At 58.7% G+C, this 115,032-nt stretch carries 106 protein-coding genes and 1 riboswitch (2 of these 107 running past the window's edge); of the genes, 66 read left to right on the top strand and 40 right to left on the bottom strand.

Annotated elements, in window-relative coordinates:
• The 3 genes from ACR0K9_RS12080 to dctP all read right to left on the bottom strand — a co-directional run.
• Positions 1-1,036: the 5' portion of a TRAP transporter large permease gene (locus tag ACR0K9_RS12080; protein WP_480823503.1), read on the bottom strand. 281 nt of this gene lie to the left of the window's left edge; 1,036 of the gene's 1,317 nt are visible here — the first part of the coding sequence; it begins with the start codon at positions 1,034-1,036; its stop codon lies off the left edge, out of view.
• A 5-nt stretch (positions 1,037-1,041) separates the two neighbouring features.
• Entirely contained in the window at positions 1,042-1,584 is a 543-nt protein-coding gene (locus ACR0K9_RS12075; RefSeq protein ID WP_480823501.1) for a TRAP transporter small permease, read from the bottom strand.
• A gap of 102 nt (positions 1,585-1,686) precedes the next feature.
• Complete coding sequence (gene dctP, locus ACR0K9_RS12070) at positions 1,687-2,673, bottom strand: TRAP transporter substrate-binding protein DctP (protein ID WP_480823499.1); 987 nt, start codon at positions 2,671-2,673, stop codon at positions 1,687-1,689.
• Positions 2,674-2,810: 137 nt separating this feature from the next.
• On the opposite strand from dctP, the gene ACR0K9_RS12065 reads away from it, so the two are divergent.
• From ACR0K9_RS12065 to ACR0K9_RS12010, 12 genes are all read left to right on the top strand, one after another.
• Complete coding sequence (locus ACR0K9_RS12065) at positions 2,811-3,467, top strand: GntR family transcriptional regulator (protein ID WP_480823497.1); 657 nt, start codon at positions 2,811-2,813, stop codon at positions 3,465-3,467.
• A 210-nt stretch (positions 3,468-3,677) separates the two neighbouring features.
• On the top strand, positions 3,678-4,658 hold the full coding sequence (locus ACR0K9_RS12060; protein WP_480531022.1) for a LuxR C-terminal-related transcriptional regulator: 981 nt from the start codon (positions 3,678-3,680) through the stop codon (positions 4,656-4,658).
• A 114-nt stretch (positions 4,659-4,772) separates the two neighbouring features.
• Positions 4,773-5,768, top strand: a complete 996-nt coding sequence (locus tag ACR0K9_RS12055; protein WP_480823495.1) for an MBL fold metallo-hydrolase — start codon at positions 4,773-4,775, stop codon at positions 5,766-5,768.
• Positions 5,752-7,377, top strand: coding sequence for an aminotransferase-like domain-containing protein (locus tag ACR0K9_RS12050; protein WP_480823493.1), 1,626 nt, complete (start codon positions 5,752-5,754; stop codon positions 7,375-7,377). The genes ACR0K9_RS12055 and ACR0K9_RS12050 overlap by 17 nt, the downstream gene beginning before the upstream one ends.
• A 452-nt stretch (positions 7,378-7,829) precedes the next feature.
• Positions 7,830-8,336, top strand: a complete 507-nt coding sequence (locus tag ACR0K9_RS12045; protein WP_480531016.1) for a TRAP transporter small permease subunit — start codon at positions 7,830-7,832, stop codon at positions 8,334-8,336.
• Between the two features lie 74 nt (positions 8,337-8,410).
• Positions 8,411-9,457, top strand: coding sequence for a TRAP transporter substrate-binding protein (locus ACR0K9_RS12040; protein WP_480823491.1), 1,047 nt, complete (start codon positions 8,411-8,413; stop codon positions 9,455-9,457).
• 164 nt (positions 9,458-9,621) lie between these two features.
• Positions 9,622-10,929, top strand: a complete 1,308-nt coding sequence (locus ACR0K9_RS12035; protein WP_480531012.1) for a TRAP transporter large permease — start codon at positions 9,622-9,624, stop codon at positions 10,927-10,929.
• Positions 10,930-10,942: 13 nt separating this feature from the next.
• Positions 10,943-11,347: a universal stress protein gene (locus ACR0K9_RS12030; RefSeq protein WP_480823489.1), complete on the top strand. Its 405-nt coding sequence runs from the start codon at positions 10,943-10,945 to the stop codon at positions 11,345-11,347.
• 196 nt (positions 11,348-11,543) lie between these two features.
• Positions 11,544-11,767, top strand: a riboswitch (cobalamin riboswitch).
• A gap of 337 nt (positions 11,768-12,104) precedes the next feature.
• Complete coding sequence (locus ACR0K9_RS12025; RefSeq protein ID WP_480823487.1) at positions 12,105-12,857, top strand: metal ABC transporter ATP-binding protein; 753 nt, start codon at positions 12,105-12,107, stop codon at positions 12,855-12,857.
• Positions 12,850-13,752, top strand: coding sequence for a metal ABC transporter permease (locus tag ACR0K9_RS12020; protein ID WP_480823485.1), 903 nt, complete (start codon positions 12,850-12,852; stop codon positions 13,750-13,752). The genes ACR0K9_RS12025 and ACR0K9_RS12020 overlap by 8 nt, the downstream gene beginning before the upstream one ends.
• The gene (locus tag ACR0K9_RS12015) at positions 13,749-14,642 is read left to right on the top strand and encodes a metal ABC transporter substrate-binding protein (RefSeq protein ID WP_480823483.1); all 894 of its coding nucleotides are present in this window, start codon (positions 13,749-13,751) and stop codon (positions 14,640-14,642) included. The genes ACR0K9_RS12020 and ACR0K9_RS12015 overlap by 4 nt, the downstream gene beginning before the upstream one ends.
• A 148-nt stretch (positions 14,643-14,790) precedes the next feature.
• Complete coding sequence (locus ACR0K9_RS12010) at positions 14,791-15,765, top strand: LysR family transcriptional regulator (protein WP_480531002.1); 975 nt, start codon at positions 14,791-14,793, stop codon at positions 15,763-15,765.
• Positions 15,766-15,776: 11 nt separating this feature from the next.
• On the opposite strand, the gene ACR0K9_RS12005 is transcribed toward ACR0K9_RS12010, so the two are convergent.
• Positions 15,777-17,294 carry a trimethylamine methyltransferase family protein gene (locus ACR0K9_RS12005; RefSeq protein WP_480823481.1) on the bottom strand — a complete coding sequence of 506 codons (1,518 nt, stop codon included), beginning with the start codon at positions 17,292-17,294 and terminating at the stop codon, positions 15,777-15,779.
• A gap of 186 nt (positions 17,295-17,480) precedes the next feature.
• On the opposite strand from ACR0K9_RS12005, the gene ACR0K9_RS12000 reads away from it, so the two are divergent.
• Positions 17,481-19,916 (top strand): GcvT family protein, encoded by a 2,436-nt coding sequence (locus ACR0K9_RS12000; protein WP_480823479.1) that lies wholly within the window; start codon positions 17,481-17,483, stop codon positions 19,914-19,916.
• Here ACR0K9_RS12000 and ACR0K9_RS11995 read toward each other — a convergent pair.
• Positions 19,883-20,836 (bottom strand): GlxA family transcriptional regulator, encoded by a 954-nt coding sequence (locus ACR0K9_RS11995; protein ID WP_480823477.1) that lies wholly within the window; start codon positions 20,834-20,836, stop codon positions 19,883-19,885. The genes ACR0K9_RS12000 and ACR0K9_RS11995 overlap by 34 nt on opposite strands.
• Before the next feature lie 97 nt (positions 20,837-20,933).
• Here ACR0K9_RS11995 and ACR0K9_RS11990 point away from each other — a divergent pair, with 97 nt between their 5' ends.
• The 6 genes from ACR0K9_RS11990 to ACR0K9_RS11965 all read left to right on the top strand — a co-directional run bounded on the left by ACR0K9_RS11990 (position 20,934) and on the right by ACR0K9_RS11965 (position 29,310).
• On the top strand, positions 20,934-22,094 hold the full coding sequence (locus tag ACR0K9_RS11990) for an acyl-CoA dehydrogenase family protein (protein WP_480823475.1): 1,161 nt from the start codon (positions 20,934-20,936) through the stop codon (positions 22,092-22,094).
• 2 nt (positions 22,095-22,096) lie between these two features.
• Positions 22,097-24,112 (top strand): acetate--CoA ligase family protein, encoded by a 2,016-nt coding sequence (locus ACR0K9_RS11985; RefSeq protein ID WP_480823473.1) that lies wholly within the window; start codon positions 22,097-22,099, stop codon positions 24,110-24,112.
• Positions 24,113-24,115: 3 nt separating this feature from the next.
• Positions 24,116-24,895, top strand: coding sequence for a carnitinyl-CoA dehydratase (locus tag ACR0K9_RS11980; protein ID WP_480530990.1), 780 nt, complete (start codon positions 24,116-24,118; stop codon positions 24,893-24,895).
• Positions 24,896-25,076: 181 nt separating this feature from the next.
• Positions 25,077-26,654 (top strand): winged helix-turn-helix domain-containing tetratricopeptide repeat protein, encoded by a 1,578-nt coding sequence (locus ACR0K9_RS11975; RefSeq protein ID WP_480823471.1) that lies wholly within the window; start codon positions 25,077-25,079, stop codon positions 26,652-26,654.
• A 138-nt stretch (positions 26,655-26,792) separates the two neighbouring features.
• Complete coding sequence (cysK, locus tag ACR0K9_RS11970; RefSeq protein ID WP_480823469.1) at positions 26,793-27,872, top strand: cysteine synthase A; 1,080 nt, start codon at positions 26,793-26,795, stop codon at positions 27,870-27,872.
• 1 nt (position 27,873) lies between these two features.
• Entirely contained in the window at positions 27,874-29,310 is a 1,437-nt protein-coding gene (locus ACR0K9_RS11965; protein ID WP_480823467.1) for a pyridoxal phosphate-dependent decarboxylase family protein, read from the top strand.
• Between the two features lie 54 nt (positions 29,311-29,364).
• Here ACR0K9_RS11965 and ACR0K9_RS11960 read toward each other — a convergent pair whose 3' ends face one another.
• On the bottom strand, positions 29,365-29,787 hold the full coding sequence (locus ACR0K9_RS11960; protein WP_480530982.1) for a VOC family protein: 423 nt from the start codon (positions 29,785-29,787) through the stop codon (positions 29,365-29,367).
• Positions 29,788-30,123: 336 nt separating this feature from the next.
• On the opposite strand from ACR0K9_RS11960, the gene ACR0K9_RS11955 reads away from it, so the two are divergent.
• The 7 genes from ACR0K9_RS11955 to ACR0K9_RS11925 all read left to right on the top strand — a co-directional run bounded on the left by ACR0K9_RS11955 (position 30,124) and on the right by ACR0K9_RS11925 (position 36,789).
• A complete protein-coding gene (locus tag ACR0K9_RS11955; RefSeq protein ID WP_480823465.1) occupies positions 30,124-30,558 on the top strand; it encodes a hypothetical protein in 435 nt (144 codons plus the stop codon).
• Positions 30,555-31,211 (top strand): MotA/TolQ/ExbB proton channel family protein, encoded by a 657-nt coding sequence (locus tag ACR0K9_RS11950; protein WP_480823463.1) that lies wholly within the window; start codon positions 30,555-30,557, stop codon positions 31,209-31,211. The genes ACR0K9_RS11955 and ACR0K9_RS11950 overlap by 4 nt, the downstream gene beginning before the upstream one ends.
• Before the next feature lie 31 nt (positions 31,212-31,242).
• Entirely contained in the window at positions 31,243-31,569 is a 327-nt protein-coding gene (locus ACR0K9_RS11945) for a biopolymer transporter ExbD (protein ID WP_480823461.1), read from the top strand.
• Between the two features lie 4 nt (positions 31,570-31,573).
• Entirely contained in the window at positions 31,574-31,951 is a 378-nt protein-coding gene (locus ACR0K9_RS11940; RefSeq protein WP_480823459.1) for an ExbD/TolR family protein, read from the top strand.
• Positions 31,948-32,958: an energy transducer TonB family protein gene (locus ACR0K9_RS11935; RefSeq protein WP_480823457.1), complete on the top strand. Its 1,011-nt coding sequence runs from the start codon at positions 31,948-31,950 to the stop codon at positions 32,956-32,958. The genes ACR0K9_RS11940 and ACR0K9_RS11935 overlap by 4 nt, the downstream gene beginning before the upstream one ends.
• A 125-nt stretch (positions 32,959-33,083) precedes the next feature.
• Positions 33,084-33,548: a putative molybdenum carrier protein gene (locus tag ACR0K9_RS11930; RefSeq protein ID WP_480823455.1), complete on the top strand. Its 465-nt coding sequence runs from the start codon at positions 33,084-33,086 to the stop codon at positions 33,546-33,548.
• 238 nt (positions 33,549-33,786) lie between these two features.
• The gene (locus ACR0K9_RS11925; RefSeq protein WP_480823453.1) at positions 33,787-36,789 is read left to right on the top strand and encodes an ATP-binding protein; all 3,003 of its coding nucleotides are present in this window, start codon (positions 33,787-33,789) and stop codon (positions 36,787-36,789) included.
• Positions 36,790-36,797: 8 nt separating this feature from the next.
• On the opposite strand, the gene ACR0K9_RS11920 is transcribed toward ACR0K9_RS11925, so the two are convergent.
• The 3 genes from ACR0K9_RS11920 to ACR0K9_RS11910 form a co-directional block, all read right to left on the bottom strand.
• On the bottom strand, positions 36,798-38,444 hold the full coding sequence (locus tag ACR0K9_RS11920; protein ID WP_480823451.1) for a peroxidase family protein: 1,647 nt from the start codon (positions 38,442-38,444) through the stop codon (positions 36,798-36,800).
• An 18-nt stretch (positions 38,445-38,462) separates the two neighbouring features.
• Positions 38,463-39,521 carry a catalase family protein gene (locus ACR0K9_RS11915; RefSeq protein WP_480530964.1) on the bottom strand — a complete coding sequence of 353 codons (1,059 nt, stop codon included), beginning with the start codon at positions 39,519-39,521 and terminating at the stop codon, positions 38,463-38,465.
• Positions 39,522-39,675: 154 nt separating this feature from the next.
• Complete coding sequence (locus ACR0K9_RS11910; RefSeq protein WP_480823449.1) at positions 39,676-40,560, bottom strand: LysR family transcriptional regulator; 885 nt, start codon at positions 40,558-40,560, stop codon at positions 39,676-39,678.
• Between the two features lie 111 nt (positions 40,561-40,671).
• On the opposite strand from ACR0K9_RS11910, the gene ACR0K9_RS11905 reads away from it, so the two are divergent.
• The 3 genes from ACR0K9_RS11905 to ACR0K9_RS11895 are packed head-to-tail and all read left to right on the top strand — an operon-like array spanning position 40,672 to position 42,998.
• Positions 40,672-41,526 carry a phytanoyl-CoA dioxygenase family protein gene (locus ACR0K9_RS11905; protein ID WP_480823447.1) on the top strand — a complete coding sequence of 285 codons (855 nt, stop codon included), beginning with the start codon at positions 40,672-40,674 and terminating at the stop codon, positions 41,524-41,526.
• Complete coding sequence (locus ACR0K9_RS11900; RefSeq protein ID WP_480823445.1) at positions 41,523-42,137, top strand: HD domain-containing protein; 615 nt, start codon at positions 41,523-41,525, stop codon at positions 42,135-42,137. Before ACR0K9_RS11905 ends, ACR0K9_RS11900 begins: the two co-directional genes overlap by 4 nt.
• Before the next feature lie 12 nt (positions 42,138-42,149).
• Entirely contained in the window at positions 42,150-42,998 is an 849-nt protein-coding gene (locus ACR0K9_RS11895; RefSeq protein WP_480823443.1) for a 3-methyl-2-oxobutanoate hydroxymethyltransferase, read from the top strand.
• 194 nt (positions 42,999-43,192) lie between these two features.
• On the opposite strand, the gene ACR0K9_RS11890 is transcribed toward ACR0K9_RS11895, so the two are convergent.
• From ACR0K9_RS11890 to ACR0K9_RS11880, 3 genes are all read right to left on the bottom strand, one after another.
• Positions 43,193-44,200, bottom strand: a complete 1,008-nt coding sequence (locus ACR0K9_RS11890) for an Ldh family oxidoreductase (protein ID WP_480823441.1) — start codon at positions 44,198-44,200, stop codon at positions 43,193-43,195.
• A gap of 140 nt (positions 44,201-44,340) precedes the next feature.
• Positions 44,341-45,522, bottom strand: coding sequence for a UxaA family hydrolase (locus tag ACR0K9_RS11885; RefSeq protein ID WP_480823439.1), 1,182 nt, complete (start codon positions 45,520-45,522; stop codon positions 44,341-44,343).
• Between the two features lie 4 nt (positions 45,523-45,526).
• Complete coding sequence (locus ACR0K9_RS11880) at positions 45,527-45,814, bottom strand: UxaA family hydrolase (protein ID WP_480530950.1); 288 nt, start codon at positions 45,812-45,814, stop codon at positions 45,527-45,529.
• Between the two features lie 125 nt (positions 45,815-45,939).
• Between ACR0K9_RS11880 and ACR0K9_RS11875 the strand changes: the two genes are divergently transcribed.
• Entirely contained in the window at positions 45,940-46,647 is a 708-nt protein-coding gene (locus ACR0K9_RS11875; RefSeq protein WP_480823437.1) for a GntR family transcriptional regulator, read from the top strand.
• A gap of 24 nt (positions 46,648-46,671) precedes the next feature.
• Here ACR0K9_RS11875 and iolG read toward each other — a convergent pair whose 3' ends face one another.
• The 5 genes from iolG to iolD are packed head-to-tail and all read right to left on the bottom strand — an operon-like array spanning position 46,672 to position 52,203.
• On the bottom strand, positions 46,672-47,670 hold the full coding sequence (gene iolG / locus ACR0K9_RS11870; protein WP_480823435.1) for an inositol 2-dehydrogenase: 999 nt from the start codon (positions 47,668-47,670) through the stop codon (positions 46,672-46,674).
• 3 nt (positions 47,671-47,673) lie between these two features.
• A complete protein-coding gene (locus ACR0K9_RS11865; RefSeq protein ID WP_480823433.1) occupies positions 47,674-48,501 on the bottom strand; it encodes a class II fructose-bisphosphate aldolase in 828 nt (275 codons plus the stop codon).
• The gene (locus ACR0K9_RS11860; protein WP_480823431.1) at positions 48,498-49,340 is read right to left on the bottom strand and encodes a 5-deoxy-glucuronate isomerase; all 843 of its coding nucleotides are present in this window, start codon (positions 49,338-49,340) and stop codon (positions 48,498-48,500) included. The genes ACR0K9_RS11865 and ACR0K9_RS11860 overlap by 4 nt, the downstream gene beginning before the upstream one ends.
• Positions 49,341-49,351: 11 nt before the next feature.
• Positions 49,352-50,332: a 5-dehydro-2-deoxygluconokinase gene (gene iolC, locus ACR0K9_RS11855; RefSeq protein WP_480823429.1), complete on the bottom strand. Its 981-nt coding sequence runs from the start codon at positions 50,330-50,332 to the stop codon at positions 49,352-49,354.
• The gene (gene iolD / locus ACR0K9_RS11850; protein WP_480823427.1) at positions 50,332-52,203 is read right to left on the bottom strand and encodes a 3D-(3,5/4)-trihydroxycyclohexane-1,2-dione acylhydrolase (decyclizing); all 1,872 of its coding nucleotides are present in this window, start codon (positions 52,201-52,203) and stop codon (positions 50,332-50,334) included. Before iolD ends, iolC begins: the two co-directional genes overlap by 1 nt.
• 121 nt (positions 52,204-52,324) lie before the next feature.
• Here iolD and ACR0K9_RS11845 point away from each other — a divergent pair, with 121 nt between their 5' ends.
• From ACR0K9_RS11845 to ACR0K9_RS11835, 3 genes are all read left to right on the top strand, one after another.
• The gene (locus tag ACR0K9_RS11845) at positions 52,325-53,428 is read left to right on the top strand and encodes a Gfo/Idh/MocA family protein (RefSeq protein WP_480823425.1); all 1,104 of its coding nucleotides are present in this window, start codon (positions 52,325-52,327) and stop codon (positions 53,426-53,428) included.
• A gap of 12 nt (positions 53,429-53,440) precedes the next feature.
• Positions 53,441-54,328, top strand: coding sequence for a TIM barrel protein (locus ACR0K9_RS11840; protein WP_480823423.1), 888 nt, complete (start codon positions 53,441-53,443; stop codon positions 54,326-54,328).
• Between the two features lie 61 nt (positions 54,329-54,389).
• Complete coding sequence (locus ACR0K9_RS11835) at positions 54,390-55,523, top strand: Gfo/Idh/MocA family protein (RefSeq protein WP_480823421.1); 1,134 nt, start codon at positions 54,390-54,392, stop codon at positions 55,521-55,523.
• A 6-nt stretch (positions 55,524-55,529) separates the two neighbouring features.
• On the opposite strand, the gene ACR0K9_RS11830 is transcribed toward ACR0K9_RS11835, so the two are convergent.
• The 5 genes from ACR0K9_RS11830 to ACR0K9_RS11810 all read right to left on the bottom strand — a co-directional run bounded on the left by ACR0K9_RS11830 (position 55,530) and on the right by ACR0K9_RS11810 (position 60,848).
• Positions 55,530-56,528 (bottom strand): LacI family DNA-binding transcriptional regulator, encoded by a 999-nt coding sequence (locus tag ACR0K9_RS11830; RefSeq protein WP_480823419.1) that lies wholly within the window; start codon positions 56,526-56,528, stop codon positions 55,530-55,532.
• Positions 56,529-56,772: 244 nt separating this feature from the next.
• Positions 56,773-57,546: an ATP-binding cassette domain-containing protein gene (locus ACR0K9_RS11825; protein ID WP_480530928.1), complete on the bottom strand. Its 774-nt coding sequence runs from the start codon at positions 57,544-57,546 to the stop codon at positions 56,773-56,775.
• 10 nt (positions 57,547-57,556) lie between these two features.
• The gene (locus ACR0K9_RS11820) at positions 57,557-58,639 is read right to left on the bottom strand and encodes an ABC transporter permease (RefSeq protein ID WP_480823417.1); all 1,083 of its coding nucleotides are present in this window, start codon (positions 58,637-58,639) and stop codon (positions 57,557-57,559) included.
• Positions 58,640-58,732: 93 nt separating this feature from the next.
• The gene (locus ACR0K9_RS11815) at positions 58,733-59,671 is read right to left on the bottom strand and encodes a sugar ABC transporter substrate-binding protein (RefSeq protein WP_480823415.1); all 939 of its coding nucleotides are present in this window, start codon (positions 59,669-59,671) and stop codon (positions 58,733-58,735) included.
• Between the two features lie 259 nt (positions 59,672-59,930).
• Positions 59,931-60,848: a LysR family transcriptional regulator gene (locus tag ACR0K9_RS11810; protein WP_480823413.1), complete on the bottom strand. Its 918-nt coding sequence runs from the start codon at positions 60,846-60,848 to the stop codon at positions 59,931-59,933.
• Between the two features lie 139 nt (positions 60,849-60,987).
• Here ACR0K9_RS11810 and ugpB point away from each other — a divergent pair, with 139 nt between their 5' ends.
• The 6 genes from ugpB to ACR0K9_RS11780 all read left to right on the top strand — a co-directional run bounded on the left by ugpB (position 60,988) and on the right by ACR0K9_RS11780 (position 67,000).
• Positions 60,988-62,292, top strand: a complete 1,305-nt coding sequence (gene ugpB, locus ACR0K9_RS11805) for a sn-glycerol-3-phosphate ABC transporter substrate-binding protein UgpB (protein ID WP_480823411.1) — start codon at positions 60,988-60,990, stop codon at positions 62,290-62,292.
• Between the two features lie 72 nt (positions 62,293-62,364).
• Positions 62,365-63,246 (top strand): sn-glycerol-3-phosphate ABC transporter permease UgpA, encoded by an 882-nt coding sequence (gene ugpA, locus ACR0K9_RS11800; RefSeq protein ID WP_480823409.1) that lies wholly within the window; start codon positions 62,365-62,367, stop codon positions 63,244-63,246.
• Positions 63,246-64,097 carry a sn-glycerol-3-phosphate ABC transporter permease UgpE gene (ugpE, locus tag ACR0K9_RS11795; protein ID WP_480823407.1) on the top strand — a complete coding sequence of 284 codons (852 nt, stop codon included), beginning with the start codon at positions 63,246-63,248 and terminating at the stop codon, positions 64,095-64,097. Before ugpA ends, ugpE begins: the two co-directional genes overlap by 1 nt.
• Positions 64,098-64,108: 11 nt before the next feature.
• Positions 64,109-65,164: a sn-glycerol-3-phosphate import ATP-binding protein UgpC gene (locus tag ACR0K9_RS11790; RefSeq protein WP_480823405.1), complete on the top strand. Its 1,056-nt coding sequence runs from the start codon at positions 64,109-64,111 to the stop codon at positions 65,162-65,164.
• Complete coding sequence (locus tag ACR0K9_RS11785; protein ID WP_480823403.1) at positions 65,164-66,114, top strand: glycerophosphodiester phosphodiesterase family protein; 951 nt, start codon at positions 65,164-65,166, stop codon at positions 66,112-66,114. The genes ACR0K9_RS11790 and ACR0K9_RS11785 overlap by 1 nt, the downstream gene beginning before the upstream one ends.
• Before the next feature lies 1 nt (position 66,115).
• Complete coding sequence (locus ACR0K9_RS11780; protein WP_480823401.1) at positions 66,116-67,000, top strand: HAD-IIA family hydrolase; 885 nt, start codon at positions 66,116-66,118, stop codon at positions 66,998-67,000.
• A gap of 63 nt (positions 67,001-67,063) precedes the next feature.
• Here ACR0K9_RS11780 and ACR0K9_RS11775 read toward each other — a convergent pair whose 3' ends face one another.
• Complete coding sequence (locus ACR0K9_RS11775; RefSeq protein ID WP_480823399.1) at positions 67,064-69,508, bottom strand: GcvT family protein; 2,445 nt, start codon at positions 69,506-69,508, stop codon at positions 67,064-67,066.
• A 20-nt stretch (positions 69,509-69,528) separates the two neighbouring features.
• Positions 69,529-70,779 (bottom strand): aminotransferase class V-fold PLP-dependent enzyme, encoded by a 1,251-nt coding sequence (locus tag ACR0K9_RS11770; protein ID WP_480823397.1) that lies wholly within the window; start codon positions 70,777-70,779, stop codon positions 69,529-69,531.
• On the opposite strand from ACR0K9_RS11770, the gene ACR0K9_RS11765 reads away from it, so the two are divergent.
• Positions 70,778-70,987, top strand: coding sequence for a hypothetical protein (locus ACR0K9_RS11765; RefSeq protein ID WP_480823395.1), 210 nt, complete (start codon positions 70,778-70,780; stop codon positions 70,985-70,987). The genes ACR0K9_RS11770 and ACR0K9_RS11765 overlap by 2 nt on opposite strands.
• A 30-nt stretch (positions 70,988-71,017) precedes the next feature.
• On the opposite strand, the gene ACR0K9_RS11760 is transcribed toward ACR0K9_RS11765, so the two are convergent.
• Positions 71,018-71,914, bottom strand: a complete 897-nt coding sequence (locus ACR0K9_RS11760; protein ID WP_480823393.1) for a LysR substrate-binding domain-containing protein — start codon at positions 71,912-71,914, stop codon at positions 71,018-71,020.
• A 225-nt stretch (positions 71,915-72,139) separates the two neighbouring features.
• Between ACR0K9_RS11760 and ACR0K9_RS11755 the strand changes: the two genes are divergently transcribed.
• The 7 genes from ACR0K9_RS11755 to ACR0K9_RS11725 are packed head-to-tail and all read left to right on the top strand — an operon-like array spanning position 72,140 to position 80,903.
• On the top strand, positions 72,140-73,495 hold the full coding sequence (locus tag ACR0K9_RS11755) for an MmgE/PrpD family protein (RefSeq protein ID WP_480823391.1): 1,356 nt from the start codon (positions 72,140-72,142) through the stop codon (positions 73,493-73,495).
• 14 nt (positions 73,496-73,509) lie between these two features.
• Complete coding sequence (locus ACR0K9_RS11750) at positions 73,510-74,751, top strand: FAD-dependent oxidoreductase (RefSeq protein ID WP_480823389.1); 1,242 nt, start codon at positions 73,510-73,512, stop codon at positions 74,749-74,751.
• 1 nt (position 74,752) lies between these two features.
• Positions 74,753-75,013: a sarcosine oxidase subunit delta gene (locus tag ACR0K9_RS11745; RefSeq protein WP_480823387.1), complete on the top strand. Its 261-nt coding sequence runs from the start codon at positions 74,753-74,755 to the stop codon at positions 75,011-75,013.
• Positions 75,010-77,850 carry a 2Fe-2S iron-sulfur cluster-binding protein gene (locus ACR0K9_RS11740; RefSeq protein WP_480823385.1) on the top strand — a complete coding sequence of 947 codons (2,841 nt, stop codon included), beginning with the start codon at positions 75,010-75,012 and terminating at the stop codon, positions 77,848-77,850. The genes ACR0K9_RS11745 and ACR0K9_RS11740 overlap by 4 nt, the downstream gene beginning before the upstream one ends.
• Entirely contained in the window at positions 77,850-78,404 is a 555-nt protein-coding gene (locus ACR0K9_RS11735; protein WP_480823383.1) for a hypothetical protein, read from the top strand. The genes ACR0K9_RS11740 and ACR0K9_RS11735 overlap by 1 nt, the downstream gene beginning before the upstream one ends.
• Positions 78,401-79,366 (top strand): D-2-hydroxyacid dehydrogenase, encoded by a 966-nt coding sequence (locus tag ACR0K9_RS11730; RefSeq protein WP_480823381.1) that lies wholly within the window; start codon positions 78,401-78,403, stop codon positions 79,364-79,366. The genes ACR0K9_RS11735 and ACR0K9_RS11730 overlap by 4 nt, the downstream gene beginning before the upstream one ends.
• Position 79,367: 1 nt before the next feature.
• Positions 79,368-80,903: a trimethylamine methyltransferase family protein gene (locus ACR0K9_RS11725; protein ID WP_480823379.1), complete on the top strand. Its 1,536-nt coding sequence runs from the start codon at positions 79,368-79,370 to the stop codon at positions 80,901-80,903.
• Between the two features lie 39 nt (positions 80,904-80,942).
• Here the strand turns inward: ACR0K9_RS11725 and ACR0K9_RS11720 are convergent, their stop codons facing one another.
• The 6 genes from ACR0K9_RS11720 to ACR0K9_RS11695 all read right to left on the bottom strand — a co-directional run bounded on the left by ACR0K9_RS11720 (position 80,943) and on the right by ACR0K9_RS11695 (position 87,980).
• Positions 80,943-81,683, bottom strand: a complete 741-nt coding sequence (locus ACR0K9_RS11720) for a maleate cis-trans isomerase family protein (RefSeq protein WP_480823378.1) — start codon at positions 81,681-81,683, stop codon at positions 80,943-80,945.
• Positions 81,680-82,747, bottom strand: coding sequence for a pyridoxal phosphate-dependent aminotransferase (locus tag ACR0K9_RS11715; protein ID WP_480823376.1), 1,068 nt, complete (start codon positions 82,745-82,747; stop codon positions 81,680-81,682). Before ACR0K9_RS11715 ends, ACR0K9_RS11720 begins: the two co-directional genes overlap by 4 nt.
• The gene (locus ACR0K9_RS11710; protein ID WP_480823374.1) at positions 82,744-84,396 is read right to left on the bottom strand and encodes a hydantoinase B/oxoprolinase family protein; all 1,653 of its coding nucleotides are present in this window, start codon (positions 84,394-84,396) and stop codon (positions 82,744-82,746) included. Before ACR0K9_RS11710 ends, ACR0K9_RS11715 begins: the two co-directional genes overlap by 4 nt.
• Positions 84,396-86,489, bottom strand: coding sequence for a hydantoinase/oxoprolinase family protein (locus ACR0K9_RS11705; RefSeq protein WP_480823372.1), 2,094 nt, complete (start codon positions 86,487-86,489; stop codon positions 84,396-84,398). Before ACR0K9_RS11705 ends, ACR0K9_RS11710 begins: the two co-directional genes overlap by 1 nt.
• A 270-nt stretch (positions 86,490-86,759) precedes the next feature.
• Positions 86,760-87,404 (bottom strand): glutathione S-transferase family protein, encoded by a 645-nt coding sequence (locus tag ACR0K9_RS11700; protein WP_480823370.1) that lies wholly within the window; start codon positions 87,402-87,404, stop codon positions 86,760-86,762.
• Between the two features lie 24 nt (positions 87,405-87,428).
• The gene (locus tag ACR0K9_RS11695; RefSeq protein ID WP_480823368.1) at positions 87,429-87,980 is read right to left on the bottom strand and encodes a cysteine hydrolase family protein; all 552 of its coding nucleotides are present in this window, start codon (positions 87,978-87,980) and stop codon (positions 87,429-87,431) included.
• 100 nt (positions 87,981-88,080) lie between these two features.
• Here ACR0K9_RS11695 and ACR0K9_RS11690 point away from each other — a divergent pair, with 100 nt between their 5' ends.
• On the top strand, positions 88,081-89,016 hold the full coding sequence (locus tag ACR0K9_RS11690) for a GlxA family transcriptional regulator (protein ID WP_480823366.1): 936 nt from the start codon (positions 88,081-88,083) through the stop codon (positions 89,014-89,016).
• Between the two features lie 64 nt (positions 89,017-89,080).
• Here the strand turns inward: ACR0K9_RS11690 and ACR0K9_RS11685 are convergent, their stop codons facing one another.
• The 3 genes from ACR0K9_RS11685 to ACR0K9_RS11675 are packed head-to-tail and all read right to left on the bottom strand — an operon-like array spanning position 89,081 to position 90,335.
• A complete protein-coding gene (locus tag ACR0K9_RS11685; RefSeq protein ID WP_480823364.1) occupies positions 89,081-89,458 on the bottom strand; it encodes a VOC family protein in 378 nt (125 codons plus the stop codon).
• Positions 89,459-89,461: 3 nt separating this feature from the next.
• Entirely contained in the window at positions 89,462-90,010 is a 549-nt protein-coding gene (locus ACR0K9_RS11680; protein WP_480823362.1) for a thioredoxin family protein, read from the bottom strand.
• 34 nt (positions 90,011-90,044) lie between these two features.
• Positions 90,045-90,335 (bottom strand): putative quinol monooxygenase, encoded by a 291-nt coding sequence (locus ACR0K9_RS11675; RefSeq protein ID WP_480823360.1) that lies wholly within the window; start codon positions 90,333-90,335, stop codon positions 90,045-90,047.
• 98 nt (positions 90,336-90,433) lie between these two features.
• Here ACR0K9_RS11675 and ACR0K9_RS11670 point away from each other — a divergent pair, with 98 nt between their 5' ends.
• On the top strand, positions 90,434-91,339 hold the full coding sequence (locus ACR0K9_RS11670; RefSeq protein ID WP_480823358.1) for a LysR family transcriptional regulator: 906 nt from the start codon (positions 90,434-90,436) through the stop codon (positions 91,337-91,339).
• Positions 91,340-91,407: 68 nt separating this feature from the next.
• Here the strand turns inward: ACR0K9_RS11670 and ACR0K9_RS11665 are convergent, their stop codons facing one another.
• The 3 genes from ACR0K9_RS11665 to ACR0K9_RS11655 form a co-directional block, all read right to left on the bottom strand.
• Positions 91,408-91,950, bottom strand: coding sequence for a cytochrome b (locus ACR0K9_RS11665; RefSeq protein WP_480530866.1), 543 nt, complete (start codon positions 91,948-91,950; stop codon positions 91,408-91,410).
• Positions 91,951-92,123: 173 nt separating this feature from the next.
• Positions 92,124-93,182 (bottom strand): DUF3500 domain-containing protein, encoded by a 1,059-nt coding sequence (locus tag ACR0K9_RS11660; protein WP_480823356.1) that lies wholly within the window; start codon positions 93,180-93,182, stop codon positions 92,124-92,126.
• Positions 93,183-93,195: 13 nt separating this feature from the next.
• On the bottom strand, positions 93,196-93,495 hold the full coding sequence (locus tag ACR0K9_RS11655; protein WP_480823354.1) for a DUF2218 domain-containing protein: 300 nt from the start codon (positions 93,493-93,495) through the stop codon (positions 93,196-93,198).
• A gap of 96 nt (positions 93,496-93,591) precedes the next feature.
• Here ACR0K9_RS11655 and ACR0K9_RS11650 point away from each other — a divergent pair, with 96 nt between their 5' ends.
• Positions 93,592-94,464 carry a LysR family transcriptional regulator gene (locus ACR0K9_RS11650; RefSeq protein ID WP_480823352.1) on the top strand — a complete coding sequence of 291 codons (873 nt, stop codon included), beginning with the start codon at positions 93,592-93,594 and terminating at the stop codon, positions 94,462-94,464.
• Positions 94,465-94,496: 32 nt separating this feature from the next.
• Here the strand turns inward: ACR0K9_RS11650 and ACR0K9_RS11645 are convergent, their stop codons facing one another.
• A complete protein-coding gene (locus ACR0K9_RS11645) occupies positions 94,497-95,468 on the bottom strand; it encodes a LysR family transcriptional regulator (protein WP_480823350.1) in 972 nt (323 codons plus the stop codon).
• Between the two features lie 128 nt (positions 95,469-95,596).
• Here ACR0K9_RS11645 and ACR0K9_RS11640 point away from each other — a divergent pair, with 128 nt between their 5' ends.
• From ACR0K9_RS11640 to ACR0K9_RS11615, 6 genes are all read left to right on the top strand, one after another.
• Positions 95,597-96,604: a TAXI family TRAP transporter solute-binding subunit gene (locus ACR0K9_RS11640; RefSeq protein WP_480530856.1), complete on the top strand. Its 1,008-nt coding sequence runs from the start codon at positions 95,597-95,599 to the stop codon at positions 96,602-96,604.
• An 80-nt stretch (positions 96,605-96,684) separates the two neighbouring features.
• Positions 96,685-98,898 carry a TRAP transporter permease gene (locus ACR0K9_RS11635; protein WP_480530854.1) on the top strand — a complete coding sequence of 738 codons (2,214 nt, stop codon included), beginning with the start codon at positions 96,685-96,687 and terminating at the stop codon, positions 98,896-98,898.
• Positions 98,899-98,902: 4 nt separating this feature from the next.
• Positions 98,903-100,141 (top strand): NAD(P)/FAD-dependent oxidoreductase, encoded by a 1,239-nt coding sequence (locus ACR0K9_RS11630; RefSeq protein WP_480823348.1) that lies wholly within the window; start codon positions 98,903-98,905, stop codon positions 100,139-100,141.
• A gap of 44 nt (positions 100,142-100,185) precedes the next feature.
• A complete protein-coding gene (locus ACR0K9_RS11625) occupies positions 100,186-100,926 on the top strand; it encodes an aspartate/glutamate racemase family protein (RefSeq protein WP_480823346.1) in 741 nt (246 codons plus the stop codon).
• A 106-nt stretch (positions 100,927-101,032) separates the two neighbouring features.
• The gene (locus tag ACR0K9_RS11620; protein ID WP_480823344.1) at positions 101,033-101,755 is read left to right on the top strand and encodes a TSUP family transporter; all 723 of its coding nucleotides are present in this window, start codon (positions 101,033-101,035) and stop codon (positions 101,753-101,755) included.
• 61 nt (positions 101,756-101,816) lie between these two features.
• Complete coding sequence (locus tag ACR0K9_RS11615) at positions 101,817-102,782, top strand: D-cysteine desulfhydrase family protein (RefSeq protein ID WP_480823342.1); 966 nt, start codon at positions 101,817-101,819, stop codon at positions 102,780-102,782.
• 46 nt (positions 102,783-102,828) lie between these two features.
• Here the strand turns inward: ACR0K9_RS11615 and acdA are convergent, their stop codons facing one another.
• Positions 102,829-104,049 carry a 3-sulfinopropanoyl-CoA desulfinase gene (acdA, locus tag ACR0K9_RS11610; RefSeq protein ID WP_480823340.1) on the bottom strand — a complete coding sequence of 407 codons (1,221 nt, stop codon included), beginning with the start codon at positions 104,047-104,049 and terminating at the stop codon, positions 102,829-102,831.
• Positions 104,050-104,163: 114 nt separating this feature from the next.
• Between acdA and ACR0K9_RS11605 the strand changes: the two genes are divergently transcribed.
• Positions 104,164-105,045, top strand: coding sequence for a LysR family transcriptional regulator (locus tag ACR0K9_RS11605; protein ID WP_480823338.1), 882 nt, complete (start codon positions 104,164-104,166; stop codon positions 105,043-105,045).
• 48 nt (positions 105,046-105,093) lie between these two features.
• Here ACR0K9_RS11605 and ACR0K9_RS11600 read toward each other — a convergent pair whose 3' ends face one another.
• Positions 105,094-105,330, bottom strand: a complete 237-nt coding sequence (locus ACR0K9_RS11600) for an N-acetyltransferase (protein ID WP_480823336.1) — start codon at positions 105,328-105,330, stop codon at positions 105,094-105,096.
• Between the two features lie 102 nt (positions 105,331-105,432).
• Between ACR0K9_RS11600 and ACR0K9_RS11595 the strand changes: the two genes are divergently transcribed.
• From ACR0K9_RS11595 to ACR0K9_RS11555, 9 genes are all read left to right on the top strand, one after another.
• Positions 105,433-105,705: a Gfo/Idh/MocA family protein gene (locus ACR0K9_RS11595; RefSeq protein WP_480823537.1), complete on the top strand. Its 273-nt coding sequence runs from the start codon at positions 105,433-105,435 to the stop codon at positions 105,703-105,705.
• Positions 105,706-106,188: 483 nt separating this feature from the next.
• Positions 106,189-107,214 carry a trans-3-hydroxy-L-proline dehydratase gene (locus ACR0K9_RS11590; protein ID WP_480823334.1) on the top strand — a complete coding sequence of 342 codons (1,026 nt, stop codon included), beginning with the start codon at positions 106,189-106,191 and terminating at the stop codon, positions 107,212-107,214.
• A gap of 163 nt (positions 107,215-107,377) precedes the next feature.
• A complete protein-coding gene (locus ACR0K9_RS11585; protein WP_480823332.1) occupies positions 107,378-107,974 on the top strand; it encodes a helix-turn-helix domain-containing protein in 597 nt (198 codons plus the stop codon).
• Positions 107,975-108,083: 109 nt separating this feature from the next.
• Complete coding sequence (locus tag ACR0K9_RS11580) at positions 108,084-109,667, top strand: ABC transporter substrate-binding protein (RefSeq protein WP_480823330.1); 1,584 nt, start codon at positions 108,084-108,086, stop codon at positions 109,665-109,667.
• Positions 109,668-109,722: 55 nt separating this feature from the next.
• A complete protein-coding gene (locus tag ACR0K9_RS11575; RefSeq protein ID WP_480823328.1) occupies positions 109,723-110,664 on the top strand; it encodes an ABC transporter permease in 942 nt (313 codons plus the stop codon).
• Positions 110,661-111,512 (top strand): ABC transporter permease, encoded by an 852-nt coding sequence (locus tag ACR0K9_RS11570; RefSeq protein WP_480823326.1) that lies wholly within the window; start codon positions 110,661-110,663, stop codon positions 111,510-111,512. Before ACR0K9_RS11575 ends, ACR0K9_RS11570 begins: the two co-directional genes overlap by 4 nt.
• A gap of 3 nt (positions 111,513-111,515) precedes the next feature.
• Positions 111,516-112,508, top strand: coding sequence for an ABC transporter ATP-binding protein (locus ACR0K9_RS11565; protein ID WP_480823324.1), 993 nt, complete (start codon positions 111,516-111,518; stop codon positions 112,506-112,508).
• Complete coding sequence (locus ACR0K9_RS11560; protein ID WP_480823322.1) at positions 112,505-113,500, top strand: ABC transporter ATP-binding protein; 996 nt, start codon at positions 112,505-112,507, stop codon at positions 113,498-113,500. Before ACR0K9_RS11565 ends, ACR0K9_RS11560 begins: the two co-directional genes overlap by 4 nt.
• Positions 113,493-115,032, top strand: the 5' portion of a protein-coding gene (locus tag ACR0K9_RS11555; RefSeq protein WP_480823320.1) for an aminopeptidase P family protein. Its footprint extends 251 nt past the window's final position; 1,540 of the gene's 1,791 nt are visible here — the first part of the coding sequence; it begins with the start codon at positions 113,493-113,495; its stop codon lies beyond the right edge, outside the window. Before ACR0K9_RS11560 ends, ACR0K9_RS11555 begins: the two co-directional genes overlap by 8 nt.

Below are 115,032 nucleotides of genomic sequence, written 5' to 3'. Positions count from 1 at the left end.
TCAGGATCACCGCAACCGGCGGCAGGAAGAACCCGGCGATCAGCAGGAACACGTTGACCGCGCCCATCAGCACCCAGCGGTTCACGTCCAGCGTACCGATCCACTCGGCAATCGCCTGCGTGATGAACAGCGAGCTGAGCATGTACGAGAACACACCGGCGGCTGCGATGATGAACAGGATCATCACGCTTTCCTTGGTGCTGTCGCGCAGCACGACCCAGATGTCCTTGGGGTTCCACAGCTTGTAGATGATCATCGCGATCAGCAGACACAGCAGGGCACCAACAGCGGCAGTTTCCGACGGTGTGGCGATGCCGCCATACATGGCGTAAAGCACACCCAGAATGATGCCGAGGAAGGGCAGCACGCGCGGCAGGATCTCGAACCGTTCGGCCCAAGTGTAGCTGCCGGAACCCAGACGGGTCGCGTCACCGGATTTCCAGGTCGAATACAGCGACCAGGCCATGAACAGACCCACCAGCATCAGGCCCGGGATCACACCGGCCAGGAACAGACGGCCGATCGAGGTCTCGGTGGCGATGCCGTAGACGATCATGGTGACCGACGGCGGGATCAGGATGCCCAGCGTACCGCCCGCGGCGATCGAACCGGCAGCAACACCGTCGGGATAGCCGCGCTTGCGCATCTCGGGGATGCCCATCTTGCCGATGGCGGCACAGGTGGCGGGCGATGAGCCGGACATGGCGGCAAACAGCGCGCAGGCACCAAGGTTCGAGACAACCAGACCACCCGGAACGCGGGTCAGCCAGCGCTCAAGCGCTTCGTAGAGGTCGGCCCCGGCCCTCGTCGAGGCGATGGATGAGCCCATGATGATGAACATCGGGATCGATAGAAGGGCAAAGTTATCAAGCTTGCCGAACAGAATCTCCGGCATCAGTTCCAGTGAACGGGGGCCGTCGAAGATGATCAGGAACCCGGCCGAAACGATCAGCAGACCGATGGCGACCGATACACCCGAGAACAGAACAAGAATGGTGGCGATGGCGACGATAGCGCCGAGCAGAAGGGGATCCATCGGCTTTACTCCAGACCAAAGGGTTTATCGATGCCGAGCAGGACGGCGACGAGGTCGGCGATCAGCTGCAACAACAGCAGGCCAAAGCCAACCGGGATGGCAAGATAGGGAATCCACAGGCGCACTCCCCAAACGGTGTCGGATTTCCAGCCGCGCTCCCACGCGAAATGCCAGTATTCGTAACCGTAGAACAGCATGACCGAGACGATGATGATGGACAGAACCGAGGTCAGGATCGCCATGAAGAACCGGGCGCGCGGCGCCAGCGAGATCGGGATCAGGTCTACGTTTACGTGACCACGCAGGCGCTGCACGTAAGGCAGACCAACCAGGGTGGCGGCGATGACCAGATAGATGACCGCTTCGGTCTGCCAGATGGTCGATTGATTCAGCACAAAGCGCACGACGATCATCTGGCAGGTGATGGCGACAGCGGCGACGATCATGCCTGCGGAACACCAGCCCGCCAGAGTTGAAAGTGCGGCGACAAAGCGAAGAAAGGGATTGTTCCCGGTATGGGAAGCAACGGCAGAGCTATGACCAGCCATTTGCGCCTCCTGTGATTGAGATGCAATTAAGTCTGAAGATCAGAGAGTATCAGAACTGAAGATTGGTGCCGGGCGGCGGCTAGACCGCCCGGTAAGAGCGGGTCACTCGACCGCCAGAGCCTTGTCCAGCAGGTCTTGCCCGTCCGGAACCTCTTCCACGAAGGCTTTGTAGGAGGTTTCCATCGCCAGCGCGCGCCAGGCTTCGAAATCCTCTGGTGTCATTTCAGCGATTTCGACGCCAGCCTCTTCGAACACCTTGGCCGAGTTAGCGTCCTGTTTCTTGGCCTCTTCCAGATAGTAGGACTGTGCCTTTTCGGACGCGGCCAGCAGTGCGGCCTGCTGATCTTCGTTCAGCCCGTCGAAGGTGGATTTGTTCATCAGCAGAGGCTGATACATGAACCATAGCGCCACATCGCCAGCAGGGGTATAGCAGCTGACCTGTTCGTAGATACGATAGCTGACAAAGGACGACGACGAGGTGTTGGCCGCCTGCAAAACGCCGGTCTGCATGGCGTTGTAGATTTCCGAAGACGCCATCGACGCGATCGAGGCATCAGCACCGGCCAGCATCTGCTCGAACGATTTACCCGCCGCGCGGGTCTGCAGGCCTGCGACATCCTCGGGGTTGGTGATGCACTTATCCTTGCCCGCGAAGCCACCGGCCAGATAGCCATGAACCAGAACCATCACGTCATCTTCGGCCATCTTCTCTTCCAACGCTTCCATAAAGGGAGAATCGGCCAAACGCGCTGCGTGATCATGGTTTTTCACCAGACCAGGCATCAAAGTCAGGTTATAGGCCGGCTGTTGGCCTCCGGCATAGCTGAGCGGCAAAACGGTCATATCCAGTTGCCCTCGGCTAAGCGGCTTGTACTGCTCGCGCGGTTTGAACAACGATTTCGAGCCGAAAATCTTGATTTCCAGATCGACATCGGCCGCTGCGACCTCATCGGCCACGATCTGTGCGACCTGATGACGGATGTCTTTGTTCGACCACTGATGAGACAGGCGCAGTTCTTCTGCGGATGCCAGAGTACCTGCGGATGCAAGTGCAATGGCAGCTACGGCTGTCTTGAGAATGGCTTTCATAATTTCCTCCCTGTTTCGACCCGGGCTGACCGGGGATATTGAAAATCATAAGGGCGTAATGTTTTTTTAGTCAAGGTTTTTGTATACAAGATTAGATTTCTTGAACTCTGAGCAATTCGTGAGTAAAGCTAAATGTCATGGACCAACGCCTTGCTGATACCATCGCCCAGGACCTGGAAGAGCTGATCTTTGACGGCACTTTCCCGGATGGGGATCGTCTGGACGAAGTCAAATTAGCTGAACAGTTTGGCGTTTCCAGAACCCCACTTCGGGAAGCATTTCAGAGGCTTGCCTTATCGGGTCTGGTCGACCTCATCCCGCGTCGCGGCGCCTTTGTCCGGCAGCCCGGTCCGGTTGAGCTGATGGAGATGTTCGAGGTCATGGCCGAACTCGAAGCGGTTTGCGGCCGATTGGCGGCTTTGCGCATTTCCGATGACGCCTTGAACGACCTGACTGACGCCAACACCCGATGCCAGATGGCAGTCGATGCCGGCGACACGGATACATACTACGTCGAAAACGAGCGTTTTCACCGAATCATCTACAACCAGTCCGGTAATTCATTTCTGGAACAAGAAGCCTCCAAGCTGCACAGGCGGCTCAAACCTTTCCGACGGCAACAGCTTCGGTTTCGCGGTCGCATGGCCCAGTCAATGTCTGAGCATGAAAAAATCGTGCAGGCCCTTGAAAGTGGCGAACCCGAGGAAACGGCAAATGCTCTGCGCGCCCATGTCACCGTGCAGGGGGAGAAATTCCACAACCTGATGGCTTCTTTGAAACAGACGTCAGAGTAATACACACACCCCTACCCCACCCGTGGCGCAGTTGAAGTCAAAATCCGCTATAGCCCGACCTCGATTTACAACATCAGTTAAGGTGAGACTTCGCTACGCATCGGACGGTTGACCGAAATCCCGCGATGCCTGAAGCTTGCGATCAAACCGCCCCGGACCAATCCAGGCATTCAGGGGCGGAATCGTCAGCCGGGCTGAGCGGGAGGGGAAATGCAACTGTCTGACCAAGACACCAGCAACTTGAAGCCAGATATACCTATAGAGACGCGGCGGAACTGGCAGAGCATTGTCGACCTCATTGCAAATCTGGCTGATGTTCCCGCCAGCCTTGTAATGATAACCAACGCCCCAGAGCATTCCGTATATCTGCGCAACCCATCCGACACACACCCTTATAAAGAGGGCCTTACGTTTACACTCAACGAAAAGCTCTATTGCGATTCTGTCATCCGAAACGGAGAGCTTGTCGTCGAAGACGCCTGCGCTGACCCCCGATGGGCCGACAATGACGATCTGGAACACGGGATGAGTTTTTACATTGGGTATCCGTTGCGGTGGCCCGATCAATCGATTTTCGGAACGATCTGTGTGCTGGATCGTCGCAAGAACCCGCGTGCGCTGAAGTTTCGCCGGGGTCTGGAAGAATTCGCACGCGTTATCGAGGCGGACCTGTCTCTTCTGGTCGAGATCGAACGGCGCAAGCAACTTGAGAAGGCGCTGAAGGACACGCTCGAGAATACAGAGCGGCGCGTCTTGAACAGAACTCGGGACCTCGAGGAATCCAACGCTGCGTTGAAGGTCCTGTTGCGCCGGGTTGAACGATCGCGCGATGAATATGACGCGCATTTTGTGGCCCAGATCAAGGGTATGGTACTGCCTGCTTTGACGAAATTGCGTGCGAGGGTTGAAGATGACCCGACGGCCAAAAGCTATGTGCAAATGGTCGAAACCAATCTGGGCCAGATTACAGCAGACATGTCCGGACATTTGCTGACAGTGTTCGAGCAACTGACGCCTTCGGAGCAGGATGTTGCGCAGCTGATCATTCAAGGGCATTCAACTAAGGATATTGCGCGCGTGCTGTCGCGGGGGTACAGCACGATTGAATTTCATCGCAACAACATTCGGGACAAGTTGGGGTTGCGGAAATCGGGTAAAAACCTTCGAACCGAACTGATGGCGTTGCGCTAATTACCATGGGGGAATCCCCCATGTTTTACCCATGGTTTTCCAATGCTCGGGAATTCCGATCCAATGCTAGCCTTTTTGCGAACACCAAAAATGGTGTCGGCAAGGGAGGACTCCATGGACAAAAAAGAAGACCTGAACCTGCAACCTACGCTCAAGAACGGAAACACAGACGATCTGGCCCCCGGCCTGTCGCGTCGTTCGTTCTTTATGGCAGCTGGTGCAGCCGGTGTTGGCGGCGCGGCAAGCCTGCTCAGCACAACGTCAGCCAAGGCGCAGTCGACGGACTGGACGCAGCCGGGCAACAACAACCATGTCATTGACCTGCAATCGACCACCGGTCAGGCGGTGGACGGCGCCGTTGGCGTTGATTTCTACGGGCATTGCGCCATCAAGATCACCTCGCCCGGGGGCGCGACCGTGCTGTTCGATCCTTGGCGCGACGATCCGTCGGGAGCCTGGGGCCTGTGGTTCAAGAACGAGTTCCCGGAAACTCCGGTAGACATCTGCATGTCCACCCACACGCATTTTGATCACGACGCCATTCATCGGCCTGTCTCGACAATGGTCCTGGATCGCATGGTCGGCAATTTCGAGTTTGCGGACCTGAAGATCACGGGCTTTGCAGACAAGCATGTCTGCCGTGCCCCTGGTTGGTATGACTGGACCAACGCCTTGGGGGAATTCGGCGTAAATGCCTGCCCACCGGACAATGTCAGCCACATGGACATGGTTGTCTATCTTGTCGAGACCGGCGGAATTCGCACCTTGATCTGGGGCGACAACCGGCACAATCCTCCGCAGGAATTCTGGGACGCAATCGGGCGTGTAGATGTGTTGACTTTGCCTGTTGATGGGTCGCAACACATTCTCGACTACCAACAAGGCAATGACATCGTCGAGCGCCTCAATCCCAACATAGTCATCCCCACTCATTATCTGAGTGAGACCACGTCTTATACGTTGACGACGCTGCAAGACGCGGACGAATGGGTCAAAGCTCAGCAGAGTTACAAGATGCTTGACAGTGCATCGTTGCAACTCGAAGCTGGTGAGGTAAAGGGAATGTCCAAGGAGTTTCTCTACTTCGGAAACCATGCACAGACCACCTAAGCAAACAAACGGCCTGAACCGTGCCATCGCCGATGGAGGCTACGGTTCTGGCCAGAACGAGCCCGCCGTGACGGACCCGCGCGACGGGCTCGATCGGGCAGTCACGCAGCGCTCGACCGCGACGATCCTGAATACGATTACCGTAGATCGCCTAAAGCCACTTGGCGTTCGCGATCAGATTCACGCGGGCATCGCCGATCTGATCGCGAACGGCTATCTACGCAAGAACGTGAAACTGCCCTCTTGCCGGGCGCTGGCCCGTGACCTCAATGTATCCATCAATTCCGTGCTGGGCGCGTATTCCAAGCTCATGGATGACGGGGCGATCCTGTCCAAGCCGAAATCGGGTTATTTCGTCGCCCTTGAAGTCAACCGCATGGAGCCGCCGAGCTCGGCCAAGGACGATGTTAAATCGCCCAATATCGTAGAACGCATAACACGTCGCCGTCTGCCATCGACTGCGGGATGTATCTCGCGCCCCTCGGACTGGCCGAATTATACCTATCCCTTCGTCTGCAACCAAATCGCATCCAGCAAATTTCCCCTGTCGGAATGGCGAGAATGTACACGATTGGCGCTGAATTCCCGCGATCTGAGCCGTTGGACCAGCGACAACGAATATCTCGATTGCGAGACGTTTCTGGAACAGATCTGTTCCCGGCTGTTGCCCATGCGGGGCATCTCAGCCCAGCCTGAAAACGTTCTTGTCACAATGGGTGCGCAACAGGCCATCTTTGTCGTAGCCACGCTTTTGCGTGGTTTTGGCCGCGTCGTGGCCATGGAGGACCCGGGCTATACCGACGCCCGCAACATCTTTGAACAAACCTTTGACGAGGTCCGCTATATTCCCGTCGACCGCGAAGGGCTGGTTGTCGACGAACGGCTCGCCGGATGTGACCTTGTATTTGTGACCCCCAGCCGACAACTACCGACTGTCCTGTCGATGTCGGCGCGCCGTCGGGCGCAGCTTCTCGAAAGCGCGGAACGAGAGGACTTTCTGATTATCGAAGACGACTACGAAGGCGATATGGACTTCAACTCCAAAAGCCTTCCCCCGCTCTACAGCGGTCATGCGCGGGGGCGCGTCATCTATACCGGCAGCCTGTCCAAAAGCCTCGCCCCGGGGTTGCGGTTGGGTTATCTGGTGGCTCAGGAAGAACTGGTGCGTGAAGCGCGCGCCATGCGTGGCATGATGATCAGGCACCCGCCCCACATCCTGCAACACACCGCGTCGCTTTTCCTGCGCTTTGGATATCACGAGGGGCTTCGCTCGCGGCTGCATGAAACGTTCAGTCAGCGATGGTCTGTGGCATCGGCGCTAATCAATGACCTGTTTCCGGATTTCGAAGTCCGGCAGGAATTCGGCAGCACAAATTTCTTCTTCCGCAGTCGCGAGGGGCGGAAAGCAGCGCGTATCGCGGAGTTTGCGCGCGGAAAAGGTGTGGTGATCGAGCCCTCAGAGCCTTGTTTTTCCACCGCACCCGGCGGCGATACAACTTTCAGATTGGGGGTTGCAGCAGTCGGAACCAACCTGATCGAACCCGGTCTGAAGGAACTGCGACAAGCAATTGATGCCGAGAAACTGAGCCAACGCCAGATCGATCCCTGACAACATCAAAATCGCGTTGTGCAACGGCATCGAGCTTGTGCCAATTGATGACGGGAATCTGGCTGCCGATGCTGAGTACAATTTATCGGCGAAAGAGATTCCCGATGACCCCAAAACAGCGGGGAATTTGAATCATCGCCCATGAAGAAGAAACCGCAGCATCCTGCGATCGAAACCTTTCAGGCCCGTCAATCCTCGGATGATCGGGAGATTGAAAGGTGTCAAATAACGCAAGGTTCTGTTTGTTTTCAGTATTTTGTGAGGACACCAATCTGTATCCACGTTTTTTTTAATCTGTACCTTTCTCTTCTCGCAGGCTACTTGTTGTATCAATCACATAAACAAATGCTGGGCTGTGCGGCTTGGCGGGATCGGAGCCAAACAGACCTCAGCGCTTGCCAGACAACGCGCAAACAAGGGGCAACCAAGGCTTCACCTAGGGAGGAGCAATCATGTTTATGCGCGCGTTTGAGGCTGTGACAAATGTGGTTTCTGAAATCATGGGGCGCATCGGTTGGCTCCTGATCTTGTACTGCATGGTGTTCGGTGTGTCCGACGTTTTCATGCGGTATGTCTTGAATGCGCCCTCGCAGTGGATCGGGACGACCTTGCAGGCTGCAATGGTGCTGTTGGCCTGCGTTGGTGGTGTCTACGCCCTGCGCCATGACAGCTTCGTGAAGCTTGACCTCTTTTACGCCAATGCAAGCACGCGCAAGAAGGCAATTCTCGACGTGCTTACCGCGCCGGTCGCAATCCTGTTTCTGGTGGTCCTGATCTGGAAGGGATACGAGGCGGGCTCTCTTTCGATGATGCTGAACCAGTGGACACCTACTGCTGTTCCCATCCCGATTTATCCGATCAAGTTCGCAATCCCGGTCAGCGGTTTTCTGGTTCTGCTGATCGTTCTCAGGAAGCTGATCCGCGACCTTCAAACAATATTCGGGCAATCGGCGGGTTAACCCCGTCGCTCTTGTGGGACCGAATAATAACCACATCAACAAACACGAGCTCAACATAAAGGGAGGAGTTCCAAATGAAGATTGAAAAATCTATCAAAGCCACGCTTTGGGCGGGCGCACTCGCCGTCAGCGCAGGTGCCGCCGCCGCCGAAGGTCCGCCAGACGAGGTTACCGAGTGGGTTTTCCAGCCTGCATTTGACCAAACCGACGCAGGCTGGGACAACGGTCTGATCCCATGGGTCGAAGCTGTCGAGGAAGCCACGCAAGGCACCGTCAAAATCCGTGTTGAGCCCGCAGGCGCGCTGGTCAGCGGCGCCGAGGCATTTGCTGCCGCGGCGGCGGGTCAGACAGACGGCTATGCCGGCTGGGGTTCGGTCTATGGCGGCGACATGCCCGAAGGCATGCTGGCATTCGGTATGGCCATGGGGGCCAACAACACCGAAGAAGCCTGGGAAGTGATGTGGGGCAACCCTGACTACCGCGTAGGCGACATCGTTCAGGCTGCGGCGAATGCCCGGAACCTGCATTGGGTTGGCTGGACCAACCAGGGTCCGAACGCGATGTTCACCAAATTCCGCGTCGAAAAACTGGAAGACTTGGAAGGCCACAAGATGCGCGCCGGTGGCCCGCAGGCGATCTTCCATTCGACCATGGGTGGCGCGCCCGTGTCGATGAACGGTGGTGAAATCTATACAGCGATCAAGCTGGGTACGATCGAAGGCACCTACTGGGATACCGGCGGCATCGATGACATGTCGTTCCAGGAAGTGATTGACTATGCGATCATGCCTGGCTGGAACCCGGCCCAGCACCAGGAAATCTTTGTGAACCTGCAAAGCTGGAACGCTCTGACCGACTGGCAGCGCGAGCAAATCGACAGCGTGTTCAAAGACACCTACTTTGAAACCAGCCGTCTGCATGCGGAAGGCGTGGAAGAAGCGCTGCAAATCCTGCAGGATGCCGGCGGTGAAGTGATCTATCTGAGCGATGAGGAAGTCGCCCGGATGCGTGAGAAATCCATCGCAGAAGTCTGGCCGCAGGTTGCCGCTGCCTCGAAAGGCAACGCAGAAGGCGTTGAAATCTACAAGCGGTTCCTGGCCGACAAGGCCGCTTCGAACTAAGCAAACCAATTGCGGCGCGTGATTGGTAAACGGTCAAGCGCCGCACCATTGGCCCCCTTCCCGGGGCCAATCCATCCCCTTCAGAGATAAGACGTACACAGGTCGGGACATCTGGATCACGACGCGCCTCATGACCCTCTGGTGCCAATGGTAAGGAAAACGAAATGAGCCTAGAACTCATCACATTACTTTATTTTCTTGTTCTTTTTGGCATCTTGTTCATGGGCTTGCCGGTTGCGTTTGGCCTGGGTGGAACAGCCGTCATGTTCGCGATGCTGATCGAACCACGCGCCCTGCTGGCCGTGCCGAGCGCATTCTACTCTACCCCGTGGAGCTCGATCCTTGTGACGGTCCCTCTGTTCCTGTTCATGGGGTCGCTCATACGATTTTCCGGCATAGCCGAGGCCGCTTATGACGCGGTCTACAAGCTGATCGGGCATGTCCATGGCGGGTTGGCCATGGGGACCGTTCAGGTCTGTACCGTTTTCGCAGCCATCACCGGTATCACACCCCCGGCAACCACTACGATGGGACAGATCGCCTACCCTTCGATGATGCGGTACAAGTATGACCGCAAGATCGCCATCGGCTGTATTGCTGCGGGCGGCGCACTGGGCGCACTGATCCCGCCAAGCGTTCCGTTCATCTTCTACGGTCTGCTGGCCAAGGTCTCGATCGGTGATTTGTTCATGGCCGGTTTGATGCCGGGCCTCATGCTGGCGACGTTCTACACGATCTATATCGGCGTCCGTTGCCGTATTCAGCCAGAGCTGGGCCCTGCCCTGCCCGCAGATCAGAAGTTTACAGCGCGGGAAAAAGTTGGCGCTGTGCTGAGCATCTGGCCCTTCGCTCTGCTGATCGTTGTTGTGCTGGGTGTCATCTGGGGCGGCATCGCCACTCCGGCCGAAGCGGCAGCCTTTGGTGCCGCAGGCGCATTCATCATCAACTTCATCTATGGCAAACTGACCAAAGAGGTTCTGGTTGAATCTCTGGTTTCCACGGTCAAGCTCAGCGGTATGGGTCTATGGATCCTGATCGGTGCCACGATCTACCTTAATGTGTTCAACACGCTGGGCAGTCAGGATCTGTTGACGAACCTGGTTCTGTCCATGCCTGGCGGGGCGACCGGCATCCTGCTGATGATGATGCTGATCATCCTGATTTTGGGCATGGTGATGGACGACTGGGCCATCATCCTGTTGTGCACTCCGCTGTTCATCCCGATCGTGGATGAGCTGGGGATCGACAAACTGTGGTTCGGCGCGCTGTTCATCGTGAACATCCAGATCGCCTATCTCACACCACCGTTCGGCTTCGTTCTGTTCTGGATCAAAGGGGTGCTGCCCAAGGACGTCAGCATGGGCGATGTCTACAACTCGGTTGGCCCCTTCGTGGTGTTGCAGTTCGTCGGCCTCACGTTGATCTTTATCTTCCCGGAAATCGCAACCTGGTTGCCCAACGCGCTGAAGTAGAAGGCTAAATCAGATGTTCAATCACATACTTGTTCCCGTCGCGCCAGGACATGGTTCGGAATACGGTCCCGCAATTGCTGCAGCACAAAAACTGCTGAACGAAAGTGGTCGGATTTCCGTGTTGTCCATTCTGGAAGAGTTGCCGTCTTACATCGGCTCGTACTTCCCTGAAGACCAGATGCAGAAGAGCATTGATGGGGTCTCGGACGACCTGCGCAAAGAACTTGGCTCGGAGGAGGTTGAGATCCATGTGGTCGCAGGTCATTCCACCAACACGATTCTGAGCTGGCAGAAGAAGCACAAACCCGATTGCGTTGTTGTCTTCTCGCACCGCCCGGGTTTTTCAGATCTGTTTCTCGGCTCCACGGCTGCGCGTGTTGTGCGGCATGCCAACTGCAGCGTGGTGGTCCTTCGCTAACCTGAACACCGGGGCGTTAGCCTCAGATGTAACATTATTTGGGGCATCGCGTTTCTGCGGCGCCCCAAGTGATTGTTTAAGGCACTTCATCCCGCGAATGCGACAGCGTCGTTGACACCAGCCCAGAGACACCCGCGATTGTAACATGCATTCAAACCTTACCGCCAATTTGATCCTTGACCATTTTACGCGTGCAACGTTATCTGCCTGCGATGGTTCTCAACGGCATTGAGTCGGCGAGATGAAATGGGAACGCGGTGCGGTGCCGATCTAGGCCACCAATTCCGTGACTGCCCCCGCAACTGTAAGCGGAGAGCGACCCCGAAAAAACCACTGGGCCCCCGAAGCGGGGAAGCCTGGGAAGGTTCGGGGTAGCGATGATCCGCAAGTCAGGAGACCTGCCATCCGAATATAAACTGAACCGGGCGGGGTGTCCCGGAGGGAGAGATAAATGTTTGAAGCGCCAGCCGCTGACTTACATCATCGTTCTGCCACGACCCCGTCTCAGCGGAGGCGGCGATGCGTCGGACAATCGATACTCAACATCATGGGCTAGACCCAAATGGCCGCTTTGGCCAAAACCGCATCGCGTATTTGGTACAACCGAAAGCGTGCACGTCATGAGCCGCAGTGACTCCGGCGGGCGATCGCTGAAAATGCGCGGGTTCTGTCTGACGAATATGAGCATCGCATCCTTGATCGGTTGCGCCCTGATTGCGGCCGCAATCCTCTGGCTTTGCATTCTGGCGGTGCTTTGATGTCGGCGGTGCTGGAAATCCGCAATCTGGCGCTCGGGTACCCGGGACTTACGCTGTTTCGTGGCCTGTCGATGGATATCGAGCGCGGGTCGACGCTGGCCGTGCTGGGCGCCAATGGCTCGGGCAAAAGCACGTTTGTAAAGATGTTGATGGGCCTGATGGACCCATTGGCGGGCAAACTGACTTGGCCCAGCGGAACACCGCGCGAGATCGGGTATCTTGCGCAGATGACCGAGTTTGACCGGCGCTTTCCAATCCGGGTCCGTGACCTGGCGGCGATGGGGGCCTGGAAAGGGTTCGGCCTGCGCGGACGTCTGGATCGTGACACCAAGGCGCGGGTTGATGCGGCGCTGGATGCAGCCGGGGTCCTGAACATTGCAGACCGGTCGCTGCACACGTTATCCGGGGGCCAGTTGCAGCGTGCACTGTTTGCCCGTGTGATCATGCAGGACGCGCCCATGATCTTGTTGGATGAGCCTTTTGCCGCCGTCGATCAGAGCACCGAGGCTCATCTGCTGACGCTGATCGATCGCTGGCGCGAGGAAGGGCGTGCGGTGGTTCTGGTCGTACATGACCTGTCCTCGGTTCTCGACCATTGCAGCCATGCGCTGCTGCTGGGCGGTGAGACTGCAAGCTATGGGCCGGTCGACACGGTTCTGACCCCTGACCGCCTTGTCGCGCAGAATTATCTTTCCGCAAGCCAAGTGTCCTGGATGTTCCGAGGCGTGCAGTCCGGAGGCAGTCATGCTTGATATCCTATCTGAGATGTGGAGCTTCGCCTTCATGCGCCGCGCCTTCGTGGCAACCACGGTGCTGTCCGCGTCTGTCGCTCCGGTCGGGGCCTTTCTGGTTCTGCGCCGCCTATCGCTTGCCGGAGAGGCCATGGCCCATGCCATCACGCCCGGCGTCGTCATCGGATTCGTGACAGCGGGGCTGTCGGTCTTTTCGCTGCTGATCGGAGGGTTGATCGCCGGGGTCGGCGTGGCCATCCTGACGGCGTTTCTGGCCCGCAAAACAATCCTGCGCAGCGATGCCAGCCTGGCCTCACTTTATCTGATCGCCCTGGCGGTCGGTATATTCATCCTGTCGGCCGCGGGCTCTGCGGTGCCACTCAAGAGCTTTCTGTTCGGGTCGATCCTGGGGATCGACGATGCCTCGATGATCCTGGTCGGGTCTGTCGCGACATTCACGCTGATGTCTTTTGCTGTGCTTCTGCGACCGCTGATCGTCAGCACTTGCGATCCCGTGTTCTTCGAGGCCCAGACGAAACGCCCATGGCTTATCGAACAGGCCTTTATGTTGTTGCTGGTTTTGAACCTGCTCGCTGCATTCAAGACTCTGGGCACATTGATGGCTGTGGGCTTGATGATCCTGCCCGCGACATCGGCGCGATACTGGTCCAGCACCATCACCGGACAACTGGGCCTTGGCTTTCTGTTTGCACTGGGAAGCTGCTGGGTCGGGCTGACCTTGTCCTATCTGTTCCCCGCAACACCTTCCGGCCCTGCCATCGTGCTGACCGCCGGCGCGTTCTTCATGATCTCGGCCCTCTTGGGACCCCTCGGATTCGGCGGGCGACTGCGCAAGCCGTCCGACCAAACAAACGCCTCCTTGGCACAATCCTCAGCAGAAGAGAGACCTCAATGACCTTTTGCAAATCCATCTCCGCCGGGTTGGCCTCGGCCTTTCTTGCGTTGACCAGCCTGCCTGCCGCTGCGGGCGAGTTGAACATCGTCGCCAGCTTCTCGATCCTAGGCGATATGGTCGAACAGGTCGTGGGTGACCATGCGAATGTCACCACCATCGTTGGCCCTGATGCCGATGCTCATGTCTATCAGCCCTCCGTAGAAGATGCGAAAGCGGTGGCTCAGGCAGATCTGATCTTCGTCAATGGCCTGGGTTTCGAAACCTGGTCGGATACTCTGATCGCCGAATCCGGAACAGAAGCTTCGGTATTCGTCACCACCGAAGGCGTCATCCCCGTCAAGGTTGACGGCGCAATCGACCCCCACGCCTGGAATGCGCTGACCAATGGCGTGATCTATGTCCAGAACATTACCGCCGTGATGTCCGAGGCGATGCCGGATCGCGCAGATGACTTCGCCGCCAATGCCGAGGCCTATATTGCCGAGCTGACAAAGCTGGACAGCGAGACCAAAGCGAAACTGGCCGAACTGCCAGCTGATCGCCGCACAGTCGTAACGGCGCATGATGCGTTCGGGTATCTGGCGGATGCCTACGGCCTGAACTTTATCGCGCCGGTCGGGATCGACACCGAAGCCGAACCTTCGGCGCAAGAACTTGCCACGCTGATCACACAGCTACGCGACGAAAAGGTCGCTGCCCTGTTTGTTGAAAACATCACCAGCCCGGCACTGGTAAAGCAGATTTCGGATGAAACCGGGATCGAGATCGGAGGACGCCTGTACTCTGACGCGCTGTCCGAGCGCGGCGGCCCCGCCACAAGCTATCTGGCAATGTTCCAGCACAACCTTGGCACGTTGTTGCAGGCACTTGAGCCCAAAGGCGAGAGCTGATTTGAAATACAAGCGGGATGCGTTGATGGCGCATCCCGCATCAGGCTCGAAAGAACCAGAGCCGCCAAAAGCCTGTATTTTAGACTTTCTGATAGTATAACTCTCATGTTTTACTGGTGATCCGCCCGTCACCACGAAAGCACCCCAAATGCCGCGCCAGACTGCCCCCAAGGATCTCAGCCTCAAGTGGCTGGAATTGTTTCAGATTTGCGCCCAGAAGGGTTCGCTTCAGGCAGCGGCGAAGGAAACCGGGCTGACGATCAGCACGATCTCGCACCATTTGCGCAATCTCGAGGATCATTTGGGTGTCGCGCTGTTCAATCACGCGCGCAGGCCGATGGTGCTGACGCCAAAAGGCCATGCGTTTTTGCGCAATATCGACGATGCGTTGCATCTGATCCGAAAGGCCAAAGCCGAAGCCTCGGCCGGCAGCATTGCCGAGGCCAGCTATCTGCGCTTTGGCACGATCGAGGATTTCGACAGCGATATCATACCTGAGCTGGCGGTGTATCTGTCCACCAATATGCCCACCTGCGATTTTCTCTATCACACGGATTCCAGCCACGCGATTATCGAGATGTTGCGTGACCGGCAGCTGGATGTGGGGATATCAACCACGCCCACAGAAAAGATGCCCGATCTTCAGGATCGCCCGCTTTTGCGCGATCCGTTCGTCATCGTGCTGCCAAAGGTAAGTGACGAGTCGCTGACCGATATCGTTGAAGGGCGTACCAAATTGCCGTTTCTGCGATTTTCCAGCACGCTGATCATCGCGCGACAAATTGAATCACAGCTGCGCCGGATGGGTTTTTCCCCCGCTCACAAGTTTGAATGCAGCAACAACCAGACCCTGATGTCCATGGTCTCAGCCGGGGCTGGGTGGACCATCACGACACCCCTGTTGTTCTCACGCGCCAAGAGGTTTCAGCCAAAGCTGAAAATGCATCCTTTCCCGGGAAAGAGCTTTTCACGCACGCTTGCGCTCGTCGCGACACCCGATTGTTCTCGGTCGGTAATCGAGCTGGTCGACACCAAAACACGGATTTTGATCCGGGACCGCATTCTTGCACCGCTTCATGCGGACTACCCGTGGCTGAGTGATCGTTTCGATTTGGTCGAGTAGCCCGGCGTCGTTCAAAGGATATTGAATCGCTGCCGGATCATCCGATCCTGTTCCGGTGTCAGATAGTTTGGCCGGTGGTCCCGCAAGATTTCCTGCGCCTTCCGGCGTGCACGGGACCGCGCATCAAGTGCACCATTCTCGGCCCAGGTCCGGGGCTCATCCCGGTCCGCCAGAGATGGATAGAAATAGTCCCGTTCCATCGCGGCAAAGGTGTGTTGACCGCCCAGAAAATGCCCTTCACCCAGAACCGCCTCACAAATGGCGTCGAAGCCCAGATTGTCCTCGGTCACCTCGACCCCTCGCAGGGCGCGATAGGTGTTCGAGTGCATCTCGTCATCCAGAACGAAGCCTTCGAAACTGGCCCCCAACAGAGACGCTGTCATGCCCGAGCTTTCGTAGATCAGATTACCCCCCGCCAGCGCTGCCGCCATCGAGGTCAGCCCCTTCTCGACCCCGTATTGCGCATCAATAGCCTTGGCGTCAGTCATTGAACAGGCCACACCTGACGGCAGCCCCAGCCAGTTCGACAACTGCGCCGAAGCCGCGTTCAACACCGCCGTCTCGCCACTGCCGCCCGAAAACACGCCTGTGCGCAGGTCGATCACGAGCGGCCAGTTCGAAAACACCATCGGAAATCCGGGCTGGATGGCATGGACCATCACCAGACTGGCCAAGGTCTCCGCCAGCGATTGGGCCAGAAATCCCGCCAGCGTTGCAGGCGCGGTTGCCCCGGCCTGCGCGGCGGTGATGCACGACATCGGTATATTGTGTTCGACGCAGGCATAGACGACATCCACCGCATCCTCGCCATAGCGCATCGGCGAGATCACGGGGCTGATATGCGCCTTCATGAAGGGTCGCTTCGAGAACTCGCCCGGTCCACCGGCAGCGATATCCAGCATCTCGACTATCGGGGCGACGTTCTCGGCCAAAGTGAATGAGGTCGCTGTGGGTTTTGTGGTGTTCTTGATCAGAGCGTATGCCGTGTTCACATCCAGATCGAACGTCTCGGGCACGTCAGTTGCAACGCAACACCGGGTGAACCAGCTGACATTGGCCAGCACATCCTGCAGCCGAGTGAAATCGTGCAAATCACGCAGGGTCGAAGGACGATAAAGACCCGTTTCCAGATCAAGTGTCTGAACTGCGGCCCCCCCTGTTCCGAAATGCACACGGTTGCCACCCACTTCGATCGAACGCGCCTCATCCCGCCCGTGCAAAACAAAGGTCTTGGCCGCCTGATCGATGGCCTGTTCGACAAGCTGCGGCGGGAAGGTCACCCTGCCCTCGCCCGTGTCGCGCGCGCCGATGGCCAGCAGATCGGCATGCAGCCGCGCCGGCACTTCGCCCATTCCCAATCTGTCGAGCAGATCGAGGGCCGTCGAATAAATGCGTTCCAGCTCAGCCTCGGTAAGCGGTTTGTAACTGCCGCCCGGCTGTCCGGGTGGGCACGGGTCAAGCGCCGGTTTTTCAGCCCGTTGTGCCAGTCGGCCCTTCCGGCCCGCCCGCTTCCCTTGGCGCGCTTCCATGTCCGCCCTTTCGCCCGTTTTTAGTGACCGCATACAACAAGGTCTTGGCCCGTGGGTTCAACGCAAGTCGCATTATTGTCAATATTTCTAATTTCTCTTTCGATATTTTGATTACTGCTACGCAATACCTTGCAAACCCTTGATGCAACCAGACTAATCCCGACAAACCAGCCGGAGGGTCCCTGCATGAAATCGCGCACCAAGGTGGTCGTCATCGGAGGCGGTATCGCCGGTTGTTCAACGCTCTATCACCTGACCCGCGAAGGCTGGAGCGACGTTGTGCTGGTCGAACGCAATGAGCTGACCAGCGGCACCACCTGGCATTCTGCTGCACAGGTGACCAATTTCGGCATGAACCAGACCATGGTCGGGCTCAAGACCCACTCGATCAACCTGTACAAGGAACTGGCCGAGGACCCGGGCTATCCGATCAACTATCATCATGGCGATGGCGGTATCCGTCTGGCCAATACGCCGGAACAGATGCAGGGCTATCGCCACTTCGCCTCGATGGCGCGCGGGATGGATGTGCATTTCGAAGTGATCGATGCCGAGGAATGCGCGCGCCGGCATCCGTTGATCTCGACCGAAAACCTGCTGGGCGGGCTCTGGGACCCGCTGGACGGCGATATTGACCCGGCGCAGTTGTGTCAGGCTCTGGCCCGCCGCGCCCGCAAAGCCGGGGCCGAAGTGTATCGGAACACGCCTGTCACCGGGCTGACCCAGCATAAGGACGACACATGGACCGTTCACACCGAACATGGTGACATTGACTGCGATATCGTGGTCAACGCCTGCGGATATCGTGTGAACGAGGTCGGCGCGATGATGGGTGTGCATCACCCTATCGCCTCGATGGAACATCAATATTTTCTGACCGAAGAGATCCCCGCCATCCGCGAGGCGGGTCACCGCATGCCGCTGCTGCGCTGCCCAATCAGCGACTACTACTGCCGACAGGAGAAGAACGGACTACTGGTCGGGTTTTATGAGCAAGACTGCAAAACCTGGGGCATGGACGGGATCGACCCGAACTTTGTAAACGCGCTCTGCCCCGATGATCTGGACCGCGTAACAGATGTGCTGGAGGGCGCTTTCGCCCGAATGCCCGCGCTGATGGAGGTGGGCATTCACACCGTCGTCAACGGCCCCATCACTTACACGATTGACGGCGCGCCTCTGGTTGGCCCGATCCCCGGCAAACGCAACGCCTTCTGCATCATCGGTCTGCGCGCCGGGTTGGGCGAAGGTGGCGGCCACGGCTGGCTGCTGGCGCAGCAGATTGTTCATGGCGAAGCTTGCTATGACACCTGGTGCCTCGACCCGCGCCGGTTCACCGGCCATGCGAATGTGGAGCTGACCGCACTGAAGGCGATCGAGGATTATCAGAACGAATTCCGCTTTCATTTCCCTCATGAACACCGCCCTGCGGGTCGCCCGGCCAAGACCACTCCGCTGACACCGGTACTGGCCGCCGAAGGGGCCGAATTTACCGTTGTAAGTGGATGGGAGCGGGTCGATTACATCAAGCCCTCGGGCGAATTTCACCCCTCACTGAGCTTCGGTTTCGATGAGGCTTTCGATCTGATCGCAGCCGAAATTCAGAACGTTCAGACCAATGTCGGCCTGGCCGAAGTGAACGGTTTCAACCGCATTGAGGTCACGGGCGCAGACCGTCACGCGTTTCTTGACCGGATGTTCTGCGGGCCGGTGACCAAGCGCGATGGGCGCGTGGGCCTTGGCTATCTGCTCAACCATCACGGCATGGTCAAGGCCGAGGCCACCATCGCCAACCTGCCCGCCAGTGATCGCGGACCGGCACGGGTTTGGTACGGGTCTGCAGCGGCCAGTGAGTATCACGATATGGACTGGTTGCGGGCGCATCTGCGTGACGATGAGGATGTGCAACTGAACTCATTGACCAACGATCAGACGATTTTGGTCCTCGCAGGACCAAAGGCGCGCGACGTGTTGTCGGCCTGCGCGCGCGGCGACTGGTCGCGCGATGCTTTCCCTTGGCTTTCCTTGCGCGAGTGTTTTGTCGGCATCGCCCCGGCCACGGTTTTGAACATCAGCTTCTCGGGCGAACTGGCCTATGAGATCCACGTTCCGAACAACGCGCTTTATGCTGCCTACCTGGCCCTGCGACAGGCCGGAGACGCGCATGGGCTAAAGCTGTTTGGCGCGCGCGCGGTCGACTCGATGCGGATGGAAAAGGGCTTTTTGCACTGGAAGGCCGATCTGCTGACCGAATTCGACCCATTCGAAACCGGGCTGGACCGGTTTGTGAAGCTGGACAAGGGCGATTTCGTTGGCCGGGAGGCGTTGATAAAACGTCAGGCAGAGGGGGCCCGCAAGAAACTGGTCAACCTGAAGATCGATACGACGAAGGCCTCCGCGCATGGCGGAGCGTCCTTGATGTCAGCAGGCAAAGTCGTGGGCACAATCACGTCAGGCGACTGGGGACACCGCACCGGGCTGAACCTTGCTTACGGTTTCGTCGAACCGGACCTCTCGGCCCCCGGAAGCCGGATGCAGCTTGACCTGTGCGGCGAGATGGTCGAGGCCGAGGTGATTGCCCCCTTACCCTATGATCCGGAATTCGCGCGGATGCGCGCCTGACTCTGACCGCTGTTTCGATAGGCGGTCGGTGTCAGCCCGAATTCAGACCGAAACGCCCGCGTCATAGCGCTTGCGTTTTCATATCCGCAGCGGCTGGCGATCTCGGCCACCGATTGCTGGGTCTCGGCCGCCAGCTTGCGTGCCAGATTCAGACGCAAACGACGATAGAGCGCCTGCGGGGTCGTTCCCAGTTCAGCCTGCACCCGTATTTCGATCTTCTTCTGTGAACAGCCCAGTTGCCGCGCGATGTCCGTGATCTGAACCGGCGTCTCCAACGCGTTTTGCATGACGTTCAGAACTCTGTTGACAAGACTGTCTTCGGATTTCATCGGCAGCGCCGCGGTGCCCGGCTCACTGCGGTTCATCAACAGATGGGCAACTTCCATCGACAAAAGCGGGCCGTGATCCGCCTGAATCAGCGCTGTTGCCAGATCATAAGCCGCCATCGCGCCGGAACAGGTGATCCTGTTGCGATCGATCACAAAGCGTTCCTGAACCGCGTCAATCTCTGGAAAAGCCTCTTCGAACCGCGAAAGCTCATCCCAATGGATTGTCGCGCGGCTCCCTTCCAACAGACCTGCGTGGGCGAGCAACCAACTGCCTGTGTCCAGACCGGCCAGCACTGCGTGCCGTGTCGCGGCCCGACGCAGCGCGCGCGCAGTTTTGGGCACTGCAAGGTCAAGGTATCCGTAGGACGGCATCACAACCAGCGCATCGCCGGTCTCAACCCCCAGCGCCCCATCCGGCGTCACCCGCAACCCGCTGGAACTCTGAACCGGCGCACAATCCATCGAATAGAATCGCCACGTATAAAGCGACTGCCCTGCTAGGGTATTTGCCGCGCGCAGCGGTTCGACGAAACTGGCCAGACAGTGGTTCGAAAACCCGTCAAACAGCAGAATGTTATATCTCTGTATCAAGTTTTTCTAACTCCGCATGAATTCTTACGATTACTGCATGTCATGAGATCAGGCAATCTCGTTTCATCGGGAACCAGAAATCAAGGGAACACGCGCCATGCAGTTTGGATTGTCCGAAGAACAGGAAATGATCGTCTCGACGGTTCGCAGCTTTGTCGAAAACGAAATCTATCCGCATGAGGCCGAGGTCGAACGCACCGGTCAAGTCCCGCATGAGTTGGGCGAGCAGATCAAACAGAAGTGCATCGATCTGGGATTCTACGCCTGCAACTTCCCGGAGGAGGTTGGCGGCGCCGGCCTGTCGCATCTCGATTTCACTCTGGTCGAGCGCGAACTGGGTCGCGGCTCGATGGCGTTGACTCATTTCTTCGGTCGTCCGCAGAACATCCTGATGGCGTGCAATGATGAACAGCGCGAACGCTATCTTCTGCCCGCTGTGCGCGGCGAAAAGATGGACGCGCTGGCGATGACGGAACCGGATGCGGGTTCGGATGTGCGCGGCATGAAGTGCCAGGCCGTGCGCGATGGCAGTGACTGGGTCATCAATGGCTCAAAACACTTCATTTCGGGGGCCGAACACGCGGATTTCTTCATCGTGTTCATTGCAACCGGAGTAGACGAGACCCCGAAAGGCCCCAAAAAACGCATCACCACCTTCCTTGTGGATCGCGGCACACCCGGGTTCGAGGTGCGAGACGGGTACAACTCGGTCAGCCACAAGGGCTATAAAAACTACATCCTGTATTTCGACAATTGCCGCCTGCCCGACGCGCAGGTTCTGGGCGAGGTCGATGGCGGCTTTGCTGTCATGAACGAGTGGCTCTATGCGACCCGGCTGACGGTTGCGGCCTTCTCAGTCGGGCGTGCGCGGCGCTGCTTTGACTATGCGCTGAACTATGCCGCCGAGCGCAAGCAATTCGGCCAACCTATCGGCAAATTTCAGGGTGTGGGTTTCCAGATTGCCGACATGATCACCGAGATCGATGCCGCCGATTGGCTGACCCTCTCTGCTGCTTGGCGTCTAGATCAGAACCTGCCGTCGAACCGCGAGATCGCCTCGGCCAAACTCTATGCCTCCGAGATGTTGGCGCGGGTCACCGATACCACGTTGCAGATTTTTGGCGGTATGGGCCTGATGGATGACTTCCCGATCGAGCGCTTCTGGCGCGACGCGCGGGTTGAACGCATCTGGGACGGCACCAGCGAGATACAGCGCCACATCATCAGCCGCGATCTGCTGCGTCCGCTGGGCGCCTGACTATGGTGAAAGATCTAACGCGGTTACTGCGACCCAAGTCCATTGCCATCATCGGGGGCGGCGCCTGGTGCCAGCAGGTCATCCTGCAATCGGAGCGTATGGGATATGCGGGTCACATCTGGCCGGTCCATCCCAAGGCGTCCGAGATTGCGGGCCACAAGGTCTATGGTCATCTGGAAGCCCTGCCTGCGGCCCCCGACGCGGTGTTCATCGGCATCAACCGTCATGCCACGATTGAAGCTGTCCACATCCTTTCCAGCATGGGCGCGGGTGGTGCCGTGTGTTTCGCCTCGGGCTTTTCGGAGGCTGTGGCTGAGGATGACACCGGCGGTGATCTGCAAGATCAACTGATTGCCGCCGCAGGTGAGATGCCAATCCTCGGGCCGAATTGCTATGGATTTATCAACGCGCTGGACGGCGCTCTGCTGTGGCCGGACCAGCATGGGGCGACGCCTGTCGACAAGGGCGTCGCAATCCTGACGCAAAGCTCGAACATCTCGATCAACCTGACCATGCAGAAACGCGGGTTGCCGATTGCCTATATGGTGGCCTGCGGAAACATGGCGCAAACCAGCCAGGCCGAGATCGCCGCGGCCCTGATCGATGACCCGCGCGTCACCGCTGTAGGCCTGCATATCGAAGGCTTCAAAGACATCCGCGAATGGGAAGCGCTGGCCGCGAAAGCATATGCCAAAGGTATACCGCTGGTGGCGCTCAAAGTTGGCGCGTCCGAGCAGGCGCAGGCCGCGACCGTTTCGCATACCGCGTCTCTGGCGGGCAGCGACGCGGGCGCACAGGCCCTGTTGCAGCGTCTTGGTATCCCGCGCCTTTCAACCCTGCCCGATTTTCTGGAAACCCTGAAACTGCTGCATTGTTATGGCCCGCTGCCGGGCGGCAACATCGCTTCGATCAGTTGCTCGGGAGGCGAGGCCAGTCTGATCGCGGACATGGCTGTTGGGACCGGCCTCACTTTCCCGCGTCTTTCCGACGAGCAGAAAACCCATCTGCGCGACGCGCTTGGTCCGATGGTCGCGCTGAGTAACCCGTTGGATTATCACACCTATATCTGGCGTGATGAAGACGCGATGGCAAAGGCGTGGTCCGGTATGACGGGCGAAGATATCGATCTAACGGTCTCAATTGTCGACTATCCGACCACCGACGCGACGGATTGGGCCTGCGCCACGCGCGCGGCGATGCAAGTTCGGGCGAAAACCGGTGCCCGGTTTGCGATTGCCGCGACATTGCCGGAACTTCTGCCCGAGGATGTCGCGCAGGCGCTTATCGACGGTGGTGTGGTCCCCTTCATGGGGCTGGGCGAAGCGCTGGCCGCGATCCGCGCAGCGGGCCAGATCGCAGCACCTTCTCCACAACCGGTCTGGCTGCCGGGTACGACCGAGGCCACCCGAACGTTGAAGGAGAGTGAATCCAAACAGGCTCTGGCCGGTTGCGGGGTGCGTATCCCGCAAAACCGCACCGTCAGCGGAGCGGATGAAGCCCGCGCGGCGGCGCAGGAACTGGACGCGCCTTTCGCCGTCAAAGGTGTTGGCCTTGCGCATAAGTCCGAACACGCTGCTGTCCGACTGGGTGTTCAGGCCAAAGATGTGGCGGACGTCGCGACCGATATCGGAACCTCCGAGGTTCTGGTCGAAGAAATGATCACCGGAGCTGTCGCCGAGCTGCTTGTGGGCGTGGTCCGCGATCCCGCACACGGATTTGTGCTGACCCTGGGTGCGGGCGGCGTGCTGACCGAAATCCTGCGCGACACCACTTCCCTGCTGGTACCCAGCATGCCTGATGACATCCGCACCGCCCTTGGCAGGCTGAAAATCGCGCCGCTGCTGGCGGGCTATCGCGGTCAACCTGCGGCTGATATGGATGCGATCATTGCTGCCGTTGAGGCCGTTCAGGCCTATGTCATGCAAAACGCCGACACGCTTGGCGAGGTCGAGATTAACCCGCTCCTCTGCACGCCTGACAAGGCGGTGGCCGTGGATGCCCTCATCAGAAAGGCCTGAGAAATGGACCCGATCAAAACCCGCCGCGAAGGCGCGATCCTCGAGGTGACACTGGATCGGCCCAAGGCCAACGCCATCGATCTGGCCACCAGCCGGATCATGGGCGACGTCTTTGCTGAATTCCGGGATGATCCCGAATTGCGTGTCGCCATTCTGACCGGCGCGGGCGAGAAATTTTTCTGCCCCGGCTGGGATCTGAAGGCCGCTGCTGATGGCGATGCCGTCGATGGCGACTATGGCGTGGGCGGCTTCGGTGGCTTGCAGGAATTGCGCGATCTGAACAAACCAGTCATCGCCGCCGTGAACGGTATCGCCTGCGGCGGCGGGTTGGAGCTTGCATTGTCGGCGGACATGATCCTGGCTGCCGATCATGCCAGTTTCGCACTGCCCGAAATCCGCTCGGGTACGGTGGCCGATGCGGCCAGTGTCAAACTGCCCAAACGCATCCCCTATCACATCGCGATGGAGTTGCTGCTGACCGGACGCTGGTTCGATGCAGAAGAAGCCCACCGCTGGGGTCTGGTGAACGAAATCCTCGCCGCCGATCAATTGATGAACCGTGCATGGGATCTGGCCCGCCTGCTCGCCTCGGGGCCGCCCTTGGTCTATGCCGCGATCAAGGAGATCGTGCGCGACGCCGAGGATGCCAAATTCCAGGATGCAATGAACCGTATTACCAAACGCCAGCTGCGCTCGGTTGATGTGCTTTATGCCAGCGAAGATCAGTTGGAAGGTGCCAGGGCTTTTGCGGAAAAGCGCGACCCGGTCTGGAAGGGCAAATAACCCACCTCAGCGCATCATGAACGGGTTCGGGATGGGCTCAACACTGGTGCGAAGCCACACGGCTTTCACGGTTATATTGCCCAACACGGCGGGTATTCACCTAAGCTATCCCCAAGAGGAATAGTTGGCTTTGGTTTCAGATCGTTTGTCCAGATATATCGTTTCTTGATATTGTCTCAATATGATCTGCGAATTTGGTGAGTTCAGAATCGATTATCTGCGTCAGGAGCTTCTGCGCAATGGATCGGTTGTTGATGTGGAACCGCTGGCGTTTCAACTCATCGCGCTTCTGGCCAAAAACCGTGACCGTCTCGTCACCAAGGATGAGCTCTATGCGGCCTTGTGGGGCAACCGGATCGTGTCCGAGGCCGCCTTGTCCACCTGTATCAAGTCGGCGCGGCGCGCGGTTGATGATGCCGGAGATCGGCAAACCATAATCAAGACGGTTCATGGCAAAGGGCTGCGGTGGATGATGCCGCTGCAGATCATCGACTGCGAAACGACCCCAGCGTCAGCAATGCCGCAGGATCTTGACGTGCAGGACACGGAATGGATCGAAGCGGCGGCGCGACCGACAATCGCAATTCTGCCTTTTGACAATATCGGCGGGGAGGATACAGCCAAAACGCTCAGCGCCGCGATACCGCACGAGCTCATCGCCTCCATCGCTCGTCTGCGCTGGATCACTGTGATCGCGCGCGGGTCCTCGTTTCGGTTCCATTCAAGAACAGGAGACATGGGCGAAATCCGCAAAAGCCTTGGGGCCCGATATTGCCTGACTGGAAGTGTCGAAGTGACAGGCCCACGGGTCGCGATCAGCGTCATGCTATCCAGCACCGCCGAGGGCGAAGTGATCTGGGCCGACCGGTTCAATGCCCGTATCGACGACGTGCATGAGGTACGTGAGAACATCATTTCTCAGGTCATCTTCGCGATCGAAGTGCAAATTCCGCTGAGCGAAGCGTCGAAAGCTCGCCTCAGATCACCCGAGAATATTGACGCTTGGGCGACTTATCATCTGGGCCTGCAATCCCTTTATCGCTTTGATGCCAATGAAAACGACCGGGCCATTGCTCTGTTCGAAAAGGCCGTCGCGTTGGAGCCCGGGTTTGCACGGGCGCATGGGGCGCTGTCCTTCGCTCATTTCAAAACCGCCTTCATGCATTATTCGGACAGCCGCGCCGAGCCGATAAAATTCGCCCGGGCCGAGGCTGAACGGGCCGTCGAACTGGATCCGATGGATCCGTTTGCCAATTTCAACATGGGCCGCGCCTTGTGGTTGGTTGGCGATCTGGACAGCGCCAAAACATGGCTGGATCGCTCAACTGCGCTCAGCCCGAACTTTGCGCAGGGAATCTATGCCCGCGCCTGGACCGAAACCGTGTCTGGCGCCAGTGGCATCGGAAGGCGCCTGTCCGACGATGCCCGTGTCCTCAGCCCGCTTGACCCGCTGCTTTATGCGATGCTGGGCACGCGGGCCATCAGCCTGGCAATCGAGGGTCGCGACAGCGAGGCAGCCATGTGGGCTGTACGGGCTGCAAACGCGCCCGGAGCGCATGATCTGATCAGTCTGATCGCCACGATTACCAATGAACTTGCTGGCAACCACGCAGAGGCCGCCCTCTGGGCTGATCGTGTGCGTGCCGCACCGCACCGCATTTCGCAGGCACGCTTCTTTCGCTCTTTCCCGTTCAGCGACTCCGGTACCCGTGCCCGGTTTTCCGACGCATTAAGTCGGCAAGGTATTCCCGAAACCTGAGCCAGGGCACCAATTCCTCAGCGATCTACAGGGAATCCTCAGAAACTCCTCAGGACTCGCGCATTCGGTTTCAACTAGTCTTGCAAGCATTAGGTGGGGCTGATCCGGCCAAACCAACGTTTCATATAGGGAAATGCAATGACCGATCAAAAGCTTAGAACAACCCAGGGAAACGGACGCGTTTTTGACAGCGTTCTGGACACCATCGGGAATACTCCCGTCATCCGCATCAACAATCTGGGGCCTGAAGGCGTCAATCTGTTTGTGAAATTCGAGGCGTTCAATCCCGCCGGGTCGGTCAAGGATCGTCTGGCCGTCAACATCATCGAGGCCGCCGAACGCAGCGGCGCGCTGAAACAGGGCCAGACCGTGGTCGAGGCGACCAGCGGCAATACCGGCATCGGGCTCGCCATGGTCTGCGCGCAAAAGGGTTATCCCTTAGTGGTGACCATGGCCGACAGTTTCTCGGTCGAGCGTCGTCGCCTGATGCGGATGCTGGGAGCCAAAGTGGTTCTTACCCCACGCGCCGAAAAGGGTTTCGGCATGTACCGCAAGGCCGCCGAACTGGCCGAGGCGCATGGCTGGCTGCTGGCGCGCCAATTCGAAACGGAAGCCAATGCCGAGATCCACGCGGCCACCACCGCACAGGAAATTATGAGCGATTTCAATGGACAGCGGCTTGATTACCTCGTGACCGGTTACGGTACGGGCGGCACAGTCACCGGGGTTGCCCGGGTTTTGCGCAAGGAACGGCCTGAAACCAAAATTATCCTGTCTGAGCCCGCCAATGCCCAATTGATCGGCAGCGGTATTGGGACAGATCGCGGTCAGGATGGTGACCCATTGGCCAGTCACCCGGCCTTTGAACCGCATCCGATTCAAGGATGGACCCCCGATTTCATCCCGGCGGTTTTGCAGGAATCGATCGACAACAAATACTTCGACGAACTGATCCCCGTCCCAGGACCGACAGGCGTGGAATGGGCCCGGAAACTGGCCAGCCAAGAGGGTATCTTGACGGGTATCTCGGGCGGGGCGACCTTCGCGATTGCGATCGGCATTGCCGAAAAGGCCGAACCGGGTGCGAATGTCCTGTGTATGCTGCCCGATACCGGCGAACGCTATCTGAGCACACCGCTGTTCGAGGGGATAGCCGAAGAGATGACGGAAGAAGAGATCGCAATCTCGAACTCCACGCCCGGCTACCGGATGTCCTGAGATGGCTGATCCGTTCTCAGCACTGGGCGTGGCGTATGACCGCGCCCTCACTTACCGACGTTCGGTGCCGGGCCGTCCTTGCGCGCCCCGGAAAGGCTTTGACGAGATGCTGGCCATCTTTGACGAACCTTTGCCCGAGCTTGGCAAGGATGCCGACGCCGTGATCAACGAGCTTGCGGATCGTGGCGAACAGGGCCTGACCCATATGGTCCATCCAAGGTTCTTTGGCTGGGTTCTTGGTGGTTCGGCCCCAGTGGGTGTCGCCGCAGACTGGCTCGTCAGCGCATGGGGGCAGAATTCGGCGTTCCATCATTCGACCCCCACCACCGCTGCGGTGGAACAAATCGCCGCCGGGTGGCTTCTGGACATCCTCGACCTGCCCCGCGACGCTGCCGTAGGATTTGTCACTGGCGGCACGGTTGGCAATTTCACCGCACTGGCAGCTGCGCGCGGGGCCGTTCTGCGCGCACATGGCTGGGACCCGGACGAGGATGGGCTGTTCGACGCCCCTCCGATCACAGTGTATCTGGGGGACGATGCGCACACATCAGTGATGTCTGCACTGGGATATCTCGGGCTTGGCCGAAATCGGGTCAAACGCGTTCAGACCGACGCCGAAGGCCGGATGGTTGCCTCTGATCTGGCTCAACAGATGGCCAAGCAGACTTCGCCAGCCATCATCGTGACGCAGGCCGGGCAGATCAACACGGGCGCATTCGATCCGTTCGATCAGATCGCGGACATCGCCGAACAGACAGGTGCATGGATACATGTGGACGGAGCATTCGGCCTCTGGGCGCGTGCGCATCCGGATTATCGCGCCTTGACCAATGGCCTCGACCGCGCGGATTCCTGGAGTGTTGACGGCCACAAATGGCTGCAAACGCCCTTTGACAGCGGCTATGCAGTCGTTCGGGACAAAGACGCCCTGCAAAAGGCGATGCGGATCAGCGCAAGCTATCTGCCACCACAAGCCGAACATGAACGCATCCCGTGTTTCCTGACCCCCGAACTGTCACGCCGCGCCCGAGGTCTGCCGACCTGGGCGATGCTCAAATCGCTTGGCCGAAAAGGCGTGCAGGAGATGGTCGGGCGCCATTGCAGAACTGCCGCACGAATTGCAGCGCGTTTACGGCCCGCCGACGGTGTACACGTCCTGAACGAGGTCGCGTTGAACCAGATCATCGTAAGCTTCGGCACAGATGGCGCAGATCCGCAGTTACATCAGACCGCAACAGAGGCCGTCATCGCGAGGATCGTGGAAAAAGGCAAAATATTCGTGGGGGGCAGCCAATGGCTCGGCGCTTGGGTGATGCGCATCTCGGTCATCTCCAACGATACCGAATTTGAAGCTGCCGACCGGATTGCAGACCATATTCTGGAAGTCTGGGAAGAGGTTCGGATGACGCTGATCAAATCGGAAAGTCCAGCCCTCTAGCCAACGCATGCTTGTGCCCCGGCCCCGGGGTACAAGCCGCATTCGGGATAGCGCCTATTCTGCGTTAACGGCCTGATGTACCTCGACAATGTTCCCTTCAGGGTCGTGAAAGAATATCTGATGCCATTCTTTCGCAAAGGCGGTTCCGTAGTCAGAATACTTCACGTCATTGGCCTCAAGCACCGCTTTGAACGCCTCGATATCATCGGTCCTGAACGCTATGTGACCGCGTTCGACCGGGTTGATCGCCTCGCCATGCTTGAAAGCCAGATCCAGATTGCGTTCGGCCAGATGCATCTGCATCACACCATCCGTCGCAAACCGGATCTTGCCATCATAGCCCGTTTCATCCGTCGACTCCGGCCGCGGGAAGTTTTCGATCGGGATGTCATCCAGGCCAAGCACCTTGGTATAGAATTGATGCAACCGCTCGATATCGTCGGAGACATAGTTGATGTGGTGGAATTCAAGTTTCATGCGCGCATTTCTTTGGTTCGTAATCTAGGGCAAGAAACCGCATGAGCCGGGCGCTGGCAAGTATTGCGCGATCAGCAGTGGCCAGAACGTACTCCGATAACCGGGCTGGTGAACAAGGGAATAGGTTTGATGCAATGCACACGCGATCCCTTCCAGAATACAAGCGCCCGACATCTTCAAAATCGTCAACAAAAAAGTTATGAACCGTAGACAGATAGCCGGGCACATTCCTGCCACCTGCCCTTTCGCCCGCAGAAGGGATTGGATATGAAAATCTAACCCTTGCCACAAGACGCAGGACCCATATCTCAGCACTGAGCAATCAGGAGCCCGCTTATGTTGTTTCATCGCTTCGGTCTGGCTGTCGTGTTGGCCCTTTCGTCTTCATTTCCGGCCCATGCACAGAACACCGAAAATACCCCAACCGGGCTGCTGATAGAGCTCAACACGCTGCAGGACGGGAACGGCGCCTGCAATCTGATCTTTTTTGTTCAGAACCAAACCGGACAAGAGATCGAAAAAGCAAAATTTGAAACCGTCATATTCAACACTTCAGGTGGCGTGGACAGGCTGGCGCTGTTTGATTTTCGCGATTTACCGTCGGACCGACCAAGGGTGCGCCAGTTCAGTTTACCCAATCTGAATTGCACATCCATCGGGCGCATGCTGATCAATGGTGCAAACAGCTGCATTGTCGGCGGATCCGATAGCGAAGTCTGTATGAATGAGCTTAAGCTTAACAGCCGTCTTGACGTGGAGCTATTGGGATGAATGCACTTGAGGCACTGCGCCAGATCGTGGCCCTGGGTGGGCCTGTGGTGGCGGTTTTGATCGTGATGTCGGTGCTGGCGCTGGCGGTTACGCTGTACAAGCTTTGGCAGTTCGCAGTGACCGGGGTCGGGCGTCATCGGGTGTTGTCCCAGGCGCTGGCAGCATGGGACAAAGGTGATCGCCAAACGGCGCGGGCTCGGCTGTCCAAAAGCCACAGCTATCTGGCCCCATTGGTAAGCGCGGCCATGGATGCGCCCGACCTGCCCGGTCTGGATGACCGTCTGGATGCCGAGGCCGGACTGGCGCTGGCCGGGCTCGAGCGTGGCTTCCGCCTGCTTGACACCGTGGCCCAACTGGCACCGTTGCTGGGTTTGTTCGGAACGGTTCTGGGCATGATCGAAGCTTTCCAAAGCCTGCAGCAGGCGGGCAGTTCGGTTGACCCATCCCTGCTGGCCGGGGGCATCTGGGTGGCGCTGATCACCACGGCGGTCGGGCTTGCGGTCGCAATGCCAACTTCAATGGTGCTGTCCTGGTTCGAAAGCCGCACCGCGCGCGAGCGGGTCTTTGCCGACAAAGCATTGCGGACCGTGCTGGTTCCGGGGCAATTGACCCCGGAAGCCGAAGCTTCCTCAGCCGTGCCGGAACATGCGTAACCGTGCGCCATTTGTCCGGCGATCCCTGTCGATGACACCGCTCATCGACGTGATCTTTCTGCTTTTGCTGTTTTTCATGCTGTCTTCGACCTTCTCGAAGTTCGGCGAGATCGAGCTTAGCAGTACAACCGGCGGAAATGCACAGACCAGCGAACCCTCTGAACGTGTCTTCCTGCAACTCGAGGCCGAGCGTCTGGTGCTGAACGGCACTCAGATCACGTTGGATGATCTGGAACGTGAGATCGAAACCGGGCAGGTTCTGGTCAGCCTCGCTCAGGATGTCACGGCCCAGCGGCTGACGGACGTTCTGATCCGGTTGCGCGGGCGCGACGGTCTGAGCATTCTGGTGCTGGAGTAGGCCGATGATCCGCCATACCGCCCCTCGCCGCAAACGCGATTCAACCATAGCCCTGATCAACGTCGTTTTCCTGATGCTGATCTTTTTCCTGATCACCGGCACCATCGCCCCGCCGCTGGACCCCGATCTGAACCTCGTCGATACATCCGAACTGGAGGGGCGCGAACCGCCCGATGCGCTGGTTTTGCACAAGGACGGAACCCTCAGCTTTCGCGGCGCAGAAACCAACCCCGAGGCCTTTATGGCCAACCACGGAGAGCAGCCGGTACGGATCGTGCCGGATCGCGATGCACCCGGCCCGCGACTGATTGAGGTCACAGGTCAGTTGCGCCGCAATGGTGCCCCTGCGGTCTTTCTTGTGACCGAGCGGTCTTTGGAATGATCCGGGGCTCGGTCATCGTTGCCGTCGTGGCCGTTCTGGTATCCCTGCTGGTGCACATGCTGGGGCTGGGCATGACCGGACCCGTTGAACCGGGGCCACCTGCCGCACAAGGCAATGCCGATGTGGTGGACCTCAGCAACAGTTTTGAAGAGCTCGCCGAAACGCCGAACGAGCCGTTTGCGCCAGAACCAGCCGAATCCCCCGAACCCGTCGAGGCCGAGATCCCCACCAGCGAAGCGCTTGTCGCCTCCGAAGATCCGCAACGTGTGTTCGCGCCCGATTTCGGCGAAGCCGAGATCGTGCAGCCGGATGTCATTGAGCCTCAGGACGCCGAACCCGCCGACCCGTCCGACAGCGACGAGCCCTCCCGCGCTGATATAGAAACCGCCGAGCCATCTTCGGTCGATACCGTAGCAGAAATTCCGCCGGGCGAACCGGCGACGGAGGTTGAACCGGTGGAGGCCGAGGTCCCTACCCCTCCGGTCATAGCTGCGGTCGAGCCCGAGGAGGAAGCTGAGACCCCCATCTCGGAACAAGCGGTGACGGAGTCCATTCGCCCGCGCCTGCCCGATCGAACACCCAACGATGCGCCCGAGGGTGCCGCCGACAGTTCTGACCAGTTCGCAGAACTTCGGTTTCCGCAACAACTGATCGAGTCTCCGCTGACAACATTCCGGCGTCAGGGAACAGATGCCTTTACCCGTGGAGATCGTCAGCGTCAGTCGGGCGGCCGCGGGCCGGGCAATTCAAACACCACCAACTATGCCGGGCAGGTACTGGTGCATCTGAACCGAACGCCGGCGGTATACGTTTCTGTGCGCGGCTTCGCGCGAGTGTTCTTTCAGATCGACCCCGATGGATCGCTGGCCTGGGTCGAGATCACCGACAGCTCGGGCTCACCCCAGATTGATCGGGCCGCAAAAGAACAAATCCGCCGCGCCGCGCCCTTCCCGCTGCCGCCGGGCGGCGTCAGCCGAAAACTGTCCTTCTATTACCAAAATGGCTAAGGATCCTGTTTGAGGTCCGCGCGCAGAGCACAGCTGCCCGTACTCTTTCTCAGGCAATTCCCGACAGTTTACGAACCACCTATCTCGACATACCCTTGCCGGACGTCATCAACAGGAACAGGGCCGTGAAGATCATATCAGGCGGACAGACCGGTGTAGACATGGCCGCGCTGGAATTTGCCCGTGCGAACGGAATCTCTTACGGCGGTTGGGTGCCAAGGGGCCGCGTGAATGAGCTTGGCCGAATACCCTGTGTTTTCGAGAACCTGACCGAAACGCGGTCCGAAGATGTAATCGAGAGAACCCGGCTGAATGTCGGCTTGGGTGATGCCACACTTGTCTTTGTCGATGGCTCATCCAGCCCCGGCACGCAGCAAACGGTTGCATTTGCCTCCAACGCCGACAAACCTCTTCTGGTAGTCGATCTTCGGAAAGGTGCAGAGCTATGCGCACATGAGGTCGAAGAGTGGTTGCTTACGAATCCTGTCGGTGTCTTGAATATTGCAGGTCCACGCGCATCTGAGGCACCCGGAATAGGTGCGAAGGTGGCAGAGGTGCTGCAGCGAAATTTATTACTGCTCAGCAGCTGACTTGGCCCCTAATTCGGATACCCGAAATGTTTCGCGACGCCCTACAGCCAGACATAGCCAATTCGCGCGCTATCCTATAGGCTTGCCCGTAACTTCGCGACTCTGGCCAATGACGCGAAGGGGGGGTTACCAGTTGTGAGGCTTAAATGGGGGGCATGACGACAGTTCCAGGTCTGCTTGGGCTCAGCAGCCACGTCATTTGGCATATGGTGGCCTGCGGCGACGTCAGGGGCGGCTGATGGCTGTGAACGCGCCCGGCTCAGAAACCGATCTGGACGGAATGGAGCATCGCCATCTGACGGTGATGCTGGCCGATCTTGTCGGCTCTACCGTGCTTGCCCAAACGCTCGAACCCGAAGACCTTCTGTCGACAACATTGCGCTATCAAAAGCTGGTCGAACACGCCACAGCCGAGTTCAACGGCAAAGTGTTGCAGATTGTCGGTGACGGGATGCTTGTCGTCTTTGGCTGGCCCGCCGCCTCGGAAAACAATGCCGAACGCGCGCTGCGCGCTGCATTGCGGATTCACTCCGATCTTGCCGCATTGAACGGCCCGGTCGACCTGAGCTGCCGTATCGGAGTGGCCTCGGGCGTCGTTCTGGTGGGTGATATTGCGCTAGGCTCGAACGTTCAGCCGGATGCCATATTCGGATCGACGCTCAATCTGGCGGCGCGGCTGCAATCTCTTGCCGCACCGGGTGAGACGATGGTTTCAGGCGCAGCGCGTACGCTTGGTGCAGGTCAGCTGGAATTCGAGCCCTTGGGGACGCACGCCCTAGCCGGGTTTGACAATCCGGTGCCGGTCTATCGTCTGGCGGGTAAGGCCGAAGCTTCACTGCGTCTGAAGGACAGATCACCTCTGTTCGGGCGTGATGACGAACGCAGCCAACTAATGCGTGCCTGGTCCGATGCAAGGGAAGGACGCGGCAGGATCATCCATCTGATGGGTGAAGCAGGGATCGGTAAATCCCGTCTGATCCGCGACATGCGCAAGACCGCAGAACCGCAAGCCTGGGTAACCTATCATTGCAGCCCGTTCCACATGAACACACCGTTTTATCCGTTTGCCACTCAGGTTGAACGATGGTGCGGTATTCAAAATGGTGATGATACCGATACGCGGCGCAACCGGTTAACGCAGCATCTGTCCGAAATTCTGGACAGCTCACAGTTGGAAACACTGTTCTTTGTTCTGGCCCCCGGCCCCGGAGATTGCGGCGCGACCAGCGAGGATGAACTGCGCAAAAAGATTAGTGAAATCGTACTGCGCGTCTTCCAACAGTTCAGCAATGATGGCCCTTTCATGGTTGTGATCGAGGATCTGCAATGGGCCGATCCCTCGACCATTTCGATTCTGCGGAATCTGGCCGAAAAGCTGATCGAACTGCCGATACTGATTTTGATCGCATCGCGCGAAGAAGTACCTCCGACCCTGGCGACACAGCTCCCGACGCACGGGCATATGCGCCTTGAACCGCTGGGCGCCGACGATGCTGCTGCTTTGGCCAACGCTGCATCCGGCGCGAAGCTGGATCAGGACACCACAGCGCAGATCGTGGCGCGCAGCAACGGTGTGCCGCTTTTCATCGAAGAATGCGCCGTTGCAATCGCTGCGTCACCGGATCGTTCTGCGAGCGATATTCCGACCACATTGCATGATCTTCTGGCACAGCAGGTCGACGCCGCCGGAGATCTACGCCGCGCAGCGGTCGAGGCCGCTGTGATCGGGGGCGCGTTTGACGCCTCCATGCTGTCCCATATCAGCGACCTCAGCCAAGCGGACGCTGAAGAGGCCATCTCGCGCCTCGCTGCCGACGGCATGTTGCAGCCCGTTCTCAGACCCGGGGCACGGCGTGGTCAGAACTGGCGCTTCCGGCACGAACTGGTGCGCGAGGCCGCCTATCAGAGCCTTGTCCGGGACCGCCGATCTTATCTGCACCAACGCGCGGCAGAGGCGCTGGCCGCTCAGCCCGAAAGGGCGCGACAACCCGAACTGATTGCGCGTCATTGGGAACTTGCAGGCTCTGCCACCCGCGCGGTGGCAGCATGGATCGAGGCGGCGCGTCACAACCTGCGACGCCATGCCAACAGCGAAGGAGCGCAGCAGGCAGAGGCCGGATTGCGGCTACTGGAATCACTGCCGCCCGAACGTCGCGACGAGGCGGAACTGAGTCTGCGATTTCTCTTGGCCGCAGCCGAGCGGGTGCGGGTCGGCTATGGTTCGGACGCCGCCATTGCTGCGTTCACCCGAAGCTTCGAGTTGGCAAAGAAGCTCGATGATCGGCGCACCTTGGTTCGGGCCGGTCGCGGGCTGTTCACGGCGGCAATGGTCAAAGGCGATTATCACAGCGCAGAACGCCTGGGCGCCGAGATGATCGATACATACGAAGACCACCACACCAGAATGGTCGGCAACTATATTCGCGGCGCAACCCTGTGCCCGCGCGGTCAGTTTTCCGAGGCCGCCGAGGCGTTGAACCAAGCCGCCACCCACGCAAAGGCCCATGCGGCTGAGGCTGGAAATGAACCGGATGTGGCGGCGATGGTGCAGATCGAGGCCATGACCGCTCTGGTCCAGAGTTTTCAGGGACAGACCGAGGCGGCACTTGCCGGGGCCAAATCCGCCGTCGACGCTGCCGGATCGCTTGGCCAACCGCTGATGGTGGCGAATGCCCTGCATTGGATGACAGAGATACACATGCAACTTGATCATCCGGACTATCCGCGCGTGGCCAATATGCTTGATGAAGCTGTACGCGACAATGGCGGCCCCTATTACCGGGCGGTTGCCATTGCGCATCTCGCCGGTTCGGCAATTCGCGCCGACAATGCCGAACACGGCGTTCACCTACTGGAAGCGGCCTGGCAAAAGATGCGCGAAACCGGGGCCGAAGCCGCGGGCGTTCTGGTGAACACCGAACTGGCGCGGGGCCATCTTGCGTTAGGGCAGATTGACAAAGGACTGGCCGCCACTGAGGCCGGGCTCGCCTGCGCCAAATCGACCGATGAGCGAAATTACGAGCCCGAACTGCGCAGAATTCAAGCCGCGCTTCTGCTCGAAAAAGGCGGGCCGGTCGACACGGCCGATGCAACGTTGCGCAGGGCCATATCCATCGCGCATGAGCAAGGTGCAAGGCTGTATGAGCTGCGGGCGCTGACCGATCTGGCGTGCATCCATCCGACCGATACCGACATCAGCGACCGTATCGCGGAACTGGAAATCAGCGGTCTGACCCTCTGAAATATTGACTAGCCTCTGCGGCCCAGTACACAATCATCGGGCTTCAAACCTACGAACGCCGCTACATCGGCGAAGGTCGACGTGCGCTGCAGTGTTTCGAAGCCACGATCCGAGAATGTCTCTTCCGAATAGAGGTTTTTGGACACCATCGGATTGTTCATCAGTTGCGTGATCGCATCATAGCCCACCATCGAAGTCATCAGATCCCCCATGATGACGGTGCCCTTGTGCTGTTCGGCAAATAGCCCGGGAAACAGCTCGACCCTGTCGACATTACCATAGAGACGGCTGAGATCGGCCACCAACTCGTCCGCAAAGGGTTGATCGCCGACAAGTTCCGCAATGCTGATATGCGGTTTGCGCCGAAAATGGTGGCGATAAGCGTTCAGCGATGGCAGCCGCGCCTTACGGGTCAGCGCAATGGTCGCCTCGACCGGTGCCGGGGCGTCCGGCGTGGGTTTCTCGAACATGAAATCGGGCGTATTGCGCAATGACATCCGCGCGGCGGTCTGGCGCGATAACGACTCGATCATCTTTTCAAGACCCGTCTCTTCAACCAGCCGGGGGTTAAAGCGAAAACCCTCGGTCCCAACCTGAACGCCGTCGATCAGATATCTGTCGGGGATCATCGAATGCCACCGATAGAGCAGGTTGAATTCAATCGCGATCTGGTTCGAGTGCTGCCAGCGCTCTCGTCGATTGACGCCAACCGGAAGCTTGAAAGGCATGTTGGCGATGTGGCCGATGTAATCTTCCATCACCACCTTGATCAGCACTGCGATCAGTGTGCAGCGGGTGGTCTGGAACACCCTTTCCTTATCCCACCCGGCTGTCCCGCGCTTCAGGTTCCACAGCGTATCAGCCAATTGGTTATGGGCCCGCAGCATCAGCGTGTTGATGACCATATAGCCGATGGTGCCATTGCCATTGTCGAGGCCGGTGGCATGGAATTCGAGCAGGCGTTCGTTGATCCCCTCTCCGTCCAGACCGGGATGCGCGCGTTTCAGGGCATTTCGCAGCTTGGTGGGATCATGCAGGGGCCGTCCCGCGTTGTCCCCGGTGGCAAGGCTGCCGTCAAAGGGCGGCGCAAGCTTTACCCCTCCGAACTCGACCCGGTGGAACAGTTTGGGCGACCAGGTCTCGCCTTTCTCATCCGTTCTGACAGCCATACGGTGCGTAAGCATCCCCGTCTCAGGATCCCGCTCGCGCAGCATGTCGGTCTGGTAATCGTTGAGGCCGTATATCTGGCAGAGATCGACCTCGTGGTTCGAGTCCGTCTGTCCGACAGGACCGTCAGGGCCGAAGGTTCTCAGAAAACTATCAGTGAACCACTGCGCCGCTGAGATGAACAGCAGCGTCGAGCCTTGCGGGCACAAAAGCGTCAGCGGGCTGCCATCCATCTGCTTGCGCCGCCGGAACAGATCGGCCACCTCGTCTTCGGGTGGCAATAGCGGTGAGGGGTCTTCGGGTGGCAGATGGCGGCCAATCCATTTGTGGGAATAGACCCCGGACCATGTGGTGTAATCCGCCCCCAGTGTCAGAGAGCGCGGCCTGTGTACCCGGGCGGCCCGCGCAAGCCGCAGCGCAACGACGCGACTGGCCAGCCCTCGGTTCACCTGAAACAGAAGATCGGTCAGCGTATCAAGATCAAACATCGACAATCCTCCGGACGGTTATCGGTTGGGGAACCGGGCACGAGCCAGGCTCAGATAGGTTCTGAGCCGAATTTCATTGATTGGCCCAAGCGGCCTGTGTTCTGCGGTGACGCGCCATGGTGAGAAACTCAGGGTATCGCCGTCATAAGGGTCAAACGCTGCATCCTGGGAGATTGTTATTTCCGCAACCGGCGTCACAGTTGCATGATAGGGGTCCAGTCGCGCATCCAGCTGCGGGTCGCAGGCCCAGCGGATGCGGTTGTCGAGCGGATCGAACCCCGACCCATCCCGTGGCGGTTCGATGACGCAAAACTCAAACCGGTTTTCGCCATTCGCTACATCCTGGCGCAAGTGCCGGCCGATTCCGTCGGGATCATCAACCGGGGAAGCAGGGATTTCGGGGCGAACACTGCGGGCCAGATACCGGACAATCTGATCCGAGCCCAGTTGATAAGGCGTGGTCGACCAGAAATGCACAGCAAACGGAGAATGCATGTAGTTCGAAGCAAAATCAGCTGCGATTTGGCCGTGCCGCTTGCCTTCTTTGGTCAGCAACACCCGGAAGGCGGCGCGCAGGCCTTCCCAAACCAAACGCAAGCTCCACCCGCGTCGTTTGTTTCTGGCGTGTTTTATCGCCTGACCCGCCGCAACCAGCCGGTTCAAACGTTCATAATCTATTGGCTCGTAGCTTGGAAATGTATCATTGTCGACCAGTACAAAGTCGAACTCATTGCTGTCCTGTGCAATCCCCAAGTGCTTAAGCGCCTCTTCATCGATCAGCTTGGGTTCGGGCACATCAAACAGTTTGACCGCCATGCCATGCGCGTCAGGCTCTCGGTCATCAAGATGTGCCCCGTTCGAGAATCGAATTGCCGCCTGATAGCAATCCGGCTGCGCAAACAGTCCATGGCGCAGGTGTTCCGGCAGATTATCCCGCACCGTAAAAGTCGCCGCCACGCAGCCATGGCTGCGTCCGTGCTGCGCCCGCAACCGGCGCCCTTTCCAGAGCGGAACCGCTTCTTTGTTCTGATCGATGACATTCTGAACAAGATCGGGGGGCACAGAGTTTACGGACATTTCAACAATCAACCTGCTTTACAAACCAAACCCGGCGTCACTGTAGCTAAGTAAGCCGAACAAATGGCAATTCTAAATTCAATTAGAATATACCAAATTCCTCCATCTACCAAATATCAGGTGTTTCCGGCGCGTAGATTAACCCGCAGCGTCCTTACGGCACGAACGCACAATCCTGCGCTTCGCGTATCACCCAATCCCGGAAAGCTTCGCCGTCCGGGCTAAGTTGAACACCTGCATTCGACAGCAGGTGATAGTCCTCCACCCCTGCAACTTCGCAATCCGGCAAACATCGCGTCAATCCGAACTTTCGGATCAAATCATCATTGGCCGGGGGCCGCGCCAAAGCCACCCCTCCGCCTGCCCCAGCCAGCGCCAATGCGGTTAGCGTGGTGTCGACGTGGGTTACCCTGACCCGTTCCGGCAACACATCCGCCCCCAGAACATGCACCCAGTTCTTGCGATGATCCGCCACCTCGATCAGCATGTGATCATAAATGTCGTCCACGCGGTGGATACGTGCCGCCAAATCAGGATGCGCCACCGGCAACAGCATTTCGCCAAACAGCCGATGCGCTTCAGTCCCGGGAGGGGGTTGGCCAAACGCAATCCACAAGTCTACGGCCCGGGGCGGCATTTCGGGACGACCGGAAAGAGAGTACAACTCGATCGAAACGCCCGGACGCGCCTCAAGAAACCTTGGCAGTCGCGGGGCAAGCCAGCCGACGGACAACAGCAGCGACACCCCAACGACCAGAGGTTTCGGGTGGGGCGAGGCCAAAACAGCGGCAGCAGCTTCCATCCGGCCCAGTGACTCTCCCACCACAACCAGCAAGCTGCGCCCGGCTTCGGTCAGTGACACACCGGCGGCTTTGCGTTCGAACAGCGGCCGCCCCAGATGCTGCTCCAGCGCCCGGATCTGCTGGCTGACCGCAGGGGGCGACATGGCCAGACGTTCAGCGGCACGGGCAAAACTGCCGGTCCGCGCGGCGGCCTCGAAAACCCGAAGCCAGTTGAGAGAGGGGATGCGTTTACTCATGATTGCAGGCTAAGCTCAGCTTAACCTATGGGGCAAGAGAAACGTCTTCTCTCAAACCTCACGCCGATTAGGCTCAATCCAGCATCAAGGGAGGACAGGATGCGGGATTCGATGCCAGACTATATCGAAAGCTATCGCGAAAACGGGTTTGTCTCGGGCTTGCCGGTGTTCACGGAAAACAAAGTCGCAGAACTGCGCCAGCAGATCGAAACGCTTGAGGCCGATTATGCTGCCGGTGCCAGCGACTATGACCTGACCCAATATTTCCGTGTCAACGGCCACGTCGTGATTCCCCTTTTGGCCGAGCTTGCCAGAACACCCGCCATTTTGGACGCGGTCGAAGGCGTTCTCGGCCCCGATCTGCTGGTCTGGTCGGTCGAGCTGTTCATCAAGGAACCCCGCACTCCCCATATCGTATCCTGGCATCAGGACATCACCTATTGGGGGATGGGCGAAACCGATGACGAAGTGACGGCCTGGGTCGCGCTGTCAGACGTTTCGGTCGAAGCAGGCTGCATGCGCTTCATTCTCGGAAGCCACAAGGGCGGGATCGCGGAACATGACGACACCTTCGACGCGGACAACCTGCTGTCGCGCGGGCAATCCATCGCGGGGATCGACGAAAACATGGCACAGCACGGCCCGCTAAAACCCGGTGAGATGTCTTTGCACCACGGGCGGTGCTTTCATGCTTCGGGCGCCAATGGCAGCGATGACCGCCGCATCGGTCTGGCCATCCGCTATGTAACCCCTGCGGTGCGCGATCACGCACCGGGTCGGGATTGGGCCATGCCGGTGCGTGGCGAAACCCCGGCGGGCGGCTGGAGTTGCATTGCAGGGCCGCGCGGCCTGTTTCATCCTACCGATCTGGCACTTTATCAAAAAATACTGGAGGGTCAGGCATCGACCCTCGCCGCTGGTGCGGATCAGGCAGTCGGACTTTACGCTACAGGAGACAGCAAATGAGCGAAACGGTCAGCTTCACAGCCATGAAAGACGGCACCAAAGAGGATTACGAGCTGCTTGAACGTCTTGAAAAGCCCTTTCTCGCGCTGACCGCAGACCGGGTGCTGGAGGAACTGCGCCGCGCAGGCGAGGTTACCCTGGAAGGCTATCCGATCACACGCCTGCAACACGGGCTGCAATCGGGTACCCGCGCCATGCGGGACGGCGTTGACGTCGATTGGGTGGTTGGTGCGCTGCTGCATGATATTGGCGATGGTCTGGCCCCACAGAACCACGACCGCATGTCCGCCGAGGTTATCCGCCCGTTCGTTCGGTGGGAGGTCTCTTGGACCATAGAACATCACGGCATCTTCCAGTCGCTTTATTACGGACACCATTATGGATGGGATCGTAATGCACGTGACCGTTATCGCAATCATCCGCTGTTCGACACCTGTGCTGCCTTCTGCGAACATTGGGACCAATCCAGCTTTGACCCTGACTATGCCATGGAACCGATGGAAACCTTCGAACCCATGGTCCGCGAAGTGTTTGGGCGCAAAGCCTATGATCCGGCTGTGATCCGGGAAGGCGAGATCACCAATCTGCCCGAACAGCTAGCTGGAAAATAGAAGTAACACCACATGAAACGCATCTACGATTTCAGCCGCAATCCGGCCAAACGCAACTTTACCGTTGCCGATCTGAAGGCGCTGAAAGGGTCGGGGCGCACATTGTCCATGGCCAATCCAGCCAACAACGACGAATTGCAGGCCTGTGTTGACGCGGGCATTGACCTGTTCGTCGTCGGCGCGGATCAGATGGAGGATGTGCGCCGAATTGCGCCAATTCATTTCACCGGCGCAGGCTCGTCCTGGGCGCAGTTTGGCTCGGATGATGAGATCATTGCGCATGCTTATGAGACCATGCGCAATGGCGCGGATATGTATTATACCCTGCGGTCTTTCGACGTGATGGAGCGCATGGCCCGCGATGGCATCCCGGTGCAGAGCCATATCGGCCTGATCCCGACATTCAGTCATCACTGTGGCGGGTTGCGTGGCTGGGGCCGCAATGCCGAAGAGGCGATGAAAATCTTCCAGACGTTGAAACGAATGGAGGATGTTGGCGTATTCGCCGTCGAGGCCGAGTGCATCGCCGAAGAGGTTCTGGCCGCGGTGAACACCAAAACGACGGTTGTGACGTTCTCGCTTGGCTCGGGCAACGCGGGCGATGCGGTGTTTTCGTTTGTTGCAGATATCTGCGGCGAGGCCAGCGAAGAGGACACACCCCCTAAACATGCGCACGCCTTTGGCAATGTCGGACGGTTGCACAAACAAATCCATCAGGAACGTGTTGCGGCGCTATCCGAGTTTCATAACGAAGTCACTGCAGGGCACTTTCCCTATCCCGCAACCAATATCGGTATGCTTGAGGGAGAACACGGTAAGTTCCTTGAAGAATTGGACAAATGGCGGCCCATACATGAGTAGAACCGGCGGCTACTACCGCCGTTCCCTGATTTTTTTGCCAAATCACCTAAAGAAGGCAGACCTAGTATAGGCGCTTGAAAAAGGCGGCATCGGTCCTGCCTGATCACCGGAAACATCAGGCTTTTATTAGCCTCGTATTTTAACCCACCTGCAAGTCACCAAAACCAAGATAGCGGAGGTGGACGCATGATTTCTCAGCTTCCGGCCAGATTGATTTCGTTCATCAAGTGATCTGGGATCAGCACACCTTGGTTTTGCGCTACACGTCGTGCTTGCAAGCGACGGGTGCCTGGAAGTCTTGCACCTTCCTGAGCTTCGATCTGGGTTGCAAGCTCCTCCAACTGTGCACCAAACTGAGACCCCACCGAACAACGCGGATCGATTGCGATCATGAACTGGCCGACACCTGGCGGCTTGCCTTCGGCCTCGAAGAATGACGACGCCTGATAGCTGTAATTAGCGCCGGTCAATGTCGCGGCCAGAATCTCGACAATCAGGGCAAGCGCCGAGCCTTTCGCGTCACCCATGGGAAACATCATTCCGGAAAGCGCTGCATCCGGGTCGGTCGTCGGGTTCCCGTCCGCATCAAGCGCCCAGCCCTCGGGAATCGGCTCACCCTTTTTCTTGGCCGCCATGACTTTCCCACGCGCGATCTTCGACAGCGACAGGTCGATGACAATCGGGTCAGCGCCCTCTCGCGGTGCGGCAAAGGCGATCGGGTTGGTGCCGAACAGCGCCTTGGTGCCGCCCCAAGGTGCCATCGCTTTAGGAGTGTTTGCCACCATCAGCGCGACAAGGCCCTGATCCGCCAGCCTTTCGACATGTGCCCCCAACTGCCCGCAATGATGAGAATTCGTAATGGCCGCCGCTGAAATTCCCGTGTTCTTGCTCAGTCTGGTCAGTTCCTCGATAGCAAGGTCAATCGCCGGAAACGCAAAGCCCGACCGCGCATCGATGCGCACAAAGGCCGTGCCGCCCGCTTCGATGACAGGGCACGCCGCCCCGACCACCTTGCCGAAGCGCGCCTGAGCTGCATAGGCCGCAACGCGGGAAAACCCGTGACCCGCTTGCCCGTCCACTTCGGCGGCCACCAAGGCCTTGGCCACAGATCGTGCGTTCCGCTCTGAGACAAAATTCGCCATCAGAGCCTTTGCAACAAGCACCTCAGCCTCTTCGATTGTCAGTCTGTGTTCCAGCGTCAAACTCCGATTAGATCTCGATTTACGTCAGCAAAAAGCCCAGCCCGGTATCCACCGGACTGGGCGTAAGATATGTCGAATTCAGCGTCGATTTCCATTCCGGATTTCGCATCCACCTCCCCGGAAATGGCACCCCCCTTGCCCTAAGCCGAGCGGTACAGCTTCGTCATCGAGAACTCGCGGTGACCCAGAGCTTCGGCAGCGGTGTGGCGGCCATTGGCGGTGCGGCGGATCATCTCGATCAACGCATCGCCTGCCTGATCGATGGTCATTTCGCGTGTCAGAACACCCGTCACATCGACATCGATATGTTCCGCCATGGTGCGTAGCGTGCGTGGATTGCCCGAGATTTTGATTACCGGAACAATCGGGTTGCCCACAACGTTACCCTGACCGGTCGGGAAAGTATGGATCACGGCACCACCTGCAGCCATCAGGGTCACACATTCCGCCGCCGCCGATGAGCTGTCCATGAAGTACAGGCCTGGACCTTTTTCAGGTGCTTCTGCCGGACCGATCGCATCGATGTATTGCGAAGTACGACCGATCTTTTCCAGATTACCCAGAGCCTTCTCTTCGATGGTCGTCAGACCACCCAGAATGTTGCCTTTGGTCGGCTGGCTGTCCGACAGGTCGTCGGTCTGGTGGGCAAAAATCACGTCATCGGTATAGGCTTGCCAAATCTGTTTGAACTTGGCCGCCGCTTCAGGGGTCGCAGCGCGCTTTTCGCAGATATGTTCGGCGCCGGTGATTTCCGAGGTTTCACCAAAGAACCCTGTCATGCCAAGCGGCAGCAGCTTGTCATACATATTGCCAACCGTCGGGCACGAGGACAGGCCAGTGGTGGTGTCACTTTCACCGCATTTGGTCGAGACCCAAAGCTCGTGGATCGGGCAAGGCTCTTTTTGCAGTTCAGTCGCCCAATGGACGTATTCCTTGGCCTTCCAACTGGCCTGACGGATGGTTTCGAAATCCCCCTTCTGCTCGATCGAGAATCCTTCGACCGGCTTGCCGGTTTTCGCGATGCCATCGACGATCACCTTGGTCCATTCGGGCTCGATTCCGATGACCACAACGGCGGCAACGTTCGGATTTGCGCCAATACCGATGATGGTACGGAAGTGCAGGTCGAGGTCTTCACCGAACTGCAGGCGTCCATAAGCATGCGGGACGGCCATCGTGCCTTTGACATTATTCGCAACCGCTTCGCAGGCCGCGTTCGAGATATCGTCGACGGGAAGGATCAGAACGTGGTTCCGAACGCCAACGCGCCCGTTTTCGCGGCGCCATGCGTTCACTGTAATGTTCGAGAAATCAAGAGCCATCGTCTTACCACCGTTTGGTTTTGCAGTTGTGAGTATGCACGTGGTCGCCGACCCCTGCCGAGCCGACCATACGCCCGATGTCTTCACCGTATTTGATCACGGTATCGCCTTCGTTCAGCGGCTTGAGCGCCACCTTGTGGCCGATCGGAATGTCGCTGTTGGCGGTGAGTTTGAAGTCGGAATTGTCATGCGTCACCACGCAGAGCATTTCCGTTCCTGCGGTCAATCCTTCCACTACCACCACGCCAACGTTGTCCTCGTGGTCGTGGACAAGCAACTGCGGTATCGCCATGTCCATTTTTCCTTTGCAAGAGTCTGTTTCTGTCGGCTATATATATTTACTCTTATATAAGAGTCAATATAGCTTATTGAGCGGATACGCGTGCTTGTGATAGTACGCCAGATGGAGGCACCCGCATGGCAACACCGCTCTATCAATCTGTTTACAATGAGATAATTGCGAGGATTGCGGATGGCCGCTATCCGCCCGGAACGATGCTGCCCAGCGAGTTCGACATCGCCGCAGAGCTGAGCGTAAGCCAGGGCACAGCCCGCAAAGCACTGACTGAACTGGAAGCAAAGGGAATCGTCGAGCGCCGTCAAGGACGCGGGACTTTCGTGACGCTGCGCACGCCCGAGAACTCTCTGTTCCATTTCTTTCGCATCCGCGACGCCCGCGGCGAACAAGTGGCGCCGACGCTTGGTTCAGAAAAGGTGCAACGCCGTCCTGCCACTACGAAAGAACGCCAAACCTTGTTCGGAGCACCCGAAGACGTGTTTCAGATTGATCGTGTACGCAATTTCAACGATGCGCCGCTTTGTGTGGAAACGGTTGTGGTATCGACCGATCTGTTCCCCGGCCTTCTGGATCGCGCGCCCCTGCCGAACATGCTGTACGTGCTGTTCCAACAGGCCTATTCCTGCATCGTGATTTCGGCCAAAGACGACCTGAGCGCGGGCGTGGTGGATGACGAAACGGCCAAAACGTCAGGCCTGCCGGTTGGCAAGCCTGTTCTGAAGGGCAAACGCGAGGGCAAGGACCTGCTGGGGCGTGTCGTCGAGTTGCGGTCGAGCCTTTATGTCACCGACGACGTGACCTATTCCGTCAGTCTTGATGCGCTTTGACCACCACGTCCTGCACGATTACACCTAGGTCCTGTCCGGGATGGTCACGATGACACCGTCATTGGCGCTGCGCGTTGCCGCATCGGCCAGCATCTGCGCCCGCAGACCGTCTTCCCCCGACGGCGAGACTGCCGCGCCCGTCTCAAGCGCCGCCACGAAATGCTGCATTTCAGCCCGATAGGCATCGGCATAGCGTTCCAAAAAGAACGGCTGCACCGTCGTCTTGGCCATGCCCGACGCATTCGCCAGCTCTACCGAGGTTCTCAGGATATTGTCCGCGCGCAGCATGCCCTGGCTGCCATGTACTTCGATCCGCTGATCATACCCATAAGTCGCGCGGCGCGAATTTGAGATCTGACACAGCCGCCCACTGGCCGTTTTCAATGTCGCGACCGCCGTATCGTAATCGCCGACAGAGCCGATCTCGGGGTCAACGAGACAGGATCCGGATGCAGTCAGTTCGACCGGCTCTTCACCCAGCAGAAACCGCGCCATATCCAGATCGTGGATCATCATGTCGCGAAAAATCCCGCCGGATGTCTTCACATATCCGATTGGCGGCGGCGCCGGGTCGCGCGACAGGATCGTAACGATCTCGACACCTCCGATCACCTGGTCCGCGACCTGCCGCTGCAGATCCGAAAAATTCGGATCAAATCGCCGATTGAATGCCGTCATGAACGGCACACCTGCGGCCTCGACAGCGGACAAGCAGTCGCGGATCCGATCTACGGACAGATCAATGGGCTTCTCGCAGAATATGGCCTTTCCAGCCGCTGCAGCCGCATGGATCAGGTCAAAATGCGTTGTCGTGGGCGTGCCGATAATCACCGCATCAATGCCGGGATCGTTGATCAACGCATCAGCGTCCATCACCTTGGCCTCGGTAAAGGTCGCAAGCGCCTGCGCCGCTTCGGGGACCGCGTCCGCCACTGCCGCGGTGCGCGCGTTCGTCATCGCGCGCAGCGTGCGCCCATGCACCTGACCGATACGACCACAGCCCAGAATGCCGATATTGATCATCTGTTACCCTTTGAATGTTTGCAGTACAGTCCGGGCCGCCGCGACGACCGGATCATGTGTTTCTTTCAGGATCGTCACGCGATCAAACCTGTCCGGATCAGCGTTCACCGCAGCGCGCAGCGCCTGACCAAAGGCCATTCGCAGCTCGGTCCCGATGTTGAACTTGCAGATATTTGTGTTCTTCGCCAGCGCTTTACGCTGCGAAACCGGGACACCTGATCCGCCATGAATGACCAGCGGCACCGTCGTTTCGGCCTGAATCGCAGCGATCCGGGGCTCGTCCAGCCCGCCTTCTTTGTCCTGTTGCAGGTGAACATTGCCAACCGAAATAGCCATCGCGTCGACGCCTGTTTCAGTCGCGAATATCGCGGCTTCCTTTGGGTCCGTTCCGGCCGAGGCCTCTCCGCCGGAATAGCCGACAAACCCAATCTCACCCTCACACGAAATCTCGGCCTGATGCGCCAGTTCGGCAATCCTGCGGGTCTCGGCGATATTCTCGGCCAGCGGTTTGCGCGAGCCATCAAACATCAGCGAAGTAAAACCGGAATCCAGCGCCTCGGAGCATTCATCATAGGTATAGCCGTGATCAAGATGGGCCACGACCGGCACGCTGGCAGTCTCGGCCAAATGCCGGAACATCTTGCCCAGAATAGGCAGGGGCGTGTGTTCCCGGCAGCTTGGACCTGCTTGCAGGATCACGGGGCATTCCTCAGCCTCGGCAGCGGCCACATAGGCGCGCATATCCTCCCACCCGAGACACACAAGACCACCGACTGCATAACCCTGCTGCAATGCAGGCTGCAGGACATCTTTCAGCGTCACAAGGGTCATTTGAACTTCGCGATCATGTCCTTGATACCCGGAATGGTCTCGACCTGATAGGCGTGCGATGGTTGGAAATACTGGATCAGGCTGCGCTGGGACAGACCGCCAAGGATGGTGAAGTAATACATCTGATAACCCGGCAACACCGCACAGGGGTGATAGCCTTTGTCGAGGCAGATCGTTGACCCATCCACGATGTGATAGGCATCACCTGACTTACCATCTTCGCGCTGCAGCATCTGCACGCCCGAGCCGTGGTTCGGCTTGAAGCGGAAGTTATAGGTCTCGTCATGGCGGGTTTCATCCGGCAGACGGTCGGTATCGTGCTTGTGCGACGGGAAACCGGACCAGCCGCCCTCGCCCACCGTAAACAGCTCGGACACCAGCAAACGCCCGACCTTATCGTGGTACTTGGTGCCCAGGATATGCTTGATTTTTCGATGAGTTTTCGTGTCGTCCGAGCCGTATTGCACCAGATCCAGCTCATCCTTGCGCACGTCAAACGCCTCCAGAACCTTGTCATAGCGCGCGCCACAGACAAAGACTTCGGCCTCGTCCGACATGCAAACCATCTCGGCCTTTGCGGCTGTCGGCACATAGACACCTTCAGGCTCGCCGTCCCAGACATCTTCGACACGCTCGCCCAAACCTTCGGATTTGAAACCCTCGATATCGACATTGATGGTGCCTGTGGCGGGCACGATGCAGGTTTCGTAACCGGGGACAGCGTATTCGAACGCCTCACCCTTCTTCAGCTTGACGATGTTGAAATAGTTCAGCGGCACGCAGGGATCATCCACATCGACGATGGGTTTGTTCTGGTTGTCATAAGGGGGAATGTGCATCTCTGATCCTCTCAGGCGTCGGTCGGGCCGGGATGACCGGCCATGAATGTCGTAAGTGTCGATGCGTCAGCCATTGCTGGCGCACAGCCGGGGCGGGACACGGTTATCGAGGCGCAGGCAGAGCCGCGCAGAATCGCCGCGCGCAGGTCCTGACCTTCGGCCAGTCCAGTCACCAGACCAGCCATGAAACTGTCCCCGGCACCGGTAGGCTTGAGGGCTTCAACCGGCCATATCCCGGTGTGGATCTCTTCCCCCTCGGCAAAGGTGACCGCGCCTTTCTCACCCATCTTGTAAACAACGACGGCTGCGGTGCTTTCGGCCAGAGATCTGGCCTTTGCCAGCCCTTTTTCGATCCCGCCAGCCATAAAGCCAAACTCTTCGTCATTGCCGACAATCATGTCCGAGGCAGCGGCGGCGCGGCTCAGAACATCCTCGGCAACCTGTGGCGATGGCCAGGAATACGGGCGATAGTCCACATCGAAAATGATCGGCAGCCCCGCGGCCTTTGCCCGGTCAATGGCGTCAAATGTTGCGCTTCTGGAGGGCTCGGCCGCAAAAACGGTCCCTGCCGTGATCAATGCCCCAAATCTGGCATAATCGACGGCGGCCACATCCTCGGCATCCATCTGAAAATCCGCCGCGCCATTGCGATAGATCACATTGCGATGCCCCTCGACCCGGCTTTCGTAAAAGGCCAGAGAGTTGCGATATTCACCACCCACCGGTTTGACATACTCGGCGCCGACGCCGTAGCGCTTGAGCTGACCAAGGCAATAGCTGCCGACACTATCATCCGAAACACGCGTCACCAGCGAGGCCTGACCGCCCAGCTTGCAAATGCCTGCCGCGATATTGGCCGCGGATCCGCCAAGCCCCACACTGATCGTCTCGGCATCTTCGACGGCAACGCCGGGATCGGTGTAGAAATCGATACCCGCGCGGCCAACGACGACGAAGGTGTTCTTTTTAATGCCGTCGAGCAGCGCAGCCATCAAACACCCCTTCTTTGCTTGGAGCGCGAGGCTTCCCAGTCGACATGGGCGGCGCGCACCTTGTCAGAAGTCGTGACATGCGGCGTACCAACTTCCCACCAGGCGTGGCCTTCGGTGGTCCAGCCGTCATAGGGGTCAACTTTCATGCTGATCACATAAGTGCGGTCGGACGCCTTGGCGCGCTTGAACGCCTCCTCCAACTCGGACGGTGAGCTGACGGTTTCAGCCTGGGCCCCCATTGCACGTGCATGAGCCTCAAAATCGACGCCCACCTGCGTTGTTGCCGTTGGCGTGTCCGAGATCAGGTTGTTGAAACTTTCGTTGCCGGTGTTGTTCTGCAGCTTGTTGATGACCGCGAAACCGCCATTATCCAGAACCAGTATGATCAGCTTCTTGTCCGTCAGAACGGACGAGTAGATATCCGAATTCATCAGCAGATAAGATCCGTCGCCTGTGAATATGATCGTGTCCTGATCAGGCTCCAACTGCGATTGCGCGATCCGCGCCCCCCATCCGCCTGCGATCTCATACCCCATGCAGGAAAACCCGAACTCGACATCGACGGTTCCGATATCGAGCGTCTTCCAGTTCGCGGTGACCTCGGCGGGCAAACCGCCTGCTGCCGCCACCACACGGTCGCGCTTGTCGCACAGGCGGTTTACCTCTCCAATCGCTTGCGCATAAGAGGCCGGTCCGTTCCCGACCCGCGTATTGTTGGCGACATAGTCATCCCATTTCGCCCGCTCCTCTTTGGCTTTCTTAGTCCAGTTCGCTGGAGCCGCGTAATCGGCAACCGCATCGGCGAGCGCCGGAAGCGCCAGCTTTGCGTCACCCACAACCGTTGTCGACATGTGCTTTGCCGCATCATGCCGACCGACATTGAGGCCGATGAATTTTGCGCCATGCGCGAAGGCGGTCCAGGACCCGGTGGTGAAATCCTGAAGGCGCGTGCCAACCGCAAGGATGAGATCCGCCTCTTCCGCGATGGTATTGGCCGAATCCGAACCCGTCACTCCGATTGGACCAATGTTCAGCCCGTGATCATGTACAAGATTGGCGCGGCCCGCGATGGTTTCGACAACCGGGATACCTGTTGCCTCTGCGAATTCGGTCAGTTCAGCAACCGCGCCGGAATACTGCACGCCGCCACCCGCGATGATCATCGGACGCTTGGCCGATTTCAACAGCGCCGCCGCATCCGCGATCTCAAGCGCATCCGGCGCCTGACGACGAATCCGATGCACGCGCTTTTCAAAGAAGCTGACCGGATAGTCATAGGTCCACCCCTGAACATCCTGTGGCAGGCCTATAAAGGCCGGGCCACAATCGGCAGGATCAAGCATCGTTGCCAAAGCCGCAGGCAGGGACTGTATCACCTGTGCCGGATGGGTAATACGATCCCAGAATCGGCTGACCGCCTTGAACGCATCATTGGTGCCGAGACTTGGGTTCCAGAAATGTTCAAGCTGCTGCAGCACCGGGTCCGGCAGGCGGGTCAGAAACGCATCGCCACACAGCAAAAGCATCGGCAGGCGGTTGGCATGTGCAAGTGCCGCCGAGGTCAGAAGATTCGCAGTGCCCGGACCCGCAGATGCGGTACAGAACATGAAACGGCGGCGCAGATAGGCCTTGGCATAAGCTGCGGCGGCAAAACCCATGCCCTGCTCGTTCTGGCCGCGATACAGCGGCAGCTCTTGCTGATGGTTAAAGAGCGCTTCGCCCAGGCAGGTCACGTTGCCATGTCCGAAAATGCCGAAACCGCCACCGCAGATACGTGTTTCCACCCCGTCAATTTCGATCCACTGATTAGCCAGATACCGGACAATTGCCTGCGCTGTCGTCAGCGTCACGGTTTGCGCTGCCTGCCCCATGAAATCCCCTTTACACTTGTGCGAAATTTCCGCCGGTCACGATTGGATATTGACCTTTGTGGTAGATTAAGGATATCCGATTTGCAACCGGTTGCAAGCGGTTTTTAGGGAGGGCGCTCAGATGTCAGATATCGGAATTGGCGTCATCGGTGGCGGCTATATGGGCAAGGCGCACGCAGCGGCCTATAGCTCGGTCGCCACACTTTTTGAAACCGAATTGCGCCCCAGACTTGAAGTTGTTTGTGCAACATCCGCCGCCTCAGCCGAACGCTACCGGAAGGCTTATGGCTTTGCACGCGGCACAGACGATTGGCGCGATCTGGTCAATGATCCGAAGGTCGAAGCCGTTATCATCGCTTCTCCGCAAAACACACACCGAGAGATTGCGCTTGCCTCATTTGCAAAAGGCAAGCCGGTGTTTTGCGAAAAGCCGTTAGGTGAGAGCCTGTCAGACTCAATCGCGATGAACGATGCGGCCTTAGCCAGCGGGCAGATCAATATGGTCGGTTTCAACTATATCCGCACGCCAGCATCCCAATTTGCCCGCAAGCTGATTGCCGACGGCCGGATCGGGGAGGTCACCTATTTCCGCGGCGAACATACCGAGGATTTTCTAGCCGATGCGGAGCTGCCGGGCAATTGGCGGACCCAGGGAATTGCCAATGGCTGCATGGGTGATCTGTCGCCGCATATGATCAACGGCGCACGGGCGTTGATCGGACCCATCACATCACTTTGTGCGCAGGTTGAAACCGTCCATGCCTCGCGCGGTGGCGTTGCCGTGACCAATGATGACCAGGCACAGTTCATGTGCCGGTTCGAGAACGGCGCCCAAGGCCATCTTTTTTTCAGCCGTGCCGCGACCGGTCGCAAGATGGGGTACGCCTATGAAATCCACGGCACCAAAGGCCAGATCCGCTTTGACCAGGAAGATCAGAACGCCCTGCACCTCTATACAATGGAAGGTCCCGAGGCCGAGCGCGGCTTTCGCAAGATTCTGACAGGTCCATCCCATCCGGACTATCTGCCGTTCTGCCAAGGACCGGGACATGGTACCGGTTATCAGGACCAGATCATTATCGAGGCCAAGGACTTTCTCACCGCCATCGCCACAGGCAAGAACATCTGGCCAACTTTCGCGGAAGGCCTGGAAGTAAATCGCGTCGTCACGGCCGCGCTTGATTCAAGTCGCAAAAATGCTTGGGTCGACGTGTCCGATTACTAGAAAGAAAATGAAATGATCAAGATCGGCAACGCGCCCTGCTCGTGGGGCATCGAATTCGCATCCGACCCGGCCTACCCGGCATGGCAATCAGTGCTGAGCCAATGCGCCCAGGCGGGATACAAGGGGATCGAGCTTGGCCCCATCGGATATATGCCCGAAGACCCTGAGATTCTGCGCGATGAGTTGGACAAGAATGACCTGTCCATCATCGGCGGCGTCGTCTTTCGCGCTTTCCATGACCCAGCGAAATGGGACGAGGTCATGGACGCTTCGGTTCGGACCTGCAAAGCGCTGATGGCCCACGGTGCACAGCATTTGGTCTTGATCGACAGCATCTCACCCCGACGCGCACCCACTGCCGGGCGCGCAGATGAGGCCGAGCAGATGGACAAGGCCGAATGGACCGCTTTCCGCGACAGGATCGAAACCATCGCGAAAATGGGTGCCGAGGACTACGGGCTGACCGTCGGCATCCATGCCCATGCCGCTGGTTTCATGGATTTTGAACCCGAGCTGGAGCGCCTGCTGAACGAGGTCGATGAAAGCATCCTGAAGATCTGCTTTGACACCGGCCACCACTCCTATGCGGGCTTTGATCCGGTCGCTTTCATGAAAAAGTATATCGACCGCATCAGCTATATGCATTTCAAGGATATCGACCCCGGCGTCAAAACCGATGTCGTCGCCAACCGCACCGATTTCTACAAGGCCTGCGGTCAGGGGATTTTCTGCAATCTCGGTCAGGGCGATGTAGACTTTCCGGCCGTGCGGCAGGTTCTTCTGGACGCGGGCTTTGAGGGCTGGTGCACTGTCGAACAGGACTGTGACCCGTCATTGCCGGGCACTCCGCTGGAAGACGCGGTAAGCAACCGCAAATATTTGGAATCCATCGGCTTCTAAAGCCGGAAATCTTATGAATGCCCGGTACGTGTGCCGGGTCCGAACTGAGAGAGAACTCCTCATGAGAAAACTGCAATGGGGCATGATCGGGGGTGGCGAAGGCAGCCAGATCGGGCCTGCACACCGGATGGGCGCGCAGGCGGATGGAAACTTTGTTCTGGCAGCGGGCGCACTGGATCATGACGCCGAGCGCGGCAAGGATTACGCCCAGCGTCTGGGCGTGGCTGCGGACCGTGCCTATGGCAACTGGCAAGAGATGCTGGACGGAGAAACAAGGCGCGCGGACCGCGTCGATCTGGTGACGGTCGCGACCCCGAACTCTACCCACTTCGAGATCACCAAGGCTTTCCTTGAGGCGGGCTTTAACGTGCTTTGCGAAAAGCCGATGACCATGACCGTCGAAGAAGCCGAAGAGATCGTGAAAGTCGCCGAGAAGACAGGCCAGATTTGCGCGGTGAATTATTGCTATTCGGCCTATCCCATGGTGCGTGAGATGCGCAAGATGGTCGCGGATGGGGAAATCGGCAAAGTGCGCCTGATCGTCACCAACTTCAGCCATGGCCACCACGGCGATGCGGCGGATGCGGATAATCCGCGCGTGCGCTGGCGCTATGACCCTGCCATGGCAGGGGTTTCGGGACAGTTCGCGGATTGCGGCATTCACGCGATGCACATGGCCGGTTTTATCGCGGGTGACGAAGTGCGCACGCTATCTGCGGATTTCGCGTCAACCATTGGCAGTCGCGAGTTGGAAGACGATGCGATGGTCAATTTCCGGATGGAAAACGGCACGGTCGGGCGGCTCTGGACCTCTTCCGTCGCCATTGGTCGCCAGCACGGGTTCGAGATTCAGGTGTTTGGCGAAACCGGCGGTATGAAGTGGTTCTCCGAGCAACCAAATCAGGTGATGTACTCACCTGTTGGGGGGCGCACCCAGATCATCGAGAAAGGTGAAGGCGGCTTGTCGGATGAGGCCAGTCGCCTGAGCCGCGTCGCCATTGCACACCCCGAAGGGTTCCCGATGGCCGTGGCGAACATCTATCTTGATCTCGCGGCAGCAATCCGGGGCGAGCCTCATGGCACCTTCCCCTCAGCGCAGGATGGCCTACGCTCGATTGCAGCGGTGCATCAGGCGGTGGCTTCGGCAAAGGCGAATGGCGCGTGGGTGGACGCGCGCCCGCCAATGTTCCGCTAAAGCTATCTATGGCAAGGGGCGCAAAGTGCCCCTTTCCACAATGGTACAGGCAAAAAGCCGCGCCTCTGGCAAGCGGCTTTCATCTTTCAGCGTTGCTTCGATCAACTCGATGGAAGAGTTGATGATCTGCGCGATGGGATTGCGGATTGTGGTCAGGTTAATATTCTGCCACCCCGCCATTTCCATGTCGTTCAAACCGATGATCCCGATATCTTCGGGAACCGTCAGGCCCGCCGTCTGAATGGCGGAAAGGGCGCCGATCGACAGCACGTCATCACCACAGAAATACGCCTCGGCGGGTTTTGATTTGAGCAGGCTCAACATTTCTTCCCGACCGGCGTCGAAGGAATAGTTGCTGGCAAAGCTGACCGACCATTGGACCGACGGGTCGGCTTCCAAAACCTCGGCAAATCCCTTCAGACGGTCTTGCGTAGATGTCGCGTTTTCGGGACCGCCCAGAAAGGCCACGCGCTTGTATCCCCGCGCAACCAGAGTCTCGGCAGCCAAACGTCCAGCCTCGATATTGTCGATCCCCAGAACATTTACCTTGGGGCTGGGGGAGTGTCGGCCAAAGGAATGTACCACCGGAATGCCAACGTCCCTGAACGCTTCGGCAAATGTAGCAGGCAGCGTTGAAGACGCCACAATGACCCCATCGACGGAATAGGCCTGCAACATGCGCAAGGATGCGGTCGGCTCGGTCTCATCCGTCAGATTGACCAGCAGAGGGCGCAACCCACGCTGCTGAAGTCCCCGGGTGAACTGATCGAAGACGTTCAGAAAGATCGGGTTGTGAAAGTTGTTGGAGACAAGCCCGATCAGCTTGGTGCGCCCGGTTGTCAGCGACGACGCCAGAGCATTCGGGCTGTATCCAAGATCGGCAGCGGCCTTTTCGACCTTTGCGCGGGTCTTGGGGCTGACGGAAGCGCCTTCGGTGTAGGTGCGCGAGACGGCAGATCGGGACACCCCCGCACGTTCTGCCACCTCTTTCAATGTCACCGGCACGAATGACGCCCTTTCAGTTTATGTGTTGTCCTCAGCCTCCGCTGCGGCCCGAACTGCATCCCAATCCGCTATATACAGCTTCCAACCGGCGATGCCACCGAGCCCCATGAAGATCAAGCCCCAAGCGAGCGCGCCAGTTGTAAACTCGAATATCGCCCAGAGAATTGGTACGACCACAACCAGAATCCGCCGCCAGACAGGCAGAAAGAAAGGTATATCGAAATCGAGTAACCTTGCTTCCTTCTTAGGCGGCACCTTCGTACTCGGCCCCCGTCTTGGCGCCCGTGATATAGGCAACGATGTCCTGACCGTCAGTCTCTTCTTTCTTGAGGTTCGCGACGATGCGGCCCCTGCGGAAGACAATGATCCGATCCACCAGATCCATCACCTGACGCATGTTGTGACTGATCAGGATCAGCGGTTCGCCCTGTTCCTTCAGCGTCCGGATGATGTTTTCGACCTGAGCGGTCTCTTGCACGCCCAAGGCTGCCGTCGGTTCGTCCATGATGGTCAGTTTCGAATGGAAAGACGCAGTGCGCGCGATGGCGACACACTGGCGCTGACCACCCGACATGTTTTGTATCGTGTTTCGGATGTTGGGGATTTTAACCCCCGTTTTCTCAAGCGCCGCCAGCGTATCCGCACGCATCGCCTTGTAGTCCAGAAACCGGAACGGACCCAGCCAATCCCACTTGGTCTTCTCACGCCCCAGGAACAAATTGTCGGGAACGTCCAGCGCATCGGCCAGAGCCAGGGTCTGGAACACGGTTTCAATCCCGGCTTCACGGGCGTCCAGCGGGCCTGCGAAATGTACTTCCTCACCGTCGAAGATGACAGTTCCGCTGGTGCGCTGTTCCACCCCGGTGATCTGGCGCACGAAGGTCGACTTACCGGCCCCGTTGTCGCCCATGATGGCAACATGTTCGCCCTTGTGGAGGACAAAATCCGCGTCGTTCAGGGCGTGCACACCACCGTAGTGCTTTGTGAGGCCCTTGGTTTCAAGAATGATATCACTCATGTCAGCCTCCTTAGCTCCGCGCCGCCGCTCGTTCCTGGCGCATTTTATCCAGAACTACGGCTGCGATGATAATGCCGCCCATGGCCATCAACTGATAGAAAGCGTCGAGCTTCACGTAGGTAAATCCGGACTGGATGACCCCAAATACCATGGCCCCCAGTACCGTCCCCGGGATCGACCCGCGTCCGCCGGTCAGGCTGACGCCACCAATCACGGCCATTGCGATGGCATAGAGTTCGTAGAATATTCCCATGCCCGATTGCGCCGTCAGGTTCTTCGAGCTCAGGACGATTGCAGCAAAGGCCGCCAGCATCGATGCGATCATATAGACGCGCACCTTGTGCCGTTTTATGTTGATCCCCGACATCCGCGCCGCATCTTCGTTCGAGCCGATCGCGTAGGTATGCTTACCGTGCAGCGTGTATCGCATAATGATATGCATCAGAATGGCCAAGCCGACGAACCAGAAGACCGGCATCATGCCCTTGCCGAGTGCGGCAAAGCCCTCGGTCGGGAAGGATACAGGCTGACCGCGCGTCCAGGCCTGCGCGATGCCGCGGCAGATCAGGAACATACCTAGTGTCGCGATAAACGGCGGGATCCGCGTGTAGGCAATAAGTGCACCGTTGATGGACCCGATGATTGCACCAAAGGTCAGCCCGACCAGTACGGGAATGATCACCGGCAAATCAAAAGCCCAAGGCCCAAAAACCGCTTTGGGGTTGGGACTGCCGTTGACCAGCTCGGTCTGGGCAAATGACATAACGATCATCGCCGTCGCACCCACCAACGGGCCGGAAGACAGATCGATCCCGCCTGAAATGATGACCTGCGTCACCCCAAGCGCGATGATCCCGATGATGGAAACCTGAAGGATGATGATGCGCAGTCGCGCCTCGTTGAAAATGGTGTCAAAGCGATCCTGTGTATCGAACAGGAAGCTTTGCCCGTTCATATAGGGCAGTACCTGACCCAATATTTCGAAAATGATCACGATGATGATCATCGCGAAGAAGATGTTCAACTCGCCCGGCAGTGATCTCTTCTTCTTGTCATATGTAAGCCCGCCAATTCCGTGCGACGTATCGGCCATCGGTCAGTCCCTCCTTACGGGTACTCTTGTCTCGCTCTGATCGGGAGACAGGGCAGCACCGCAGCGCTGCCCAAATTTGTTGCGCAAGTCCTCTTACTGGAACTCAGCGGCGTTTTCGGGAGTCACCAGGATGAATGGGATAAAGACCGTCTTGTTGACATCTTCACCCGCAGCCAGTGACAGCGCGGTGTCGATCGACCCGGCGCCCTGACCTGCCAGATCCTGGAACACTGTGACGTCCAGATCACCCCCGGCCATGGCAACCAATGCATCCGGCGTCGCGTCAACGCCGCCGACCTGCATGTCTGCCATATCGATGCCACCCGCCTTCATCGCCTGGATCGCGCCGATTGCCATTTCATCATTATTTGCGATGACAAAGTCGAAAGGCTCGCCAGAAGACATCCAGTTGGTCATCAGATCCTGCGCTTCGTCGCGCGACCAGTTTGCGGTTTGCTCGTCAATCAGCTCCATGAAATTGCACATGTCCATGCCGATCACATCATGTACGTCCTTGGACCGCTGAACCGCAGCCTGGTTCGACAGCTGACCGTTCATCAGATAGCCACGCGCACCGCCTGACTTGCCTGCCGCCCGCAGGTTGCGGCAGATTTGGAAGGCTTCAAGCGTACCGGATTCGATCTCGTTCGATGCGACAAAGGCCTGACCTTCGGGTAATGTATCCATGTTGACCGGCTGGCGGTTTACATAGACCAGAGGCACACCGGCAGAGGCCGCCGCGTTCGACATCGCTTCGGTTGCGTTGGTGTCGACGGCATTCACGATGATCGCATCAACGCCGGATGCAATGAAGTTGTTGATCTGGTCCAGCTGACGGGCAACGTCGTCCTGTGCATCCTCCATCTGAAGGTTCACGCCATCCAGCGTTTCGATATGCGCGGTCATGCCATTCCGCATGATGGTCAGGCCGTTATCGTCAAAACGCGCAATGGATGCACCAATGTTCTGCGCCATCGCAGAGGTGCCCATCATCAGCGTGGAAAGGCCAGCAGCCAAAAGGATCTTCTTCATGGTTCTCTCCCGGTTTTTGTGCACGAGCACTTTTGTCTCTCGTTCAGCCAAGAGCACACCGAAAACCCGACCCCAGCAGCATCGAACAACCGATAAGGTCTGATCGAGGAGATTCCTCAAAATCCAAGCCATGCCTTGACGGGCGCCAGTCTTGTACATTTTGCAACCGGTTGCAATATTAAATTTACATCTGAGACTTTCGTTTAATTTTGCCCTACGCAGCTTGGACCGCCTTGCGGATGTGTTAATCCCGGCCGACCTAAAACCCCGGCTTCTTGTGCGGGTCCGCCTGAAAAGGTTTCAGACTTTCGACAAAGGCATCGAGAAAATCCAGCGCCAACAGAGACCTGCTGCCCGCCACCGGACGCAGAATGGATAAACGATGATGTATCTCCGGCTCGAACGGAACACTGACCATTTCAGGCGATTGGAATTGTTCGGCGTCCAGGACGCTGACAATGGATGCGCCTTGCCCCTGACTGACAATCAGACATGCCGTGGCGAACTGTCGGACCTCAATCCAACTGTTCATTTCCACTCCGCATTCCAGAAATACCTTCTGGAGCCTGCGAAAAAATGGACTGTCGCGTCGCGTATGGACAAGTTTGTGCTCTCTCAGATCCTCGGGGGTCACGAACGCTCTTTTTGCCAGCCGGTCATTCTTGGGCAGGACACAGACGGTACGGATAGGAATCTCGGTGCTTTCGACGGCTGGATGGGTCGCGAACTCATCGGAAATACCACAATCATATTGTTCACCGATGATCCATTCCAGAATGTGTTCCGGGCGGTCTGGCTCAAGTGTCACACGCACATTAGGGCGATGTTCCAGAAACTGGGCCAGAAGGTCCGGCAGGAGCGATGTTGCAAATCCCGGCAGACACGCAATACGCAGATGCCCTGCCCTGCGCTCGGTCAGATCGCGATTCAGTTCTTCCAGATGGCTCAGACTGTCAAACACACGACCGACCTCTGATAGCAGATACCGGGCCTCGCTGGTGGGAATCAGTTGCCCGTCGTGGCGCGTGAACAGATTGACCTCGACCGATTTCGAGAAATCCGACAGGAGGCGGCTGGTCGCGGGTTGGGAAATGCCAAGGGATTTGGCGGCACGTGTGATGGATCCGGTGCGGGCAACAGCTTGAAACGCTTCAAGCTGACGGAGTTTAAATTTCAATGACTTAGCCTTGGCTGGAGTGTGTTGGTCGTCAAGCGATATAACAATATGTTATGAATGTTGTCAAAAAACTTTCGCTTGCATTATTTTGACGCTCAGGCACATCCTTCTCCCATGCTCAACTCTGGGAGAAGTTAAGATGTCCATTAAATCCTTGCTCTGCGCCTCTGCGGCATTGGCCGTAGTTGCAAGCACCGCTTTTGCGCAAACCGAAATTCAGTGGTGGCACGCAATGGGCGGCACGAACGGTGAACGCGTCAACAAGATCGCGGCCGATTTCAACGCCACGCAGAGCGACTATACAGTCGTGCCTGTCTACAAAGGCAACTACACCGAAACCATGACAGCGGCGATTGCGGCCTTCCGTGCCAAAGAGCACCCGCAGCTGGTTCAGGTTTTCGAAGTCGGCACAGCCACCATGATGGCTGCAAGAGGCGCAATCTATCCGGTCGAACAGCTGATGACAGATGCAGGCGAGCCATTTGATGGTGACGCGTTCCTGCCCGCGGTTGTGTCCTACTACGAGACACCCGAAGGGGAATTGCTGTCGATGCCCTTCAACAGCTCGACCCCGGTTCTGTGGTATAACAAAGACGCGCTGGATGCAGCTGGTGCCGATGTTCCCACCACCTGGGACGAGGTCAAGGAAGCCGCGCAGAAGCTGGTCGATAACGGCATGAAATGCGGCGTGTCCTTCGGTTGGCAATCCTGGGTGATGATCGAGAACTTCTCGGCCTGGCACGACCTGCCGACCGGCACCAAGGAGAACGGCTTTGCCGGGTTCGACACCGAGCTGACCTTCAACAACGCAAGCGTCGCCGAGCGTTTGGATGACGTGGCGTCGATGAGCGACGGCAACCTGTTTGTCTATGGCGGTCGCCGTGGTGACAGCCTGCCGATGTTCACCAATGGCGAATGCGGCATGTGGATGAACTCGTCCGCCTACTATGGCTCGATCTCTTCGCAGGCCGAGTTCGAATTCGGTCAGGCCATGTTGCCGCTGGACACCAAAGTCGCGGATGCTCCGCAGAACTCGATCATCGGTGGCGCGACCCTGTGGGTTCTGGCCGGTCATGATGACGAGGAATACAAGGGCACCGCTCAGTTCCTGAACTACCTGTCTTCGCCGGAAGTTCAGGCGTGGTGGCACCAGGAAACCGGTTATGTTCCGATCACCACCGCTGCCTATGAGCTGTCGAAGGAACAAGGCTTCTATGACAGCAACCCGGGAACTGACACCGCGATCAAACAGCTGAGCCTGAACACGCCGACCGCCAACAGCCGCGGCCTGCGCTATGGCAACTTCGTTCAGATCCGCGACGTGATCAATGAAGAGATGGAAGCTCTGTGGGCCGGTGAAAAAGACGCGCAACAAGCGCTGGACGCTGCTGTCGAACGCGGCAACGACCTGCTGCGCAAGTTCGAGCGCACAGCGACCAACTAACCCATCCTGTACGACCCGGTCCTGCCGCCCCGAGCCTGGGCGGCAGGGCCTTTTTGCTGACCGGGGTCCCTCATGCTCAAACGGGTGCATTTCCCAACCTCTGCTTTGCCCTATCTTCTGGTGGCACCGCAGATCATCATTACGGTGGTGTTCTTCATCTGGCCCGCCAGTCAGGCGATGTATCAGTCATTTCTGATCGAAGACGCCTTTGGCTTTGGCACTGAATTCGTCTGGTTCGAGAATTTTGAACTGCTGTTCAAAGATCCGCTCTATCTGGCCAGTTTCAAACGCACGGCGGTGTTCTCGCTGCTGGTGGCAGCGCTGTCGATGGGATTTGCGCTGGTGCTTGCGGGCTTTGCGCAGCGCGTCATACGTGGCGCCATGTTCTATCGGACCCTGTTGATCTGGCCTTATGCGGTTGCGCCTGTTCTGGCTGGTGCGCTTTGGGTCTTCATGTTCAACCCGACCCTCGGCATCTTTCCCTATTTCCTCGACTTCTTCGGTATCACCTGGAACCACTATCTGAATGGCAATCAGGCCATGGCCCTGGTGATCCTGGCGGCGGCATGGAAACAGGTTGCCTACAACTTCCTGTTCTACCTTGCCGCGATGCAGTCCATCCCGAACTCGGTCATCGAAGCCGCAGCGATTGACGGTGCAGGCCCAGCACGCCGGTTCTGGACGATCATCTTTCCGCTGATCTCTCCGACCACGTTCTTCCTGTTGGTGATCAACATGGTCTACGCCTTCTTTGAAACCTTCGGCATCATCCATGCGGTGACACAAGGCGGGCCGGGTACGTCGACGACAATCCTTGTCTACAAGGTGTTCAATGATGGTTTTGTAGGCCTCGACCTCGGCGGATCAGCCGCGCAGTCGGTCGTGTTGATGGCGCTGGTCATCGCAATGACCATCGTGCAATTCCGTTTTGTTGAAAGAAAGGTGGCTTACTGATGGTTGAAAACCGCCCCTTCACCGCCTTCCTGACCCAAGTGGTGCTGATCCTTGGCGTATTTGCCATTGCCCTACCCGTGTGGATCACCTTCGTGGCCGCAACCCATGATGAAATTCGGATGAGCCAGGCCCCCCTGCCCCTGTGGCCCGGCGACCAGTTCTTCATAAACATCAAACAGACTCTGTTCGGCTCGGGTCTGAGCGGTATCGAACAGGCACCGGTCTGGCTGATGCTGCTGAATTCACTGGCCATGGCACTGATGATTTCAACCGGCAAGATCGTGATCTCGCTGCTGTCGGCCTTTGCCATTGTCTACTTCAAGTTCCCTTTCCGAATGGGCTTTTTCTGGATGATATTCATCACCCTGATGCTGCCGGTCGAGGTTCGGATTTTGCCGACCTTCGAGGTGGTCGCCAATCTGGGAATGCTCAACAGCTATTGGGGCCTGTCGATCCCGCTGATCGCGTCTGCAACCGCAACCTTCATGTTCCGGCAGGTGTTCCTGACGGTGCCGGACGAGTTGTTGGAAAGCGCGCGCATTGACGGCGCGGGCCCGTTGCGGTTCTTCTTCGACATCCTGCTGCCCCTGTCGCGCACCAATATCGCGGCGCTTTTCGTGATCCTGTTTATCTTTGGCTGGAACCAGTATCTCTGGCCTTTGCTGATCACGACGGACACCTCGATGACCACCATCGTGATGTCGATCAAGCAGATGCTTGAGGCGGCCGAGCAAAGCCCACAGTGGAACATCATCATGACCACAGCACTTCTGGCGATGATCCCGCCGATCTTTGTGGTGATTGCAATGCAAAAGCTCTTTGTACAGGGCTTGACGGAAACCGATAAGTAAGGCGCCCGAAAATGGCTGATATTCAACTCAAAGACCTCATCAAGTCCTACGGCCCGACCGAGGTGCTCCATCACATTGCGGGCGACATCAACGACGGTGAGTTCATCGTCATCGTGGGCCCTTCAGGATGCGGTAAATCCACGCTGCTGCGCATGATCGCAGGACTGGAAAGCGTCACTTCGGGCGAGATCGCTATCGGCGGCCAGCGGGTAAACGAACTGGAGCCTTCAGCGCGCGATATCGCCATGGTTTTCCAGAACTATGCCCTGTATCCGCATATGTCGGTGCGCCAGAACATGGCCTACGGGCTGAAGATCCGGAAACTGTCCAAGGATGAGATCAATCGCCGCGTCGAAGAGGCTGCCGACATCCTTGAGATCCGGCAATACCTTGACCGCAAACCACGCCAATTGTCCGGTGGTCAACGGCAGAGGGTGGCCATGGGCCGTGCCATTGTGCGCGACCCGCAGGTATTCCTGTTCGACGAGCCACTGTCGAATCTGGACGCCAAGCTGCGTGTACAGATGCGTCTGGAGATCCGCAAACTGCAGCAGCGCCTTGGCGTGACCTCGATCTACGTCACCCACGATCAGGTTGAGGCGATGACATTGGGTGACAGGCTGATGGTGCTGAACGGTGGCTATGTCGAACAGTTCGGCACACCGATCGAGCTCTATGACCGCCCCGCATCGGTGTTCGTGGCAGGGTTCATTGGCAGCCCGTCCATGAACTTTATTCCCACTGAAGTGAAAGATGGTCAGGTAACGTTGCCCGACGGCGCATCCCTGCCCGTAGGTTCGGCCCATAAAGGCACGGTCACGCTGGGGTTGCGACCCGAACACCTGATGGCCGAAGACAACGGACCGGTGCAGATCGAGATCGACATGATGGAACAGCTCGGCGCCAACACCTTGCTGCACGGTCGACTGGCAGGCACCGATCATGACATCGTCGCCAGCGTGCCCGGCCATGCCCGTGATGGCATCGGTACCAAGCGCCGGTTCTCAATCTCACCGGACCTGATTCACCTTTTCGACCCGGAGACGGGCAAGCGCGTGGATATTTGATGCATTATCCTCAACTAGATGCTTTTGCGTGCGAACCCGGTGTAATCCGACTGGTCGGCCACCGCGGTGCCCGCGGTGTGCTGCCGGAAAACACCCTGGAAGGGTTTGCCTTCTCGCTCAGATCAGGCGTTGCTCTGCTTGAACTGGACGTGACCGCCACGCGCGATGGTGTGGTCGTTATAACGCATAATCATCACCTCACCCGATCCATGGTTCGAACTGCCCAGGGCGGTTGGTTGCAAGGCGATGAGCCGAAGGTTTCAGACCTGACCTATGCCGAGTTGCAGGGCTATGATGTCGGCGGTTTAGATAGCAACAGCGCCTACGGGCAACGCTTCCCGGATCAGGCGTTCCTGACCGGCATCCGAATTCCTCGTCTGTCTGACCTTCTTGAGATGCTGCAACAGCCTGAATATCAGACTGTTCATCTGTTCCTTGAGATCAAATCAGACCCCGATCTGGTGGATGATCTGACAGCCCGTCGGTCATTGGTCCAAGCGGTGGTGAACGATGTCCGTCAGGCCCGGATGCAATCGCGGACCGTATTGCACAGTTTTGATTGGGGCCTGCTTGGGGATTGCCAGCGGATTGCACCGGAAATGCCGACTTCATTCCTGACACAACTGCCAGAAAACGAAGAAGATATCGGCGAGGATTCATCGAAAGCCGTGAACCCGGTTGATGGCTGCACCACGCAGGACCTGCCTCACAGGGTCAAGGCGGCGGCGGGTCAGATCTGGTGCCCCTATTATCTGGACATCACCGCCGAAGCGCTTGCCACGGCCCGCGACCTGGGGCTGACAACCATGGTCTGGACGGTGAACGAGCCCGAGGACATTGCACGCATGATCGAGCTTGGCGTGGACGCGATCTGTACCGACTATCCCGGCAGAGTTCAGCATCAATTGCTCAAACGCGGCGCACACTGGTTGCCTCAAGCTGTACGCTGACATGCAAACAGTCCAGGATGTCTTTGCCCGCTACAAAGAGTTGCGGGACCGGTTGCCTTCAAATCAAACCCGTGCAGACACTGTCGCAATCCGTTCGCTGCTCGACCTGAAAGATCAGGCTGATGCATTTGTCTTTGACGCTTTCGGCGTTCTGAATGTCGGCACCCGACCGATCCCAGGGGCGGCCGACCGGCTGGATGAACTGCGTGCCGCAGGCTGTGCCATTCGTATCCTTTCAAACGCTGCCAGCTATGACAAATCTCGTGCGATTGAAAAATTTCACGCCTTAGGTCTGCGTGTGGAACCGGCCGAAATCATCACCAGTCGGGATACGGCGCTGGAGATTATTGACGACCGCGTTTGGGGCGTGATCGCTGCCGAGGATGACACCCTTACCGATATCACAGCCCCAACCCTGCGGCTGGATATGGACGCGTCCGCCTATGATCATGCCGAAGGGTTTCTGTTTCTTTCAACGGCCCATTGGAACCCGTCCAAACAATCAATGCTGATCACAGCGTTACAGCAGGCACCTCGCCCCGTGATCATCGCCAACGCCGATCTGGTCGCCCCGCGGGGGTGCGGATTGTCACTGGAACCGGGATATTTCGGTCATCAGCTCGTAGATCTGGGCCAGAATAGCGTGCGCTTTTGCGGAAAGCCTTATCCGGATGTCTATGATTTAGCCCGGCATAGCCTGCCGGAAATCCCAGCGGGCCGAATTGTCATGTGTGGCGATACATTGCAAACCGATATCCTGGGGGCTGCAGCAGTGGGCTGGAAAACGGTTCTTGTCACCCGCGATGGGGTGATGGCCGGACATGATGCTAAACCTTACATAAAGTCATCCGGCCTGCACCCGAATTGGATCCTTGACCGGATCTGATCTAACGGTGAACTTCGACAGTTCCATGTAACGCGCCACAGACAAAAGATGTGAACTAAGCGCTCACCCTGAATTCACCAATATTGGCTTAACGTCACGCAACCGGTCACCCTTTGGATCGAACGGTGCTTCGGCGAGGATGGTTGCTGTGTGAGGTTTACCAAGGATGAACACCTCGACCGTATCGCCAGGCCCCGCCACCGTCGGATTAACATAGCCGAGAGCCAGCGACTTGCCGACCGAATATCCATAGGCACCCGAGGTCACGCGCCCTACGGGTGTGCCATCCGGGGTGAAGATCGGCTCGCCACCGGCTGCATCCGCGTCCTCGATCACTTCAATTTCAAAGCTCGACAGAACCTCACGCGGGGCATTGTCCTTGACGGCCAGATAAGCGTCCTTGTGCAGGAAATCCTTGTCCAGCTTGATCAGACCGGCCAGCCCGACCTCTTGCGGCCAGTATTCCTGCGAATATTCACGGCCCCACGAGCCATAGCCCTTTTCGATCCGCAACGACCCCAGTGCGCGGCCGCCGACGGGGCCGCCCTCCAGCGATTTGGCGGCCTCCAGCAGCGCGGTGTACAGACGCACCTGATCCTCTTCGGGGCAGTGCAGTTCCCAGCCCAGATCGCCGGTAAAGCTGACGCGGATGGCCAGACAGGTGACACCGGCAGCCTCGATGGTGGCCGAGCGCATGAAGCGGAACGCCTCGTTCGACAGGTCCGCATTGGTCAGGCGCTGCAGCAGGTCACGCGCTTTCGGACCTGCGACGTTGAAACCGGCGATGCGATCGGTCGCGACCTCAAATGTGGTGCCTTCGGGCAGGTCGACCATGTTGAAGAACCGCTGATGATAGCGCTCGGCCATGCCGGAGCCGATCATCATGTATTCATCATCGGCCACCTTGGTGATGGTGAAATCACCGGCCACGCCGCCACGGACCGAGATCAGCGGCGTCAGGCAGGAACGACCGATCTCGGTCGGCACCCGGTTGGCGACCAGACGGTCCAGCCAGTCATGCGCACCCGGCCCCTTGATCACGTAATTGGCGAAGTTCGAGATATCGATGACGCCCACTTTCTCGCGCAGCATCCGCACCTCGCGGCCCACCGGGTCCCACCAGTTCTGGCGGGTGAAGCCGTTGGTTTCCTGCGCGCCGGGCTGATCGGCGAACCAAAGCGGATGTTCCCAGCCGCAGTTCAGGCCAAAGACGCAGCCCATGCCCTTTTGCATCTCGTATGCCGGGCGGACACGGGCGGGACGGCCCGCGCTGCGTTCTTCGTTCGGGAAGTGGATCTTGAAGCGGTGGGTATAGGAATCCTCGACCCGCGCCTTGGTGAATTTTTTGTCGGCCCAGTCGCCGAAGCGGGCCAGGTCCCAGGCGAACATGTCGTATTGCGGCTCGCCCTCGATCATCCATTGCGCCGCCAGCAGGCCCAGACCGCCCGATTGCGAGAAGCCGGGGATCAGGCCGCCGCACAGGAAATAGTTCTTCAGTTCCGGCACAGGCCCCCACAGGGCCGAACTGTCTGGTGACCAGATCATCGGCCCGTTGATCACCCGCTTGACTCCTGCCGTCGCCGCCGCAGGCACCCGTTCGGTGGCGCGGATGACGTTTTCCATGATCCGGTCCAGATCGTCGGGGAACAGGTCATGGGCGAAATCCAGTGGCGTGCCTTCTTCGGCCCAGAATTTCATGTCTTTCTCATAGGCGCCGATCAGCAGCCCGTTGCCTTCCTGCCGGAAGTAATATTCGCCGTCGCGGTCGGCGATCGAGGGCAGTCGGCGGCCCAGATTGGCGACCTCGTCGATAGTCTCGGTGACAAAATACTGATGCTCGGTCGGTTGCAACGGCAGGGTCAGACCCGCCATCGCCGCCACCTCGCGGCCCCAGAGACCGGCGGCATTCACCACCCATTGCGTGTGGATGTCGCCCTTTGTGGTGCGCACGATCCAGCTGCCGTCTGGCTGTTGCTCCGTTGCCGTGACCGGGCAGAACCGTTCGATGGCCGCACCCATGGCGCGGGCACCGGCGGCATAGGCGTGCGGCACGCCCGAGGGGTCCACGTTGCCGCCATCGGGTTCGTACATGATACAGCGGATATCGTTGAACTGCGCCAGCGGGTGCAGTTCCTTGGCCTCTTCGCGGCTGACCTCGTGGAAGTTCAGTCCGTAGAACCTCGCCTTGGCCTCCTGCAGGCGCAGCTGATGCTCACGCTCTTCGGTCTGCGCCAGATACAGCGAGCCGGGCTGGAACACGCCGCAGCTTTGGCCGGTCTCCTGCTCCAGTTCCTTATACAGGTTCATCGTATAGTGCTGGATGCGGGTGATGTTGTTGTTGTCATGCAGCCCGTGAATATTGGCGGCCGCGTGCCAGGTCGAACCGCTGGTCAGTTCATCCCGTTCCAGCAGGATCGAATCCGTCCAGCCCATCTTGGCCAGGTGATACAGGATCGACGTTCCGGCCAGGCCACCGCCGATCACTACCGCTTGTGCGTGCGTTTTCATGGGATTTCCCTCTTAATGCCTCAGGCGGCGATGCTTTTCATGGCGCCCAGAAACTGGGCCACTTCGGCGACACTGTTGTAATGGCACATCGAAACGCGCACGCAGCTGTCCATACCAAGCGGGTTCAGGATGTTGCCGGAATAATGATCGGCCCTGCGCAGATGAGTGCGGATGCCCTGTTCGTTCAGCTGCTTGACCACATCGACCGACGGCACGCCCTCGACCCGCAGCGAAACCAGCCCTTCGCGTGCCGGGTTGTCGACGCCGCCCAGAATGGTCACCTTCTCCATCTCAGCCAGACCGGGCAGGTTGCCGGTGCCGTGGATCATCGCGTCGGTCAGCGCCTTCTCCTGCGCATGGATCGCCTCACCCGCCGCGACGAATTTGGCGCGCCGGTCGGAGGCGTCGCTGACCTGCTCGCCCAGCCATTCGAAATAGCTCACCACGTCGGACATGGTGGCGTAGGACCCGGTGTCGCGCGTGCCCATCTCCCAATTGTCCTCTGGGCCATCGATCAGGCTGTTATGCGGCAGCTTGGTCAACCGGTCGGATATCCACGCCACCCCGTAGCCATGGCGCGAGAACACCTTGTAGGGCGAGATCACATAGCCATCGACGCCGTAAGCGGTCAGGTCGATCCGGCCATGGGCTGCGTGCTGGATGCCATCAACGATGATAATACAGTCAGGCGCAACGGCCCGGATGGCGGCAGCCACGGCGGCGACATCCACGCCCATGCCGGTCACCGGCGAGGTGTGCACGATGGTGGCTACCTTGGTCTGAGGCGTCACCTGAGCGGCATAGGCGTCGGCGGTGACGGTACCGGTAGCGTCGTCATGGGCGACCAGAACATGATCCTGCCCGGCCACCCCGGCCCAGCGAGCGCAGGCGCTGCGGGTGGCGGGGTGTTCCAGCGTGGTGCCCAGAACCTGCCCAGAACCGGTGCCCAGACAGGCGTTCATGATCAGGCGGAACAGCAGCTCGGTGCCGCTTTCGCCGACAAAGAACTGGCCGCCGGGCGCGTTCATGAACACGGCCATGTCTTCTTTGGCCTTGTTTATCACACGCACCAGTTCATGGCTGCCGGGGTTGTCGCGGCCCTGATTGTCGGGGATCGCGGCATAGGTCTGCGAAGTGTCCACAACCGAATTCAGCGTCAGTGCGCCGCCCGCGTTTTCGAAAAAGATACGCGGACCCTGCTGCGGGCAGCTATCTATCTGGGCAAAGCGGCTGCGGATCTGATCCAGCAGGACATCTGAAATTTGGCTCATGGTGGTCGACCTGTTTATTGTGCCTATGACGGCTGGCAGTTTCGCTGAACCTAAGATGGTTCCCGAAACAAGACATGCAAAAAAATCCGGGGCAAAGCAGTCGAAAATTCTGCGCAGGCAGATCGGCATTTCTGAGGTGTCTTTTGCGACACTCATCCGCCAGGCGTGGCGCGCCCTTCAACCCGGCAATAACAGCTTGCCGTCCTGATCTGAATTGGACGTGAGATTTTGCTGAAGATCACCCGTTTTTATCATTCGTTTCAGCAGCGGCGTTCAATAGCCAGTCCTGAAACAGCCGGACGGCAGAGGATGCGGATTTTCCCTTGAGTTTGGCATAATAAGCCCAGGGGCTTTTCAGATCAAAGTCCAGGGGCTCAATCAGCAAGCCCCGATCCACGTAAGGCCGCGCCAGAGATTTTGGCAATGCAACACAGCCCAACGACTTGACCGCAAGCTCCAATGCGAGGTTCGAGGCATTCGTGCGCGGACCCTCTTTCTGGTTCAGATCCTCAAGGTCAAACTCGGTTGCCACTTTCTCCCAATAGGCGGGCCGCCCCAGAATATGGATCAGACGCGCGTCTTGCAGCTGTTTCGGATCGGTCAGGCGCCGCCCATCGACTGTAAATCCCGGGGCGCAGACAACGGTCAGTTTGTCCACCCACAACCGCGTCAGATCATCGGCGACATCATCTACATGATTGATCGTAATGGAAATATCCGAGACATTTGGCTCAACATCCGTCCAGATCGTGCCATGAACGGTCAGGGCGATATCGGGGTGCACCTCGGAAAACCCCTGAACCACATCGGGCAGCCAATTTTCGGCCAGACTTACCGGGCAGGACACAACAACATTGCGGATATGCGGGCGCGACACAATCGATTGCGTCGCCGTGTCGATCTCTTGCAACGCATGACGCACAGACGGAAGATACGCCTTGCCCGCATCAGTTAGGGACAGCGATCTTGGATGGCGCAAAAACAGGGGCCGCTTGATGAACTCTTCCAGTGACCGCACATGGTTGCTGACCGCCGATTGGGTACAGTTCAGCTCCTCTGCGGCGCTGGTAAAGCTCAGATGCCGTGCGGCCGCCTCGAACGAGCGGAGAAAGGACAGGTGAGGCAGGTTCATCATATTGGGCATGTCCCGAGGCTGTTGTCGCGTTGACTAATCCGCGGAAATTGCGGTCTCTTGTTCATTCGCGACTTTAGAGTTGTCCCGTTCGCGACACAACAAATCAGACAGTCACAAAAAAACCGGTGCCATAGCCCTAGGATTGTTTTCGTGCCGCACGCGGTAAATGTACCTAATTTGCCTTCTGATCGCAGTGTCCCAAAATTCAACACATGCAGGCAGGCCGTGGCGGATACATTTCAGAAAGTTGCAGACTTCACTCTCGGCAGCACGGCCGGGGATTTTCCCGATTCGACCCTGAACGCAGCGGCGCTGATGTTGCTGGATACTTTGGGCATCACCATCGGGTCCGGCCCGATGCAGGCCGGAACAATCGCGCGGGAAACCGCGCAGGCGCTGTACGGCGCAGGCGACAGTTCCCTTGGCGCGCGGATGCTGTTCGACGGGCGGCGGGTCAGCGCGGCGGGCGCGGCCTATGCCGCCGCGACTCAGACCGACAATCTGGACGGGCATGACGGGTATAATCCGACCAAGGGCCATATCGGTGTCGTTATAGTCCCTGCCCTCGCTGCCTTGGCCGAAACGGTGCCCGATTTCTCGGGTCCTGAAGCGCTGGCCGCTGTGACTATCGGCTACGAGGTCGCGGGGCGCGCGGGCATCTCACTGCATGATACGGTCAGCGATTATCACACCTCTGGCGCCTGGAACGCTCTGGGTGTGGTGGCTGTAGCGGCCCGTATGCGCGGGCTTAGCGCAGAACAGATGCGGCAGGCCATGGGCATCGCTGAATATCACGGCCCGCGCAGCCAGATGATGCGCGAAATTGCCAATCCAACCATGCTGCATGACGGTTCAGGCTGGGGTGCGATGGTGGGTATTTCTTCGGCTGTTCTGGCCGAGAAAGGCTTTACCGGAGCCCCGGCCATCACCATCGAAGCCGAAGACGTCGCCCCACACTGGCAGGACCTGAGCCGGTTCTGGCAGATGGAACATCAATATGTGAAGCCCTATCCGATCTGCCGCTGGGCACATGCCGCCATCGATGCCACCCGTGCGCTGGTGCGCGACCATGGCCTGAGCCATAACGATATCGCCTCCATTCAGGTCAATACCTTCCACGAAAGCGCCTGCCTGTTCCAGGGCATGCCCGATGACACCTCGAAAGCGCAGTATTCCCTGCCTTTCGCCGTTGCCACGATGGCGGCCTATGGACGCATCGGGGTGGAACATATCACCGGTGCCGGTCTGTCCGATCCGCTGGTTGCGTCGATTGTCGAGCGTATTTCAGTGGCCGAAGACGCGCGCCATTCGGATCGTTTCCCCCAAAGCCGCTGCGCCGATGTCAGCATGACCCTGAGTGACGGGCGCGTGTTGGAATCGGGTGATGTCCACGCCCGCGGCGGCCCCGAGGCCCCGATGGAACGGTCCGAAGTGATCGACAAGTTCATGGAGTTCGCCACGCCGTCGCTGGGTGAATCTCGGGCTACCGCCATTCGCGATGCAGTGCTTGGTCTGACCGATCCGGCCTCAAAGTTCTCTGACCTTGGCGCCCTGATCTACAACGCGCCGGACAGGGCGTAAACGGAACGAATAAAATGCCCCTGAAACTGTTGAAATACGGGTTGTCCGGCACATACCCGGTGACCGGCGACATCCCGGCCACGCCCGATCTGAAACCCAGCTATGATGTGGTGATCGTGGGCGGCGGCGGCCATGGGCTGGCCTGCACGCACTACCTGTCCAAATATCACGGCATCACCAATGTGGCGGTTCTGGAAAAGGGTTATCTGGCCGGGGGCAACACCGCGCGGAACACGACGACCATCCGTTCGAACTATATCACCAAAGAAGGTATCGCGTTCTACAAGGAAGGCGTTCAACTCTACGAGGAAATGAGCGAGGAACTGGACTTCAACGTGATGTTCAGCCAGCGCGGACAGCTGACCCTGGCCCATACCGAAGCGACCCTGCGCAGCTTTCACCTTCGGGCCGAGATGGGCAAGCACGCCGGCACAAATATCGAAGTGGTTGACGCGCAAACGGTCAAGGAACTCAGCCCCCATCTGAACATGGACGAAGGTGGCGCGCTGGAGATTATCGGCGGTCTCTGGCACACCGATGGCGGCACTGCCCGCCACGATGCGGTGGCGTGGGGCTATGCCACGCAGGCCAGCCGTCGGGGCGTGGAAATCCATCAGCGAACCGAAGTTGAAGGCTTCGATATCGACGGCGGCAAAATCACGGCCGTGCGAACCAATCGAGGAACCATTTCGGCCGGTCAGGTGATGATCGCCGTCGGTGGTATGAACTATGACATGGCCCTGAAAGCCGGGGTCGAACTGCCGATCCGCTGCTTCCCCTTGCAAGCCATGGTCACCCAGCCGCTGAAACCCTGGCTGCACACGCTCGTCAGCTCGGTCAGCCTGCACACCTATCTGGTGCAGTCCTCGCGCGGCGAGATCGTGATCGGCGGCGGTTCGGATCCGTACCAGCTGTATTCCACCCGCTCGACGCTGGATATGAAGGAACATCTGGCCGAGGGTGCCGTGCATCTGTTCCCCTTCCTGCAAGGCGTGCGCCTGCTGCGTCAATGGGCCGGGATCACCGACATGACGCCCGATTACTCGCCGATCATGGGTGCCAGCCCGCTGTCGAACCTGTGGCTGGATTGCGGTTGGGGCACATGGGGCTTCAAGGCAACGCCGGTGGCGGGCAAGTACATGGCGCAGACGATCGCCAACCAGAAGGTCGCCCCGGTGCTTGAACCCTTCACCATGGAACGTTTTGCCACGTTCGACCTGCTCAATGAAATGGGCGCAACCGCTGCGAGCCACTGACATGAAGATCCTGACCTGCCCGATGAACGGCCCCCGCAACATCAACGAATTCCAGTGTTTCGGCCCGGTAAAAGCCGATCCCGACCCAGCCACGACTTCGGATCAGGACTGGGCGCGACACCTGTTCCGCGCCGACAACAGGACCGGCGTCATCATCGAATGGTGGCGTCATTTGCCCTCGAACTATTTCTTCCTGGCCGAACGCGATGTCACCACCAACGAAGTGCTCCGCACCTTCGACGCATCGGAGGCCGTCCATTGACCCGGTTGCCCGCCCCTTACGGTACGCGCATCCGGCGCGACATGCCCGTGCGTTTTACCTTTGAAGATCAGAGTTTTACCGGGTTCGAGGGCGATGTCATCGCATCGGCGCTGGCGGCCAGCGGGCAGTGGATGCTGTCGCGCAGTTTCAAGTACCACCGCCCACGCGGGCTGATGTCGATGGCAGGCTCCGAGGCGGACACGCTGGTGCAATTGCCTTCTGATCCCAACGTGCAGGCGGACAGGCACGCGATCACCGAGGGGCTGACCGTAAGTGCGCAGCACGTCAACGGCTCGCTGGCGCGAGACCGCGACGCGGTGCTCGACAAGCTGGGCCGTTTCATGCCGGTCGGGTTTTATTACCGTACCTTCATGGGCCCCACGCGCAACAGCTGGCTGAAACTCTGGGAGCCGCTGATCCGTAAAAAGGCCGGTCTGGGCGTGCTGGACACCAACGCCGCGCATCAAGATTTCGAGAAAGCCAACCTGTTCTGTGATTTGCTGGTTGTGGGCGGGGGCCTTGCTGGTCTGACCGCAGCGATCGAGGCGGCGCAATCCGGGGCCGACGTGATCCTGGCCGAGATGGAGCCCGAATTGGGCGGTGCGCTGACCTATCGCCGGGAGGGCGCTGACCTGCTGGCCGAGTTGACGGAGCGCGCCTGCAACCTGCCCAACCTGCGTATCATGACGGACACCGTTGTGAACGGCTGGTTCGAGGACAACTGGCTGCCACTGATCAGGGGCAACAAGCTGTTCAAAACCCGAGCGCGCGGGGTCATTCTGGCCACCGGCTGCATCGAGCAGCCCGCCGTTTTCCGTAACAATGACCTGCCCGGCATCCTGTTGGGCTCGGCCGTCCAACGCCTGATGCGTCATTATGCGGTCAAACCGGGCGCACGCGCTGTGGTTCTGGCCGCCAACCCCGAAGGTTACCGCGTGGCGCAGGACCTGCTGGATGCGGGCGTTGAAATTGCCGCCATTGTCGATCCGCGTCCTGATGGGTCCTGCAACGGTCTGTCCGAAGACCTGCGCCGTCGGGGAGTGGCCATCGTGTCGGGTGAGATCAGCGAGGCACATGGCAAGACCCACGTCACCGCTGTCTCAGCAAACGGGCAGCGGATCGATTGTGATCTGGTCGTGATCTCGGTCGGGTCCGCGCCCAGCTGGCAATTACCCTGTCAAGCGGGCGCAAAGCTCAGCTATGATGACGCATCTGCGCGGTTCTCATTAGCCTTGCCCGAAGGCCCGCTTGGCACCGCAGGCAGTATCAATGGCCCGGTCAGCGCATCCGTGGTCATGAACGATGCCCGCAGTGCCACCAATGCGGCTCTGGCCCGTCTGGATCTGCCCCATGATGACGTTGACCCTCTGGCGGATCCCGAAGCGGCACTGGCCAACTACGAACCAAAGATCGCCCCTCATCCCAAAGGTAAGGATTTCGTCGACAGGGACGAGGATATTCAGGTCAAGGATCTGCAAAACGCGACCAAGGAAGGCTATCGCGAGCTGGAATTGATCAAGCGGTTCACTACGGTGGGCATGGGACCATCGCAGGGCCGTCACTCGGCGCTGGCAACGGCGCGTGTTGTGGCCGATGCCACCGGACGCAGCATAGCGGAGACCGGCGTAACCACGGCGCGGCCCCCGTTTGCCCCGGAAACACTGGGGGTTCTGTCCGGCCATCACCACCCTGCCGAACGGCGCAGCGCGTTGCATCAGGAACATATTCGCCTCGGGGCCGACATGCGCCCGGTCGGCGCCTGGTGGCGCCCCTATTTCTACGGGCCGAAAACCGACGCAAAACGGTTGATCGAAGAAGAGGTCGGGGCCGTGCGCGAAGGGGTCGGCGTGCTGGATGTCTCGACCTTGGGCGGGTTGGAGGTGCGTGGGCCGGATGCGGGCGAATTCCTCAACCGCATCTACACGATGGCCTATAAGAAACAACCTGTCGGTCGGTGTCGGTATTGCCTGATGACCAATGAGATGGGCACGGTGATCGACGACGGTGTCGCCTATCGTCTGGCCGAGGACATGTACTATGTCACCGCAACAACAGGAGCCGTGGCGCGGGTCTATGCGGATATGCTGTTCTGGAACGCGCAATGGCGGCTGGATGTGGATGTGTTGAACGTCACTGCCGCCTTTTCCGGTTTCAATATCACCGGACCCAAAGCGCGCCAGGTGGTCGAAGCGCTGGACAGCGACATCGATTTCTCACGCGACGGGTTTGCCTATCTCGATGGCCGCTCGGGCATGGTGGCGGGTGTTCCGGTCCGCGCCATGCGGATCGGCTTTACCGGTGAGCTGAGCTTTGAGCTGCATTGCCCCTCCAGCTATGCCAAGTCCCTGTGGGACGCGATCATGGCGGCGGGTGCGCCGATTGGCCTGCGCCCCTACGGCCTGGAAGCCAGCCGGATACTGCGTCTGGAGAAGGGGCACATCCTGATCGGGCAAGACACCGATGCGCTGACATCGCCGGATGAGCTGGGCTTTGGCTGGGCCATATCCAAGACCAAGCCGTTCTTCATTGGCAAACGCGCCATCGAGATGCGCCGGAACAAAGGGTTGTCGCGCAAGCTGGTGGGCCTTTCCTTTAAAGGCGGAGATGTGCCGGACGAAAGCTGTCTGGTGCTACGCGATGAGGTGCCGGTCGGTCATGTGACGTCAGTGCTGTGGTCGCCCACCTTGGGCAAACATATCGCTTTGGCCTATGTGGACGGACGCGATGCAGAAATCGGCTCGGCCGTCACAGTCAAATGCCGAAACGGAGCCCGCGTCACCGTACCCGTCGGCCCACACGCCTTTTTTGACCCCGACAACACGAGGCAGGAGGTCTGATGATGCGAACCTATCCCCTGAACCCCGGTGGCTCGGCAGACGGCGTGACGCTAGTCTCTGGCCCTGTAAGCCTTGTCGATCTGACTGCTCAGCCGCGATTTGGGCTGAAGGGGCGCGGTTCTGCAGACTGGATTGCATCACAAGGGCGGACCCTGCCCGAGGTGAACCAGTTCGCGGACGGTATCCTGCGACTGGGGCGCGAGGATCTGGTGGTGATTGAGGGTGCAGAAGATCTGCGCACGGCCTGGTCCGCATCCAAAGCTCCGAAGGGTTATGATGCCTGGCGCGATGAGACATGGGCCTGGATGCACCTGTCGGGCCCGTATCTTGACGAGCTGATGGCCAAGATCTGTCCAGTGAACCTGTCGCGACAAGCCTTTTCCGAAGGCCAGATCGCGCAGACCCGCGTCGGATATATCGAGGCCATTACATGGCGTGCCCAGCATCAGGGGCAGGACGGATTCTGCGTCTTCTTCGACATCTCGGCCACCGCATTCTTCGCAAAGGCGATAGAAACTGCCGCCCAGGAATTCAGCAGAGAGACTGTACTGTGAAATCTCCGGTTACCATCCTTCATACCGACAACCCCGACGCCGCGAGGACCGTACTGGCCGCGCGACACCCGGATCTGGAAATCCATACCTGCGACAGCTACGAGGCCTTGCCCGCAATGATCGCGGATACACAGGCTGAGGTGGTCTATTCCGTCCGTTTCGCGGGCACACCCGGTTTTCCCCGGCAGGCGCTGATTGATGCGCCCAGCGTAAAGTGGGTCTCGGTTGGTGGGTCGGGCACCGATCACATGAACCCCTGGGACCCGTATACCTTCACCGTGACCAATGCCGCCGGGGTCGCCGCTGATATGATGGCGCAATATGCGTTGGGGGCGATGCTGCACTTCTCGCTGGATTTACCGGGCTTCCGGGCCGCACAGGCACGACATGAATGGGTGTCGGGCAAGGTCGAGCCGATTGACGGCAAGACGGTGTTGATCCTTGGGCTGGGACAGACCGGCATGGCGGTGGCCGCCCGGTCCAAAGCGATGGGCCTGTCCACAATTGGCGTACGGGCGCGGCCCAAGGACACTCCGAATGTGGATGAAGTGCATGGGATGGATGCCCTCCCCGATCTCTGGCCGCGCGCGGATTTCATCGTCGTCTGCGTACCGCTTCTGGACAGCACGAGGGGGTTGGTCGATGCGGATGCCTTTGCCGCGATGAAACCCGGCGCGGTGATCATCGATGTCTCGCGCGGTGGCGTGATCGTTGAACAACCTCTGGTCACTGCATTGGAATCCGGCGCCCTGAAAGGAGCTGCGCTGGATGTTTTTACGGTCGAGCCACTGCCCGCAGATCACGTATTCTGGGGTTTTGACAACGTCATCATCACCCCGCATTGCGCGTCCGTCTACGAGGGTTGGGATCTCAAATCGGTTGAGATGTTTTCCGACAACCTCTGGCGGTATCGCAAAGGCGACGATCTCAAAAACATAGTCAACCCCGAGCGAGGATACTGACATGGCCCGTGAAAGACGCAGCGGTCGGCGCGGCAAAAGCGATCGTGGCAGCGCAAGCATCCAGCAACTTCCCTGGCAGAATGTGGTCAACGCTTCCCCCAAGCTGGAATTGCTGAGCGAAGAGCAGCTGGATCAGTTGCACGCCACCTCGATGCGTATCCTGTCCGAGGCCGGAATACGGGTCATGGGCGACAACGTGATGGATCTGTTCGAACAGGCTGGCGCGCTTGTCGACCGGGACACCAAAACAATCCGTATTGACGAAAGCATCGTTAACGCGGCGCTGAAAACCGTTCCGAAGACTTTCACGCTGACCGCCCGCAATCCGGACAAGCGGATCACCATGGGCGGCAATCATGTCAATTTCGGCCTTGTCGCAGGTCCACCGAACGTACATGACTGTATCAACGGGCGGCGACCCGGCAATTATGAAGATTATTGCAACTTCATCAAACTGGCCCATCACTTCAATGCCATTCATCTGATTGGCAATCAGGTCACAGCGCCACTGGAATTGCCCGCCAACAATCGGCATCTGGACACCTACAACGCCAACCTGACCTATAGCGACCTCAGCTTTCACGCCACGGCGATTGGCCGGGGCCGGGCGATGGACGGGATCAACATGATGGCCATTGCGCGCGGCATGACGCTGGAAGAGATGCGCGCTGATCCGGGGCTTATCACCATCATCTCGGTCAACTCGCCCCGTCTGTTCGACGATGCCATGGGTGACGGCTTGATAGCCATGGCTGAACATGGCCAGCCGGTGACGATCACGCCCTTCACGCTGATGGGCGCGATGACACCGGTGACCCTGCCCGCGGCATTGGCGCAGCAAAACGCCGAGGCTTTGTTCGGCGTGACCCTGACGCAACTGGTCAATCCCGGCACGCCGGTAATGTACGGTGCGTTTACTTCGAACGTGGATATGCGTTCAGGCGCCCCCGCTTTTGGTACGCCGGAAAACACCAAGGCGAACATGATCAGCGGCCAGTTGACGCGCCGTTACGGTATTCCGTACCGGACCTCGAACGCCAATGCCTCGAACGTGGTTGATTTGCAGGCCGCCTATGAGACGATGATGGCCACCTGGGGTGCGGTTCTGGGCGGGGCCAATCTGGTTTATCATGCAGCCGGATGGCTGGAAGGGGGGCTGACCGCCTCTTATGAGAAGCTCGTCATGGATGTGGAAATCCTGCAAAACATGATGGAATTTCTGAAGCCGCTGAAATTCGACGACAGCGAACTGGGCTTTGACGCCATCAAGGACGTGCCGACCGGTGGCCATTTCTTCGGCACCGAGCACACGATGGAGCGTTATGAAACTGCGTTCTATGCACCGATGCTGTCCGACTGGCAAAACTACGGCGCGTGGGAGGCTGCAGGTTCCAAAACCGCGCTGAACCGAGCCACCGAAATCTGGCAGCAAGCGTTGCGGGACTATGAAGCACCCGCCATGGACCCGGCGATCCGCGAAGAACTGGACGCCTATATTGCCAAGCGCAAGGAAGAGATCGGATCGGATGAGCCCTAATCGGTTAGGGCGGAAGCAATGCCTCCGCCCGACCCTCGATCACAACAGGTCGAACAGCCGCCCCGGGACATTTCCCTGACGCGGCAGGCCCAGTGCCCGCATCACCGCAAACATCATGGCCTGGTTTGAAGTCACAACCGGTTTTCCGAGTGCGGCTTCGATGCGGTCGACAGCCTCGACCGCGCGCATATCGGTACAGCTGAGCACGATGGCTTCAGCCTCGGGGTGGTCGGCCTGACAGGCCAGATCAAACACCTCGTCCGGTGTCAGCTCTCCCTGACCGTAATTGCCCAACTCACGACCGACATCGGCGCATTTGACCGTGGTGATCTGGTTCTGTGCCAGAAACTCCATCGCCTGTCTGTTGATTTCACCAAGGTAGGGTGACGAGAACCCCACCCTGGTCACGCCCAGCGTTTTGATCGCGTCGACCAGTGCACCGGCGGCCGTAAACGACAGCGCACCGGACCCGGCCTTGATGTCCTTCGCCAGTTGTTCGTCAAAGGACGGCCCATGGGTCAGGGTGGCCGATGTGCAGCCATAAAGCACCACATTGGGCCGCACGCCCGAGATCATCTTCAGGTCATGGCTGATATCCGAGGCGCCAAGACCGGCCATCTGATCCGATCCCGGGATCTCATCCACGTCGTAACCACCCATACGCTGGAAATGTACGGTCGTATCTGGGCAGCGCATCAACATCATGTCTGCTTCGAGATTGGTGTTGGTGAAGGGGACCAAGACGCCGATCTTGGCCCGTGTCCGGGTCTCATGGGTCATGACGTCACCTCTTTCAATATGGCCAGACAGCGGTCCATTATGTCCTGATCACAGATCGTGGCGCGCAGGCAATCGCCCAGACCATAGCCACCCATTCCGCGCATCAAAAACCCTTGAGCGCGCAAGGCGGCATTCGCGTTCCGCGCCGTTTCAGCATCGGCAAAACGGATCAGGACGAAATTGGTATGGCTTTGGGGCACAGTCAGCCCAAGATCGAGGCAGCCTTGCGCGAATTTGTCCCGAATGGCCGACGTGCGTGCGACCACATCACGCATATGCGCCTGATCGCGCATCGCCGCTGCTGCAGCCGCCTGCGAGGCGATCGAGATGTTGTTCGGGTTCAGCAGCTTGCGCAGTTCCGCCGCGATATCGGTGGGGAAATAACCCCAACCGGCGCGTGCTCCGGCCAAGCCGTAAGCTTTCGAGAAGGTCCGCGTGATCACAGTATCCCCCCGATCCGCGAGCGCAAAAATCTCGGCCGGATCATTGGCGGGGTCGGCAAACTCGGCATAGGCCTGATCCACCACCAGCAACACATCGGCAGGCAGGGCGCCCCGCAAACGCAGAATGTCGGCGTTCGGGATCAGCGTGCCGGTGGGGTTGCCCGGGTTACAGACGAACACGATACGGGTTGCCGGGGTGATGGCGGCCAGAACCGCATCCACCGAGACGGTCAGATTGACCTCGGGCGCAGCGATGTATTCGGCCTGCGCTTGGGCAGTGGCCGAAGCAACGAAAGCATAGCCATATTGCGTGCCCAGCACCTGATCGCCCGGCCCGGCGAAGGCTCGGATCAGGCTGCCGATCAGTTCCATCGACCCGGCCCCACACAACACCCGCGCCGGGTCCAGCCCGTGCACATCGGCAATCGCCGCGCGCATCTCGGGCCATTCGGGATCGGGGTACAGTGTCAGATCAGCCAGCGCCGCTTGCCCCGCGGCCACGGCGGCGGGGCTTGCCGGAAACGCGCTTTCATTCTGGGCCAGCGAAACGGTGTCTCCGCCACCCAGATCGGCCAACGCATAGGCGCCCATGGCACCGACATGAGAAACCGGACGGATCATGCGTCACCTCCATAGGCTTTCACGCCTTCTTCCGTAACCAACCCGCGTCTGAGGTCCAGCGCCACAGCGTCCGGGTCCCGTTTGGCCGGGTCACCAAAGCCTCCACCGCCGGGTGTGTCGAAGATCAAGTAGTCATCGCCTTCCACCCGCAGCTCACCCTTGCCCGGGATATCGCCGCCGCGATTCCGGAACCGGATACGGCCCGGGGCACCGGGCTGACCGCCCATACGACCAAGCGCCGGGAACTTCAGCCGCTCCACCGACAGGAACACGATGAACGGCGCATCATTAGACGAGGTCATCTCGATCCGCTGTCCCAGCCCGCCACGATATTGACCAGCGCCGCCCGAATCCGGCAGAAGCTCACGCCGCCACATGATAACGGGTGCTACGCTTTCGGTGATTTCCACCTGAGAGCCAAACACACCGGACGGATATGCCGTAGCCGAGAGCCCATCCGCATGGGGCCGCGCACCGGTGCCGCCATTATGCACGGGTTCAATGGCAAACTCGCGTCCGCCGTTTGCAGCGACTTCGGGCGCGTGGCGCATGGGCAGGTCGAACATGCACGAAGCACCTTCGGCGGGGACCTGATCCGGCAGTGCCAGATGCAGACAACCCAACACCAGATCCGGGGTCACCTGCCCCAGCGTATGGCGCATCGCCACCGGCACCGGGCGCTGAGCGTTCAGAATGCAGCCTTTGGGGCCGTCGACCGTGAAGGGCTCCAGCGAGCCTGCGTTGTTGGGAATGTCCGGCCCGACGATGCAGCGCAGGGCAAAGACCGTATAAGCGGTGGCATAGTTCAGCGGCACGTTGATGCCCTTTTTCGAACAGCCCGATGTGCCGGCGAAATCCACATGCATCCCGTCCTTGGTGACGGTCAGTGTGGCGTGCAGTTCCAGCTCGTTTTCGTAGCCATCCATGCGAAGGACGTTCTTGTAAACGCCTTCAGGCACCTCGGAGATAGCCTCGAGCGCACCCTTGCGGGACGTGTCGATGATGTAGCTGCCCAACGTGTCCAGATCGTCGATCCCGAACTCGTCCATCATCGCCACCAATCGGGTCACCCCGGCCTCGCAACAGGCGATCAGGGCGTAAATGTCACCCTCATTGGCGATCGGCTCGCGAGAGTTGGCGCGGATGATGTCCATCAGCAGCGCGTTGGGCGTGCCCGCCTCGACCAGTTTACAGGGTGGGATCAACAGCCCTTCGTCATAGATATCCGAGCCCTCGGGGCCCATGCCCAGACCGCCCAGATCGACCAGATGCGAAGTGCAAGAGGTGAAGCCCACCACCTTGCCGTCCTTGAAGGCAGGCATCATCAGCAGGAAATCATTCAGATGCCCCGAGGCAAGCCACGGATCATTGGTCATATAGATGTCGCCGGGTTTCATGTCCTGCAGCGAGAATCGACCGCGCAGATGCAACACGGCCTCGGCCATGGTGTTGATATGCCCCGGAGTACCGGTCACGGCCTGCGCCAGCATCCGGCCGTTGACGTCAAAGATACCGGCGGAAATGTCACCGCATTCGCGCACAATGGGCGAGAACGCAGCGCGGATCAGGGTCTGACCCTGTTCCTCGACCACCGCAAGCAGGCGGTTCCACATCACTTGCAGGCGGGCGGTGGAAAGCTCAGCGTTCATCATGCGCCTCCTTTCTGGTCTTGAACGAGGACAAGGTTGCCGATGGCATCCATATGAGCCGAGAAATCGGCGGATACGAGCGTTGTGGTTTGAGGTTCATGGATCAAAGCCGGGCCCGAGACGTGGTCGCCAGGCTTCAGGTCGGCACGGGCCACAAAAGCCGCATCTTTTGCCTTGCCATCGACGTCACACGTGATCGGGCGCGTTTCGGTCACGTTGAACATTGACCTGTCAGGCGTTTCCGGCACTGGCGGCACTGCGCTGTCCGGGGTCGCTACGCGCACGGCCCAGTTCAGAATCTCGATCTCCATTCCCGGCACCGGGCGCGAGAACTGTTTGCGATATTCCGTCTCGAATGCGGCGGTCAGCGGGGCAATGTCCCCGGTCGTCAGGGCGCGATCCGGCAGGGTGATCTCGATCTCATGCCCCTGCCCGTTATAGCGCATGAAGGCGGTGCGCTGGGTCTCGGTCGGCGCATCGCCTGCGCCTTGGGCCACGACCTCCTTTGCCTCGGCGATCATGGCGTCAAACAGGCCGTTCACCCCATCCATATCCATGCTGTCCAGCAGTGAATAGCGCGAGCGGACAATCTCGAACGAGACCGGCGCGAACAGGAAACCCACCGCAGACCCGACGCCCGGATTGGGCGGGATCACGATGCGCGACACCCCGGCAGAGCGTGCCACCCGGCTGGCATGCAAGGGACCGTTGCCGCCAAAGGCGATCATCGTGCGCGGACCAAGGTCCTTGCCGCTTTCCACCGCGTGCATTCGTCCGGCGCTGGCCATGCTTTCATCCACGATGCGGCTTACCCCGTCAGCCGACCCGACTGCATCAAGATCCAGCCTTTCGCCGATCACGCGGGTCAGAGCTGCCCTGGAGCCATCGGGATCAAGCTTGATATGCCCTTCGGCAAAGGTATCGGGCACGATGTAACCAAGGGTGATATCGCTGTCTGTCACCGTGGGATCTGTGCCTCCGCGCATGAACGCCACCGGCCCAGGCTCGGACCCGGCAGATTTCGGTCCGACTGTCAGGCGGCCCAAACGATCCACCCCCGCGATCGAGCCTCCGCCCGCGCCGATCTCAATCATCTCGATCACCGGAATGCGCACAGGCATGCCCGACCCTTTGATAAATCGTGCAGCACGTGCGATTTCGAATGACCGCGACGTTTGAGGGCGCGCCTTGTCGATCAGGCACAACTTGGCGGTGGTGCCACCCACATCGAAAGACAAGACCTCATCCAAACCGGCACGTGCAGCGATGCGCGCGGCCAGAATGGCCCCGCCCGCCGGGCCGGATTCGACCAGTCGGATCGGAAACCGGGCCGCCGTCTCGATGGTGCACATGCCGCCACCCGCGGTCATCATCAGGATCGGACACCTGATGCCTTCAGCTGCGAACTGATCGGCGAACCGGGCCAGATAACTCTCCATCAACGGCTGAATATAGGCGTTGGCCACGGTGGTGCAGAGCCTGTCAAACTCACGCGCTTCGGGACTGACCTCGGACGAAATCGAAATCGTCAGATCAGGGCGGTGCGTGCTTAGGAGGTCGCGCAGCCGCCGCTCGTGGGCCGGGTTGGCATAAGCGTGCATCAGACAGATGGCGACGGCCTCGGCCCCGCTTGCATCAATCTCAGCCAGCAAGACCTCAACCTGCGCCTCATCCAGTGGAATCAGCACGTCGCCTTCAGCCGACATTCGTTCGCGAATGGTCAGGGACCGTTCGCGCGGCACCAGCAGGTCCGGCTTTTCCAGGTTGATGTCATATTGGGAATACCGACGCTCGTACCCGATATCGAGGATGTCGCGGAATCCTTCGGTACAAATGGTCGCCACGACCGCTCCGCGCCGCTCGATCAGGGCATTGGTGGCCAGCGTAGTTCCATGAATAAAGCCGGTAACCTCAGCCAAAGATCGGCCGGATTGCGCCATGACACGAACGGCACCTTCCATGGCACCTTCGGCAGGGTTTTGATGAGTCGTCAGTGTTTTGGTCGAGGCCAATATGGTCTCGGTCCCGGAAACCAGAACTGTGTCGGTGAAAGTGCCGCCAATATCAATGGCCAGGCGCAGCGCGGTCTTCATGTATCATCCCGTATTCTTCTGAATGTGAGTAGCTTGGACACCCTTACGGGTGGTTACCGGCACATCGGTACAAGGTCGCAACCGGTCGCACGGCGACCCAAAGAACTGGGAGTGATCAGACACGTCATGCACATTTGTTGCCCGCACGCGGGAAAGGCACTAGCAATTTTGCGACAAAGCAGCCTGCCAGCGACAACTTTTTTGGTTCCTGTGCAAATGCCGCCGGATCAGCGTGACCGCGCAATGGCGCGGCCACGAATGTCGAAATTGTCAGGTTGCGAACAGGTTCTGTTTCAGATCCTGATCCAGTTGCGTGTCGCTTTCGATCAGCGCCTTGATCGCCGGACGGGACAGGACACGCTGACGATAGGCTTCGATATTAGGATAGGTGGCGTGATCCACCTGCGCATAACCTGACAGAACGAAGAACCATGTCAGATAGGCATCCGCTGCCGAGAACCTGTCACCCAGCAGATAATCCCGCCCGTTCAGGTGGTTCTCCAGCACCTCAAACCGCAGCGGCGCAAGGGCGCGCACACGGTCTTTCACTTCGTCGGTGGCTTCTTGATAGAACACGACGCGGAACAGGCCCTTGTGCAGTTCGGTGGCGCAGAAGGCCAGCCAGCGCAGCATCTGGAAATAGTCCGGGCTGGTAGGATCAATCCGGAAATCCGCGTTCTTCGATTGCGCCTGTATCCAGGCAATCACCGTCGAGGTTTCGGTCAGCTTTGTGCCGTCTTCAAGCTCCAGAACCGAGACCTGACCCAGCGGGTTAATGTCATAGAGCGATCCGCCAGCCGCCAGTTCCTTGGTGGCCAGATTGAGGGGGGCAATATCCAGATCAACTCCACCCTCGGCCGCGGCAAAACGCGCAGCCAGAGAGCAAGTGAGGGGGGCGTGGTAGAGGGTAGTCATCTGTATCTCCGTCTTACGAGATGCTTATGCCGCAGTCAGATAATCAGAGGTGGTCACAACTTTGGCATAGGCAAAAGACAGCGCCGACATATAGGCCTTATGCACCTGCTCAGCCGCGATCACCTCACCGTTGAACTCCAGATCGCGCGAAGAACAAGCATCTTCAACCACGGTGACGCTCAGGCCGATATCGGCGGCATTGCGGGCGGCGGCGTCGATGCACATGTGGCTCATATCGCCTGCGATGGTGACGTCGGTCACGCCGTTTTCTTCCAGCTGCGCCTGCAGGTTGGTATCGCGGAAAGCGTTGACGTAGTGCTTCAGCACCTTGTGCTCTCCCTCTTGCGGGGTGACCGAGCTGTGGATATCAGCGCCCGGCGTGTTCGGGGCGAAAAAGGGCGGGTTGTCGATCTGAAATTCGTGATGCACATGCACAATCATCTGCCCTGCATCGCGAGCTTGTTGCAGCAGACGGGCAGCGTTTGCGGCGCTGTCTTCGATCTTGTGCAGCTCCCATTTGCCGCCGGGGAAGTAATCGTTCTGGATGTCGATCAGGATCAATGCGGATTTGGTCATCTTGGTTTCCGTTGTTCGGTCTGTATGCGGCATTGATTTAAGGCACGGATCGCCGGAACTTGATTGGCGCATCGGACATAAAGCGCGTTAAATCGGACAAATGACACAACACCCCCTGACCATCGGCATAGCCGCTTACCCCGAATCCCAAAGCGCCGCGATCCAAGGGTTACAGGACCTGTTTGCCGTGGCCAGCCGGTTTCAGCAGGATCAGTCCGAACAGGCGCGCCCGGTTGAAACACAAGTCATTCGGAACTTCGCCAAGGATGACAGCCGGTTAGAGGCGCTGATCCTGCCTCCGGCCCTGGGACCAAGGATCAGCGGTGCGAAAGAGCAGGCCCTGGTCAACTGGGTGCAGGATCACCATCGCCGGGGCGCGCTGATCTGTTCGATCTGTGCCGGTGCCTTCCCGTTGGCCGCCTCCGGTCTGCTGGACGGGCGGCAGGCGACCACCCATTGGGCGCTGGCCCCGGATTTCTCCGCCCGCTTTCCGCAGGTACAACTGCAGGCCGAACGGCTGTTGATCGACGATGGCGATATCATCACTGCTGGCGGGTTGATGGCCTGGACCGATCTGGGCCTGCGCCTGATTGCCCGCTTCATGGGACCCGGGCTGATGCTGCAGGTTGCCCGGTATTTTCTGATCGACACCGGCGAACGGGCGCAGAGCTTCTACAGCTCGTTCTCGCCCAATCTGACACATGGCGACGATGCCATCCTGCGGGCGCAACATTGGGTGCAGAAGGGATTTGCGGATCAGGTCTCGGTCGCAGACATGGCCCGCAACGCGCGCCTTGAGCCGCGCACCTTCGGGCGTCGGTTTCTTGCCGCCACCAACCTCAGCCCGTCAGAGTATCTGCAACAGCTACGTATCACCAAGGCCCGTGAACGGCTGGAACTGTCTCAAGCCAGCATCGAAACCATCGCCCGGGATGTGGGGTATATGGATATCTCGGCGTTCCGGCGCATGTTCCACAAGGTGGTGGGCCTGTCGCCGGGAGAATACCGCAAGCGGTTCTCTCCGGCGAAAGCCTGACCTCTACGGAAGTTGCATGGCGTAAGCGCCCGGAAAAGCTGTGCAATATCCGAAACGCTGACGCTTATTCACTTGCGGCAAAGTCGATATGTATGTGGTTACCGTCGGGGTCCCAGACATTCAGCTGTATGATGCCCGCAGCAACCAGATCCGTGCGCCGATAGGCGACGTCAAGTTGTCTGAACCTTTCCTCGAACGCCGTGCGCCCGGTTGCAGAGAACGCGAAATGTTCGAGCTTCAGGTTTGTTTCCGAGCCCACGGCCTCGGCCTCGACCCCCACAAGATGCACGTAGGCGGTATCGCCCGCATAAAGCCATGCGCCCGGAAACGGAAAGTCCGGGCGGGCACCAACCGTCAACCCCAATATCCGTTGGTACCAATCGATCATCTCGTCCAGACGCGTCGTCCTGAGGTTCACATGATTTAGTGCCCCGATGCCCATGACTTACCCACGCGTCCATTTGATCGAACACCCCATCGAGGCGACCTGATCGCGAGGCCCTTGACCGGTTTCCGAGATCTGAAGCATCGCGTTGACCAGTTCCGGGTTGCGATCATCGCTGCCGCCCATATGGGCGTCATCAAGGCGGCCGCGATATTGCAACTCGCCCCTGGAATTCAGCCCGAAAAAGTCTGGCGTGCAAACGGCATTATAGGCCTTGCCCACCACCTGATCCTCGTCAACGAGGTAAGGAAATGCGAACCCGTTGCGCCGCGCGAACTCCTGCATCCGGGGCGGCGCATCCGCAGGATAGTCCTGATAGTTGTTGGACATCACCGCCAATACGCCAATGCCTCTGGACATCAACAGGTCAGCATCGCTTGCCAGTCGGGTCGCAATGGCTTTGACGTAGGGGCAGTGATTGCAAATGAACGCGATCAGCAGGCCGTTTTCCAGATGATCGGACATGGTGATCGATTGGCCGTCCGGAGTTTTCAGAGTGAAATCCGGCGCTTTCCAGCCAAAGTCACAGATCGGAGTGTCCAGCAGCATGATCTCTTTCCTTTGCAGTAATCCCTGACGGCGCTCAGCCGATGAGGGTCATTTCGTTCAGTGTGAACTCAGCAACCGCGCCTTCGGTAGCGGCCATATAATCCTTCAGGTGCTGATTGTTCATATGGGTCTGCCACAAATCGCGCGATTCCCAGTTTTCATAGAACATGAAATGGGCGGGGTTGTCGTTATCCTGATGCAGATCGTAATTGATGCACCCTTCTTCGGCGCGGGTGATGTCGATCAGTTTGATCAACTCGGCCTTCACCAGTTCGATCTGATCCGGGTTGGCTTTGATGTTGGCCACGATGGTCAGTTTTGCCATGTCATTTATCCTTAGTTTATGCTGGTGAAACACTTAGTTTGTTGCATTTGCCGGATAAACAGGCAATGAACGGATATATAATCCGGATAATCCGCACAATGCTGTTCAAGAACATCGCCTTGTTCCTGCAAATCGTCGAAAAAGGCTCGCTTACCGCCGCCGCGCGCGAGGCGGGATTGTCTGCGACCACTGTTTCAGAACGTCTGGCGGCGCTCGAAGCGCATTACGGCGTTGTGCTGCTGAACCGGACAACCCGATCCGTTCGCCTGACGGAAGAAGGCCGCACTCTGGTCGATGGCGCGCGCGCCGTATTGGAATCCGTTGATGAACTGGACGCCCGTATCCGCATGGGCGCGCAAACGCTAAGCGGATCCATCCGCGTATCTGCGCCCAACGATCTGGGGCGATCGATTGTGTCCGCGGCGATCGGGGGCTTTCTGAAAGAGCATCCGGACATCTCAATCGAACTGTTGCTGTCGGACGGTTATGTCGACGTCGTGGGTGAGGGGATCGACATAGCTCTGCGCTTTGGCCAGATCGGTGACAGCACGTTGCGCAGACGCAGCCTGGGCCAGTTCCGGCGGTTGATCTGTGCCGCGCCGGGCTATCTCGCGCGGCTGGGAACACCCGGCACTCCAGCAGATTTATGCACTCATAATTGTCTTGTGATGCGATTTGGCGCGCATCTCGACAATCAATGGCGTTTCGGGCAGGGCCCCGCACAACAGGTCGTCACCGTCAGAGGTGATCGCGTCGCCAATGATGGCGCGCTGGTCCGGCAGTGGGGGTTGGAGGGGCACGGGATTATCCTCAAGTCCGAACTGGATGTCAGCGCAGATATCGGCAACGGGCATCTCGTCGAAATCCTGGCATCCCATGCGCCGCCACCGACGCCATTGCAGTTGCTGTTCCCACCCGGCCGCACCCAACCAAGGCGGGTGCAGGCTTTTGCCAATCATCTTGAGAACGCTGTGCGTCAGACCATCGTGCAAGAGCCGGAGTGAGGCTGGAATACGCCCGCTCCCCGGCTCCGCCATCTGAATATCTTTGTCGGCAGAGGCCGATACCCGGCTCAGCTTGCCCCCAACATGCGTCGCAAGGTGCCGTCTTTGTTGATGATGTGATGCTTAAACGCACCGGCAACGTGCAGTACGATGGCTGCGATCACGATTTTGGCGGCCAGAATGTGGATGATTTCACCAATTTCAGCCAAGTCTTTGTTGATGGCAATCGCCCGCCCGGTATCACCAAGGTTGGCCGCCACAAGGTCCAGCCCAAAAACTGTCAGACCACGACCGGACATATAGGCGTCAAGCATGCCCGACAACGGCATGGCGATTGTGCCCAATATCAGCACCCAATGGATCACCCGCGCCACACCGTGTTCCATACGCGTGCCCGCGCTTGCTTCATCCGGCCAACCTTTGCGCAGACGCAAAACCGCGCGCCACAGGATGAACCCAAACAGGATGATCCCGAGGGATTTGTGAACTCCATACAAGGCGAAGTTTTCGGCGCGGGTCATATACAGACCCATTGCGATGACCGCGATCATACCCAGCCCGACGATCCAGTGAAGGGAGATTTCTGTACGGCTCAAAGGTATGGTGGACATGGCGTGATCCTTTGCTGCTGTGTAATATGATGAGGATTTAACGGCCCGGCAGAACGGTTCCGGCGAAAATACTTTTTGATCAGGAACGCACTGCGCGGCGACAGGCGGCATACCGGTACACAAAACGCCCAATCTAATATCGGCGGGCCCGAAAAGACCCGCCGAGCATTGGTTTACTGTCCGTACTCTTTGGTCGGATTGCGATAGATTGTGTGATAATGTCCCGCGCCCTCGGCGCTTTTACCCACGTTTCCACCGGTCGAGAGCATCTCGATTATCAGCGTCGGGCCTTGGATACGCATGTAGGTGGGGGTGTTGACCTCATCCGTGCCCGTCCAGGCAAACGTAATCCCATCCAGCCCTTCGGACAATTCGGCCATACGCGGGGCGGCGTTTTCATCGGGTTGGATCGAAACCCATTCCTTGATCGCGCTCAGCAACAGGGCCCGCTGATTGGCATCCATCTCTGCAGCACGCAGCCCGATCACGGGCGGAATGGTGCCATCCTGCCCCGGACCCGTAAGCACGTCCTCAGGAATCTCGCCTGCATCTGCTGCGGCCTGCTGTTCGGTGTTCAACGCGGCAAACACCGCGTATCCCGACAAGTGCATGTCTCGCACCGCCTCATAATCCACACCATTGATGGTGAAGATCGCAGGTTCGGTTCCGACAAAGGTGGGCGACATGGACTCGACCCAGTTGCCCTCGATCGCAATATTCAGGCCAAGATGGTGCCCGCCGAACTGCCACCCCCAGGGGGCATCTGCCGAGGGTGTACCAAAGAAGGACAGCCAGTAATTCTCGGGCGCCCATTTCAGTCGCTTGGCATTCTTGTCTGTGCTCAGGAACGTCTCGGCTGCCATGACTTCCGCCACGCTTTGATAGCCTTCCTCGCCTAATGACGAGGCCAGAAACTCGAACAGCAATCCGCGCTGTTCGTCGGAAAGTTCACCCACCGAGATACCGGTGCGGTCGACAATCCCGGCAGGCAGGTTGGACCATTTCGCCCGGTTGGGATCGTTCAGGTCAAACATGAACTGCGCTTTTGTGGTGTCGTCGACGCTGGCCAAAAACGCCTCTGCCGCTTCAAGGGCCGCGGCACCAGAGGCCGGACCATAGGGCTGTGCGTAGTCTGGGATCGGTACGATCTGAGTATGTTCATCGACCGGGGCGTCATGCGCGAATACGGCGGTGGCCAGAAACAGTGCGGCGGTTGTGGTCAAAGCTTTCATCTTCGGTATCCTTTTATTCGTCGCCCGTGGCTTCGGGCCAAATCACACGCAGATCCTCGCGAAACGCAAACCGTTCCAGATGAGAGCCAAGTATTTGCTCGACCTCATGCAATTGTTCGAAAGTCTCGGCTATTGCGCTCAACTGCAGCGTTTCGGCTTCTGCCCAAGCCTGCGCCGTGCCCGCCGAAAAGTGGAACACGACCGCGTCCGGTTTTTGCTCGACATCGATCTTGTGACCAAAATGCCTGGCAAGCTGCGCGACGTATCCGTCGGCCTTCGGGGTTGAAACTGTGGCTTTCGATGACAGGGGCATCCGGTATCTCCATTCAGCGCTGAGATGGACATAGCGGCGGCCCGTTTGTCGGATAATCCCATTTTATCCGATTTCTTTCTTCGATATTATGAATGAATGTATCGCTATGCTCAAAGCCTCGTTGCCTTTGTCGCCGTAGGTCAAACCGGCGCTTTCGTCAAAGCTGCCCGACAGTTGGGCGTCACGCCGTCGGTCATCAGCCACCATATCTCGCGGCTTGAGGATGAGCTGGGCGAGACACTGGTCCACAGAACCACGCGAAAACTGACATTGTCGGAAAATGGACGGCAATTGTTCGAGATCGCACAGCGCGGGATGGAGGGCATCGAACGGGTCATCGACCGGATTGAGGCCGGGTCGGATCACATCGCAGGGGCCTTACGGATCGCCCTGCCCGCCTTTGTGCCCGATCCCAGGCTTGAGACACGCGTGATGGAGTTTGTTCTGCGCTATCCGAATGTTGCGCTGACATTGGAATATACCGACCACATCAAAGACATTGTCGAAGAAGCGTATGATCTGGCCATTCGCATCGGCGACCTGCCCGCCTCAACCCTGACCCGAAAGCGGATTGGATCAGTTCAACATGTTCTGGTCGCAACGCCCGATTTCCTGCTTCGCCACGGCTCGGTTGCGACTCCAAAAGACCTTGAACGACTGCCCTTCGTGTCCATGGGCCGCGCAGGCGACATGTTCTCGCTGACCAACGGGCGGGAGCTGCAGACTGTCACATTGGAGATCAGCCAACTCAGCGTTCAAAGCATCCTTGCGGCCAAGGCCGGAACATTGGCGGGGGTCGGGTTCGGCAACCTGCCCATCAGCCTTGTCTCGGACGAACTCAAATCCGGGCGAATGCAACACCTGCTGCCGGATTGGTCCCTGCCGGAATTGGCAATTCAGGCCGTGTGGTCCGGTACCTCCCGCCGTCAAAGCCTTGCAAGAAGGTTTGTCGAGTTTCTGACTGGCTGACGCCTGCTCAAACCGCCCGCCTCAGGGCAGAATCAACAATCTTGATCACCTTCTTCTTCGCTGATCATTTTGATGCTGGGATTGGCCCCCACATCTTTCAACATCTTGAGGACCTCGGATTTCCAGCCCGCTTTGATCTTCAAAGCCAGCTGAGACGGCGGGCGGTGCTCGGGTTCAAGTATCGCGTATTCATACCTGAGTGGGTCCAGAAGAGGCAGGAACACGACCTTACCGCCTGAGGACTTCAGTTCGCGCTCGGTCGCAACCGTCAATGGGTCTACAATTGTGCAGCATTGCCCCGAGCTAACAAATGGGATGAGCGGTAAAAAATACTGACAGGTTACTGCTGGGTTATAACCGGCAGCTACCTCTTCAAACCGGCTCCGGATTTTGTGCTGGAACGGGTGTGTGGCGTGAAGCCCACCCATCGGGACCCCATCGAGTTCGGAAATCGTGATGCTGCCACGCGCGGCAAGCGGGTTCTCCCTGTCAACGGCGCAGAAACAGTCGGCCCGGATCAATTCGACGGAATATGAAGGTTGCTTCCCGACCGAATGTTCAAAATCCGCAAATCCGAAGTCGATGTTCTGAGTCCCGGCAAGCTCCTTGATCTGGGGCGAACTGCGCGTGGACAGCGTGATACGGATATCCGGATTCTCTCCGACAGACTGGCTGATGAAACGCGGAAACAGAAAAGCCGACGGACCCGGCATCGTGGCTATGTTCAGGCTGCCGGAATGTCCCTTAATCAACCCTTCCATCGTACTGGATATCGCCGCAAGCCGATCCAGAATGCCCGTCGTCTCGGCCAGAAGGTAATGCGCCTCGGGCACCGGAACCAGACGCCTGCCCTTGCGCTCGAACAAGGTAAGGCCAAGAGTTCTTTCAAGGTTCTTCAACGCCAGACTGATCGCTGGCTGTGTGCGGTTCAGTTTCCTGGCCGTCTGAGAGATGGAGCCGGTTTCCATCACTTCGCGAAATACGGTGAGCTGCGTGAGGTTCATGAGCAATCTATAAGTCAGACTTTAGTTTTGTGAAATATAACAAATTTGTATTTATGAAATTTGTCTTTACGCTTTTGTGATCGAGGTTCGGTCAAACCGAATCCCACGAACCAACAACGGAGACGACGATGAAACTAGTGAAATGCCTGACTGGTCTGGCTTTGGCCGGCGCGCTGGCAGCCCCTGCGCTGGCACAGGACCCGACCTTTTTCCGTATTGGCACCGGTGGTGCTGGCGGCACCTATTTCCCCATTGGCGGCACCATCGCAAACGGTATTTCGGCACCTCCGGGCTCGCGCCCCTGCGAAGAGGGTGGCCAATGCGGCGTGCCCGGCCTGATCGCCATCGCGCAATCCACCACCGCGTCGGTCTTCAACAACGCCGCCGTGCAGAATGGTGAGCTTGAGGCCGGACTGGCCGCAGCCGACGTCACCCGTTCGATGTATCTGGGCGAAGGCAAGTTCGAAGGCAAACCGCACCCCAAGTTGCGCATCGTGGCGAACCTGTTCCCCGAGGACCTGCATCTGGTGCTGCCCGCCGGGTCGACCATCAATGACCTGGGTGATCTGGAAGGCAAACGCGTCGGTATCGCGCAGGCGGGATCAGGCACTCAGGTGGCCGTGCTGCAAATGCTGGACGCCTGGGGCGTCAACCGCGACAATATGGACGAGGCCGAGCTTAACAACAGCCAAAGCGCCGAGCGTCTGGCCGATGGTCAACTGGACGCCTATTTCTATGCCGCAGGCTGGCCGGTTGCCGCGATGGTGCAGCTGTCCTCGACCAAGGGCATGAACCTGCATTCGTTCAGCGACGAGGATCTGGCCAAGATCAACGAAATCATTCCGGCCTATATCCCCTCGGCCATTCCAGGTGGCGTTTATGAGGGTATTGATGCCGAGACCAAGACCCCTGCGGTCAGCGCCATGCTGGTTGTGTCCTCGGACCTGTCGGACGATCTGGTTTACGGCCTGACCAAGGCGCTGTGGAACGACAACACCCGCAAGCTGCTGGACAATGGCCATGCCAAAGGCAAGCAGATCACCGCGGACACGGCACTGGACGGTGTCGAGGCACTGGGCGTTCCGCTGCATCCGGGTGCCGAGAAGTTCTATAAAGAAGCCGGGCTTCTTCAATAATCCAAGCACACGAAAAACATGCAGGCGGTGCCCCATCCGGGGCACCGCATTCCTGAAATGCGCGATATCGGGGGGCCATCATGTCCGAGACCCACAGACCTGACGACTACGAACTGACAGCCGAGGAACTGGCCGCCATCGAAGAACAGTTCGACGAGGGCGCTGCCGTCCGGCAAGTCACGCCCACCACGGGCAAGGTGCTGCGTGTCGTTGCCCTGATCTTTGCGTTCTATGAATTCTTCACGGCCGGATTCGGCCTGCCCGCCGACCACTGGCACATGGGCATCTATCTGGCGCTGCTGTTCATTCTGGTCTATGCGACCATCCCGGTGATCGGGGCCAAAAGCCTCTATGCCCTGAAGGTTAGCCGGTTCCGCATCGGCAACATCCCCCTATACGATCTGGTCTTCATGGCGCTTGGCATCGTCGCCGCGCTTTATGTCGGTTTTGCTTGGCGCGGCATCCCGTTTCTGGGGATTGAGGAACAGACCTTCCGAATGGGCAATCCCAACACCTATGACGTTGTCCTTGGCGTCATCATCATCCTGCTGGTGTTGGACATCGCCCGTCGCACGCTGGGCTGGGTGCTGCCACTGATCATCTGTGTTTTCATCTCATACGCGCTGCTGGGGCCGTACTTCCCCGGCCTGCTGCAGCATCCGGGGGTGAACTTCAAAACCTTCGTGTCGTCGATGTATTTCCCGCAAGAAGGTATCTATGGCGTCACCCTCTGGGTCGTTTCGACCATCGTGTTCCACTTTGTCCTGTTCGGCGTCATCGCGCAGCGCACCGGCCTGGGCCAGCTTTTCATCGATAATGCCACCATTCTCGCGGGCCGCTATACCGGCGGACCGGCCAAAGTGTCGGTGGTTTCTTCGGCCTTTTTCGGCACAATCTCGGGGTCTTCGGTGGCCAACACCGTGTCAACAGGCGCGCTGACCATTCCCAACATGAAGCGCCTTGGATACCCCGGCCATTTCGCGGGCGGGGTCGAGGCCGCGTCTTCGGCCGGGGGGCAGATCACTCCGCCCATCATGGGGGCCGCGGCCTTCATCATGGCTGAGTTCCTTGAGGTGCCTTACACCACCATCGTCATCGCTGCGATCTTCCCGGCGATCCTGCACTATGTCGGCGTTTTTGCCGTGGTGCACCTGATGGCGCGCAAGTTGAACCTGAAAGGTCTGGCCAAGGAACAACTGCCGCAGCTCAAGGCCGTCTGGGCCGAGGGCTGGGCCAATATCGTGCCGCTGATCGGCCTGCTGGTGGTACTGTTCACCGGCTACACGCCGTTCATGTCAGCCTTCTGCGGCATATCGCTGGCCGTGATCGCGGGCATGTCGCGCATCAAGCAACCGCCAACGCTGATCTATGCAGCGGCATTTCTGGCCTTTGTCCTATGGAAATTCTCGGATGGCGGGTTTGATCTGACCATGACCGCGATCCTGTGCGGATTGTCGGTGATCGCCACGCTGAATCCGCAGAAACGCATCGAAGTGCCCGAGATGCTGCAAGCGGTGGAACTGGGTGTGAAATACTCGCTGGCCGTCGGTGCTGCAGCTGCGGCAGTAGGCATCGTCGTGGGCGTGATCAACACCACCGGCATCGGCTTCCGCATCGGCTTTATGGTGACGCAGGGCGCGGGCAATCTGGCCTCGGATCTGTACAACATGATCTCGTTCGGCAGCTTCCAGCTGTTTGCCATGGAAGACCTGCAATTGTTCATCTCGCTGGTCTTCATCGCGATTGTCTGCATCCTGATGGGCGCGGGCATCCCGACCACAGCGCTGTACATCATGCTGGTTTCGGTGGCGCAGCCTGCGCTGGCGCAGCTGGGCGTGCCGCCGATCGCCAGCCACCTGTTCGTGCTGTATTACGGCGTGGTGTCCGAGATCACGCCACCGGTCTGCACCTCGGCCTATGCGGCGGCGGCGATTGCCAATTCCAACCCGTTCCGCACTGGCCTGTCGGCCTTTACGCTGGGGCTGGGCAAGGTGATCGCGCCGATGGCCTTTGTCTATGCCCCGGTGCTGCTGTTTGTGTCCTCGACCGGCTTCAATCTGTGGGAGTTCACCTATACCGCGACCAGCTGTATCGCCGGGGTTATCGCCCTGTCGGCGGCGGTCGTGGGATACTGGCTGCAACCGATGAACATCTTCTCGCGCATCCTGATGGCGATTGCCGGGGTGATCTTTGTCGCGCCAAGCCTGACCGCAGACCTGATCGCGTTGGCGGTGGCCTCGCCGGTCATTGTCACCCAACTGATCGCCCGCAACCGAAGTCACTCTCCGGCCTGAAACGATGACAGAACAAGTGACCATCATAGGCGCGGGGATCGTCGGCATTTGCTGCGCCTTGTCGCTGCAGGAACGCGGTATTCCGGTTCGGTTGATCGATCGGGGTGAACCGGGACAGGAAACCTCGTTCGGGAACGCCGGTGTTGTCTCGCCGTGGTCGATCATCCCGCAATCCATGCCCGGAGTGTGGAAGCAATTGCCCGCAATGCTTCTCAACCCCAAAAGCGCGTTGTCGGTTCGATCAACCTTTTGGCCAAAGATGATCCCCTGGGGACTGCGGTTTCTGGGGAACTCAAATGAGACTAAAGTCCGGAAAACATCCGACGCGATGGAGCTGCTGTGCCGCCCCTCCATCGAGCTTTATCGGAAACACCTGAACGGTACCGGTCATGAAAACTTGATCATCGACAGCTACTACGTTCACGCCTTTCGTCGCCTGGAGAACGCAAACCTTGACGGTCTGGATTATCAAATTCGCACAGAAAAAGGCGGGCAGCTTGAGCGTGTGGACGGTGCTGAGCTGCGCCGTTTGGAACCCGCTCTGTCCCCGGAATTCAAAGCTGCCGTTTTGATAAAGGGACAAGCGCGTGTGCTTTCCCCGGGCCGTGTTGGCACGGTTCTAGCTGAGAAAGCGCTGGCTCAGGGTGCCGAGATTGTAAAAACCGAGGTCAAGGCGATATCCCAGACCGCTGAGGGAAGTTGGGAACTGTCAACCTCAGGTGACACAATACGCGCCAACCATATCGTCATGGCTGCCGGGGTTTGGTCGGCAAATCTGTTGAAACCTATGGGAATTAAGGTACCGCTGGTTGCCGAGCGCGGATATCATGTTGAGTTCCCCGACGCTGGCAATAACCTCAATCATTCGGTCATGGACGTCGACGCAAAGATCGTCGCCAGTTCCATGCAGGATGGCCTGAGGGTCGCAGGAACAGCCGAGTTTGCCGACATCGACGCCCCTGCCGATCCGCGCAAGAAAGCCATCCTGATCCAACAGGCCCAAGCCATGATGCCAGACCTGAACACGAAGGATGCGCAATTCTGGATGGGGCGACGGCCGTCTTTTCCCGATAGCCTCCCGGCCATAGGTCAGATCAACGGCAAATCGGGAATATATGCCGCCTTCGGGCATTCTCATTACGGGTTGATGATGGCCCCGAAAACCGGAGAGCTGGTGGCTGATCTAATGTCAGGTCGGCGGCACAATATCGATCTGGATCCATTTTCGCTGGCGCGGTTCTAGGAGCAATACCCGCGTCACAGCCTTGCCACAGGAAGGAATAAAGCATGCCGGTTTATAATGGCGGACAAAATATCTGCGGTGCATCCATCGGTGTGCTGTGTCTGGAAAGCTATTTCCCAAAACCGCCCGGACATATCAAAAACCCGTCCAGCCTGCCCTTCCCCGTATTGTATGAAATGATCGACGGCGTGACCGTTCCGGACCTATTGCACGACCCCAAACCTGAGTTGCTGGACCCGTTCATCAAAGGCGCGCAGCGGCTGGAGGCTGAGGGCGTGCGGGCGATCACCGGCAGTTGCGGTTTCCTTGCCTTGTTTCAAAAGGAACTGGCCGCCGCGGTCTCGATCCCGGTTTTTGCTTCAAGCCTCATACAAGTGCCGTTGGCATTTAACATGACTGGCGCCAAGGCCCCTGTTGGCGTGTTGACTGCGGATGCCTCGGCTTTGACGCCCAGACATCTGGAGGGTGTTGGGGCTGCGGGCGTTCCGGTCGTTGTGAAAGGGCTGGAAGACACAGAGGAATTCGCTGAGGTGATCTTGCGGAATACCCGCACCCGCATGGATACCGACCTGATCGAGGCCGAAGTCCTGCAGGCCGCACGCGATCTGCAACGCGAAGCGCCTGAAATTCGGTCAGTGGTTCTGGAGTGCACCGATCTGCCGCCCTATGCCGCACGGATACAAGAAGAACTGAGGCTGCCCGTGTTTGACCTGACGACGTTGGCGCATATGGCGCACGCGGTTTCAGTGCGGTCCTCATATTCCGGCATGATGCCTTGGGCTTGATCCTGACTTGCAGCTCCTGCACCTTGCGCTTGCAACTGTATTGCGTCCACACAGGGTAAACGTTCGAGTATGGGGATGACTAAGACAAAAGGTGTATGAGGTGTCATTGGAATTGTCCCTGTTGGTCATCGCCGTTTTTCTGGGTGCAATGCTGCAGGTTGGAATTGGCATCGGGTTCAGCATTCTGGCCGGACCTCCGATGATGATCCTGCTGGGCACAAGCACAGCTGTTCCCGCGCTTTTGTTCCTGAATACCATCGTGTCTGCGGTCGCCACGGACAGACGCATCGTGGCGATTGAACGGCGCACAATCACGACCGCTGTTCTTGGCTGTCTAATCGGTGTGGTATTGGGCTTGGTGGTTTATCCGTGGCTCAGCGAAGCCTTTGTGTTGGCGTTGACTGGCTTGCTGCTGCTGATTGGTGTCCTGACAACCATAGTTCCTGTTCGAAGCGCTATTGGGCCGACCGCCTTTATCTCGGTTTCCGGATTATCTGGTCTGGCAACAGTGTGGGCCGCAACACCCGGCCCATTGATGGTTTTCGGGTTGATGGCAAAGGGTTTCGACACCAAGGATGTGGCCGTCTTGGTCCAACCCATTGCCCTCGTCGCATACGGTACTGCGTTCGTGCTGCATGGTGTTGCTGACTGGCAGTCGATTCCGTTTGGACCGCAGCTCTGGGGCTTTGTCGCCGTGGCAACTGTCGGGAGTATCTGCGGACGCATGGTCAGATCGTACTTGCCACAGGCACTTGTCAGGTCCGCAATTCGGGTAATTTCGCTTGTGGCCTGCTATGTACTCTTTCAGCGCGCTTACTTCGCTGCATGAACTCTATGGGTCGAAAATGATGTCAAAAGATCTTTTGTCCAAATTTCCAAAGGCCAGTCTTATGTCTGGCACTACACCGATCGAGCGGCTGGACAGGATGTCCGAAAAGCTTGGGATCGACCTCTGGCTGAAGCGGGATGACCTGACCGGGCTTGGCTTTGGCGGCAATAAGACCAGACAGCTTGAGTTCTATTTTGGCGACGCTCTGGCGCAAAACGCGGACAGTGTTCTGATAACCGGGGCCGTTCAGTCGAATTTCGTACGGTCTGCGGCGGCAGCCGCCGCGCGGTTCGGCATGAAATCCGTCCTGCAATTGGAGGAACGTGTCCCGGATATGGGACCGGAATATTATCAATCCGGAAACGTGCTGCTGGCCAAGATACTTGGTGCCGAACACATGAGCTTTCCTGTCGGCGAAGACGAAGCGGGGGCAGACGCCGCCTTGCACGCCCGTGCCGACGAATTGAGGGAGCAGGGGCACACCCCATATGTCATTCATCTGGGCCTGCATCACCCACCGCTGGGCGCGCTTGGCTATGTCGCCGCAGGGCAGGAACTTTGCCAGCAGATGCAGGATTTTGACGCGGTCGTTGTCCCCTCGGGCAGCGGTGCCACCCATGGGGGATTGCTGACGGGCATACGAACCTCGGGCGTGTCCGCCCCCGTTTATGGTATCTGCGTTCGTCGAGACAGCATGCTGCAACACAAAAGGATGGTGACGGTCCTTGAATTGCTGTCAGACCTATTGGGCATCGAACGGGCGAATGCGGCGGAAGACGTGATAACCTGGGACGGAGCCCTGTCCCCGGGTTATGGAAAGATGGGGCCAAAAACTCACTCAGCCCTTGAATTGATGGCTCAGACCGAGGGCATTTTCCTCGATCCTGTCTACACCGCAAAGACCTTTGCAGGTTTGCTTGATCTGGTTGAGCAACAACATATCAAGCCCGGGCAGAAGGTGGTGATGATACACACAGGGGGATTGCCAGCGTTGTTCGGTTACCAAAGGGAACTGAGCACCCGCTAACTGACCAGAAGAATGGACGCGCCAAATCCGCGTTACATCCATGGAGTCATTCGGCAGCCAAGTTTTGCACTGAGATGTCCTGCTTCAGATAACCCTCACGGGATTGAGGGCATTTGATGCCTAGTGCAGCACCGGCAATCTGGTTACGCAGAATCTGAGCGGTCCCGCCGCCGATCGTGAACATACGAACATCGCGATACATGCGTTCCAGCGGTTCCCGGTCGCTGTACCCGCGTGCGCCGAACATCTGAAGCGCATCGTTCACCACCTTGATAGCCATTTCCGATGCAAAGAGCTTGGCGCGGGCTGCCTTTGCCATGTCCGGGAAACCGCTTCCGCCCGGCTGCCGTGATCTGGCCGCATCATGCAACATAAGGCGGGCCGCGTGAACCTGCGTATCCATGTCGGCCACCATCCACTGCAGGCCTTGAAATTCTGCCAAAGGCCTGCCGAATTGTTGCCGTTCCAGCAGAAACCGCTTGGCGCGTTCCAAAGCACCGGCCGCCACGCCCATCGCAATCGTGCCCGCGCCGACCCTTTGCGAATTATAAGCCTCCATCAAGTCCGAAAATCCGCGTCGCAGCCCGGACGGGGGATGCAAAAACCAGTCTTTATGCACCCTGAGATTATTGAACCGCAACTCGGCCTCCGGCATGCCGCACAGTCCAAGCGTGTTCTCGCGGCCAACTACCTCGAACCCGTCTGGCAGGTGGCCATTGGCCGGGTCGGCAATCACGATAAAACTGCCAATGCCCAACTCATCGTCGGTTTCATCAATGACGCGGGCAAAGATAAGGTGCAGTTTCGAAACGCCGCCACCCGTGATCCAGTGTTTCCGCCCGTTTATGACATATGTGTCACCCACCTTTTTGGCTGTGGTCTGCATTTCCGTCGCCGCACTTCCCGCATCCGGTTCAGTAATACAGATCGCAGGTTTGTCCCCGGCCAGAACATGGGCGGCACAGAACGCTTTTTGTTTTTCGGTGCCATAGGCCATGACTGCACTTATGCCACCCATATTCGCTTCGACCACGATACGGGCCGTCAAGGTGCATACTTTTGCGATCTCTTCGACCACCTCGACGACATCCAGAAAGCTGGCGCCCTGCCCTCCTAACTTCTTCGGGATCGTCATTCCCATGATCCCGGCTTCCGTCAGGGATTTGACGTTGCTCCAGCAATAGCTGCGTGTTCTGTCCCATTGGGCCGCTCGGGCTTCAAACTCGGGGGCGAGGTCTTTGGCTGTTTCGACAAAATGGTGAGTCATTGAAGCGACTCCTGTGCAGATTTCTCACGAACGCGTGATAATCCAGCTTTATCAGAGCTTGTTATTCAAGAAAACAAACTTAAAATGGATATCTAATTCAAGTATTGTGTAGTTATGCAAACGCGCGCACTCAGAAGCCTTGTCAAGATTTCCCACGTACACTCTTTCAGCGATGCGGCGGACCAGCTTGGAATGACGTTGTCTGCGCTGTCTATGCAGATGAAATCACTGGAAGAGGCTCTGGGAGCAGATCTGTTCGACCGTTCGGTCAGACCCCCACGCCTTACCCCGATCGCACGCGCCATTATCGAAGAGGCGGTTCCCCTGCTTCGGCACGAAGACAGTCTGGTCGAACTGTGCCGGCAAGGAGACGGTCTGGCTGGCCGGTTTCGGCTGGGGTTCATCACCACGGCGGCGGTCCGCATGCTTCCCGGATTTCTTGAAGCCGCCAACCGCGAATTGCCGCACGCCTCATTCGAGTTCGAGACCGGTCTGTCTGCCAATTTGCAACATAAAGTCGTCTCCGGCTTGCTGGACGCAGCAATCCTCACCGACGCGGACGGTCTTCCAAGTCTATTGGCCTCTGAAGTTTTGCGGCAAGAGCCATTCGTATTTGCAGCGCATAAGGACCTTTTTAATCAGGGGCTGCCCAGACTGTTGTCCGAAGGCAATTTCTTTCACTTCATGCCTGACACCGGAATCGGGAAATTGATTGCGCGTGTCATGGTGCGTCATCAACGGTCAGCTCAGTCCAGAACCATCGTGCTCGATAACCTGGAAGCCATAATGGAATGCGTTTCCGCCGGGCTCGGCTTCACACTTCTGCCGTTACCGGATGTCGAACGGTATCGCGCACCGGATTTGGTGATGCTGGATGCCAATGCGCCTACTCAACGCAAACTGGTGCTGGTCACGTTGCGAGACAGTACATTGGGCCGCTACCGCGCCGAACTTGCATCTTTGCTGGGACGCACCGAAGACAGCGCTGTCGATTAAACAGATGCAATCAACCCTTCTGACCACGAGGTCATCAACACTGCTGACCTAACCCTCGAATTCGAGCGACGGTGAAGGGATAACTTTTCTCATTTTCAAAGTTGTGATCCGGTCAAACCCTGAATGCGCACGCCCACCAACGATTTCGAACCCAAGCGTTGCAAATTTCTTCTGTTTGCCCAGCAACTCAACACGCGTTTCAAGGGCCAGAACCTTCAGGCCCGCCTGAACCGCAACCTGTTCGGCTTGACAGATCATACGGCGGGCAAGCCCCCTTCCCTGCATGTCGGGCGAATGGCGAAGCGGCCCAGAAACAGCTCTCGATTGCCAGCGCGCATGAACAGGCTTCCGACAAGTTCATGGCCCTCATAAACCGGCGGCGGTGCCCTGCGCGATATCGGTGTCTATACGCTTGGCTCGGCCCGCTTTGTAACCGGGACCGAACCCGAAGACATCTCAACCAAAATTCGCTGGGAAAATGGCGTGGATGCATACACTAGCATCTCGGCCCGGTTCGGGGATGTGGACTGTTCCGCCTATGTCACCACTCGGATGTCGCTGTTTCAGGAAATGACATTCCACGGCGATACCGGCTTGATCCGGCTGACAGCCCCTTTCAACCCGGGAACCTACAGCGAAGCCACTGTTGAACTGCGCTGAGGAGGCGATCATCTGGACGCGCGGAAATTCCCTGCGGTCAACCACTATGTCCTGCAAGTTGAAGCCTTTGGCCGCGCGATCCGGGAAGGTGCTTCGTTCCCCGTGTCGCTCGAGTTTTCAAGAGGCAGCCAGCAAGCCATCGATGCGGCCCTCGAGAACAGCACCAGGATCGATTGGACGTAACAGCAGACTCCGGTCTCAGAACTCATAGCTTTTGAATGACGAAAACCGTCGGTCTTTTAATCGACCGAACGTGATCTATATGCGGCTGCCACGCAGGTGGCGTCGCATGTCGTGTCGAATGGGCTTTTTGCTGTCGTGGCTCACGACACCCGATGGAAAGCAATGGGTCCTGAGCCCCAGCATCAGCCCCTTGCGAAGCGCGCGCCGGACCGCATAAACACAACATGATAGCTTTGGGTCGTCCTGTTCCTGGCGTCACAACCGGGCCGAACCCATTACACGACTTAGCTGAGAGAGCCGATGCGGAGCAGTAAGACAATTCATGTGATCTCGGCCCATGCCGAAGGCGAGGTGGGAGATGTCATCGTCGGAGGAGTCACTCCGCCGCCCGGTGAGACCCTGTGGGCGCAGCGCAGCTTTGTTGCGCAGGACCAGACCCTGCGCAACTTCGTGCTGAACGAACCGCGTGGCGGCGTCTTCCGTCATGTCAATCTGCTTGTGCCACCCAAACATCCCGGCGCCGATGCCGCTTTTATCATCATGGAGCCCGAGGACACGCCGCCCATGTCCGGCTCAAACTCGATCTGCGTGTCGACGGTGCTGCTGGATGGCGGCATCATTCCAATGCAGGAGCCGGAAACGCACATTGTACTGGAAGCCCCGGGCGGGCTTGTCCGGGTGCGGGCGGAATGCAGGGACGGCAAGGCGCAACGTATTTTCGTTCAGAACCTGCCCAGCTTCGCCGACAAGCTGTCAGTCCCGCTTGAGGTGCCGGGGCTGGGGACAATTATCGTCGATACCGCCTATGGCGGTGACAGCTTCGTAGTGATCGACGCACAAGCGCTGGGATTTGAAATTGTAGAACACGAAGCCCGCGACATTGCCCGGCTGGGCGTGACGATCACCAACGCGGCCAATGAGCAGCTTGGGTTCACGCATCCTGAAAACCCGGATTGGGATCACATCTCGTTCTGCGCCTTCTGCGGTCCGCTGGATAAAACCGATACCGGACTGACCGGCAAATCCGCCGTGGCGATTCAGCCCGGCAAGGTTGACCGATCGCCCACCGGCACCGCCGTTTCTGCGCGGATGGCGCTGATGGCGGCCAAGGGGTTGATGCAGAAGGGTCAGACATTCGAGGCGGTCTCGATCATAGGATCGCGTTTCACGGGCCGAATCGTCGACACCGCACAAGTGGGCGACAGGGCGGCGATTATTCCCGAAATCAGCGGCCGGGGCTGGATCACAGGCATTCATCAGCACATGCTGGACCCGGACGACCCCTGGCCGGGCGGCTATCGCCTGTCGGACACCTGGGGGGTGTGAAGCGGGCTCTGCAAACAGGACCAGGTTGCATGATTGGTCACCGGTTTTGGCGAGCAACACACATGCCAAATGCCCTATTTTAGTGCGGCTAAAATAAATTTTGATCTCGCGCTCAATCTTCTGTTCAATGAAGACGAGACCAATGACCAGCAGGAGAACCCGCATGCAGGCTCCGAATACCCGCACCAAGGCCAAGGGACAGCCGACCGAATTGGGTCAGGCAATCCGGAGGCGACGCAAGGCAATGAACATGACGCTGGATCAGGTTGCCAAGGCTGCAAACCTGACGACGGGGTTTCTGTCACAGGTGGAACGAGGGCTCAGCTCGCCTTCCCTGACATCCCTGATGGCGATAGCGGCGGCGCTGCAAACCAGCGTCGAACAATTGCTGAGCGTGCCACGAGTATTCTCTGAATTTGTGGCAAAGGATAGTCGGCAAACCTATTCGCTTGGCACGCGTGGGCGGTTTTACGAAAAGCTGGGGCCCGGGTTTGCCGGTGCACTGTTTCATCCTCAGATCGTGCATCGCCCGCCCGGCCATATTTCGGAAAAGATGTGTCATGCGGGCGAGGCGTTCTGCTATCTGCTTTCGGGACAGTTGGAATACACGCTGGGCGACAAGGTCTTTGTGATGTCCCCCGGCGATGTGATTCATCACGATACATCGGTGCGTCATCACTCGGTTGTGCTGGGGGAAATCGAGGCGGTCGAACTGTGGGTGACGACGTCTCCGATCAGCGAGGCGGGACCTCAAGAGTGAGGTCACAGTAAGAAAAAATGATCTATTACTAAAAGAGTCTTTAGTATTGCTAAGAATCGCTTATTCTCCCCTCGCATAGCGAATTTTGCTTTTGCGGGAGGAGATGAGGATGAAACTGAAAACGGTACTGGGCCTGACGGTAGCTGCGGCAATGGCGTTGCCGGTGGCGGCGCAAGAACGGGGCGGCACGCTGAATTTCGCCCGATATGACGGATCGCGGCTGATCGATCCGATCTATGCAGACCGCAACCCCGATATCTGGATGGTCGGCAGCCTTTTCGACACTTTGCTCCGCGGCAGCGCCGACGGAAACTCGGTCGAGCCCGGTCTGGCTGAAACTTATGCGGTGTCCGAAGATGGAAAAACCGTCACACTGACCCTGCGCGATGGTGTTGTTTTTGCTGACGGCACGGCCATGACAGGCAACGATGTCGTATTTTCACTGGATCGGGCGCGCAATCCTGATCTAAGCCCTTGGGCCGGGCTGCTGGGCTCGATCAACGCGGTTTCCAGCGATGGCAACACTGTCACGATCGCGCTGAATGACCCTGACCCGACCATTCTTTCGATGCTCGCTACGTTCAACACCGCCATCGTGTCGAAAGCGGCATTTGATGCAGCTGCGGGCGAGACGGATCAGGACAAATCCGCCGCCATATTTGCCGCCACGGTCCCCGGGGTCGGATCCGGCCCGTTCTATCTGTGCGGCTTTGAACAAGGCGCTTCGATGGATTTCTGCGCCAATGAAAATTACTGGCGCATGGGGGCCGATGGCAAACCCCTGCCCTATCTGGACAAGGTGCATTTCGAGATCGTTCCAGATGACGCCACCCGTATCCTGCGCTTGCAAGCTGGCGAGGTCGACGTTGCGGAATTCATCCCGTTCAGCCGCGTGGCTGAGCTGGACGCAGACGCGAATATCGACATGCAGCTATATCCATCCACGCGGATCATCTATTCGCCGATCAACACCCGTGACACACGCGCTGATGGCTCGCCGAACCCGCTGGCCGATGCACGTGTGCGTCAGGCGCTGAACTATGGCACCAACAAGGATGCGCTGATCGGCGTGGTGCTGCACGGCGCAGGCCAACCGATGAGCTCTCCACTGATGGCGAAGGCGACGCAATATGCAGCCGACCTGAGCCCGCTTTATTCCTACGATCCGGACAAGGCCAAATCACTGATCGCCGAGGCTGGCATCGCGCCGGGAACGCAGGTCACGCTGACCACGCTGGCGGGGTCGGCGGATGACGCGACGATCTTTGCCGCGCTACAACAGATGTGGGCGGAACTGGGCATCGAACTGGTGGTCGAGCAGGTCGACGGTGCCACACGCGGGGCCAAGAACCGCTCGGGCGAGTTTGACATTCACACCTATGGCTGGGTCAACGATGTAAACGACCCCAGTCAGGTCGTCGGCTGGCTGGGTTATACGCCAACCGCCAAGGCCGTGGGCACCGGATGGGAGAATGCCGAATTCAACAAGCTGTTCGAAGAAGCCGCGAACGAGATGGACCCCGAGGCGCGAAAAGCCAAGTTTGCCCGGATGCAGGAACTTTATGCCGAAGCCGCGCCGCTGCTGTTCATGTATGAGACCCCGTTTGCCGTGGCTGTCGGCAAATCGGTCGGAGGCTATGTTCAGACGCCTTTGGGCAATAACATCTTCGACGAAGCAACAGTCAGCCGCTAAGAGTTGACCCCTTGCCCCGCCGCGACACGCGGCGGGGCCTTTTCGGAGCGCCAACGTGTCCAGCCTGTCCTATATACTGAAACGGCTTTTGCTGATGATCCCGACCTTTTTTCTGGTCATGGTCATCATCTTTCTGCTGGTCCGTCTGCTACCGGGTGATCCGGCCATTGCGATGGCGGGGGATCGCGCCTCGGACGCTGATATACAGGCCATTCGCGAAAGGCTGGGCCTGACCCAGCCGATCCTGACGCAGTTCTGGCTGTTCCTCAGCAACACAGTTCAGGGCGATCTGGGCCGGTCGATCCTGATGCGCACCGATGTGATCAGCGTGATCGCCGACCGGCTGCCGATCACTGTTTTTCTGGCGGTGTATTCCGTGGTGCTGTCGCTGCTGATTGCCGGGCCACTGGCCTTTGTCGCCGCGCTTAATCGCGGGCGCTGGCCGGACACTGTGATCCGTACGGTGTTTCAGATCGGCCTGTCGATGCCGGTCTTCTATATTGGTCTGGTGCTATTGACCTTTCTGGCCGCAAATCTGCGGTGGTTTCCCATTGGCGGCTATGGCGACACATTTGGCGAGCGCCTGTATCACCTGTTTCTGCCCTCGATCACTGTCGCACTTTACACTTCAGCGATCATCATGCGTAACCTGCGCAGCGCAGTTATCGAAGTTCTGGACGCCGAATATGTCCAGTTCGCGCGCGCCAAGGGCATGCCACCGCGCGTGATCCTTGGCCGGCATGTGCTGCGCAATGCGCTGATTTCAACAGTGACCCTGCTGGGCCTGTCCATCGGCAACCTGATGAGCGGTACACTTGTGACCGAAACCGTATTCGCCGTTCCCGGTATGGGGCGTCTCATGCTCGAGGCGATCTTTGCCCGCGACTATCCACTGATTCAGGGGCTGACGCTGACCTTCGCCCTGCTGGTTTCTCTGGTGTTTCTGATGACCGACCTGTTTCAGAGCCGCCTTGACCCAAGGATGCGCCTGCAATGAGCAACATAGCCATCACCCAGAGCCGACCATCCTTTCTGCAGATGGCCCTGCGCAAACCGGGCTTTCTGGCCGGGGTGCTGATCATCGGATTTTCGACGCTTCTGGCCGTTTTTCCCGGTGCCTTCGCACCTTACGACCCGAACGCGATCGATTATCTGGCGATCCGGCAGCCGCCGTCCTGGGCGCATCCGTTCGGCACCGACCTGCTGGGACGGGACAGCCTGTCGCGGGTGATCTGGGCGTATCAGGTCAACATGCAGATGGCGATCTTCGGCACAGTCTTTGCATTGGTGTTCGGCATCGTGATCGGAGCGCTGGTCGGCTACTACCGGGGCATCGCCGACATGATCTTTGGCCGGATCGTCGACGCGGTGATCACCTTCCCATTTCTCGTTCTGGTCATTGCCGTCGTGGCGGTGCTGGGGCCGGGGCTGATCAACATGTATATCGCCATTTCCGTCGTCTACTGGGTTTACTATGCGCGGCTGATGCGGGCCGAGATCATTGCCCAGATGGGCAACGACTACGCCGCCGCCGGGGTGGTCATGGGCTATTCCGACCGGCGCATCATCTTTCGCCATCTTCTGCCAAACGCCATCACACCCGTCATAGTCTACTGGATGACGGATATGGCGTTGGTGATCCTTTTGGGCTCGTCACTGGGCTATCTGGGTCTGGGCGCGCAGCCGCCTCAGGCGGAATGGGGTGTACTGATCGCCGAAGGGCGCAACTTCATCTCCACCGCGTGGTGGCTGAGCCTGATGCCCGGCCTTGCCATCGTTCTTACCGGCCTGGGCTTTTCGCTGCTGGGTGACGGGTTGGCCGACCTGCTGAGACCAAGGGGATAGGACATGCACAGCACGACGCCGATCCTTCAGGTCAGGGACCTCTGCACAACATTCCACCGCAACGGCACCCCCCTGCCCGCCCTGCGCGATGTCAGCTTCGACGTCGCACGAGGCGAAATTCTGGGACTGGTCGGCGAAAGCGGCTCGGGCAAAAGCGTCACCTTGCGCTCGATCATCGGGCTTGCCCGCCGCTACGGCGAGGTGACTGGTCAGGTGAAATGGCAGGGCAGAGACATGCTGACGATGCCCGATCGGGACTTGCGGCAGGTTCAGGGCCGCGAGATCGCAATGATCTTTCAGGAGCCCATGACTTCGCTCAACCCGCTGCTGACGGTTGGCATACAGATCGAAGAGACGCTGCAGGCCCATACCGATCTGGGGCGCGCCGCGCGCCGGGATCGCGCGATCGAGATGCTGGATCTGGTCGGCATCCCATCGGCAGCGCAAAGGCTAAAGGACTATCCGCACCAGTTTTCGGGCGGCATGCGGCAGCGGGTTATGATTGCCATCGCGCTGGCAGCCAACCCCAAGCTGTTGCTGGCCGACGAACCGACAACAGCGCTGGACGTGACCATTCAAGCGCAGATCCTCGACCTGATCCTGCGGCTTGCAGATGAGCTGGACATGGGCGTGGTTCTGGTCACCCATGATCTGGGCGTTGTGGCCCAGACCTGCGATACCGTCGCGGTCATGTATGCCGGCCGGATCGTTGAACAGGGGACCGTGCGCGATGTTCTGCGCCAACCCCATCACCCCTACACCGCAGGTCTGATGCGTTCGGTGCCGGAAAACCTGACGCCGCGCACGCAGCTTTATTCGGTGCCCGGCACACCGCCCGGTCTTGAGGCACTGCCGCAGGGTTGCGCCTTTGCCCCGCGCTGCGAGGCATGCGCCCCGGCCTGCCAACAGGACCGCCCCGACCTGTCCCCGATGGCTGAGGGTCGGCAAGTCGCCTGTTTCAATCCGGTCACCAAAGCCGAGGGAACCGCCGCATGAGCATCGTGATGCAAATTCGCGACCTGCATCTGCGGTTTCCGCTGGGGCGCAGCCTGATGGATTTCATGGCTGGTCGCCCCGGAAAAGTGGTTCAGGCCCTCAACGGAGTCAGTCTGGACCTGATCCGGGGCGAAACGCTGGGCGTTGTGGGGGAATCCGGATGTGGCAAATCCACTCTCGCCCGCTGTATCGTGCGGCTTCATTCCCCAAGCGAAGGCTCTGTCCGCTTCGAAGGGCTGGATGTGTTTGATGGCGATGCCCGTGCAGACCGCAATTATAACCGCCGCGTCCAGATGATGTTTCAGGACCCCTATTCCTCGCTCAATCCCCGTATGACTACGGGCCAGATCCTGTCTGAGGCGCTGAATGTACATCAGATGCGGCCCGAACCGGAAATTCCCGCACGGGTGGCCGAATTGCTGGAGTTGGTTCGCCTGCCGCAGGATGCACAGCACAAGCTGCCGCACGAGTTCTCGGGCGGCCAGCGTCAGCGCATCGCCATCGCCCGGGCGCTGGCGGTCGAGCCCGAAGTGCTGATCGCGGACGAGCTTGTCTCGGCGCTGGACGTCTCGGTTCAGGCGCAGGTGGTCAATCTGCTGCTGGACCTGCAACGGGATCTGGGGCTGACCATCCTGTTCGTGGCCCACGACCTGCGTCTGGTCCGGCATGTGTCGAACCGGGTGGCGGTGATCTATTTGGGCCGCATTGTCGAGATCGGCGACAGCGAAACACTGTTTTCGTCCCCTGCCCATCCCTACAGCCAGGCGTTGCTTTCGGCCGCGCCGTCGCTGAACCCCGATGACCGGGGCAAAGTCACCCGACTGGACGGAGAATTACCGTCACCGTTGAACATGCCCTCGGGCTGCCCGTTCCATGTCCGCTGCCCGCACGCCACCGATATCTGCACATCCACCGTACCGGCCCTCAGGTCATTCGAAGGCCGCGGCGATGTGGCCTGCCATCATGTAGAAGAGATAAACAGCCATGCTTGATGCCCCGAATTCCGATCAGCACCCTGCCCTATCCGCGCTGCGGAAGGAATTGCAGGCGCAGGGACTGGATGCATTCATCCTGCCCCGCTTTGACGCGCATCAGGCCGAATATGTCGCCCCGCATGACGAGCGTCTGGCCCATGTGACCGGGTTCACCGGGTCGGCGGGTATGGCGATCGTCACGCCTGAAACAGTCGCGATCTTTGTCGACGGACGATATGTGGTGCAGGCCGCCAATCAATGCGCAGGACCAATCTTTTCGCATCATCATCTGTTTGACGAGCCGCCCGAAACATGGCTGGCCTCGGTGGCGCAGGACGGCTGGAAGATCGGGTTTGATGCCATGCACATACCGCCCGCTTGGCATGATCGTTTTGCCAATGCGCTGGCAACAAGCGGTGCCCGGCTGGTAGCGGCTGAAAGCAATCCGGTGGATGCAATCTGGGCCGATCAACCTGCACCACCTTCGGGTCTGATCGAGCCCATGCCGCTGCAGTTTGCAGGCAAAAGCGCGGCAGACAAGATCTCTGTTCTGGTTGCCGGGATGCAGGCGCAAGGCGCGGCGCTGATGGTCGAAACCCAGCCCGACAACATTGCCTGGCTGCTGAATATCCGGGGCTCGGATGTGGCATTCAACCCGGTCCCACATTCCTTTGTTCTTATCGAAAGTTCGGGCTGCGTGCATTGGTTTGTAGCAGATCAAAAGCTGACGCCAGAGGTGTGCGATCACCTTCCGGACGAAGTGAAGATACATCCCGCACCTTCCTTTCTTCCGACACTTCAGGCGCTCGTAGAATCCGGTCAGGGCGTCATGTTCGACCCGGAATTTTCACCCACTGCCGTGGTATTCGTGCTGAGGGAAAAAGGCGCAACGAAACTGCCCGGCAAAAGCCTGATAACCCTGTCCAAGGCCCGAAAGAACCCTACTGAGCTGGAAGGGCTGCGCAATTGCCACCTCCGCGACGGCGTCGCCTGGACCGAGTTTTGCGCCTGGCTGGCCGCCGAGGTCCCGGCCCGGGCCGCGCAGAACCGCTTTGTCAGCGAGCATGAGGCCGAGGAAAAAATCCTGTCCTTCCGCCGGGCCCAAACCGGGTTCCTTAGCGAGAGCTTTCGCTCGATCTCGGCCGCTGGTGGCAACGCGGCCATGTGCCACTATGCCGTCACCCCCGGTACTGACGTCCCGATCCGGCCCGACGGCACTTATCTGCTGGATTCCGGTGGGCAGTACGAAACCGGCACGACGGATGCGACCCGCAGTTTTTCATTCGGCCCACAGCGCCCCGAGGGATATGACCGCGCCTATACAGCAGTGTTCAAGGCCTTCCACGCCCTTGCCACGCTGCGCTTTCCGACCGGAACGCAGGGGCATCATATCGACGCCATCTGCCGCCGCCCGCTGTGGGATATCGGGCTGGATTACGATCATGGCACCGGGCACGGTATCGGCCACCGACTGTCAGTGCACGAACATCCACAGCGTATCGGCAAGCCCTATAATCCGGTCGATCTGGCGCCCGGCATGATCTTGTCCA

This window comes from Ruegeria sp. L12, assembly GCF_056531745.1.
Note: the sequence above shows the minus strand (reverse complement) of the source record. Positions and strands in the feature narration are given on the sequence as shown.

Excerpts from the sequence above, each read along its gene's own strand:
- ACR0K9_RS11815 (WP_480823415.1), bottom strand. The coding sequence starts at position 59,671 with ATGAAGAAGATCCTTTTGGCTGCTGGCCTTTCCACGCTGATGATGGGC.
- ACR0K9_RS11605 (WP_480823338.1), top strand. The coding sequence starts at position 104,164 with ATGCAAACGCGCGCACTCAGAAGCCTTGTCAAGATTTCCCACGTACAC.
- ACR0K9_RS12005 (WP_480823481.1), bottom strand. The coding sequence starts at position 17,294 with ATGGAAGCGCGCCAAGGGAAGCGGGCGGGCCGGAAGGGCCGACTGGCA.
- ACR0K9_RS11990 (WP_480823475.1), top strand. The coding sequence starts at position 20,934 with ATGCAGTTTGGATTGTCCGAAGAACAGGAAATGATCGTCTCGACGGTT.
- cysK (WP_480823469.1), top strand. The coding sequence starts at position 26,793 with ATGACCGATCAAAAGCTTAGAACAACCCAGGGAAACGGACGCGTTTTT.
- ACR0K9_RS11960 (WP_480530982.1), bottom strand. The coding sequence starts at position 29,787 with ATGAAACTTGAATTCCACCACATCAACTATGTCTCCGACGATATCGAG.
- ACR0K9_RS11640 (WP_480530856.1), top strand. The coding sequence starts at position 95,597 with ATGAAACTAGTGAAATGCCTGACTGGTCTGGCTTTGGCCGGCGCGCTG.
- ACR0K9_RS11950 (WP_480823463.1), top strand. The coding sequence starts at position 30,555 with ATGAATGCACTTGAGGCACTGCGCCAGATCGTGGCCCTGGGTGGGCCT.
- ACR0K9_RS11560 (WP_480823322.1), top strand. The coding sequence starts at position 112,505 with ATGAGCATCGTGATGCAAATTCGCGACCTGCATCTGCGGTTTCCGCTG.
- ACR0K9_RS11745 (WP_480823387.1), top strand. The coding sequence starts at position 74,753 with ATGAAGATCCTGACCTGCCCGATGAACGGCCCCCGCAACATCAACGAA.
- dctP (WP_480823499.1), bottom strand. The coding sequence starts at position 2,673 with ATGAAAGCCATTCTCAAGACAGCCGTAGCTGCCATTGCACTTGCATCC.
- ugpB (WP_480823411.1), top strand. The coding sequence starts at position 60,988 with ATGTCCATTAAATCCTTGCTCTGCGCCTCTGCGGCATTGGCCGTAGTT.
- ACR0K9_RS11675 (WP_480823360.1), bottom strand. The coding sequence starts at position 90,335 with ATGGCAAAACTGACCATCGTGGCCAACATCAAAGCCAACCCGGATCAG.
- acdA (WP_480823340.1), bottom strand. The coding sequence starts at position 104,049 with ATGACTCACCATTTTGTCGAAACAGCCAAAGACCTCGCCCCCGAGTTT.
- ACR0K9_RS11820 (WP_480823417.1), bottom strand. The coding sequence starts at position 58,639 with ATGGCCGATACGTCGCACGGAATTGGCGGGCTTACATATGACAAGAAG.
- ACR0K9_RS12025 (WP_480823487.1), top strand. The coding sequence starts at position 12,105 with ATGTCGGCGGTGCTGGAAATCCGCAATCTGGCGCTCGGGTACCCGGGA.
- ACR0K9_RS11920 (WP_480823451.1), bottom strand. The coding sequence starts at position 38,444 with ATGTTTGATCTTGATACGCTGACCGATCTTCTGTTTCAGGTGAACCGA.
- ACR0K9_RS11945 (WP_480823461.1), top strand. The coding sequence starts at position 31,243 with ATGACACCGCTCATCGACGTGATCTTTCTGCTTTTGCTGTTTTTCATG.
- ACR0K9_RS11770 (WP_480823397.1), bottom strand. The coding sequence starts at position 70,779 with ATGAGCCAAATTTCAGATGTCCTGCTGGATCAGATCCGCAGCCGCTTT.
- ACR0K9_RS11590 (WP_480823334.1), top strand. The coding sequence starts at position 106,189 with ATGCGGAGCAGTAAGACAATTCATGTGATCTCGGCCCATGCCGAAGGC.
- ACR0K9_RS11690 (WP_480823366.1), top strand. The coding sequence starts at position 88,081 with ATGACACAACACCCCCTGACCATCGGCATAGCCGCTTACCCCGAATCC.
- ACR0K9_RS11705 (WP_480823372.1), bottom strand. The coding sequence starts at position 86,489 with ATGAAGACCGCGCTGCGCCTGGCCATTGATATTGGCGGCACTTTCACC.
- ACR0K9_RS11685 (WP_480823364.1), bottom strand. The coding sequence starts at position 89,458 with ATGGGCATCGGGGCACTAAATCATGTGAACCTCAGGACGACGCGTCTG.
- ACR0K9_RS12010 (WP_480531002.1), top strand. The coding sequence starts at position 14,791 with ATGCCGCGCCAGACTGCCCCCAAGGATCTCAGCCTCAAGTGGCTGGAA.
- ACR0K9_RS11780 (WP_480823401.1), top strand. The coding sequence starts at position 66,116 with ATGCAAACAGTCCAGGATGTCTTTGCCCGCTACAAAGAGTTGCGGGAC.
- ACR0K9_RS11680 (WP_480823362.1), bottom strand. The coding sequence starts at position 90,010 with ATGCTGCTGGACACTCCGATCTGTGACTTTGGCTGGAAAGCGCCGGAT.
- ugpA (WP_480823409.1), top strand. The coding sequence starts at position 62,365 with ATGCTCAAACGGGTGCATTTCCCAACCTCTGCTTTGCCCTATCTTCTG.
- ACR0K9_RS11860 (WP_480823431.1), bottom strand. The coding sequence starts at position 49,340 with ATGCACATTCCCCCTTATGACAACCAGAACAAACCCATCGTCGATGTG.
- ACR0K9_RS11625 (WP_480823346.1), top strand. The coding sequence starts at position 100,186 with ATGCCGGTTTATAATGGCGGACAAAATATCTGCGGTGCATCCATCGGT.
- ACR0K9_RS11825 (WP_480530928.1), bottom strand. The coding sequence starts at position 57,546 with ATGAGTGATATCATTCTTGAAACCAAGGGCCTCACAAAGCACTACGGT.
- ACR0K9_RS11655 (WP_480823354.1), bottom strand. The coding sequence starts at position 93,495 with ATGCCCCTGTCATCGAAAGCCACAGTTTCAACCCCGAAGGCCGACGGA.
- ACR0K9_RS12035 (WP_480531012.1), top strand. The coding sequence starts at position 9,622 with ATGAGCCTAGAACTCATCACATTACTTTATTTTCTTGTTCTTTTTGGC.
- ACR0K9_RS11565 (WP_480823324.1), top strand. The coding sequence starts at position 111,516 with ATGCACAGCACGACGCCGATCCTTCAGGTCAGGGACCTCTGCACAACA.
- ACR0K9_RS12060 (WP_480531022.1), top strand. The coding sequence starts at position 3,678 with ATGCAACTGTCTGACCAAGACACCAGCAACTTGAAGCCAGATATACCT.
- ACR0K9_RS11670 (WP_480823358.1), top strand. The coding sequence starts at position 90,434 with ATGCTGTTCAAGAACATCGCCTTGTTCCTGCAAATCGTCGAAAAAGGC.
- ACR0K9_RS11935 (WP_480823457.1), top strand. The coding sequence starts at position 31,948 with ATGATCCGGGGCTCGGTCATCGTTGCCGTCGTGGCCGTTCTGGTATCC.
- ACR0K9_RS11785 (WP_480823403.1), top strand. The coding sequence starts at position 65,164 with ATGCATTATCCTCAACTAGATGCTTTTGCGTGCGAACCCGGTGTAATC.
- iolD (WP_480823427.1), bottom strand. The coding sequence starts at position 52,203 with ATGGGGCAGGCAGCGCAAACCGTGACGCTGACGACAGCGCAGGCAATT.
- ACR0K9_RS12030 (WP_480823489.1), top strand. The coding sequence starts at position 10,943 with ATGTTCAATCACATACTTGTTCCCGTCGCGCCAGGACATGGTTCGGAA.
- ACR0K9_RS12000 (WP_480823479.1), top strand. The coding sequence starts at position 17,481 with ATGAAATCGCGCACCAAGGTGGTCGTCATCGGAGGCGGTATCGCCGGT.
- ACR0K9_RS11905 (WP_480823447.1), top strand. The coding sequence starts at position 40,672 with ATGCCAGACTATATCGAAAGCTATCGCGAAAACGGGTTTGTCTCGGGC.
- ACR0K9_RS11910 (WP_480823449.1), bottom strand. The coding sequence starts at position 40,560 with ATGAGTAAACGCATCCCCTCTCTCAACTGGCTTCGGGTTTTCGAGGCC.
- ACR0K9_RS11765 (WP_480823395.1), top strand. The coding sequence starts at position 70,778 with ATGGTGGTCGACCTGTTTATTGTGCCTATGACGGCTGGCAGTTTCGCT.
- ACR0K9_RS12040 (WP_480823491.1), top strand. The coding sequence starts at position 8,411 with ATGAAGATTGAAAAATCTATCAAAGCCACGCTTTGGGCGGGCGCACTC.
- ACR0K9_RS11715 (WP_480823376.1), bottom strand. The coding sequence starts at position 82,747 with ATGATCCGTCCGGTTTCTCATGTCGGTGCCATGGGCGCCTATGCGTTG.
- ACR0K9_RS11635 (WP_480530854.1), top strand. The coding sequence starts at position 96,685 with ATGTCCGAGACCCACAGACCTGACGACTACGAACTGACAGCCGAGGAA.
- ACR0K9_RS11645 (WP_480823350.1), bottom strand. The coding sequence starts at position 95,468 with ATGAACCTCACGCAGCTCACCGTATTTCGCGAAGTGATGGAAACCGGC.
- ACR0K9_RS12050 (WP_480823493.1), top strand. The coding sequence starts at position 5,752 with ATGCACAGACCACCTAAGCAAACAAACGGCCTGAACCGTGCCATCGCC.
- ACR0K9_RS11880 (WP_480530950.1), bottom strand. The coding sequence starts at position 45,814 with ATGGCGATACCGCAGTTGCTTGTCCACGACCACGAGGACAACGTTGGC.
- ACR0K9_RS11975 (WP_480823471.1), top strand. The coding sequence starts at position 25,077 with ATGATCTGCGAATTTGGTGAGTTCAGAATCGATTATCTGCGTCAGGAG.
- ACR0K9_RS11955 (WP_480823465.1), top strand. The coding sequence starts at position 30,124 with ATGTTGTTTCATCGCTTCGGTCTGGCTGTCGTGTTGGCCCTTTCGTCT.
- ACR0K9_RS11700 (WP_480823370.1), bottom strand. The coding sequence starts at position 87,404 with ATGACTACCCTCTACCACGCCCCCCTCACTTGCTCTCTGGCTGCGCGT.
- ACR0K9_RS11885 (WP_480823439.1), bottom strand. The coding sequence starts at position 45,522 with ATGGCTCTTGATTTCTCGAACATTACAGTGAACGCATGGCGCCGCGAA.
- ACR0K9_RS11865 (WP_480823433.1), bottom strand. The coding sequence starts at position 48,501 with ATGACCCTTGTGACGCTGAAAGATGTCCTGCAGCCTGCATTGCAGCAG.
- ACR0K9_RS11875 (WP_480823437.1), top strand. The coding sequence starts at position 45,940 with ATGGCAACACCGCTCTATCAATCTGTTTACAATGAGATAATTGCGAGG.
- iolC (WP_480823429.1), bottom strand. The coding sequence starts at position 50,332 with ATGGCTGCGCTGCTCGACGGCATTAAAAAGAACACCTTCGTCGTCGTT.
- ACR0K9_RS11570 (WP_480823326.1), top strand. The coding sequence starts at position 110,661 with ATGAGCAACATAGCCATCACCCAGAGCCGACCATCCTTTCTGCAGATG.
- ACR0K9_RS12075 (WP_480823501.1), bottom strand. The coding sequence starts at position 1,584 with ATGGCTGGTCATAGCTCTGCCGTTGCTTCCCATACCGGGAACAATCCC.
- ACR0K9_RS11630 (WP_480823348.1), top strand. The coding sequence starts at position 98,903 with ATGACAGAACAAGTGACCATCATAGGCGCGGGGATCGTCGGCATTTGC.
- ACR0K9_RS11980 (WP_480530990.1), top strand. The coding sequence starts at position 24,116 with ATGGACCCGATCAAAACCCGCCGCGAAGGCGCGATCCTCGAGGTGACA.
- ACR0K9_RS11665 (WP_480530866.1), bottom strand. The coding sequence starts at position 91,950 with ATGTCCACCATACCTTTGAGCCGTACAGAAATCTCCCTTCACTGGATC.
- ACR0K9_RS12020 (WP_480823485.1), top strand. The coding sequence starts at position 12,850 with ATGCTTGATATCCTATCTGAGATGTGGAGCTTCGCCTTCATGCGCCGC.
- ACR0K9_RS12055 (WP_480823495.1), top strand. The coding sequence starts at position 4,773 with ATGGACAAAAAAGAAGACCTGAACCTGCAACCTACGCTCAAGAACGGA.
- ACR0K9_RS11650 (WP_480823352.1), top strand. The coding sequence starts at position 93,592 with ATGTATCGCTATGCTCAAAGCCTCGTTGCCTTTGTCGCCGTAGGTCAA.
- ACR0K9_RS11710 (WP_480823374.1), bottom strand. The coding sequence starts at position 84,396 with ATGAACGCTGAGCTTTCCACCGCCCGCCTGCAAGTGATGTGGAACCGC.
- ACR0K9_RS11695 (WP_480823368.1), bottom strand. The coding sequence starts at position 87,980 with ATGACCAAATCCGCATTGATCCTGATCGACATCCAGAACGATTACTTC.
- ACR0K9_RS11985 (WP_480823473.1), top strand. The coding sequence starts at position 22,097 with ATGGTGAAAGATCTAACGCGGTTACTGCGACCCAAGTCCATTGCCATC.
- ACR0K9_RS11895 (WP_480823443.1), top strand. The coding sequence starts at position 42,150 with ATGAAACGCATCTACGATTTCAGCCGCAATCCGGCCAAACGCAACTTT.
- ACR0K9_RS11790 (WP_480823405.1), top strand. The coding sequence starts at position 64,109 with ATGGCTGATATTCAACTCAAAGACCTCATCAAGTCCTACGGCCCGACC.
- ACR0K9_RS11845 (WP_480823425.1), top strand. The coding sequence starts at position 52,325 with ATGTCAGATATCGGAATTGGCGTCATCGGTGGCGGCTATATGGGCAAG.
- ACR0K9_RS11835 (WP_480823421.1), top strand. The coding sequence starts at position 54,390 with ATGAGAAAACTGCAATGGGGCATGATCGGGGGTGGCGAAGGCAGCCAG.
- ACR0K9_RS11720 (WP_480823378.1), bottom strand. The coding sequence starts at position 81,683 with ATGACCCATGAGACCCGGACACGGGCCAAGATCGGCGTCTTGGTCCCC.
- ugpE (WP_480823407.1), top strand. The coding sequence starts at position 63,246 with ATGGTTGAAAACCGCCCCTTCACCGCCTTCCTGACCCAAGTGGTGCTG.
- ACR0K9_RS11925 (WP_480823453.1), top strand. The coding sequence starts at position 33,787 with ATGGCTGTGAACGCGCCCGGCTCAGAAACCGATCTGGACGGAATGGAG.
- ACR0K9_RS11940 (WP_480823459.1), top strand. The coding sequence starts at position 31,574 with ATGATCCGCCATACCGCCCCTCGCCGCAAACGCGATTCAACCATAGCC.
- ACR0K9_RS11585 (WP_480823332.1), top strand. The coding sequence starts at position 107,378 with ATGCAGGCTCCGAATACCCGCACCAAGGCCAAGGGACAGCCGACCGAA.
- ACR0K9_RS11600 (WP_480823336.1), bottom strand. The coding sequence starts at position 105,330 with ATGCAGGGAAGGGGGCTTGCCCGCCGTATGATCTGTCAAGCCGAACAG.
- ACR0K9_RS12015 (WP_480823483.1), top strand. The coding sequence starts at position 13,749 with ATGACCTTTTGCAAATCCATCTCCGCCGGGTTGGCCTCGGCCTTTCTT.
- ACR0K9_RS11735 (WP_480823383.1), top strand. The coding sequence starts at position 77,850 with ATGATGCGAACCTATCCCCTGAACCCCGGTGGCTCGGCAGACGGCGTG.
- ACR0K9_RS11965 (WP_480823467.1), top strand. The coding sequence starts at position 27,874 with ATGGCTGATCCGTTCTCAGCACTGGGCGTGGCGTATGACCGCGCCCTC.
- ACR0K9_RS11725 (WP_480823379.1), top strand. The coding sequence starts at position 79,368 with ATGGCCCGTGAAAGACGCAGCGGTCGGCGCGGCAAAAGCGATCGTGGC.
- ACR0K9_RS11660 (WP_480823356.1), bottom strand. The coding sequence starts at position 93,182 with ATGAAAGCTTTGACCACAACCGCCGCACTGTTTCTGGCCACCGCCGTA.
- ACR0K9_RS11580 (WP_480823330.1), top strand. The coding sequence starts at position 108,084 with ATGAAACTGAAAACGGTACTGGGCCTGACGGTAGCTGCGGCAATGGCG.
- ACR0K9_RS11775 (WP_480823399.1), bottom strand. The coding sequence starts at position 69,508 with ATGAAAACGCACGCACAAGCGGTAGTGATCGGCGGTGGCCTGGCCGGA.
- ACR0K9_RS12065 (WP_480823497.1), top strand. The coding sequence starts at position 2,811 with ATGGACCAACGCCTTGCTGATACCATCGCCCAGGACCTGGAAGAGCTG.
- ACR0K9_RS11900 (WP_480823445.1), top strand. The coding sequence starts at position 41,523 with ATGAGCGAAACGGTCAGCTTCACAGCCATGAAAGACGGCACCAAAGAG.
- ACR0K9_RS11840 (WP_480823423.1), top strand. The coding sequence starts at position 53,441 with ATGATCAAGATCGGCAACGCGCCCTGCTCGTGGGGCATCGAATTCGCA.
- ACR0K9_RS11750 (WP_480823389.1), top strand. The coding sequence starts at position 73,510 with ATGCCCCTGAAACTGTTGAAATACGGGTTGTCCGGCACATACCCGGTG.
- ACR0K9_RS11615 (WP_480823342.1), top strand. The coding sequence starts at position 101,817 with ATGTCTGGCACTACACCGATCGAGCGGCTGGACAGGATGTCCGAAAAG.
- ACR0K9_RS11760 (WP_480823393.1), bottom strand. The coding sequence starts at position 71,914 with ATGATGAACCTGCCTCACCTGTCCTTTCTCCGCTCGTTCGAGGCGGCC.
- ACR0K9_RS12045 (WP_480531016.1), top strand. The coding sequence starts at position 7,830 with ATGTTTATGCGCGCGTTTGAGGCTGTGACAAATGTGGTTTCTGAAATC.
- ACR0K9_RS11915 (WP_480530964.1), bottom strand. The coding sequence starts at position 39,521 with ATGTCCGTAAACTCTGTGCCCCCCGATCTTGTTCAGAATGTCATCGAT.
- iolG (WP_480823435.1), bottom strand. The coding sequence starts at position 47,670 with ATGATCAATATCGGCATTCTGGGCTGTGGTCGTATCGGTCAGGTGCAT.